Source organism: Pseudomonas serbiensis (assembly GCF_030580745.1).
Taxonomy (GTDB): domain Bacteria; phylum Pseudomonadota; class Gammaproteobacteria; order Pseudomonadales; family Pseudomonadaceae; genus Aquipseudomonas; species Aquipseudomonas serbiensis.
In genome coordinates, this window is record NZ_JAUQOO010000010.1 from 114,759 (window position 1) to 226,494 (window position 111,736).

Below are 111,736 nucleotides of genomic sequence, written 5' to 3' on the forward strand. Positions count from 1 at the left end.
ACCGTGACCGAACGTACATTGTCGGGCCGCTTGCTCACGTAATTGACCAGCCCACCGGGCTCCGACACACCACTCTGCAAACCGGCCAGCCCCTTGAGCACTTCAACCTGCTGCTTGTTTTCCAGAGCAACGTTCTGCTCGCCGGTGATGGTCCGGCCATTGATCTTGTAACTGCTGGCCGAGTTGAGGGCAAAACCGCGCACCACGAAGTTTTCGTAGTAGCCGACGGGTGCGTAGCTGTCGCCCACCGAAGCGTCGTTACGCAGCACTTCACTGAGTAGGCGCGCTTGCTGATCCTTGAGCCGTTGTTCGGTGATCACGGCTATCGATGCCGGGGTATCCAGCAGCGGCGCCTGATCAAAACCGCCCACCGACGCCTTGCTGGCCTGATAGCCGGTATCCTGCTGACCAATGACAGTGACTGCCCCCAATTGCACGCTGGTATCTGAAGCCGTCGAGCCATCGGCCCATGCCACACCGGCCAGCAGGCCATTCCCCACGCCACAGGCCATCAAGACCCCAACTCTCAACAGGTTTGGCGAAAACCCTGGGGCGCATGTTCGATGAAACTTAACCATGAAAGCTCCTTGGTGGGCGCTGCATACCGACGCGATTTGCCAGGCGCAGGGCCGCAAATGCGCCGGGGTCTGCAATCAGCCCCCGGTACAACTGAATGATTGATAGCCAGAAGGCGTCAGGCCGGAGCTGCTCCGGTGGTCATTGGCAAGCGGGGGTCGGCGGCCCATTCCTGAAGAGAGCCGTCATAGATAAAGACGTCGGAGCGGCCGAGCAATGTAAGCGCCAGCGCTTGTGCAGCCGCGGAGATCCCGCCGCCGCAGTACAGAATCAGTGGTTCTTCGCTCTCAAGCAGTGGATCGAGCGCTTCACGCAACGCATCGGCCTCAAGGTAGCGGCCCTGCTCATCGAACAGCGTGCGAGCAGGCAGATTCAGACTGTCGGGGATATGACCACGTCGTGCATAGCGGCTCACGGCACTGCCATCGAACAGGCCAGCCGAGAGTGCGCAGACCAGAGTGCCTGGACGCTCTCCGGCAAGTACCGACTGAACGCCTGCCCGATCAATCCAGAACCCATCCCGGTATTCGGTTTGCCAGATGACAGGCTGTGTAGCCACGGGGCCGACCTCCTGTGGTAAACCGGCGCGCTGCCAGGCCTTGAAACCACCATCGAGCACCTGCGCATGCAGCCCGACACTGCGCAGCACCCACCACAGGCGCGCCGCCCAGAATCCGTCGTTACGGTCATAAATGACAATGCGTCGCTGATCGCCGATGCCCAGTGATCCCAACGCCGCTGCCAATGCCTGTGCATTCGGCAAGGCAAAACTGAACGTGGCTTGCGGATCACTCAAGGCCGCATACAAGTCAGCATGCAGCGCACCGGGAATATGTCCTTGCAGCCAGCCCTCGTAACCACTGCGGGCGTCGTAATCGCCATCGAAGCGCGGCGTTGCCAATTCGACTGTGGCATCGAGAATCAGCAAGGCCGGGGCAGCCAGAATCTCCTGCAACTCACCGGTTTGAATAAGGATTGAATCCACCGCAGTGCTCATGGCTGCACACTCCCTGCAAAACTGTTGAGATGAGCCAGCAAACGCTGCCCTTCAGCTCCCGCGAACCAACGGGTATGGCCGATGAGGTAAGCGTCATAGGCAATATTGGCGTTGGCCACAGAACCCACCACGCCCTGGTAATAGGCTATTTCCGACAACGCGAAATCAGCGTGGACCAGAGGCAAGAGCGCGGCCAGCGTCTGGAAATCCCGGGCCGAAAGCGGTTTTACGCTTTGATAACCGGCCAGAATCGCATCCACCGACTCAAGATGAACCACCTCGCGGACGCCGTTTTCCAGCTCCAGCCAGGCAATACAGTTGCGCTCCAGAGTGGTCGCCAGATCAAAAAGCGCGAAGGTCAGGTCGGCCAGCCCGAAGTCCAGCACGCTGGCAACCTGTGCCGCGCCTGACCCGGCGCTCCAGAGCAGATTGGATGCGTGCAGATCGTTATGGGTCCACAGGGGCGGCTGCTCGGCAAGCAAGGGATACAGCGCCCGATGGAACGGCACGTGCAGCGCTGTCAAATCATTGCGCCAGTCACGCTGGCTAAGGTAAGCAGCGAGTGCGGGATCGGCAGCGCTGGCAGCTTCGATGGCAGCAATCGGGTCCGGCTGACTGAACAAACGAAAGTTGGCCAGCAACACTGCGGCTTGTCGTGGTGGTGCCGAATAGCCCGTAGCGGCTTCATGCAATCGCGCCAGAGTCTGACCTGCTGCCCAGGCATGTCGAACATCCTGAAACGGCGTCCAGGACAACGCATCACGATACAGATCCTGCCCTGCTGCCAGGGCATGCACTTCATAGGTCCATTCGCCGATGGCAATGGCCGTATCACCCTGCTCATCAGCCAGTACTTCGGCAACCTGCACACCGTTCTGCCGCAGATGAGCGATGAAACGATGCTCTTCGGCCAGCCATGCGGGTTCCCGCACAGACCGATGATGACGCTTGACGAACACCGACCCGGTCGAAGTGTTGACGAGGCAGGCCGCCGAAAATGGCCTGGGACTGTGCCAGGTCAACGCCTGCAACGCGCCGACCTCGGGATAACGCCGTAGCAGTTGCTCGACGGACTCGGCAGATATCACCGGCCAGTCGGCCTCGACCGGCTCCAGTCCAAGACCATGTGCGCTCAGGCGTTCGGCGGCCATCAGACAGCCTCCGGCAGGTAAGCGTTAGTGGTCGCGCCCTGCCAGGCATTCCCGTCATTGAGCACCTGATGCTCATGCAGCCAGTGCGCGTAAGGCTCAAGCAGACTCTGGCGCTGCTCTCCCCAGCGGCCCTCATGCAGCCAGGTCGGAGCAATTCGCTGCAAGGATTGCGCGAGCAGTTCGCTGGGGAAATAAGGCGTGACCTGCTCGTAAGCCTGCAAGGCGCTCAATGGCTCCCGGGTGACAGCCAGGAAACCCCGTGCGGTGACCGCGAGAAAGGTGCGGATCAGTTCCGGGTCAACGGCAAGGGTGTCTTCATGGGCACCCAGCAGGTAGCTGTGATACGCCGGGGCACCGATCTCATCCACCGGCCAGACGACCCGTTGCTCATCGGCAATCGGGCTGGCCATCAACGCCTCCCAGGCCCAGTAACCGCCAAAACTCGCATCGGCAACGCCCGCTGCCAGTTGCTCGGGGCGTAACTCACGAACGCCACTGTCGACCACGATCACCGCATCCGGATCGCCACCATCGGCCTTCACCAGATGACGCACCATTGCCAGACCACGAGGCGTCGGATTCAACGCCAGACGCCGCCCCGCCAGATCCCGGGGCCGGGTAATACCTGAACTGGCGAGCGTCTGAATCGACTCAAGCCCACGATGATTGATAGCCGCAATGCCACACAACGGCTGCCCAAGCGCCCGCCGAACCAACAAGCGATTACTCGGAAACACACCGAAATGCACCGCCTTGCCCAACAGGTGATCGAGCGTATCCCCACGCCAGGGGTCATGAACCACCAACTCGACATCCAGACCGGCATCGCTATACCAGCCCCGCTCACGCGCTAGATAAAAACCTGCCGAATTAGGCCAGGGATGGAAATATTCGAGCATTACCCGTACACCAATCATCACCGCGCTCCTGCCCGACCACATCATTGTGGAAGGCTCCTGTCTTCTGAGTGCGGGTTTTATAGAAGCAAAATCTGGTATATACCAATATCGTTTGTTGCTATGGATATAGCTTTTTGGGCACTGAATGGGATGACCAGAAAGCTATTTCATGCATCTGCTGCCGCGCTTTCGAGCAGCGAATCAAGGCGTGTAGGGCTAATGCAGTCAGTCAAGAAACTGTCTGGTGGCTGTTATCACAATCCGTGGGAGGGGCCTTGGCCGCGACAGCATGCTGACGTGCGTCTTATCTGATCGACTTTAGCGTATAGGACCGGATTTATCCGGGAGGGGATTATTGCTGACGATGAATATGCAATGGATGTGCTGATATCGAAGTACCGCCTGGTAAGGACACACAGGCGGGCCTCTCAAGCCATGGAACTGCATTTTCTTGATGGAAAATGGCGAGATACCCTTGCGAAGATATTGAGGAAAACTACCCAAAGGAGCACAAAAAATCGGCTGTGGACCCTGTGCGATTAAAAACTTTGGTAATTACCGTCGCTTCCCTTTGGCGACAACGCATCTCTTCACCTTGAGCAGAAGCTACTGGTCCTAGCTATACGAAATTAAAGAATGTACGCCGATAACCACGAGCAAAGCAGACATGATCGCAAATGCCCATACCGACCATTTTTTTGTACTTTTATAGGCAGGTTCTCCTTGCTTGACTTTCTCCCACTCGGTTTTAAGCAATGCACGCGACGAAGCTGTAATTTCATTTGTTGCATTGTAAACCTGTTCTTTCAAAACATCCCATTTCTCTGACTCTTCCTCCCGGCCAAGCTCAGAAAACTTACCCATGCAATAATCAAATTTATTTTCAATCCTGACCAGATCCGAATCCTCAGGTTTGAAATGAAGACGGACCGTTGCATGCGCCTGATAAACCTCTCGCATTGACTGCCTTGAACGTTCCACACTCTTACCTAACAAATCTTTATAAAGATTTATGACTTCCCCAAGCAGATCCCTCTCTACTGGATTCTTTGTTTTACTTGCAATCAAGATCGCCTTGGTCATTTCACTTTTCAAATCTTTTACATGAACAATATTGGTGACATGAAAATTCAACTTTGCAATTAAATCAGACAGTGCAGCCCTTGCTGACTCGGTCCATGACTGTCTGAATTCCGTGGTTTTGCTTTCTTTCTCGTTAACCAGTTTCACAACACTCAACGCAGCAGTGATAAAGCCTGCTAATGCTGTAAGAAACGCCGTTAATAATATTTTGTCCATGCGTCCACTCCCCTGTGGCGAAAAATCGCCAACATCAAACACCATTTCAAATCAAATTGCCACCACCCAGAATTCAGTCATGAAGCTTCTGCTTTGACTGATCGACATCATCCAAACTGCCAAAATACATCACGCCATGATATAAAAGCCGCCCTTCACTCAACCGAAGCGACGCTCCCCCATGGCTGACACCCTCCACAAGCAGGATTTTGAAACCCTGTCCGAATTCCGCTACCAACTGCGGCGCTTCCTGCGTTTTTCCGAAGAGGCGGTGCAGGCCTGTGGAGTTACTTCCCAGCAGTACCTGTTGATGTTGCATACCCAGGGTTTCAGCGATCGTGATTGGGCAACGGTGGGTGAGCTGGCGGAGCGTTTGCAGATCGTGCCTCATGGCGCAGCGGCGCTGGTGAAGCGCTGCGAGGCGCTGGGGTTGGTGCAGACGCAGCGCAACGTCGCGGACCGACGAGAGGTACAGGTCAGTCTTACGGGCAAAGGCAGCGAGGTGCTGGCGCAACTGGCTTTTCTGCATCGAGAAGAACTCAAGTCGGCGGGCAAGCGTTTCCGCGTGCCTTTCGAGCAGGAGTAATCCCAAAAACATGCCTTCACCCTCCAACACAACCCTTGCTGCGCGCTTGCGCTCGCTATGGCCTGCACCCCACGCCATCGACACCCGAGAGAAAGTACGCGCCAGCATCGGCGCGGCCTTGGGCATTCTGTTGGTCGCCACCGTTGCTGCACTCTGGCTGCACGGCGCACACGCCATAGAGAACAGCTTTCTGGCCATGGCCATCGTCGCGCCCATCGGGGCCAGTGCGGTACTGGTGTTTGCCGTCCCATCGAGTCCCTTGGCGCAGCCCTGGTCTGTGGTGGGCGGCAACACGGTCTCGGCGCTGGCAGGCATTGCCTGCGCCAAATGGATTCCCGATGCCACGCTGGCTGCCGCGCTGGCGGTCAGTCTGGCGATTGCCGCGATGCTGGCGACACGTTGCCTGCATCCGCCGGGAGGCGCTGCGGCGCTATTGATGGTGATTACCGGTTGCGATCAGTTTGTGTACGCACTGAGCCCGGTCATGCTCGACTCGTTGCTGCTGGTAGCAGCCGGCGTGATCTACAACAATCTGACCCGCCGCCCCTGGCCGCATGTCCAGCAGGCAAAAAGCGACTCGCCTGCCAGCCGTTTCAGTGATGCGGATCTGGATGCCGCCCTCGCCCATTACAACCAGGTGCTGGACGTCAGCCGTGACGACCTTCACGAACTGCTGGAGCGTGCGGAGGCCTCGGCCTACCAACGCAATATGGGCGAGATCCGCTGCGCAGACGTGATGAGCACTACGCCGATTGTCGCCCGTCAGGAAATGCCCCTGCGCGAGGCCTGGGCCTTGATGCGTCGACACAAGATCAAGGCCTTGCCGGTGATCGACCGGCAACGCCATCTGATGGGCATCGTGACAGTGGCGGATTTCATGAAGCAGATCGACCTGGACGCCCACGAAGGCGTGGGCTGGCACCTGAGGGCACTGCTGCGTCAAGTGAGCAACAAACAACCGGCGAGTATCGTCGGCGAGATCATGACCCGCAAAGTGCGCGTCGCCAGCGCCGAACGCCTGCTGACCGATCTGGTGCCAGTGTTTTCGGAAAATGGCCATCGGCATGTTCCGATCATCGACGCCCAGCGGCACCTGGTGGGCATCATTACCCAGTCCGACTTGATCAAGGCGCTGTATACAGCTGTTCGGGTTTAAAGCGTGATCATTGCTCTTATATAGGCCCAGGGATAAATCCCCTGCATATGCCCATCGCTGAAGATCAACTGCACGCCATAACCCTGATCGACGATGTCGGTGATGCGGACCTCTTCATTCACCAGATCGATCCGCCCGCGCAGCCGTGCAGCCCTACAGTGCGAGCACGGGCATAGGGCACGCAGTTGGCCGTGGGCCAGGGCTTGCGCCTGACCATCGGGCCACTCCACATGCAGCAGCCCGCCGTGTCTGACGTTGCGGATCGCCGAAGGCACCATCATGGCTCCAGTTGCGACAGTGCAATGCGAACGGCCTTGCGCACTTCAGGGTCGCCATCGTGCTCGGCCAGTCGCAGCGCAGACAAGGCTTGCGGGTCGCCAAACTCGCCCAGTGCCAGAGCCGACTCCTTGCGCAGATTGCTGATGCTGTGTGACAACAGGCTCTCCACAGCTCCACGCGCCGGGCTGTACTTGAGCCGGCCCAATGAGCGCACTGCACGCAAGCGAACCTGCCAATAGGCATCGTCCAGTGCCACCAGCAGCGCGCGGCCAGCAGACTCGTCACCAACCTTGCCCAAAGTGGTCGCCGCCTCTTCGCGCACTTGCCACCGGGGATCGTTCAAAGCTGTCGTCAAGGCTTCGATAACCGCTGGAGTGCCCGCAAAGCCGACCGCGCCAGCGGCCATGCGCCGGACTTCAATATCGTCGTCTGTGGCCAGACGTTGAGTCAGGTCAGCCAGTGCTTCGGTGTGTTTCAACCAGCCAAGAATACCCACGGCCTCGCGGCGAATCGCAGCAGCCGGGTCAATCAAGGCTTCACGGGCGACTTCGGCGCTGGCGGGCAGTCTCAATTCACGCAGGGCACGCAAGGCGCTACCCCGCACGAAAGGATCGGCATGCCGCGCCCAAGGCAACAGCAACTGGCCAGCGGCTTCAGTCTTGAGCTGCGAGAGGCTTTGTGCAGCCGCTTCACGCACTTCCTGCCCGGTGTCGGTCAGGGCCTGGCACAGGGCGGTCACCACCGATGCCTCCTCCCAGGCTTCAAGCAAGCGCGCAGCTTCGGCGCGCACGTTTGAAGCGGGGTCCTGACGCAAGGCTTCGGTCAACCAAGGCAGGCTGTCAGGGTCTTCGAGGTCGGCCAGTGCAATGAGGGCGATTCTACGCACCACCGCATCCGCATCTTCAAGACGCGGCTGGAGTTCGAGAATGTCGGGGTTATCGGTTATCAGGCTCATGAACGGCTCACAGTGCAATACGTAACAGGTCTTGTTGCAGGGGCAACCCCAGCGGGGTCAGGCGTGGCAAAGGCGGTGCATCGGGACCATGATCGAGCAGTTCCAGGCAATGACGCTTGAGTTCGACGAAGCCAGGACTCGTCAGCAGAGACGGCTGTCGCGGGCGTGGAAAGTCCAGCTTCAGGTCGGCGATGAAACGCCCAGGACGAGCACTCATCACCAGAATGCGATCCCCCAGAAACAGCGCTTCATCGATGTCATGGGTGACAAACACCACCGTGGTGCCGATCCGGCCCCAGATATCGAGCAGCAGTTGCTGCATGCGCGAACGTGTCTGGGCATCCAGCGCACCGAAGGGTTCATCCATCAGCAGCAGACGCGGACGGTTGATCAGCACACGAGCAATCTCGGCCCGTTGCTGCATGCCACCGGACAATTGCTTTGGCCAGTGCCCGGCGAAGTCTTCAAGACCCACCCAACGCAGCATTTCCAGCGCCTGGCGGTGGCGCTCACGCTTGGATACGCCTTGCATTTTCAGGCCGAAAGCGACGTTATCGAGAACACGACGCCATGGCAGCAAAGTGTGATGCTGGAAGACCATGCCGCGTGTGGGAGATGGCCCGTCGACGATGGATCCGTCGACCCGCAGTTGCCCGCTGCTGGGCTGCAAGTGCCCGGCGAGCGCCCCCAACAAGGTCGACTTGCCGCAGCCAGAAGGCCCCAGAATGCACACGAACTGCCCAGGCGAAATGCTGAAGTCGAGTGCCTGTACGGCTTCAAAAGCGTCATCACCGTCACTCAGACGAATGCCGACGTTTTCTCCTTGAACAAGTCCTGAGGTCATCGTTGTGCTCCTGTCTGGTTATTCCACGGCATGCACCACGCGCCCAGGCGTTTGACCAGCGCACTGCTGACCAGCCCGAACAGGCCGATCAGCAGCATGCCGACCATGATGTCCGCGTAGTTCTGCAAGGTGTAGGACTCCCAGGTGTAGTAACCCAGACCCCACTGGCCGGAAATCATCTCGGCGGTCACCAGACAGAACCATGAGGTCCCCATGCCGATGGCCAGCCCCGTGACAATGCTGGGGCCTGCGCCCGGCAGCACCACTTCGCGCAGGATCGCCAGCCGCCCTGCCCCGAGGCTGAGGGCCGAAGCCACCAGACGCCGGTCGACGCTTTCGACGCCATGAACGGTATTGAGCAGAATCGGAAACAGCGCCCCGGTAAAGGTGATGAACACCATGGACAGCTCTGACGATGGAAACATCAGAATCGCCAGCGGGATCCAGGCCACGGCCGGAATCGGCCGCAGCACTTCAAGAGGTGGCAGCAGCACGTCCGAAGCCCAGCGCCAGCGGCCGATCAGCACACCCAGGGCGATGCCCAACACCGCAGCCGTTGCATAGCCAGCCGCAACGCGCCCCAGGCTGGCGCTGACATGCCGGAACAGAGCCGTCGAAGACGTCAGCTCATGCAGCGCGGCAAAGACTTCACCCGGTGTCGGCACGTTGCGAAACGTCACCAGGCCCAGGTCCAGTTGATGGCTGGCCGCGACCTGCCAGAACAACAGGCAGGCCAGAATCGACGATCCCCGCAACACCCAACGGGCAAGGTTGGATAGCCTCATCGAATGCACCTCAACGCGCCGTCACCGCGGTATCGCCGGTCAAACCTGCGAAATCCAGGACTTGCCCGCCACGGGCTTGCGCATCGCTGACTGCCTGATCCTTGAGCAGGAAGGCATCCAGGCGGCCCTGTGCAGTCTTGACGAACCAGGCGCTATCGGCGAGCAACTTGATGCCGCTGTCGCTGGCCTGGGTATAGAACCCGCGAATCTCGTGACCGTTTTTCTTCAGCTCGGCCAGTTGAACAATGGCTTCCTCGGGCGAGGCGTAATTGCGTACCTGGGCTTCGCCCTTGACCCAGATCTGCGCGACCCGCTTGAAGTCGGTGATCGGCTTGCCAGTCACGGCATCATTGGCCAGCAGAGGCTGGGCAGCGTAGTTGGCCAGTGCCTTGTCATAATCCAGACCGCTGGCCTTGAAGGCGGCGCGCAGGTACTGGTCGTCGATAAAAGTGTCGGTGTTGAGCCCGCGATCAGCCTTTTTCAGCAACTTGAGGGTGTCGATGGCGGTGCTGACGGCCTGGCGGTATTCCGGTTTCCAGGTCAGGTCGCGGGTCTGCAACCCCAGTGGGCCGTGGTAGAGATAGTTGACCGAAGCCTCGATACCGGCGACTTTTTCGATCAGCTCGCTGTACTTCTCAGGCTGCTCGGCCAGCAGGCGATTGGCCTCGATGGTGGCGCGCAGGTAGGCGACGACGATTTCCGGGTATTGTTGAGCAAAGTCCTGCTCCACAAGGGCGCCGTGGAAAGTGGGCGCCTTGGCCTGGGAGCCGTCGAATATCTTGCGGGCGAAACCACGGCTGACGAACAGTTCGGCAAAGGGCACAAAGTCAGCGTGGGCGTCGATCTTGCCCGCCTGCAAGGCCGAACCTGCGACTTCCGGCGCTTGCGCGATGATGGTCAGGTCACGCGCCGGGTCCCAACCCTGAGCGGCTACAGCACGTAACAACATGCCATGGGCGGTCGAGGCGAAAGGCACGGAAACCGTCTTGCCCTTGAGTTCGGAGATCGACTGTACCGGGGATTTTTCAGGTACGACGATGCCGTTGCCACTGCCCTCGACACTGCCAGACAGAACGTTGATGAACAGGCTGCGACGCCCTGCTGCTTCATGGGCCACACCATTGAGACTGCCGGGGAAATCGGCCATCGCGCCGAAGTCCAGCTTGCCGGCGACCATCTCGTTGGTCAGCGGCGCACCGCTGGTGAAGTTCTTCCATTGGATGTCGTAGTCGACATCCTTGTACTTGCCGTCATTGGGCAAGTACTTCTGCAGCAGTCCCAGCTCACGAATCATCAGGCCGCCAGCGGCGCAGTTGATGGTAGTGTCCTGAGTGCCAATGGCAATGCGGATAGTCTGGGCCTGGGCCCCGAAAGCGGTGGCTGCCAGCAGCAGGCTGGCCAGAGTCGTGCGTAAGAACATAGGTTATCCCCTCGAGTCAAAGATGCGTCGATCGTCTCCTCCACGGGTCAAGTGGTGGGAAACGAGGGGTGCATGGCAGGCGTCCGGTGGTTTGGCCGGTGGCATTTTTTATGGTTATGGCTGGGCGTGATCAGCGCAGCAAGTAAGGAATCTCGACCTTGACTGCACCGGTCGGGCAGTCGGTTTCGCAGGGCATGCAATACCAGCATTCATCGAACTGCATGAAGGCCTTGCGAGTTGTGGGATCGATGGCCAGCAGGTCCATCGGGCACACGTCCACGCACACCGTGCAGCCCTTTTCGGCGATGCACTTGTCGTTGTCCACGGTGACCGGAGCGGAGCTTCTGAAGAAAATTTCCTGGGGTTGAAAGGCCATGGTGCAGTCCTCGAATCAGGCAGGTTGGCCGGGGGCGACCCGTAGCCGGTTGTAGGCGGTGCGCTCGTCGTTATCCAGGGCGACGAGATAGGGTTCCACCGGTTTCTTGAAGCTGGTCATGCGGCCATCCGGGCCTTTTTTCAGATGGCAATGGCAGAACCAGTCCTCATCGTTGCGCTGCGGATGATCGACGCGGTGGTGATAAAGGCCCCAGCGACTCTCTTCACGAAACAGCGAAGCACGGGCAGCCATCTCGGCGCAGTCGCGGATCACCGTGACCTCCAGAGCGCGCATCAGCTCATGGGGATTGTTGGCTTTCATGCTGGCCAGATCCGCTTCGATCTCGCTGAAGCGTTGCAGGCCGATCTCCATCTTGCGGGTCACTTTCGGCGGCTGCAGGTAGTCGTTGACCATACGCCGCAACTTGTACTCGACCTGCGCGGGTGGCAGGCCGTGCTCGCGCAGCAGCGGCGCATAGACCCGCGCCTTTTCGTCGGCGACCTGACCGGCACAAGGCTGCTGAAAATCACGGCCGGCCACATGCTCGGCGGCGTTGACCCCGGCGAACCAGCCATAGGTAAAAGCCCCGAGCATGTAGTTGTGCGGCACCGCCGCCATGTCACCGGCCGAATAAAGGCCCTTGACCGAGGTTTCCGCACGCTCGTTGACCCAGACTCCAGAAGCGCTGTGGCCGCTGCAAAAGCCGATCTCGGAAATATGCATCTCGACCATCTGCTGGCGATAATCGGTGCCGCGTCCGGCATGAAACTGCCCGCGACTGGGACGCTCGTTGCTGTGCAGGATCTGCTCGATGTTCTGGATGGTTTCTTCGGCCAGGTGATCGAGCTTGAGAAACACCGGGCCATTGCCGCCTTCGAGCTCCTGGTGGAACTCCCACATCATCTGACCGCTCCAGTAGTCGCACTCGATAAAGCGCTCACCCTTGTTATTGGCGGTGTAACCGCCCAGAGGACCGGTGACATAGGCACAGGCCGGGCCGTTGTAATCCTTGATCAGCGGGTTGATCTGGAAGCATTCGAGGTTCGCCAGCTCGGCACCGGCGTGATAGGCCATGGCGTAACCGTCACCGGCATTGGTGGGGTTTTCATAGGTGCCCATCAGGTAACCCGACGACGGAAGCCCAAGGCGACCAGCCGCGCCGCAGCAGAGAATCACCGCTTTGGCCTTGATCACGTGAAAGTCGGCGCTACGGCAATCGAAACCCATCAGGCCGCTGACAGCACCTTCGGTGTCGGTCAGCAGGCGAGTGACAATGACCCGATTGGTGATTTCCACCCTCGCCCGCTTGAGCTGGCGATACAGCACTTTCTTGATGTCGTGGCCCTCAGGCATCGGCAGTACGTAAGCGCCCATGTGATGGACTTTCTTGACTGCGTAGTCGCCAGTCTCATCCTTCTCGAACTTCACGCCCCAGCGGTCAAGCTGCTCGATAGTCTCGAAACTGTGTTCGGCATACGCCAGCACGGCCTTCTGATTGACGATGCCATCGTTGGCGACCGTGATTTCCTTGGTGTACTGCTCTGCGGTGGCGTGGCCGGGAATGACCGCATTATTCAGGCCGTCCATCCCCATGCTGATGGCACCGCTGCGCTTGACGTTGGCCTTGTCGATCAGCAACACGCGCAAGTCGCAATTACGCTCCTTGGCCTTGATCGCCGCCATGGGGCCGGCAGTGCCGCCGCCGATGACGACGATGTCGTATTCGCGCTCGATTGTCTGAAACTCGGCCATGCCCTGCTCCTCTCCGGTTCGATACGCCCGCTGACATTGGCAGGCGATGGCGCAGCAGTAGCGGTTTTCATCACGGCCGCTCTGCGCGCTCATAACTTGTTATAACAAGATATACGAGGATGATATTGGCTATGAGGGCAAGGCCAGAAATACTTTTTCGGACTAAGGATATTCTGCTGCCTGCAGGACGCAGGCAGCCGGACAAGACTCGACTCTAGCGGTCGATACGAAGGCGGTACTGGAAGGCGTCGCCGCAGTAATACAGGTATTCGAAGTCCAGCGGCTGCCCATCGGCCATGTGGGTCAATCGCTCGATACGCATGATCGGTGACCTGGGTTTGACTCCCAGCGCAGCGACCACCTGAGCATCGGCTTCGATGGCATCTATGGCCAGATCGGCATGCCCCAGGGCGATGTCGAGGTCGTTTTCCAGAATCAGAAAGATATCGCGAGTGGCCAGATCCGCCGATTCCAGACGTCGACCTGTAGCCTCGGGCAGATAAGTGATTTCCAGCGATACCGGCTCTCGGTTGACCAGTCGCACCCGGCGAATCTCGACCACGATCTGCCCTTCTTCGAGCCCCAGCCTCTGGGCAACGATGGCATCGGCAGGTAAATACTCGAAACCGCACATGCGGTTGGCGACCTCATGCCCGGAAGCCGCCAGCGCTTCGGCCAGTCCTTTCAAGGAACTGACGTTCTGGAACGCCTTGGGTTTGGAAACAAAGGTACCCTTGCCGTGAATCTTGAAGATCAGCCCTTCTTTCTGCAGATCACCCAACGCTTGCCGCACGGTAATGCGACTGACGCCAAACGCGGCCCCAAGCTCGCTTTCTGAACCCATGCGGCTGCTTGGCGCATAGGTGCCATCCAGAATCCGCGAACGAATATGCTCCTTGAGCTGTGCGTACAACGGAACGGGAGATTGGCTGGTCAGCTTTACAGGAGGCTCGGAGTTCATAGGGTTTCGGCTTGCAAGGGGTAACGCTCGGGAGTGATTGAGTGCAACGTTCACTGAGGCTGTCAGTAACTGCGGCGGCCGATAGACTAACTCAGCCGGGGAAGGGATTTCATCATTTGCGGCCTGGCCGACTGACAGTTGGGCTATGCGCGAATCCAGTTGTCAGTCAGCCCATCAGGTCGAACGTTTAATTCGAGTTCTGATTAACGAAGCTGCTGACTGCACGCACCACAGAGTTCGCACCTTGCTGAATCTCCTGGATTACACGGTCTGCATCATTGGCCAGTGTCAGCGCCTCAGTGGCCTGCTCGGTGCTGCGCTCAATCACGCCAACAGCCCCCGAAGCAAGGCTCTGGTTTTCCTTGACCACACTCACAATATCTTCCGTTGCCTTGGTGGTTCGAGAAGCCAGTTGCCGCACCTCATCGGCCACTACGGCAAAACCTCTGCCCTGCTCACCGGCGCGGGCAGCTTCGATGGCAGCGTTGAGAGCGAGCAGGTTCGTCTGCTCGGCAATGCTGCTGATGGTCTTGACGATTGTCCCGATAACCTGGCTCTGGGAATCAAGCGCTTCAATGCCTTGAGTCGCCTCTTGCATGGACCGGGTCAGACGATCCAGAACCTCAACCGTACTCTTGATGACTTCACGTCCCTGCTGGGCAGAGCTGTCAGTCTGGACAGAGGTTTGATACGCCATGTTCGATGCCTCGGACACCGCCTTTTCACGCTCGACCTGCTCAGTGATGACGGTTGCGAATTTGGCAATTTTATACAGTTTGCCATTCGCATCGGTGATGGGGTTATAAGAAGCCTCAAGCCATACATCCCGCCCGTATTTATCGACCCGACGGAAGCGATTGACGATGAACTCGCCTCTGCGCAGCCTTTCCCAGAAGTTTTTATAAGCTTCTGAACCGGACTCTTCAGGCAGGCAAAAGATGCTGTGGTGCTTGCCTTTGATCTGGGCAAGCTCATAACCCATGGCCTTGAGAAAGTTCTCATTCGCGCCGATCACGATGCCCTCAAGCGTAAAATCGATTACCGCCGTCGAGCGGTGCAGCGCGTTGACCAGGGCTTCATTCTCCCGGGACGCCTCGATCGTGCGCGTCAATACGCTTGAATAAAGAGTAATTTGCTCGATGCCGCCGGCTTCATTCTTGAGGGGCACGACAATCGTTCTGAGCCAGACCTTGGTACCTTGCTTGTGGTTCAGACGCAGTGTCCCGCTGAAATGCTTACCTTCCCGGATAGCATCAAGGGCTCGTCTCTGGTGAACATCACCACTCAACTCTGAGGGGCTCAGTGAGTCAAGACGACGCCCGACAATCTCACTCGACGAGTAGCCAAGCTCTGCCTTGAACAAGGCATTGATGGATTGAACGCTCCCTCGCCCATCCAGCACGGCCGCTACAGTCTCTAGATCAAGAACCTGACTGGCCTGCTCCAGCATGGCGAGACGAAGTTCCAGCGCCTTATTGGCTTGTTTCAAACGGGAGTTAAACATCGCGTGTATCCGAGGAAAGTTGCCTACTTCATCGGGTGCGGGGCGGGAATCTTTAGGGGGTTGGGGATGAGAAAGTGCAGTATTCAAGGCACGCGAACCGGGCCTTGAGGGCGAGGAGCAAAACGGGCTCCAAATGGTTTGTTTTCAGACCTGCCGCAGGAAGATGAACGGGCCTGGAATGAAGCCTCCAAGCCCGCCAGATACGGGCTTTGTCCTGCCCATCTTATCCTTGACGCTTGATATCTTCCTTCTCGGCCGCCTTGGCGCGTCTGGCCTCGTCCTTGATTTCCCCCACCAAAGCTGCAATTGCACGTCCACCGCTGAGCTTGGCAGTCGAAATCCCGGTCATTGTCAGCTCCGGAACATGCGTTTCCGGATTCCTCAGTTCAATGGACATTAAACCGTCCGGGCTGATGGTGCACTTGCAGATCGTAGGCCTGAAGGCCACTTCCATAACGTGACGCAATTCAAGATGAGAAAGCATTTGACCGTCCCTGTAGACGCTGTGTAGCGGATTAACACTGCAGTCTAGACCAAGGTTGCAGGTGTGGTTTTTGTCTGACGGAGCATGTGTAAATTTATATGTCGACACGGCACACACCACACAACAACATGAAGTTATTGGCATAAGGCCGAGTCGATTTCACTTATCGAAAGGGCCTTTATTGACTGCTCTGACATGAGGCAGCTAAAGCCTCTACTCTGCATCGATGAGGCTGTCAGTCTTGGGTTCGTCGTCGTTTTCCTGATCCGCTTGAGCATCATCGCCAGACCCAGGATTGCCCGGAGGCGGGTTCCAGTCTTCCGGGCGATCACCACTCTGCTTTGGCTCGGACTGGGTTTGCTCAAGGCCGGAGTCATGCTCTTCGCCGGTGTCGGTCGTCTTCTCAGCCGGCCCTGGGTAAGCGCTCTCAGGTCCGTTGTTTTCGATTTCCATGGCGACTCTCCTTTCTGTGCGCAGGATGTCTGCGCTCAAGGTTGAGATAGGCAGGAAGTGCCGGGAGTGCAGAGCAGCAGACAGGCGGTGGCAATGTGGGGGAAGCGGGCCGAAAACATGCCGATAAGCGAAATACTTCAGATCAACATCATGAAAATGGACTTGATGTCGGATGAAGAGCTTAAGGCTCACCTGAAATATCCGCGCCACGAAATCGTTATCAGCGAAAAGTTGCGCGAAGCGTTCGATAACGAGTCGCGCAAGGAGTTGAGGCGTAATCCAGGGGATGTTGAAGGCTAGATCACGTCTAGTTGAACACCATGCCCATGTAAAGCCCACCTACAACCAATTTGCCACCACCTACAGCTTTGACGGTCGCCTGGTCATTGTCAGGGTGATCATGACTCCCCCGACAACGAAAAGTGCTGCTGACTCATAGCTGGGCACAAAGACAACCAAAGCGTAATGGATAGCGATCAGGGTCAGTCCAACGCAGCAGACTTTCTTGTTCGATAGCGCGGCGCAATAGCTCTGCGCGGCCTTCATGTAAGTCCTCAGTTTTTTCATTCGCTTCATCCTTGATGTGGTCATCGATTCTAACACCAGAACCCCAACTGACCATGCCACCACCGGATACGGAGGTAGGCGTATGCATGGAGGAACGCCATGAGCCAATTTTATCTGCAGGACAGTCGAAGCCCGAGCGCCCGCGCATGGCAATATTCAATTGCTCAGGCTGCGGTCGATTCATCTACGATGTACAGCGTTTCCAGTACAACTGCCTGAACTGCGGTGCGGATAATCGGCCCTAGACAATCCATTTTTGACGCAATGAATATCCCGAGTGAAGAAAGCAAGGGTGAGAGCGGCGAAACTCTGGCAGGAGGAAAACCTTCGCCCAGTCCACCCTGAATATCTTTCGATCAGAATCCATGACTTGAAGCATACATTGGGTCGTCTACGCGCAGCAGGCGTGACCGAGGAAGATCGCAAGGCCCTGTTGGGCCACAAAAACGGCAGCATTACCAGTCATTACTCGGGCGCGGAGCTCGGGCATTTGATAGAAGCTGCGAATATGGTATCAGCAACTGACTCGCGCGGGCCTGTGCTGACGATTTTGAAAAGGAGGCAGGCGTGAAAAACAGAGAAGTCACGCAAAACTCGCGCACATGAAAAAGCCCAACCTTCACAGATTGGGCTAATTCATTGAAAAATATGGTCGGGACGGAGTGATTCGAACACTCGACCCCTAGCACCCCATGCTAGTGCGCTACCGGACTGCGCTACGCCCCGACTAGGCGTGAAACTGTTTCGCAACTTGCGAAAGCGGTGAGGAATATACCCTAAGCTTTTGAATTATGGAAGTATCTTGCTCATTCATCATGCACGGAGAATGACCAGTACATCTTCCAGCTCGGCAATCATCTGCCGGATCATCTGCTTGTTGGGCTGGGTATCGTCCTTCGCTTCGCCACTGGAAAGACGCAACCGGGCTCCACCAATGGTGAAGCCCTGGTCGTAGAGCAAGGCGCGGATCTGACGGATCATCAGCACGTCCAGTCGCTGATAATACCGACGGTTCCCGCGTCGCTTGACGGGGTTGAGTTGAGGAAACTCCTGCTCCCAATAGCGCAGAACGTGCGGTTTGACCGCGCAGAGCTCGCTGACTTCACCAATGGTGAAGTAGCGTTTGCCTGGGATAGGCGGTAGCTCGTCGTTATGACTTGGTTCCAGCATAAGCCTCAACTCGGGCCTTCAACTTCTGCCCTGGACGAAAGGTGACCACACGGCGAGCAGTGATCGGAATCTCCTCGCCGGTCTTTGGATTTCTACCAGGCCGCTGGCGTTTGTCTCGCAGGTCGAAATTGCCGAATCCGGACAATTTCACCTGTTCGTTGTCTTCCAGAGCGTGCCTGATTTCCTCAAAGAACAGCTCAACCAATTCCTTGGCTTCTCGTTTATTCAGGCCCAGCTCTTCGTACAGACGTTCGGCCATCTCAGCTTTCGTCAGAGCCCCCATACGCTACTTCCTTAACGTGACGTTTAACCGTTCCTCAAGTGAATTGAGGATAGCAAGTGTCGTTGCGTTTACCTCATCGTCATTAAGAGTGCGCGATGGATGCTGCCAGGTCAAGCCAACTGCAAGGCTTTTTCTATGCGGATCAATGCCTTTACCCTGATAAACGTCAAATAGCCTGAGGTCCGTGAGCCATTCGCCTGCATTTTCACGAATAACGTCAAGAACTGCACTTGCATTGACATCCCGATCAGCCAGCAGAGCCAGGTCGCGACGCACTTCCGGGAAGCGGGAAAGCTCGTGGAATTTCGGCAGACGGCCTGTGGAAACTTCGCCCAGAACCAGCTCGAACACGAACACCGGGCGATCAAGACCCAGCGTTTTTGCCAGTTCCGGATGAATGGCGCCCAGGAAACCGACTTCACGACCATCGCGCTCGATGCGAGCGGTCTGGCCAGGATGCAAGGCTGGGTGCTGACCCGCAGAGAAGGTGAACTCACCCAATGCGCCGGCAAAACCAAGCACTGCTTCCACGTCCGCTTTCACGTCGAAGAAGTCGACGGCATCACGGCCTTGTGCCCAGCCTTCAGGCAGACGGCTGCCGCAGACCACACCGGCCAGCATCGGCTCTTGCTTGAGACCATCAAGCTGGCCGACGAAACGCAGCCCGCTTTCGAACATGCGAACCCGGTCCTGCTGACGGTTGAGGTTATGTTGCAGAGCCTTGACCAGGCCCGGCCACAGGGAAGAACGCATGGCAGCCATGTCGTTGGAGATCGGGTTGGCCAGCAGCAGCGGTTCGACGCCCGGATTGAACAGCTCGAAAGCCTTCGGATCGATGAAGCTGTAAGTGATGGCTTCCTGATAACCGCGAGCAACCAGCAGGCGACGCAACTCTGGCAGATCGCCACGCGCTTCGGCCTTGGCCTGAGGTGCCAGACGGGCTTGCGGGTAGCGAACCGGCAGGTGGTTGTAACCGTACAGACGCGCCAGCTCTTCGATCAGGTCGACTTCCAGACTGATGTCGAAGCGATGACTTGGTACTTCAACGCGCCACTGGCCAGCAGCCTCGTTGCTCAGCTTCAAGCCCAGAGCCGTCAGAAGGCGTTCGATTTCGGCGTTTTCAATGACCAGACCGAGCATTTGCTCGACGCGGCTTGCACGCAGGGTAACCGAAGCAATCGAAGGCAGGTGCTGTTCGCTGACCGCTTCAATGATCGGGCCGGCTTCGCCACCAGTGATTTCCAGCAGCAGGCCAGTGGCACGCTCCATGGCTTCACGGGCAAGCTGCCAGTCCACGCCACGCTCGTAACGGTGCGAGGCATCGGTGTGCAGGCCGTAGGAACGGGCCTTGCCAGCCACCGAGATGGTGTCGAAGAAAGCGCTTTCCAGGAAAATATCCCGGGTCTTGGTGGTCACGCCACTGTGCTCGCCGCCCATGATGCCAGCGATAGCCAGAGCGCGCTGGTGGTCGGCAATGACCAGGGTGTCGGCACGCAGGCTGACTTCCTGACCATCGAGCAGGACAAGCTTCTCGCCCTCCTCGGCCATGCGCACACGAATCCCGCCATTGATTTCGGCCAGATCGAATGCATGCAGCGGCTGACCCAGCTCCAGCATGACGTAGTTGGTGATATCCACGGCAGCATCGATGCTGCGCACGTCCGAACGACGCAGGCGCTCCACCATCCACAGCGGTGTAGGACGCGACAGATCGACGTTACGGATCACTCGACCCAGGTAGCGTGGGCAGGCAGCAGGTGCCAGCAATTCGACAGGACGGACTTCGTCATGCACGGCAGCAACAGGCGCTACTTGCGGACGAGTGACCTCGGCGGCATAAAGCGCGCCGACTTCACGAGCCAGACCGGCAACCGACAGGCAATCGCCACGGTTCGGCGTCAGGTCGACTTCGATGCTGGCATCGTCCAGCTCCAGGTAAACACGAATGTCCTGACCAACAGGTGCATCGGCAGCCAGCTCCATCAGGCCATCGTTGCCCTCGCCCAGTTGCAGCTCGGCAGCGGAGCACAGCATGCCATTGGACTCGACGCCACGCAGCTTGGCTTTCTTGATCTTGAAGTCGCCCGGAAGCTCGGCGCCGATCATTGCGAAAGGAATCTTCAGACCCGGACGTACGTTTGGCGCGCCACATACAACCTGCAGAGTCTCGGTACCGTTGCTGACCTGACAAACGCGCAGCTTGTCAGCATCAGGGTGTTGCTCGGTGCTCAGGACTTCGCCTACGACTACACCCGTGAAGATGCCAGCGGCCAGCGTGACGCTGTCAACCTCAAGACCGGCCATCGACAGACGAGCAACCAGCTCGTCACGGGAAACTTGCGGGCTTACCCAGCCACGCAACCATTGTTCACTGAATTTCATCCTGCTCTCCTAATAGATTCGTTACGGGCATGCGTTCTAGCGAAATTGCGCCAGGAACCGCAGGTCGTTGTCGAAGAACAGGCGCAAATCATTGACGCCGTAACGCAGCATTGCCAGACGCTCGACACCCATGCCGAAAGCAAAGCCCTGGAACTCTTCAGGGTCGATGCCGGACATGCGCAGCACGTTCGGGTGGACCATTCCGCAACCCATGACTTCCAGCCAGCCGGTCTGCTTGCAGACGCGGCAGCCCTTGCCGCTGCACATCACGCATTCCATGTCGACTTCAGCGGAAGGCTCGGTGAACGGGAAGAACGAAGGCCGGAAACGCACGGCCAGCTCCTTCTCGAAGAACACTCGCAGGAACTCTTCGATGGTGCCCTTGAGGTCCGCGAAATTGATGTCGCGGTCGACCAGCAGGCCTTCGATCTGGTGGAACATCGGCGAGTGGGTGATATCCGAGTCACAGCGGTATACACGACCCGGACATACGATACGGATCGGCGGCTGTTGCGACTCCATGGTCCGCACCTGCACCGGCGAGGTGTGGGTACGAAGCAGCATGTTCGCATTGAAATAGAAGGTGTCATGCATCGCCCGCGCCGGGTGGTGGCCAGGGATGTTGAGCGCCTCGAAGTTATGGTAATCGTCTTCGACCTCAGGGCCTTCGGCAATGCCGTAACCGATGTGGGTGAAGAATTGTTCGATACGTTCCAGAGTTCGGGTGATCGGGTGCAGACCACCAGAGGTCTGACCGCGTCCCGGCAAGGTCACGTCAATGCACTCGGCCGCGAGCCTGGCAGTCAGTTCTGCCTGCTCAAACGACGCCTTGCGGGCATTGAGAACCTCTGTGACACGCTCCTTGGCAACGTTGATCAGCGCGCCGACTTGCGGACGCTCTTCAGCAGGCAGGTTCCCCAGGGTCTTCATCACCTGAGTCAACTCGCCTTTCTTGCCGAGGTAGTGAACCCGGATTTGCTCCAGGGCATTGATATCTTCGGCGCTTTGCACAGCCTCAAGAGCTTGCGAGACCAGCGCGTCCAGGTTTTCCATGTACAGACTCCAGATACGAAATAGGGGAAGAGCCAAAGGCTCTTCCCCTATTTATGACGTTCAAAACCGATTCCGGAACCCGGAACCGGTGATTGTCGGGGACTTAGGCCAAAGTGGCTTTAGCTTTCTCGACAATCGCAGCAAACGCCGCTTTTTCGTTCACTGCCAGATCAGCCAGAACCTTACGGTCGATCTCGATGGACGCCTTTTTCAGACCGGCGATCAAACGGCTGTAAGACAGACCGTTGGTACGAGCACCAGCGTTGATACGAGCGATCCACAGAGCGCGGAACTGACGTTTTTTCTGACGACGGTCACGGTAGGCGTATTGGCCTGCCTTGATTACCGCTTGCTTGGCAACACGGAATACGCGCGAACGCGCGCCGTAGTAGCCTTTAGCAAGTTTCAGAATTTTTTTGTGACGCTTACGGGCAATGACGCCACGCTTTACACGAGCCATGAGTTACTTCCTCTATTCTTGATCAAAATTAACGAAGGCGCAGCATGCGCTCGACTTTTGCCACGTCAGACGGATGCAGCAAGCTGCTACCGCGCAGTTGACGCTTACGCTTGGTCGACATTTTGGTCAGGATGTGGCTCTTGAAAGCGTGTTTGTGCTTGATGCCGTTAGCAGTTTTCAAAAACCGCTTAGCTGCACCACTTTTAGTCTTCATCTTTGGCATGTTCGGATACTCCGCATTCAGTTGATAAACATAACCGCAAGGCCTGCCGTGCCCTGGTGGTTATTTCTTCTTTTTCGGGGCGATGACCATGATCAGCTGGCGTCCTTCCATCTTAGGATGCTGTTCGACGGAACCGTATTCGAGCAGGTCAGCTTCAACCCGCTTCAACAATTCCATACCCAGCTCCTGGTGGGCCATCTCACGACCGCGGAATCTCAACGATACCTTGGCCCTGTCCCCGTCACTCAGGAAACGTACCAGGTTGCGTAGTTTTACCTGGTAATCCCCTTCCTCCGTCCCTGGACGAAACTTGATTTCTTTAACCTGGATCTGCTTCTGGTTTTTCTTCGCCGCAGCAATCTGCTTCTTCTTCTCGAAGATCGATTTGCCGTAGTCCATGACACGGCAGACCGGAGGTACTGCGTCGGCAGAAATCTCTACCAGATCCAGCTTCGCCTCTTCGGCTATACGAAGCGCTTCATCAATCGAGACGATGCCAATCTGCTCGCCGTCAGCGCCAATTAACCGAACCTCGCGGGCCGAGATATTCTCATTGATCGGGGCCTTGGGTGCAGCTCGTTTATCTTGTCTCATTTCACGCTTAATAATAATTACTCCGAATCTTGGCGACCACGCCGGGAAACCGCTTGTGCGAGGAATTCAGCGAATTGGGCGACCGGCATTGAACCGAGGTCAGCGCCTTCGCGTGTACGCACAGCGACAGTTTGCGTTTCAACTTCCCGATCTCCGATTACGAGGAGATAAGGGACCTTGAGCAAAGTATGCTCGCGGATTTTAAAGCCGATCTTTTCATTTCTCAAGTCAGACTTGGCACGAAATCCGCTTTGAGCCAGAGTTTTTTCGACTTCGAGAGCAAAATCTGCCTGTTTATCAGTGATATTCATGATCACTGCCTGCGTCGGAGCAAGCCAGGCCGGGAATGCACCTTCGTAATGTTCGATCAGAATACCGATGAAACGCTCGAAGGACCCGAGGATGGCACGGTGCAACATGACCGGATGCTTGCGACCGTTGTCTTCCGAGACGTACTCGGCGCTCAGACGGATAGGCAGGTTGAAATCGAGCTGCAGGGTACCACACTGCCAGACGCGACCGAGGCAATCCTTCAGGGAAAACTCGATTTTCGGACCATAGAATGCGCCCTCGCCCGGCTGCAGATCGTATGGCAGGCCAGCGCTGTCCAGCGCAGAAGCCAGTGCCGATTCGGCGCGATCCCACAATTCGTCGGAACCGACACGCTTTTCAGGACGGGTCGACAGCTTGAGCTCGATGTCCTTGAAGCCGAAATCGGCATACACATCCAGGGTCAGCTTGATGAAAGCGGCCGACTCGGACTGCATCTGCTCTTCAGTGCAGAAAATGTGTGCATCGTCCTGAGTGAAGCCACGCACGCGCATGATGCCATGCAGCGCACCCGACGGCTCGTTACGGTGGCAGGCACCGAACTCGGCCAGACGCAATGGCAACTCGCGGTAGCTCTTCAGGCCCTGATTGAACACCTGCACGTGGCATGGGCAGTTCATCGGTTTGATCGCGTAGTCGCGGCTCTCGGACTCAGTGGTGAACATGTTGTCGGCGTAGTTGGCCCAGTGCCCGGATTTCTCCCAGAGCGAGCGATCAACCACCTGTGGAGTCTTGATCTCCAGATAGCCGTTCTCGCGCTGCACTTTGCGCATGTACTGCTCAAGCACCTGATACAGGGTCCAGCCCTGCGGATGCCAGAACACCATGCCCGGCGCTTCTTCCTGGGTATGGAACAACCCGAGGCGCTTGCCGATCTTGCGATGGTCACGCTTTTCGGCTTCTTCGATGCGCTGGATATAAGCAGCCAGTTGTTTCTTGTCCGCCCAGGCCGTGCCGTAGACGCGCTGCAACTGCTCGTTCTTGGCATCGCCGCGCCAGTAGGCACCGGACAGCTTGGTCAGCTTGAAAGACTTGAGGAAACGGGTGTTCGGCACGTGCGGACCGCGGCACATGTCGACGTATTCTTCGTGGTAGTACAAGCCCATGGTCTGCTGATCGGGCATGTCCTCGACCAGGCGCAGCTTGTAGTCTTCGTTGCGGGCAGTGAACACTTCGATCACTTGCGCGCGCGGCGTCACCTTCTTGATGACGTCGTAGTCCTTTTCGATCAGTTGCTGCATGCGCTGTTCAATGGCCGCCATGTCATCTGGCGTAAACGGGCGCTCGTAGGCAATATCGTAATAGAAGCCATCATCGATCACCGGACCGATAACCATCTTCGCCGTCGGATACAACTGCTTGACGGCATGGCCTACCAGGTGAGCGCAGGAGTGACGGATGATTTCCAGTCCTTCCTGATCCTTGGGGGTGATGATCTGCAGGCTGGCATCGCCTTCGATGAGATCGCTGGCATCGACCAGCTTGCCGTCGACTTTACCGGCTACGGTGGCCTTGGCCAGACCTGCACCAATGGAAAGCGCGACATCGGCTACGGAAACCGGATGATCGAAGGAACGTTGACTGCCGTCGGGAAGAGTAATAGTGGGCATGGCGCCTCCTCTCCTAGTGGTGACCCCTACCAAAGGTCACGTGGGTTGGGATGAGCCAGTACGTGATTCGGTGGTATGCCTGCCTCACAGTGGCAGGAGCCTTCAGGCCAACCTTGAACCGAACCAGATGACTGGATTGTGCGAAAAAACCTGTATGTGCCACACCGATAACCATTCAGTCACGGGGCCGGAAATCTACAGGACGCGCATCCTAGCACAGCTGCATCGATTCACACGCACAACCTGCCCGATGAGTATGGAAATAGAGCGTTTTTGCATATTGCCTGAACTGGAGCCCTTCAAGACCGTCTGAATAAGTCGAGTTCCTGTATGACTCTTCCAGTAAAGGAGAACACCATGAAGCGCTTACACCTTATGCCTGCCCTGCTTGCCTGTGCCGCCCTGGCCGGGCCGCTGACCGCTCAAGCGGCGATGGACAGCGCGACTCGCTCAGCCTTCACTCAAGAATGTGTCAACGCCGCGAAACAGCACAAGCTGGACGACAAGACAGCCAAGGCCCATTGCGATTGCGGCGCCAAGCAGGTCGACAGCCATTTCTCGGACAAGGAAATCGCCAGCCTCAGCACCGACGCCGCTCAAAACCCGGCCCTGGCCTCGAAACTGCAAAAACTGGTCGCCGAAAACTGCAGCGCGGCAAAAAAATAATTTCCCGCGACACCTGAAGCAACTCACCAGCAATGGCTGTTGAAGCTCCCGGAAAATATGCCCGAAAGCCGCGTAAAACGTGGCTTTCGGCGTAACAGAATCGACCCTCGATCTTCGCAAACTGTCACACCGAATTCACACAACGGTAATATGACGCCCTGCATCTTCTCGACTTTGATTCAAAGTTCCTACCTAAATGACTCTCTTTTCTTACATTTCGACTATTATGGCTCGGTGTGCCCAGTTGGCCTGAGCAGCACGTTCTACTGAAAAATTATGTTCTTGGAGATACACCATGTCTAATCGCCAAACCGGCACCGTAAAATGGTTCAACGATGAAAAAGGCTTCGGCTTTATCACTCCACAAGGTGGCGGTGACGATCTGTTCGTCCACTTCAAAGCAATCCAGAGCGACGGTTTCAAAAGCCTGAAAGAAGGCCAGACCGTTTCTTTCGTTGCTGCTAAAGGCCAGAAAGGCATGCAAGCAGAAGAAGTCACTGTGGTCTGATCCACCTGACTTGAAAAAAACCCGTCTCATCGACGGGTTTTTTTATCGAAAAGGGAAAATGCAGTCATCAACCGCAGTTGACGCGAGTCACCTTACCGCTGGCATCTGTGTTGATATTCACGCGATCGGATCGATACTCCAGCGTGACCATATCGTTAGGGCTGAGAACACGCGCTTCATTCGACCCGGACTGAGTGCGCACCTGAGCCAGCAATGCGGCTGACGCCTGCTGCCCCAGCACGGACTGAGCCTGCGCAGCATCGCAGCGACCATGTCCGGCATGAGACGCTGGAGCCTGAGCGGTTTCGGGGGCTGACCCTGATGTGGCACTGCACCCTGCCAACAACGCCGTTAAAACGAAAAAACCTGATGCTGCAAATTTCCGGGGCATACACCCTCCTCTTCCAATGAACATGATCAGACCTTGTGCGACCGCACCCGGGCGCATTGGTTGCAGGCACAAGCTCACACGCTGCAAAAGTCTGCCCCAGAGGGGCAGTGCATGCGCAACCAAAAATCGTCACAAAACGTTTATTCGCATAGGCTATTAATAAACCGGGATGATGCCTAAGTAGAAGTGTCACCATGGACCTGTAATGATCTACTACAGGCGACGCTCAGGCATTGGGCAACGCTCAGGACGATGCGTTGCTTTCACACAAGACGAGACAGACATGACAATCATATCCATCGATGCGGACATCAAGGCCAAATGGCCTCAGGGACATTGCTCGCACAGCCCCGGCACTGCCGAAGAGCTTACGATCATTGCCGTCGACCTGCTGGTCAAGGAACTGGGCACCGAGGGTGCCCGAACCTTTCTCAGTCAGGTGCTAAGCAGATACTCGCCAGCCGAACTGCCCGCCTGACACGCGACGACTCATTTCAAGCGCGCCAGCCGGCTGGTCAACAGGTCGAAAAAGCCCTGAGCGTCACCATTCTCGACCCAGAACACATTCTGCGGCTGCTTCAGCGTGCCGTACCAGTCTGCGACGGTCTGACCAAAACCGATGCCGTCACGACTATCGATGGCAAGGTTGATCTGCCGACCTGAAAACAGCTCAGGCTGGAGCAACCAGGCAATCACGCTGGCATCATGGACAGGCCCGCCAGGCAGTCCGTAATGTTCCATATCCAGCTTGACGTATTCATCGAGAATTCCGCCAACCAGCTTGCCCGCCTGATTACCCAATGCGGCGATCTTCTGGAGACGCTGCTCGCTGGTCAGAATCTTGTGGGTCACGTCCAGTGGCACGTAGGTCAGCTTGACGCCACTGGCCAGTACGATCTGCGCGGCATGGGGATCGGCGAACAGGTTGAATTCGGCAGTCGGCGTGATATTGCCGCCATTGAAGTGCGCACCACCCATGACCACGACTTCCTTGATCCCCTGAGTGATTTCGGGAGCCTGTACCAGTGCCAGCGCCAGATTGGTCTGCGGGCCAAGCATCGCGATGGTGATGCTGTGCGGCTCGGCTTTTTTCAGGGTATCGATCAGGTAATTGACTGCATTACCTTCGGCCAGGCCTTTTGCCGGCTCATGGATCGGCACACCCGGCAGACCTTCCTGACCATGCACGTTTTCGGCATAGATCGGCGTACGTACCAGAGGCTTTGGAGCACCGGCATAGACTGGCACCTCTTCACGCCCTGCCCACTCACGGGCAAGCCTGGCATTGCGCGAAGTCTTGTCCAGACGCACATTGCCGGCAACCGTGGTAATCGCCAGTACGTTCAGTTCTTCCGGAGAGGCCAGCGCCAGCAGCAGTGCGACCACATCGTCGGCCCCCGGATCGGTATCGATGATCAGGTTGCGCTTTTCAGCCGCCTGAGCGGCACTCATACCGAGAATGGACAAAAGCGATAGGCTCCACAGTAGTTGTCTGGAAAGTTTAAATAATTGCATGGTTTACTCCCTGTTCAAGTCGTCCTTAAAAAACCACACCAGCCACCAAGGCAACATTGCTATACGGCTGGCATTCCCCGCTACGCACGATAGCCTTGGCGCTACGGCTCAAGACTTTCAATTCTTCATGACTCACCCAGCGCTGCTGGCCCAACTGCTCATCAAGCGCCAAGGCTTCGATCACCCGCAGCCCCGGTGGCTGTACGTTCACCATCTCGCTGGCCAGCACGTGGCTTTCGACCTGCATTTCCGTCAGCACGACATCCAGCACACTGGCGAAATCCGGCACACCATGGGTCAACGCCAGATCGATCAGTTCGACACCCGCAGGCACGGGCATGCCAGCATCGACAATCATGAGGATATCGCCGTGCCCCAGTGAGGCAATCACGCGGGACAAGGCAATATTGAGAAGAGGTGTCTTTTTCATGAGGCTTTGAATTCCTGCACTTCATCGAACGTCGGTATCGAAGGTTGCGCACCGGCACGGGTGACAGACAGTGCCGCCGCAACCTGAGCAAAGCGGATCGCTTCGGTCTCACTCTTGCCTTGCGAAAGAGCCGAAGCGAAACCACCGACAAAGGTATCACCTGCCGCTGTCGTATCAACCGCCTTCACTCTCAGCGCAGGCACATGTTCAAAACCCTGGGCATTGGCCAGCAGGCTGCCCTGCTCTCCCAGCGTGATGATGACATTCCGCGCCCCGGCAGCCAGCAGCGCTGTCGCCGCCTGTTGCGCCGCAGCGGGCGAGTCCACCACGACTCCCGTAAGAGCCTGCGCCTCGCTTTCATTGGGGATCAGATAATCAATCAACCCATACCACTCCTGCGGCAAGGGGTCGGCAGCCGGTGCCGGGTTGAGAATGACGGTCTTGCCCAGCTCACGGGCTCGGGACAAGGTGTGACGGACCGTTTCCAGTGGCACTTCGAGCTGGCAGATGACAACGTCGGCAGCAACCAGCAGCGTATCGAACACCCCGATCAGAGACGGCGTCAGTTGAGCATTGCCTCCGGCGACGACAATGATCGCGTTTTGACTGTTGTCATCCACCACAATCGACGCAATGCCGGTGGACACCCCGGCCACCGAAGTGACCGCCCGGCAATCGATGCCCTCAGCAAGCAACGCCTCACGCAACTGCTCGCCATAGGCATCTTCGCCCACACAACCGATCATCGCCACGCTGCCACCCAGACGCGCAGCCGCCACAGCCTGATTGGCCCCCTTGCCGCCGGGCACCGTCATGAAGGTGTTTCCCGAAAGCGTTTCACCGGGCCGCGGCAAGCGCTGGGCGCGAATCACCAGGTCCATGTTCAGGCTGCCTACTATCACTATTTTTGCTTGCATGGCTCATTCGCTCGGCACTGTGTTTCAGCGCAATTCATTGAAAGCATTGTTCGGCGGCGCAGTGGATTCACGAACCACAACGCTGGGGGTTACAAGACGCTTGCGGGTCGTCCCGGTCGAGGGCTCGACAATCCTGGAGAGCAGCATTTCAGCCGCCGTCTCACCCAACTGCATGATCGACTGCCCGACAGTGGTCAACGCGGGATAGACATAGCGACTCATCTGGATATCGTCGAAACCGATCACCGAAAGGTCACGGGGCACCCGGATATTGCGCTCGGCCGCCGCTCGCAGCACACCAATGGCAATCACGTCGTTACCGGCAAAAATGGCGGTCGGCCGATGATGGCCCAACAGACTGACCGCGGCCTCATGACCGGCAGAACTGGTGAAGTCACTGTGGACTGCCCACTCTGGCACGACCTCGATACCCGCTTCCTGCAGGGCGCGCCGATAACCGACAAAACGCATCTCGGCCACCGCGGTATCGGCCGGCCCGCCGATACAGGCAATATCGCAGTGCCCAAGGTCGAGCAAGTGGCGGGTCGCCAGATACGCACCATGCTCGTGATCGATGCGCACCATATCGGCATCAATCCCCTCAAGCTCACGGTCGACGATCACCATGGGCGTGCGGACCTCAGCCAGACCGCCCGCGATACTCACATCGCCACCGACCGAGGAGACGATCAGACCGTCAACACGCTTCTCCAGCAGGACGCGCAGGTAATTGCGCTGTTTTTCCGGATTGTCGTCGGAGTTGCAAAGGATCACACAAAAGCCATTACGCTCGCAGTGGTCCTCGATCCCTCGCGCCAGTTCGGCGAAATAGGGGTTGATGCCGTTGGGGATCAACAATCCGATGGTGGATGTAGTCTTGGCCTTGAGCGAACGGGCGACCGCACTGGGCACATAATCGAGCTGCGCAATCGCCGCCTCGACCTTGATCCGGACCGGCTCGCTCACGGGTCGGGTCTTGTTCAGCACATGGGACACCGTGGTGTAGGAAATCCCTGCCAGCGCCGCGACGTCTTTGATGGTTGCCATATCAGACCTGCCGCCGTGCCCGGTGGCTACGATAGGTGTCCAGTACCACCGCAATCACGATCACGGCACCGGTGATGATGCGTTTGGTGGGCTCCGACGCACCGATCTGCGCCAGACCTGCGGCCAGAACGGAAATGATCAACACTCCAAAGAAGGTGCTGATGATCGAACCACGTCCGCCCATCAGGCTGGTGCCGCCGATCACCACCGCCGCGATGACCTGCAACTCCATGCCCGCACCGGCATTGGGATCAGCCGCTTCCAGGCGCGATATCTGGAACAAGGCCGCCACACCGGCCAGCAGGCCCATCAGCGAAAACACCAGAATCTTGTAAGGCTTGGGATTGATCCCTGCCAGACGCACAGCCTCTTCGTTGGTGCCGATACCGATCAGGTAACGACCGAAGACCGTGCGCGTCAGCACTGCCTGGGCAATGAAGATCACCAGCAGCGCGATAAGGAACGAGGGCGAAATCCCAAAGGCAATGGGATTGGAAAGCCAGGCAAAGGAGTCACCGATGTAGGCCGTGCGCGAATCCGTCATCTGATACGCCACACCTCGTGCCATTTCCAGCACGCCCAACGACACGATAAAGGACGGGATACGCCACGCGACAGTGATCGAGCCGGTGATGGTGCCTGCCAGAGTCGCGCAGCCGATGCCCAGTAAAGCGGCGGGAAACACGCTCCAGCCCCAGCCCAGAATCGCCACACTTACCGCCGAAGCAGCCAATGCCAGAACCGAACCCACCGACAGATCAATGCCGCCGATGATCAGCACCAGGGTCATGCCCACGGCCAGCACCATCAGGTCCGGAATCTGATTGGCCAGGGTGCTGAAGGTCTGATACGACAGGAAGTGATCGCTCAATAACGAGAACAGCACAATCATCGCCAGCAAGGCGCCTGCCAGCCCAAGGTAAGTGCCAAGGCCAAAATAGTTCCGGGCAGCTGAAGGCTGCGTCTGGGAAACAGGGTTTTTCATGAGTCATTCCTGGGCGCTGCTTCGCTAAGCAACGCATCACGTTTTTGATAGCCGGCAAAAGCAGCGGCGAGCAGTTGATCCTGAGTCCAGCTGTCGCGCTCGAAGGTATCGATCAGACGACCCGCCGACAGCACACCGATGCGATCACAAATCAGCATGAGTTCCCGAAGGTCACTGGATACCACGACCAGCGCCCGCCCCTGCCGGGTCAGCTCGCCCAATAGTGCGTAGATATCGAACTTGGCCCCCACATCGATACCCCGCGTGGGCTCATCGAACAGCATCACCGGGCAGTCACGCTCCAGCCAGCGACCGATCACCACCTTCTGCTGATTGCCGCCGGAAAGCTCCGAGACCAGTTGTGCCGGGCTGGAGCTGCGGATACGCATGGCCGCGACCTGCCGCTGCGCCAAGGCCAGCTCATCGCGGGCACTGACCACACCGCCGCGAGAGATGGCCGGCATATTGCCCAGCGCGACGTTGGCACTGATCGACTGCGACATCAGCAGGCCCTCGCCCTTGCGGTCTTCGGTGATCAGCGCAATGCCATGCTCTACGGCATCGGCTGGTGAGCGAATGATCGCCTCGCGTAATGGCTGACCCACTTCGATGCTGCCGCTATCGGCCTTGTCTGCGCCGTAGATCAAACGCAAAAGCTCGGTTCGCCCCGCACCGATCAGGCCGGAAATACCGAAGATCTCGCCACGGCGCACCTGAAACGAAACGTCCTTTACCTTATCTGAGCGTCCCAGTCCCTTGACCGACAGCGCGACCTCACCAATCTGTCGAGCACCCATGTCCATATGTTCGCCAAGCTCGCGCCCGACCATCAACGTAACCAGTTGCTCGCTGTCATAACGGGCAATCGGCTCGACACAGACCAGCTTGCCATCACGCAGTACGGCAATGCGCTGGGAAACCCTGGCCAGTTCTTCCAGGCGATGAGAGATGTAAATGATCGAGACGCCACGCGCCTGCAAGCGGCTGACCTGCTCGAACAGCATTTCGACCTCTCGCGATGTCAGCATCGCGGTAGGCTCGTCGAGAATCAGCACATGGCAATCGCCGGTCAGGTTACGGGCGATTTCAACCATCTGCTGATGACCGATCCCTAGATCGCCGACCAAGGTGTCAGGGTCGATGGCCTCAAGGCCCACCTGGGCCATGGCCTTGATGGCATTTTCACGCAGGCGCTTGCGGTCGATCCAGCCCATGCGGCGCGGCATGTCATCCAGAAACAGGTTTTCGGCCACCGTCAGGGTCGGCAGCAGATTCAACTCCTGCATGACCATGCGCACGCCCAGCTTTTCAGCTTGCGTACGGTTGGCTGGCTGATAAGGCTGCCCCTGAAAATGCATCACACCGGCATCAGGCACAACCAGCCCGCCAATGATCTTCGACAAGGTGCTTTTGCCTGCGCCGTTTTCGCCGGTCAAGGCCAGCACTTCGCCGCGCATCAGCGTCAGCTCGATATCACCAAGAACCGGTTGTGCGTAGGTCTTGCCGATTCCGCTGATGGACAGAACAGCATCCTGGACAGGTGCTGACATAAGCTTCTCCCGGTGCCTGCCCGGTTCGGGCAGGCACCATTACCAGACAGATATCAAGGTTTGGTGACGAGTTCGACAGGGGTTTCGATCACGCCATTGACGCTATCGACCGGCTGCTTCTTGACCAGCTTCAAGGCTGCCTCGATCCCGAAAACCGCCTGTTTGGCAGCGAACTGGTCAGCAGTGGCCAGCACTCGACCATCCTTGAGCATCGGCTTGATGGCGTTGATATTGTCGTAACCGACCACCGCCACCTTACCCGCCTTGCCTGCGGCACGAACCGCCGACACCGCGCCCAGCGCCATACTGTCGTTGCCCGCCAGCAGCGCCTTGAGGTTCGGGTACTCATTGAGCATGGCCGAGGCAACGGCGTTGCCCTTGTCGATTTCCCAGTTACCGGACTGCACGGAAACAACCTTCAATTGCGCAGTACCCATGGCGTCCTTGAAACCGGCGGTACGTTGCTGGGCATTGGTGGTGGTTGGCACGCCTTCAATGATGCCGACTTCATCACCCGCCTTCAGCCCCTTGGCCAGGTACTCACCAACCAGACGAGCGCCCTTGCGGTTATCCGGGCCTACAAAAGGCACTTCGATGTTTTTGCTTTTCAGCACGGTGGCATCCAGCTGGTTATCAATGTTGACGACCTGGATACCGGCGTCCATCGCCTTCTTGATCACCGGCACCAGCGCCTTGGAATCGGCAGGTGCAATGACCAGTGCATCGACTCTGGAGACGATCATCTGCTCTACGATACGGATCTGACTGGCTGTGTCGGACTCATCCTTGATGCCGTTGGAAATCAGGTCGAAGTCGTTGGAATGCTCTTTCTGATAGGCCTTGGCACCATCTTCCATGGTCCGGAAGAACTCGTTGGCCAGTGATTTCATGACCAGAGCGACCTTGGGTTTTTCAGCATCCTGAGCATGGGCGAGCGAGAGGGGAGTGACTGCCGTTACGGCAGAGAAAATAGCGGCAGCGAGAAGACGTCCAGCGAATGGCAGCTTCATGAGTTCATCTCCGATGTTGTGATTATTTTTCGGGCGAACGACGCAGGGTCGAACATGGGCTCGACACGCAAACGTTTGCGAGTGAGAACTATGAGAAAGCTTGCGGGTTTTGTCAATCAACAGAAAGCCGTCTACTGCCCTCGCCGACAAAGAGAAAACGCCATCGAAAAGACGGAAACCAGACGGGTAAATCAATAAGCAGCGATATGCCCCTGAATCCAGGCGCTTGATTCTACATAAAAGTTGCGAAAGATCCGACAGTGAAATACTGTATGCCCGTACAGCAAAATCAAGGGACCTTTTTCGTGGCAAAACAAAGCGCAGCAGCAACCCCCTCCCTTCCCGGCTCTTATGAACGCCTTGGCATACGGGTGCAAAAAATCATCAACTCGCCTACCGCCCAGAAAGCCAAAGCCGCTTTGATATTCCGCCTGCCTGACGAGACGGAAGACGACTGGGCTCAGTTGCTGGAAGAAATAGCCGAGAACGATAACGTCACCCTCGCCTGGCGCGATGACGGCGGCGTACAGATTTTCTGGACATTGCCGAAGGAAGACTGACGGCATGATGGTTAGATTTTCTGCCCTGCTCTGCACCACCCTGCTCCTCATTGCTCCACTGGCCGTACAAGCCGATGCTCCCCGCACCTTCAGCGAAGCGAAAAAAGTCGCCTGGCGACTGTATGCGACGCAAGCGACCGAGTTCTATTGCGGCTGCAAATACACCGGCAATCAGGTTGACCTTGCTGCATGCGGCTACGTACCACGCAAGAACGCCAACCGTGCCAAACGCATCGAATGGGAACATATCGTGCCCGCCTGGCAGATTGGCCATCAACGCCAGTGCTGGCAGGATGGCGGACGAAAGAACTGCTCAAAAAATGACGACGTCTACAAACGTGCCGAGGCCGACCTGCACAACCTGGTGCCAAGCATCGGTGAGGTAAACGGCGACCGCAGCAACTTCAGTTTTGGCTGGTTGCCCGAGCAGAAAGGCCAATACGGCTCCTGCCTGACTCAAGTGGATTTCAAGGCGAAAAAAGTCATGCCGCGCCCTTCGATACGCGGCATGATCGCGCGCACTTATTTCTACATGAGCAAGCAGTACAACTTGCGGCTGTCACGTCAGGACCAACAACTTTATCAGGCCTGGAACAAGACTTACCCGGTTCAGGACTGGGAACGCCAGCGCAATCAGCGGGTCGCCTGCGTGATGGGCCGAGGTAACGAGTTCGTCGGGCCGGTCAATCTCAAATCCTGTTCCTGACTAACTGGATTCACCCATTTGAACAGTTTCCGACGCCCGCTTCATGCGTCTGGATAAAGCCTTTCGCCACTCGTCGGACAACTGTTCAGTTGGATCCAAAACGATGTAATTTCCCTGTTCGCGTCCTGTTTGAATAATGGCTGCACCTGCCTGAGCACGCTGTAAAAGCGGGCAGCACCTTGAGCAGGACGCTAGAGACCGCAGTCCGATCAGAACCGCCTGAATTAATTGCAGCCCTGTATCGATCTCGAAATGAAGTAGCAATGCCACGTGCATGACGCACGCCCAGCTACCCGTACTCGTATGTACTCATTTTCAGATGGCGTAACCCTTACGCCCAACAGGCAGGCATGAATGACTATTCAAACGGAATTTGAAATCCACTATCAATTCAAGGGCGAAGCTCGCCACTTTCTGCATCAGACCCTGCTCCTCAGCCAAAGCGACGCCCTGCATATGGCTACGCTGCATGCCGGAGTAGGAACCGTCAGTGACAATGTATCCGCAGGCCCCATACGCTTGGCAATTTTGCAGGCGCAGGGGTTTGGCGTGACGCAGGTGCATTGGAAGAAGTGCTCTGCAAACGTCCAGCTACCTGAATAATGAAACCGGCCCATCAGGGCCGGTCTTCATCAAGGCTGTCAGATCGGGGCATATTCGCCCGTGCCCTCAGGCCAGGGTGTCAGCAACTCGAACCCCGTCTGAGTCACGGCAACCATATGCTCCCACTGAGCAGACAAGGACAGGTCCCGTGTCAGTACTGTCCAGCCGTCCGCCAGCGCCTTGGTCTCCGGCCTGCCGGCGTTGATCATCGGCTCGATGGTAAACACCATTCCAGGCTTGAGCTTGAGGCCTTTGCCAGCAGTGCCGTAGTGCAGAACCTGTGGCTCTTCGTGGTAAGTACGGCCAATGCCATGCCCGCAATACTCGCGCACGACGCTGAAGCCTTCACGGTGAGCAACCGTCTGGATGGCATGGCCGATATCACCCAGCGTGGCCCCCGGACGCACGGCATGGATACCGGCGCGGGTGGCTTCATAGGTGGTTTCCACCAGCCGTTTGGCCAGCGGGCTGACTTCACCGACCAGATACATGCGACTGGTGTCGCCGTACCAGCCATCCTTGATCACCGCCACATCGATATTGACGATATCGCCGTCCTTGAGGATGTCGGTCGGCGAAGGAATGCCATGACAGACCACGGCATTGGGTGAAATGCAGGTGGTCTTGGTGAAACCGTGATAACCCACGTTCGCCGGAATGACTTTCAGCTCTTTGACGATGTATTCGTTACAGATGTCATCGAGGGCTTCGGTGCTGACACCGGCTTTCACATGGGGTGCGATCATTGCCAGAACATCGGCTGCCAGCCTGCCCGCAATGCGCAACTGGACCAGATCCTGTTCGGTCTTGAGCGTAATACCGCGACTCATGAGGCCACCTTGGTAACCGAAGAAGTACCGAAAGCCTGAGTAGTCAGTACGGTGCCACCTGCATCCTCGGCACGAATCAGCATCTGACAGATCTCGCTGTAGTTGAGTGTCGGATGGAGTTCGGCAAGCATGCCAATCCGCATCCAGTGCTCAGCCTGAGCGTTGATTGAGCGACTCAATGCCACGCTGGCGGAGCGCAGATTGGCATGCATGTGTTCAGAAATCTTTACCAGCCCCATGGCTCACCTCATATGGAATATACGAAGCATATATGTTTCGTATATCCACAGGCAAGAGACTGCTTCAGGCTACAGCGGCTACGCAACGCTCCTCGCCATGGTGAGCGTCGGTGACAGGCATCGATCCTTGTGGCTCATCGAAGTTGAACTGGCGCAACGCAGTTGCCAAGGCAAGGAAGTCTTCGCGCTGCATCTCGTTGACCAGAACAGCGCAAAAGGATGGGTGAGTGATAGAACCTTGCAATGCATTCAGGGACATGACAACCTCTTACTGGATACTGTTGTTATATACAGTATTCATGTAACCGATCCGGCACAAGCCTGCTTGCGACGAATGGTCATTCTCTGTCCCCGGCAGAATCAAAGCCCGGCCAGTACTCGCAGGCGCTCCCAGTCACTACGGTCGATAGCGATGCCGTCAACCAGCGATCGGGCTCGCTGGACATAGCGGCGGTCACCGGGAATACGCTCCTGTCCTACTCCCTGCATCTGACGGACAAGCTCCTCGCTACGCTGCGCGAACTGCTGGCCACTGCCTCTGTCCGGATCGATGACAATCAGCAACTGCCCTGTCCAGGGTGTCTGCGCGCCGGGGTGTTTCGACCAGTCGAACCCGAACGAAAAATTCCCGCCTGTCAGCCCTGCCGCCAGCAGTTCCACCATCATGGACAGTGCTGAGCCCTTGTAGCCGCCAAACGGTAACAGCGCTCCACCATCGAGAATGGCCTTGGGGTCTTCGGTTGGCTGCCCGTTGCGATCCACGCCCATGCCCGGTGGCAGCATCCGCCCTTCCCGCACAGCAATCTGGACATCGCCGTGGGCAATGGCGCTGGTGGCGAGATCGAACACTATGGGCTCGCCATCCACACGGGGAGCCGCGAAAGCAATCGGATTGGTGCCAAACAGTGGCTTTTGCGCGCCATGGGGCACAACGCAGGTCATGCTGTTGACCACACTCAGCGCGACAAGGCCTTGCTGGGCAAAAGGCTCGACATCCGGCCATAGCGCCGCAAAATGATGGGAGTTGCGGATGGCCAGAATCGCAATCCCCGCAATCCTGACCTTTTCAATCAGCAATGAACGGGCAGCCTCCAGGGCGGGCTGGGCAAAACCATTGGCGGCATCGACTCTTACGAAGGCAGCCGCGACATCTTCGACAACAGGCACGGCCTGACCATCGACCCAACCACTGGCCAGCGACGACAAGTAGCCCGGAATACGAAAGATGCCATGGCTGTGAGAACCGTCACGCTGCGCACTGGCACAGTTTTCGGACAACACACGAGCGACCTGCGGCGAAGTGCCGTGGGCCAGAAATATCTGGAAAAGCAGGTCGGCCAACTGCGAATACGAAACCGCCTGAACCTGATCATTGTCACGAATTGCGGGCATCTGAAACTCCTGCGTCGGTTGAAAGAACAAGTATCAGTGCATGTAAAAATACTGCCTGGTGCCACGCGAAAAAACTTTCAACAGCATTTTTACATCAATGAGAGCCGATCACATTCACGATGAAATAATCCTCCGCCTGATACTCAATAGCCATACATTGTTCTCTCCAATGGAGATCAAGAGGTAGAATGCGCCAACGGTACAGACCGGAGAGCCAATGAACGCCCCCATCCTCAGCGAAGCAGAATATGACGCAATAACCGATGCCGCCGCGCATTGGTGCATGCGCCTGCATGCTGACGACTGCACGGATGCCGAGCGAAAGGTTTTCAACCAGTGGTTCAATGCCCATCCACAGCATGCGATCGAATACGAAGCGATGCTGGAGATATGGGATATCTCCGAGCAGGTCACGCCTGCCAATCCGGCCCCGGTGGTCGAGCTGAAGCCTCAAGCGCCCAGGGCAACGCCTTATCGCAATCGCTTTCGCCGCCATTACGCCGCTGCCGCCACCATCGCGGCCCTGGCAATTCCTCTGGCGGGCATTACCGGCTGGAATCAAGGCTGGCTCCCCAATGCTTACGACACCTATGAAGCACAGGATGCTACACGGGTCGTCACCATGGCCGATGGCAGCCGAGTCGAGCTGAACCTGGGTACGCAACTGACTTACGCCAACTACAAGGACCGTCGCAGTGTCACCCTGCAAAAGGGCGAGGCGTTCTTCGAAGTCAGCCATGACAGCACTCACCCCTTCGTGGTCAGCGCCGGGCAAGGCAGCGTCAAGGTGACGGGGACCCGCTTCAATGTCTGGATGTATCAGGAGCAGGTGCGGGTCACTCTGGTGGATGGTTCGGTACAGGTCAGCAGTGACCGTTCGCAACCGGGCACCGGTTACCGTCTGGACCCCGGCATGCAGGCCAGTTACAAACCGGGTGATTTCCAGCCAAAAGTCAGCGACACCCTTGCAGGCGATACCAGCCTTGCGTGGCGCAATGGCAAGCTGATCTTCAATGACATGCCGTTGAGCCAGGCCTTGCCGTTGATAAACCGCTACCTTCCTACGCCAATCCTGCTGGCCGATAACGCCACTGGCGCAATTCGCCTGGGTGGCAGCTACAACACTCATGACATGTCGAGCCTGCTGGCATCACTGCCCAAGGTACTGCCGGTATTCATCACCCAGAATCAGGAAGGCAACCCGGTCCTCAACAAGCGCTCGCCGGTAACACCGAAGAGCTGATCTTCATATCCCCGCAAAATTTCCTACGCAACAGATGTAAATGCGAAGCATTTTCACGTATTTTTGAATAATACCCCGGTATGATTTCGGTCCGATCAGGATGTGCAGGCTGTTTTTTCGACGGCCCCTACCCTGTCCAAATGACGTTTTTATGTTTTTTTTGCATTCAAAGATGAGTTTTTCAGGCGCTCGTTCGTCTTAGTAAATGAGTTTCGTTTACACAACCCAATGAGCCGCACTGAAAAAGCCTGAAAAGGAGTTTGCGCATGTTCAATCGTCAAGGAATTACAACCCGCACGATGCTCCGGCAGACGGCCCTCTCTGCCCAGTCAGAGTCACCCGCCGCAGAAACCGATCGCCCGGGCAACGAACATATAAGGCTGCTGCTGAAAAGTTTTGGCCTGCGCACAAGCCTGGTCAGGCTGAAGGTTCTGGACGCACTGCTGGCCGCCAATGACGAAGGTCAGCCGCTGGGTGTGCGGGGTGTGCACAGCCAGCTGCTGCGGCTCGATGTGCCGTTGTCCTTTCTCAGTGTGCGCGAAGTGCTCAAGCGCCTGTGCGATGAAGGCGTGATCAATCTAAATGCGGACAAGACCTACAGCCTTCATCCTCGCGCCTGGGAATGGCTCAACGAATCGAACAAGAATTGCACCCCGTAATGTGTAGATGCGAGGGCAGCGAGTCTCAGTTCCTGACCTTGCGCCGCATGATGCCGTTCAGAATGACCACCACGACAGCCACGCTTATTGCAATGTATTGAAAGGCCTTCTCGCTGAGCACCCCACTGTTCTGCAGATGCGACAGGCCCAGCATGATCGCCAGCACGGACAGGGCAATCAGAATGGAGTAAATCAAACGCTGCTTGTTGGTCATAACGGCTTCCTGAGTTCTCTGAATAGCATTGGCTCTACGCAAATGCCCGCATATGGTACGCCGATGTGCCGTTTCTGGCACGGCTCCCCCCGCCTCATCACCGCCTCTTTGACAGTCACAGAGCACAATTGAACATTGCCGTGTGAATCACGCATGGTTTAATGCCGCCCTTCAATGTCGTTTATCGACTGTTCATGACTTGCCAAGGAGTTTCAACATGCCCCATGAAGGCAGCCTGCTACAGGCCGCAGTCGTGTTCCTGCTCGCCGCTGTATTGACTGTTCCGCTGGCCAAGCGCCTGCAACTGGGCGCCGTGCTGGGCTATTTATTCGCGGGCGTCATCATCGGCCCTTCGGTGCTCAAACTGATCGGCAATCCGGAAAGCGTCAGCCACATTTCCGAACTCGGGGTGGTGTTGCTGCTGTTCATCATCGGCCTGGAACTGTCGCCCAAACGTTTATGGGTGATGCGCAAGGCAGTCTTCGGGGTCGGCATGGCACAAGTTCTGCTGACCGGCCTGGTGATTGGCTGCGTTGCCCTGCTGGCTTTCGAGCAACCCATCAATACGGCTGTGGTGCTGGGTCTGGGGCTTGCGTTGTCCTCGACCGCCTTTGGCCTGCAAAGCCTGGCCGAGCGCAAGGAACTGAACAGTCCCCATGGGCGACTGGCGTTTGCCATTCTGCTGTTTCAGGACATCGCTGCCATCCCGTTGATTGCCATGGTCCCACTGCTGGCCGGTACCAGCCATGAGCACGACTTGAGCCCCCATGAAAGCCTGCGTCACAGCCTGCAAGTCCTGGGCAGCATCGCAATTGTGGTGGTCGGCGGACGTTATCTGTTGCGCCCGGTGTTTCGCATCGTGGCCAAGACCAAAATCCAGGAAGTATCGACTGCCACTGCCTTGCTGGTGGTGATTGGCACTGCCTGGCTGATGGAGCTGGTAGGCGTGTCCATGGCGCTGGGCGCATTCCTGGCCGGCCTGCTGCTGGCCGACTCCGAATACCGGCACGAACTTGAAGCTCAGATCGAGCCTTTCAAAGGCCTGTTGCTGGGGCTGTTTTTCATCAGTGTCGGAATGGGCGCCAATATCAGCCTGTTGTTCAGTTCACCAGTGACGGTACTGGGGCTGACATTTCTGCTGATTGCCCTGAAGTTTCCGCTGCTGTTTTTCATCGGGCGTCTGGCAGGCGGGTTGAGTAAACAGAATGCTCTGAGCCTGGGGCTGGTGCTGGCCGCAGGTGGCGAGTTCGCTTTCGTCGTCTTCAAGATCGGCAACCAGCAAGGCCTGTTCGAACCCGCGCTGTACGACATTCTGATCCTGGCCATTACTCTCTCCATGGCCATGACGCCGCTGCTGTTCATGGCCATGGCTCGCTGGATCAAGCCCAAGGCCAGACCTGTCGATGTGCCGGACGAGTATCGCGATATCAATACCGACAGCCCTCGCGTGGTGATTGCCGGCATGGGCCGTATGGGCCAGATCGTGGCGCGTATTCTGCGTGCGCAGAATATCCCTTTCGTGGCGCTGGATACTGCCGTGGAATCCATTGAGTTTTCGCGCAGCTTCGGCAATGTGCCGGTGTTCTACGGTGACCCGCTGAAACCGGAAATCCTGCGTGCGGCCAAGGTGCATGAAGCAGAGTTCTTTATCATCGCCACCGACGATCCCGACACCAACATCAAGACCGCCGAGCTGATCCGCAAGCTGTACCCGGACATGAAGATCATTGCCCGCGCCCGTAACCGTCAGCACGTTCATCGCCTGATCGACGTGGGCGCCCAGGCAGTACGTGAAACCTTCTACTCCAGCCTGGAAATGAGCCGTCAGACCCTGCTCGGCCTTGGTTTGAGCCAGGCTCAGGCCGATGCACGGATCAGCCGCTTCAAGCGCCACGACGAACAGGTGCTGGCTGCGCAACATCTGGTGTATGACGACGAAGCCAAACTTCTGCAAACCGCACGGGAAGCCCGGAAGGAACTGGCGCAGTTGTTCGAGGCGGATCGTCAGGAAGAAGAGTCGGGCAAGTCCTGATTCGCGACTGAAGTCGCTCCTACGCAATTGTGTGGGAGCGAATCGGGCGGCGCTCCGCTCAGTCGCGAAAACCTCCTACTCGGCATACGGGCTGTCCCAATACCGCTTGTGCATGCCGAGCTTTTTCTTCAAGCCCCTGGGCAAACGCTTTTCCTGTTTGCTCAATTTGTAGGCCAGCAGCTTGAGGGCGTTGCGTACGAAAGACAGTGGCCAGAGTAGAAAACGGCGCTTGCCCAGAAAGGCAAGCTCCGACTTCACGTAGCGCATCCCCTCGCCCGCAACACCACCAAAGGTTTCATAGATCCAGGACTCGCGGGACTGGAACACGCCAATATCGAAGTAACGGCAAAACTCCTCGCGCAAGGTGTAATTGTGCGAATGCCTGCACACTGCCGAACCTTCGTAGGCGATTTTCCAGCCGTCGAGCAGCATCTTGGCCGTGACATACATGTCTTCGGACAGGATCACATGTCGTGGGAAACCACCAATCGCCAGCAACGCCTCACGACGATATGCCGCGAATGAGTTCGACATGAACGGTGTCTTGATGCCCAGAGTTCCGGCATCTTCGAGGGTCTTGATCCGGGAAGTCGCAGGGTAATTGAATAATCGTGCATGCTGCGCCAGCAGGTTGGCATCCTTGTGGGGCAACTGCCGCCCGCACACTGCGCCTACCCTGGGATCAGCGAATGGCAGCACGATATTGGCGATGGCATTGATGTCTTCAACATAGGCATCCTGGGTCATGTAGACGTAGATGTCGTAGTCGGGGTTGAGCTCGACCATCATCTGCCGGGTGCCGCCGTGATTGAAATCCTTGCTATCGATACGGATCACATTGGCGCAACGTGAACGCGCCAGTTCCAGGGTGCCATCCGAAGAGCTGGAATCCACGATCAGGGTGTCGAACGTGGCGGTCTGGGTCGCCAGTGAATCCAGCAGGCGCTCCAGATCCTTGCGCCCGTTATAGGTCGGAATGACACAAGCCACTCTCAAAGACGGCATAACAATACTCCAGAGCAAAATCCTGATGCCCAATCTGTCAGCGTGTTTGAGGGTAGCTCATGCCTCGCCGGACGACCATTCGAATGCAGTCAGCCCAATACCTCGCTCAAGGGAATGAAGTTGATCCAGTCCCCTTCAGCGACCGTGGTGCCTTCGCGAACCTCGATCAGCCCGTCTGCCCATGCCGCACTGCGCAGCACGCCCGAGCTTTGGTTGCTGTAGGCCACGGCACGCCCTTGCTCAAGACGACCGCGCAGGTATTCGCGACGATTGCCCGCCTTGCGCCAGACGAACCCGGCCGGTACCGGAAACTGCATGGGCGTGACATCTGCCACTCCCATGCGACGCAACAGATAGGCTCGGGCCAGTAGCGCGAAAGTGACCAGCGTGGAGGCCGGATTGCCCGGCAGGCCGATTACCGGCACGCCACGAAAATGGCCGAAGGTCAGTGGTTTGCCCGGCTTGATTGCCAGTTTCCACAGTGACAGCTCACCCTCTTCACGCAATGCATGGCCAAGGAAGTCAGCCTCCCCGACAGAAACACCGCCCGTGGACAGGATCAGATCGACCCCATCAAGCCCGGCCAATGCGGCACGGGTCTTTTCCAGATCGTCCGGCAGGATACCCGCATCCAGAACCTCGCATTCAAGGCGCTTCAACCAACTGCACAGCAACACGCGATTACTGTTATAGATCTGCCCTGGCCCCAACGGCTGGCCTGGCTCGATCAACTCATCGCCGGTGGACAGCACGGCAACCCGGACACGGCGTATGACATCCAGTCCAGCCAGCCCCAGGGACGCCGCGAGCCCGAGTTCTATAGGCCCCAGGCGAGTACCGGCCGCCAGCACCTTGTCACCGATCGTGGTTTCCTGCCCTTGAGGACGGATGTTCTGTCCAGGCTTCAGCGGCTCGGTAAAGCGCACGCGCTGGTCTTGCAGGACTTCGGCGTTTTCCTGCATTTCAACGCAATCGGCACCTTGCGGCATGGGAGCGCCGGTAAAGATGCGCGCGCAGGTACCGGCAGCCAGCGGTTCGGGCGCCTGCCCGGCGAAGATACGCTGGCTGACCGGCAGCGGCTCGCCGGTCCAGTCAGCCAGACGCAAGGCGTAACCATCCATGGCGCTGTTGGGCCAGGGTGGCAGGTCGAGGGTGGATATCAGATCCACCGCCAATACACGCCCTTGAGCTTCAGCCAGAGAAACCCGCTCGTGCTCGGTGATGGGCGAGGCTTCGGCCATTTCCATCAGGCGCGCAAGGGCTTGTTCGACAGGCATCAAGGCCTGAGGTGCGTTCATGCTCGATCAACCACGAGTGGCGCAGGGCTCGGCCTGCTTGAGGTGTGGCACGAAATTGCACGGGCGGAAACGCGAATCCAGTTGTTGGGACAGAATACCGTCCCAGGCAGTACGCACTGCATTGGTGGAGCCCGGCAGGCAGCAGACCAGCGTACCGTTGGCCAGACCGGCCAAGGCGCGGGACTGGATGGTCGAGGTGCCGATGTCCGGTACGGAAATCTGCCGGAACAGCTCACCGAAGCCATCGACCTGTTTGTCCAGCAGGCAGCTCACGGCTTCCGGCGTGCTGTCACGCCCGGTAAACCCGGTGCCACCGGTGATCAGCACCACCTGGACCTGCTCATCGGCAATCCAGGTCGCGACCTGCGCACGAATCCTGTACAGGTCATCCTTGAGCAGCACACGCTCGATCAAGCCGTGACCGGCTTCGGTCAGACGATCGACGAACATCTGTCCCGACGTGTCGGTCTCGAAGGTGCGGGTATCGCTGACGGTCAGAACAGCGATATTCAAAGGTACAAAAGGTGTGTCAGCCTTGGCTTTCATGGCCTAGATCCGGTTGTTAAGGAAACAGGCCGGTGTTATATCACAGCACTCCTTTTGACTGCCCGGTGAGTCTTTGATGAATGTTGGTACTGCCCTGCCATCCTGCTCGATCCTGTTGCTGGCCGGAGGTCAGGGACAACGCATGGGCGGGCGCGACAAAGGCCTGGTCGAGTGGCAAGGCGAGCCCTTGATTCAACATCTGCATCGCCTGACACGCCCCTTGACCGATGACTTGATCGTATCCTGCAACCGCAACCTTGAGCGTTATGCCGCTTACGCCGATCAACTGGTTCAGGACGATAACACCGACTTTTCGGGGCCACTGGCCGGTATCCGCGCCGCCCTGCCCCTTGCACGGCATGAATACCTGCTGGTATTGCCCTGTGACGTACCGCTGATCGACAGCTCGCTATTGCAGGCACTGCGCAAGACCGCGTTCGAGCACCCCGGCCATCCGGTCATAATCCGCGAAGGCGAGCACTGGCAACCCCTGCTCTGCATCATCCCGACCGCCCATGCCGCAGCCCTTGAAAACGCCTGGCAAAGTGGTGAACGCAGCCCGCGCCGGGCCATGGCACACTTGCAGCCTGTGGCCCTGCAACTTGAGGCTGGCGACCCGCGTCTGGCCAATTTCAATACGCCAGACCTGCTGAGCCAGATCAATGATCAGGCTCTGTGAACTTTTCACGGAACTTGCAAAGGGTGTATACGTCTGAGAGTCACTAGCTTGCAAAACAAGCCATTACCAAGAGTCCATCCGGAGACACTGTCATGAAACAACACACTCTTCCTGCCGCCTTTTTGCTGGCACTGGGCATTGCCTCCCTCGCGGGCTGTGCATCCCCAACTGTAATCACCTTGAATGATGGCCGTGAAATCCAGTCTGTCGATACACCTCACTACGATGAAGACTCAGGCTTCTACGAGTTCAAGCAACTCGATGGCAAGCAGACTCGTGTCAACAAGGATCAGGTACGTACCGTCAAGGATCTGTAATCCGGACGTGATGTAGAAAAAACCCGCCAATCGCATCGATGGCGGGTTTTTTATTGGCTCCCACAATTCCACACCCTTCCCTGTAGGACCGACTTCAGTCGGGAAGGCGGTAGTGAACTGGCAATAAGGGCTGAATGTACAAGCCTCTTCCCGGCTGAAGCCGGTCCTGCCTGTGCTTACCAATCAAGTTTCAGCAGGCTCTCGAACTCGCGAGGCTCTCCGCTTACCGGATCGATAAAACGCAACCCCTGGGCCAGAAGCTTCAATGGCCGATCATGATCATCGACTGCATCCTTGATGACCTCGGGATAGAACGGATCATTGCAGATCGCCGCACCCAGCGCCGCCATATGCACACGCAACTGGTGCTTCTTGCCGGTCACCGGATAAAGCCCGTAGCGCCATAACTCCCCGTTGCGCTCACGGACTTCGATGCGGGTCTGGGTATTGCTTGCGCCAGGCCCTTCCTGCATGCGGAAAAACGGCTCGCCATCCACCAGCCGGCTCTCATGTACCCGAGGAAACTCAAGTTCGGGCAGCGCAGGTGCGATAGCTTCATAACGCTTGTCGATCTTTCGGGTGGGAAACAACGCCTGATAGGCCGAGCGGCTTTGCTTGTTGGCCGAAAACAGCACCAGCCCGCTGGTATGCCGGTCGATGCGGTGCAGCGGAACCAGATCCGGGTTATCCAGCCGATGGATCAACCTTCGCAGCAGGGTTTGCTCGACATATTCTCCAGCAGGCGTAACCGGTAGAAACGGGGGCTTGTCGGCCACCACCAGATGCTCGTCGGCGTACAGGATCGTTTCCACGACCGGGATCGGCGTTTCGTTCGGGACTTCGCGAAAGTAGTGAATCTTCAGGCCTTCGCGATACGCCAGATCGGACGACACAGGCATGCCATTGGCATCCAGCACCCTGCCGCGGGCGATGCGGTCCAGCCATTGCTCACGACTGATGGCAGTGAATCGCGCGCACAGGCAGTCGAGTACCGTCACCCATGGGCCGGGCGGCAGATACAGGGTACTGGCTTGGTTATGTGCGGCAACGAAGACGGACTCGGACATGCGTGGGTATGACTCTTGAGAAAGCTGGAACGACTGGCCCGGCATTATCCCTCAAGGGCTTGATCCCCGCTATCCGGGCGATAACCGAACGAAATCACCACAGGCCCCGAGATAGAAACTGCGGCACTTTGAACCATCTGGTACATTTTGCTGGAATCTTTGCCCGACACCGGGCAGTGACGCCAAAACAAGAGACAGAAAGTCATGACCCAGATTGAAAAACCGTCCATTCTCGCAGGCTTGATCGGCTCGGGTATCCAGGCCTCACGGACCCCGTCGATGCATGAGCATGAAGGCGATGCGCAGGGCTTTCGCTATCTGTATCGACTGATCGATATCGACACTCTCAAGCTGGACATCAACGCGCTGCCCCGCTTGCTGGAAGGTGCCCAGAACAGCGGCTTCACGGGCCTGAACATCACATTCCCCTGCAAGCAGGCGGTCATCCCGTTGCTGGACGAACTCTCCGATGAAGCTCGCGGCATAGGCGCGGTCAACACCGTGGTGTTCAAGGATGGCAAGCGCATCGGCCATAACACCGATTGCCTGGGTTTTGCCGAAGGGTTGCAGCGCGGTCTGGCTGAGGCACCGCGTCAGCATGTGGTGCAGATGGGCGCGGGAGGTGCGGGTGCAGCCGTGGCCCATGCGCTGCTCAGTGCAGGCGTGCAACGCTTGAGTGTGTTCGAGGTAGAGCCTGAACGTGCCCGAGGCCTGGTCGATAACCTCAATACGTTTTTCGGCGCAGGCCGGGCTCAGGTGGGCATCGATCTGCCTGGCGCAATGGCCGAAGCCGACGGGCTGGTCAACACCACACCCGTGGGCATGGCCAAGTTGCCTGGTACGCCATTGCCGGTAGAACTGCTGCGCCCTGAGTTGTGGGTCGCGGAAATCATTTACTTCCCGCTGGAAACCGAACTGCTCAAACACGCACGCGCCCTGGGTTGCCGCACGCTCGATGGCTCAACCATGGCCGTCTTTCAGGCGGTCAAGGCCTTCGAGCTGTTCAGTGGCCACCCCGCCGATGCAGAACGCATGATGAGCCACTTTCACAGCCTGTAAGGCTCAGCGCTTGAGATAACTCAGGACAGCGTCACAGATCATGGTTTTGTGACGCTGCCTGACTTCATCGCTCCACAGTTCGATCTGGAATATCTCGCTGAACGTGTGGCGGTTGGAAATGCGATAGAAGCAGAACGAACTGATCATCAGGTGCAGGTCCACCGGATGGACACCTTCGCGGAACAACCCCAGCGACTCCCCACGCCGCAGAATATCGTCCAGCGCCCGGATGATGTTCTGGCTCTTGGCCTGGATCGAATCGGATTGTTTGACGTTCTCGCCGTTGTGGATGTTTTCGATGCACACGATCCGCACGAAATCGACATTGCGGTCATGGTGATCGAAGGTGAACTCAACAACCCGGTGGATGGCCTCTACCGGTTCGAGTTCGCCCAGATTCAACTGGCTTTCGGTGGTGCGGATATCGCCGTAGAGTTTTTCCAGCACTTCAACGTACAGCTGCTCCTTGCTACCGAAGTAGTAATAGATCATCCGTTTCGACGTCTTGGTGCGCTCGGCGATGGCATCGACCCGTGCCCCGGTCAACCCATAGGCAACGAACTCGACGATGGCCGCCTGCAGGATATCCTCGCGGGTTTTCTCCGGATTGTTCTTGCGGCTCTTGCGCAGCACATCGACTGGCTCGATGGCCGCGGAGTCGGCAGTTTTTTTCATTATTCGCTCACGACCACGGTTGAATCCCGGATTATGAAGCTCGTAATGGATGGAGGGAAGCTGCGAAGCACTCCTGTGCTGCGCAGCCCGGTATCAAGGGTCAGAGACGTGCCTGGCGCGCCGCCACATTACGGGCCTTGGCCATGGCCGCCAGCCGCACCGGAACGTTGGCCGCGCCATAACCGACGTAATCGTTCTTGCGTTGCAGAATCTCGAAGAAGAAACGCCCGTCGAAGGCATCGGTATAGACGTGGAACAGTTCGCCGCCCTGTGCATCGCGATCGTACAGCACGTTGTAATAGGCCAGCTCGCTGAGGAACTCGTCATCAAAGTCGAAACGTGCGGCCAGGTCATCGTAATAGTTGAGCGGGATGTCCAGCAAAGGCACGCCTGCCTCCTTGGCACGACGGACTTCGGCAAAGATGTCTTCGCACGAGAACGCGATGTGATGCACGCCGGAGCCACGATAACTCGACAAGGCATGGGAAATCGCGGTGTTGCGATTTTCCGAAATGTTCAGCGGCAAGCGAATCGTGCTGCAACGGCTGCGCAATGCACGGCTTTTGACCAGCCCGTAAGGATCGGGAAGCACCACTTCGTCATCGGCCTCGAAATCCAGCAGGCTCTTGTAGAACAGCACCCAGCTATCGAGACTGTCTGCCGGTAGCGCCATGGCCATGTGGTCAATGCGCTGCAGGCCGCCCTGATCTCTGGTTTTGGGATCGACGACAAAATCGATGTCATAGATCGACTGGCCAGGCTCCGCGCCCTGGACCAGATAGATCAGGCTGCCATCGGGCGCACGCACTGAAGGGATTTCCCGCTCGTTCGGCCCGACCAACCCACGGTAGGGTTGGCCCTTGAACGCTCGCGCACGCTCCAGCGCCCTGTTGCCATCATCCACTCGCAAGGCAGTGGCGCACAACGAAGGGCCATGGGCCTCGAAAAAGCTGTGGGCAAAGGAATAGGGTTCAGCATTGAGCACAATCTTGATATCGCCCTGCCCCAGCAGGCTCACAGCCTTGGAACGGTGCTGCCCCAAGCGCGCAAAACCGAGGCGCTCCAGCCAGCCGGACAAGCGCGCGCCCTGCGTTTCATCAACCGCGAACTCAAGAAACTCGACGCCACTGTAGGTGCTGGCAGGCGGCGGGTTGAAGAGGATTTCGGAAGCAACCGGTTCGGCCTCCCGGGCCAGGAGTTGGCGGGTTTTTTCTTCCAGGTAGAGCAAGGAGCGAAAACCGTCAGCAGCGTTGGCACGTGTCGGTGCAGCCCGAAAACCGTCGTTGAAGACTTCCAGCGACAGAGGGCCGGTGTAACCACTGCGCAGGATCGGGGCCAGAAAGCCCGGCAGGTCGAACTCGCCTTGCCCGGGGAAGCAGCGAAAATGCCGGCTCCACTCCAGCACGTCCATGGCCAGGATCGGCGCATCGGCCATTTGCACGAAAAAGATCTTGTCGCCGGGAATCTGTGCAATGGCACTTGGATCGCCCTTGAGTGACAAGGTGTGGAAGCTGTCGAGCAATACGCCCAGCGCCGGGTGATCAACCTGACGTACGAGATTCCAGACCTGTTGCCAGGTATTTACATGGCGACCCCAGGCCAGGGCTTCATAGCCCACCCGCAGGTTACGCGCACCGGCACGCTCGGCCAGCAGGCTCAGGTCATCCAGCAGGATATTTTCATCGCCCACCGAATCGGCGGCGGCATTGCTGCAGACCAGCACCAGGTCGGTGCCCAGTTCCTGCATAAGATCGAACTTGCGTTCGGCACGATCGACATTACGCTGAAGGCGGTCACGACGGCAGCCTTCAAAATCACGAAACGGCTGGAACAAGGTGATGGCGATGCCCAGGTCGGCGCAGATCTGCCTGACGTTGCGCGGGCTGCCGTCGTAATACAAAAGGTCGTTCTCGAAAATCTCTACCCCATCGAAACCCGCTGCAGCAACGGCTTCGAGCTTTTCCGGCAGAGTACCGCTCAGGGATACGGTGGCAATAGAACGCTGCATGCTTTGAGCTCCTGGATGAGCACAACCTCTTCGGGTCGTGACTGGACAGCACCGCATTCTAGGCCTGACTCGGCCTCATTCAGGGGTGCGAGTAAAGTATTTCCCTGTCAAAATGCCAGATCAACAGAAAGTGTACGAACCGGTTAGTTTTGCGTTCGATTATCGAACAAAAGCCATTTTCCTCGATTGACGCTGTTTCGATCAGTCCTCACCATCTGCCACACATTACAGGATCACCTCGTGTCTGTTTTCAGCTTCACGGCAACAACCCCATAACAATTTCAAAAAACAGGAATATTGCTCATGTCGACCCTCCTTGCGCCGTCCGCCCCCATCTCGATACGCCATACCCGGTCACTGGACCGACGATACCTGTCGGTCGTTCCCACGACCCGACCCATCGACGCCTGAATCAACCCAGCGCACTCGAAGGGTTCAACCTGTAAGATGCTGGCCCGTCAAATCGTCCAGAAGATGCCCGTGCGTAAATGGCCACTGGCATAACGATTCAACGACGTCACTTTTTTACATGTACAGCGCCTGAGTCGAGTGGACTTCTCAAGTCCGACTGTAGCGAACTGCACAGTCTTGGAACGGATGGTTAGAACATCATGATCAACACCCAAACCAACCCCGTCGCCCGGGCTGCCCGGGCGGGCATCGGCGAAAAGATTCGTGGTGCCATGGCTGTAGGCAAGACCCGCTGGGGCATGCTTGCCCTGGTGTTCTTCGCCACCACCCTGAACTACATCGACCGTGCAGCCCTTGGTGTCATGCAGCCAATCCTGGCCAAGGAAATGAGCTGGACGGCGATGGACTACGCCAATATCAACTTCTGGTTCCAGGTCGGCTATGCGGTGGGCTTCGTGCTGCAAGGCAGGTTCATTGACCGGGTCGGCGTCAAGCGCGCCTTTTTCCTGGCCGTGCTGCTGTGGAGCCTGGCAACCGGTGCCCACGGCCTGGCAACTTCGGCTGTCGGTTTCATGGTCTGCCGCTTCATTCTGGGCCTGACCGAAGCCGCCAACTACCCGGCCTGCGTCAAGACCACACGCCTGTGGTTCCCGGCAGGTGAACGCGCAGTGGCCACCGGCATCTTCAACGCCGGGACCAACGTCGGCGCCATGCTGACGCCTGCTCTGTTGCCATTGATCCTGACTGTCTGGGGCTGGCAGGCTGCATTCGTGGCCATGGGCTCGCTCGGTCTGTTCTGGGTCATCATCTGGCGCCTGAAGTATTACAACCCGGAAGAACACCCGACCCTGCGCAAGAGCGAACTGGACTACATCAATCAGGAAGTCGAACCTGAGCCGGTCAAGGTGCCCTTCTCGCAGATCCTGAAAATGCGCGGCACCTGGGCGTTCGCAGTGGCCTACTCGCTGACTGCGCCTGTGTTCTGGTTCTACCTGTACTGGCTGCCGCCGTTTCTCAACCAGCAATACAACCTGGGTATCAGCGTCACGCAAATGGGTATTCCGCTGATCCTGATCTGGCTGACTGCCGACGTCGGCAGCATCGGTGGTGGCATCCTGTCTTCCTGGCTGATCGGACGTGGCGTACGGGCAACCACCGCACGCCTGATATCGATGCTGATCTTCGCCATCACCATCTGTAGCGTGATCTTCGCCGCCAATGCCAGCGGATTGTGGATCGCCGTACTGGCCATCTCGGTGGCAGTGGGTGCGCATCAGGCGTGGACAGCGAATATCTGGAGCCTGGTGATGGACTACACGCCCAAGCACATGATGAGCACTGTATTCGGCTTCGGCGGGATGTGTGCGGCTATCGGCGGGATGTTCATGACCCAGTTGGTCGGCGCGGTACTGACTGCCACCAACAACAATTACAACGTGCTGTTCACCATGATCCCGGCGATGTACTTCATTGCCCTGACCTGGATGTTCTTCATGGCACCACGCAAGGTGCCGAAGATCAGCGAGCAATAAAAATCAGTTTTAAGGCTGGGGTCACAATCCGTGGGAGTGGCCTTGGCCGCGACAGCCCGGTTTCAGGCGCTGAAAATGTGTTGCCTGTAAGCTGGTCGTCGCGGCCAAGGCCACTCCCACAAGTGCCTGTCTGCCTTGAATCACCCCTTGCTACGCTGCTGCCACGCTGCCGCAAGCCCGCTCAGACAGATGATCACGATACCGACCTGTGCAATGGGTGACGGCATGTGGTCGAAAACCATAAACCCCAGCAAGCCTGCAAAGACAATCTGGCAGTAACTGAACGGCGCCAGGATCGCCGGGGCGGTGAAGCGGAACGCCTGGGTCAGCAGCAAATGAGCGGACATCCCGCACGCCCCCAACGCCAATAGAAACGGCCAGTGCTTGAGTTCAGGCGTCTGCCAGAAAAACGGCACCAGCGCGCTCATCAGCAAAGTGTTGAACAGGCCGGCAAAGAAGTTGCTGGTGGTCGGGCTGTCGTATGGGCTGACCAGTCGGGTCAACAACTGGTACACCGCAAAACACAAGGCCGAAGACAGCGGCAGCAGAATCGCTGGCGTAAACAGTTCACCGCCCGGGTGAATGATCACGATGACCCCCGAGAACCCCACCACGACCGCAACCCACTGACCGCGGGTGACACGCTCCTTCAACAGCGGCACCGACAATGCCGTGACCAGCAACGGCGCAAGGAAGTTGACCGCCGTGGCTTCGGCCTGCGGGATGAACATCAGGCTGCTGGTAAACAACAGGCTGGTGCCCAGCAGGGCCAACGCACGCAAGACCTGAAAACCCGGTCGCTTGGTACGTAACACACGCAGCCCTGCCGACGGCACGAAGATGAACGCCATGAGCAGCGTATGGACCAGATAGCGGGCCCAGACCACCAGAATGATCGGATAGAAGCCGGAAAGGTACTTGGAAAGCGTGTCATGGCTGGCGAACAGAAAAGTCGCCAGCAGGATCAGGCCAATCCCCTTGAGGGGTTGATTGACACCGGATAGCGGCGTGCTGGTAGTGCTCATCGGGCTTCCTTGTTCAGGCATGCAACTGAATATTCACGCGCCTCGGTCAGAGGGCTCGCAACCGTTTTTTGAGTGAGCATCGCAGGCGCAAACCGGGACGTCTTGTTAAAATGTTCTAACCAGTTAATTTTTGGTCGATAATCGCACAGAATAGAGTTTTTCCAATTGCAGCCACTTCTTTGGTCTTTACTATCAGAGCCAGTTGTACTGCCCACATAATGATAAGAAGGCTCCTACCTCATGCGCTTGAAATCCAACTGCAAAATCCTTTGCGGCTTTTCTGCGGCTATCACAGCCAGTCTCGCTCCCACCCTCACCCAGGCCGCAGGCTTCGTCGACGACGCCAAGGTGGGCTTGAACCTACGCAACTTCTTTATCAACCGCAACTTCGTCGACCCGGACAACGCCCAGAACGGCGCCCAGGAATGGACCCAGAACTTCATTCTCGACGCCCGCTCCGGCTTCACTCAAGGCACCGTCGGATTTGGTGTCGATGTACTGGGGATCTACTCCCTCAAGCTTGACGGCGGCAAAGGTTCGGGCGGTACACAACTGCTGCCGATTCATGATGACGGACGCCCCGCCGATGATTTCGGACGACTGGGCGTCGCGGCCAAGGCGCGTTTCTCCAAGACCGAACTGAAAGTCGGCGAATGGATGCCGGTGCTGCCCATCCTGCGCTCCGACGATGGCCGCTCGCTGCCTCAGACCTTCCGTGGCGGCCAGATCACCTCGAAGGAAATCGACGGCCTGACACTCTACGGCGGCCAGTTCCGCGCCAATAGCCCACGCAACGACGCGAGCATGGAAGACATGTCGATGCAGGGTCGCGGAGCGTTCACCTCCGACCGCTTCAACTTTGGTGGCGGCGAATACACCTTCAACGAAAAACGCACCCTGGTCGGGCTCTGGTATGCCCAGCTTGAAGACATCTACCAGCAACAATATCTCAACGTGGTCCATAGCCAGCCGCTGGGCAGTTGGGTGCTGGGTGCCAACCTCGGCTACTTCAACGGCAAGGATGACGGTCGTTCGCTGGCCGGCGACATGGACAACAAGACCTGGTCGGCCATGCTCTCGGCCCGCCATGGCAGCAACACCTTCTACATCGGCTTGCAGAAAGTCAGCGGTGACAGCGCCTGGATGCGGGTCAATGGCACCAGTGGCGGCACCCTGGCCAACGACAGCTACAACTCCAGCTTCGAAAACGCCAAGGAAAGATCCTGGCAACTGCGCCATGACTACGATTTCGCCGCACTCGGCCTGCCCGGCCTGACCCTGATGAACCGCTATATCAGTGGCGAGAACGTGCACACCGGCACCATCACCAATGGCGAAGAATGGGCTCGGGAATCGGAACTGGCCTATGTCTTCCAGAGTGGCTCGCTCAAGAACCTGTCCTTCAAGTGGCGCAACTCCAGCATGCGTCGTGATTACAGCACCAACCAGTTCGATGAGAACCGTCTGATCATCAGCTATCCGTTGTCGCTGCTCTGATAGAAAAAGGCCGCCAGGGAAAAACCTGGCGGCCTTTTCATGAGCCCGACATCACTCCTTGTTCAACGACTCCACCCCCATCTCGTCCCACACTTCTTCAGCAAGGTGGAACGTCGCATTGGCTGCCGGAATCCCGCAGTAGATCGCACTCTGCATCAGCACTTCCTTGATCTCGTCACGGGTCACGCCATTGTTTTTGGCGGCCTTGAGATGCAGACGCAACTCCCCTTCGCGATTCATGCCGATCAGCATGGCGATGGTGACAAGGCTGCGGGTATGACGCGGCAAACCAGGGCGAGTCCAGATATCACCCCAGGCATGGCGGGTGATCATCTCCTGAAACTCCTCGTTGAACGGGGTCAGTTTTTTCAGGCTGTTATCGACATGGGTATCGCCGAGCACCGCACGACGAACCTGCATGCCGGCCTGATAGCGTTCTTCTTCGTTCATTGCTTGATCCTTGTGTGTTCGGCCACGGCACGTTCGACCCAGAGTCGGGCCTGACCAAGGTAATGGGCCGGATCGAGCAGGCGATCCAGCTCCTGGGATGACAATTGGGCAGAGACTTGCGGATCCTCGCCCAACACCTGACGCAGATGCACGCCCTGCTGGACTGCCCGACGACAGTTCTGCTCGACCAGATGATGCGCAGCGTCACGACCAATACGCTGAGCCAGAGCAATGCTGACGGCTTCAGCCAGCACCAGCCCGCGAGTGGAATCCAGATTGGCCAGCATGCGCGGCTCATCGACTTCAAGCCCGGGCACGACCTGCAAAGCCTGTTGCAACGAGCCGGACACCAGGCAGCAGAGTTCCGGCAAGGTTTCCCATTCGGCATGCCACAGGCCAAGGCTGCGTTCGTGTTCCTGAGGCATGGCCGCGAACATCGTGGCAACCAGCCCCGGCGCGCGGGTTGCCGCGCCGATCATCACTGCGGCCCCCACCGGATTGCGCTTGTGGGGCATGGTCGAAGAGCCGCCCTTGCCTGCCGCAGCGGGCTCGAACACTTCGCCCACTTCAGTCTGCATCAACAGGCTGATGTCCCGGCCAACCTTGCCCAGGCTGCCGGCGATCATTCCCAACAGGCTGGCGAACTCCACCAGACGGTCACGCTGGGTATGCCAGGGTTGCTCGGGCACACTCAACTGCAACTCGCCCGCCAAAGCCTCGGCCACCGCAAAAGCTCGATCACCCAAGGCCGCCAGACTGCCGGAAGCGCCACCGAATTGCAGACACAGCAGGCGTGGTTTGATTTCGTCCAGGCGCTGGCGATGCCGGGTCACCGCCCCCAACCAGCCAGCGATCTTCATGCCCAGCGTCACAGGGGTCGCCTGTTGCAGCCAGGTGCGCCCGGCCAGTGGCGTCTGTGCATGACGCTTGGCCTGCTCGGCAAGAGCGTCGGCCAGTTGCTCCAGATCACGCTCCAACAGGTCAATGGCACGGCGCACTTGCAGGACCAGCCCGGTATCCATCACATCCTGACTGGTGGCGCCCATATGCACGTAACGTTCGGCTTCAGGGTTACGCAGGGCAATCTGCTTGCCCAAGACCTTGACCAGCGGAATCGCCGAGTTGCCCGCATTACCGATGGCAATCGCCAGCGCATCGAAATCGAACAACTCGGCTCGGCAGCTTTCACCAATATCGGCCACGACTTCACCGGGAATCAGGCCAACCTGCGCCTGAGCCCTGGCCAGTGCGGCCTCGAAATCCAGCATGCCCTGCACTCGCCCGGCGTCGGAGAAAACCTCGCGCATTCGAGACTGAGTGAAATAGGCATCGAAAAGTTGATTGCTCGGTCTGTTCACATCACCGCTCCAGGTAAAAAGTCAGGTGGCGTCCGCATGGCTGACCCAGCCCTTGATCAGGATCGCCAACGCCGCCAGCGCGGCCGGGATCACCAGCGCGGTCAGGACCTGCTCGAAACTCCAGCCCAACCCCAGCAAGGTTGCACCGGCCCAGGCACCAAGAATGGCGCCAAAGCGACCGATGCCCAGCATCCATGAAACGCCCGTGGCGCGGCCCTGAGTCGGATAGAACCGGGCAGCCAGCGAAGGCATCGCCGACTGCGCGCCATTGATACACATGCCCGCCATCAGAACGAGCGTCGCCAGCAGCGCGACATTGTGCAGGCTCTGCCCGACCAGCCAGGCGAAGACACCGGCCAGCGCATAGGCCACACCAATGACCTTGTGCGGATTGAAACGGTCCATGGCCCAACCGACACCCACAGCACTGAGCACACCGCCAAACTGGAACAAGGCACCAATGAATGCCGACTGCTCCATGCTCGCGCCGCTGTCACGCATCAAGGTCGGCAACCAGCTGGTCAACAGATAAACGATCACCAGCCCCATGAAATAGGTCAGCCACAACAACAGGGTGCCGGCGCTGTAAGTGCCGGAAAAAATCACTTTCAGCACATTGCGGCTGCTGACGGTCTTTTGTTCCGGAACGCTGAACTCACTGGCTTCGGCCACCTCATGCGGCGCAATAGGCGACAGAACCTTGCGAACCCTCTCGGCACCACGATTGCGTACCACCAGAAAACGCGCAGATTCCGGCAGCCAGACCATCAGCACCACCGCCAACAGCAACGGCAGAATACCGCCGAGCATCAACAGGCTATGCCATCCCAGACTGGGAATCATTTTGGCCGAGACAAAACCGCCGCACGCCATGCCCAGATTGAAACCACAGAACATGCTGGTGACCAGCAGAGACTTGAGGCGTTCCGGGGTGTATTCGGACAGCAATGTGGTGGCGTTGGGCATTGCCGCACCCAGCCCCAGGCCGGTCAGCAGACGCAGCACCAACAACTGATCGATATTGCTGCTGTAGGCCGAGGCCAGGCTGAACAGCCCGAATACAAACACCGCGACAACCAGCACAACCTTGCGCCCGAAACGGTCAGCCAGCGGCCCCGACCCCAGTGCGCCAAACACCATGCCGATCAGGGCAGCGCTCATGACCGGCCCCAGACTGGAACGGTCAATGCCCCAATCCTGACTCAACGCCGGGGCGATAAACCCCATGGCCGCCGTATCCAGACCGTCGAGAAAAACAATCAGAAAGCACAACGCAACAATGCGCCACTGATACCTGGACAGTGGCTGACTGTTGATGAAGACCTGCACGTCGAGCGTGCCCTTGGCGGGCTCGCGAGCTGAAAGCGTCATGGATGTTTCCTTTTATTTTTATAAGGTCGCCAGCCAATGCTGGCGCCGTACAACGCACGCAGTGACGCTTTGTTCAAAAGTCGAAAAACACCGTTTCGTTCGCGCCCTGAATATAAATATCGAAACGGTAGGCCAGCTGGCCATCGACGCTGCAACGCCGGGCAACGAGGGTTTCGCGGCGTGGCGGCTGCTCGATCAGGCTCAGCACCGGATCGACCGCATTGGCCTGAGGCTCATCGTCGAAATACAGCCGCGTCTGCAAGTGGATATTGATCCCTCGGGCAAACAGCGAAACGTTGATATGAGCCGCCATCGGCACTCCGGCGGCGTTACGTACGACACCCGGTTTGATGGTCTTCAACGTCCACAGGCCATCATCGCCCGTCGCGGTGCGACCAAAGCCGTTGAAGGGCTTGTCGGCTGCGTAGACGTTGTCATAGATGCCATTGTGATCGGCCTGCCAGAACTCCAGAAACGCATCGCGAATCAAGTGGCCGTTGCCATCGTAGACATTCCCCAGCAACAGGATGTGCTCACCCGCTGCACCGGGCTTGGCCATCTCGTTCCAGATTTCCAGCTCGCGGGTCGGGTTACCGGCTATTTCCAGCGCCAGACCGATATGCACATAAGGGCCAGCGGTTTGCGAAGGCGTTTCCTGCAACAGTTGAACGGGCATGTCGAAACCTCCTCAGCAGTTTTCAAAGTGAGTCTTGCGCTGGCCGCGCAGAACGATATCAAAGCGATAAGCCAGGCAATCCATCGGATTGCCCATGCCGAGGTCAAGCCTGGCGATCAGGCTCTGGACCGCATCGGGGTTGGTAATCGACTTCACGATCGGGCAGATCGGAATCAACGGATCGCCCTCGAAATACAGCTGGGTGATCAGCCGCGTGGCAATCGAAGGGCCGCTGACCGAAACATGGATATGCGCAGGACGCCAGTCATTGGGACCGTTGCGCCATGGGTACGGACCGGGTTTGACGGTGCGGAAGCTGTAGTTGCCTTCACTGTCGGTCAGGGTCCGGCCGACACCGCCGAAATTGGGGTCGATGGGTGCCAGATAGCTGTCGCGCTTGTGACGATAGCGGCCACCGGCATTGGCCTGCCAGATTTCCACCAGCGTGTGCGGAACCGGCTTGCCGTACTGATCGCAGACCCGACCGGCGACGATGATGCGCTCACCGATGGGCAAGCCACCATTGTTGAAGTTGAGCAACAGATCGTTGTCATACTGACCGAACTTCAGGTGTGAAAAATCCGGGCCACTGGCTTCGGAAACGGACTGCGGAATGCTGACCAGCGCCTGGCGCGGCGAGCGCAGGATCGAGGTCTTGTAATCGGGTGTCAGTGCTTTGGGATGCCAGTTACGATCCCGAATGACGAAGCGGCTATTGTCCGCGACAGACATGGCGTTCTCCTTGTTCTTTTTATGGAGAGCGCAAGTGTCCATCACTTGCGCTGCAGGCTGCGGCGAAGTGTCGCGTGATAGTACTTAATCGAAAATTGAAAATATTTGCAGCATCCATAACCAAATGGTTATGTATATCGCCCGTCACGATACGCCTCGCCCACCCCGCGCAATTCGTCCACGCACCACTGGGCAGCACGCGATAACGGCAAGGCGGGATTACTGCACAGGCCCACGGAGCCACCCGGCTCGCGAATCCCCATGTCCAGTTCCACCAGGGTGCCGCTCTGCAATTCCTGAAGCACGGCATCCAGCGGCGCAATCCATATCGCATTGCTGCACTGCACATAACGCCGACTCAGGGTAAGCGACAGGGTTTCCAGACGCTGGCGTGGCGGCTGAATGCCGTATTGCACGAACAGACTGTCGGCGAACTTGCGGATGGTGGTGCCTGCCAGCGGCAGGACCAGAGGGAAACTCTCCAGGCTTTCGCGCTTGAGCGGTGCAGCCAGCAAGGGGTGATCGTTGCGCACCACCAGCGTCATCGACTCGTTGTACAGATGCTCGAAAGTCAGGCCCTGAATCTGCGGACTATCGGTCATGCGCCCTACGACCAGATCCAGTTCCCCGACCCGCAACTGCGACAGCAGGTAGGCGCTGGGGCCGGTCATCACGCTGACGACCAGAGCCGGATGCCGCTCGTGCAGCCTGGTGATGACTTCAGGCACCAGCAGGCTTTCAGCGGTAGACAGCACGCCCAGCCGGGCCGTGACCGTTTCATGCTCCCCCGAACGCAGGCTACTGACGCCTTCACGCAACGCCTGCACGCTCGGCCCGGCAAAACGCATGAACGCCACGCCCGCCTCAGTCAGGGCAGCACCGCTTTTGCTACGCACGAAAAGCGTGGTTGCCAGCAGGGTTTCCAGCTCCTTGAGGCTCTTGGACAGTGCGGGCTGACTGATTGCCAGTGCATCGCAAGCCCGAGCCAGACTGCCCTGGCGTGCCACTTCAAGAAAGCACACCAGATGACGAAACTTGATTCGGGTATCGATATTCAATGCGCATCGGGCCTTTTGAAGTGAGGAGTGAAGCTGCTTATCTGCTGAGGAAAAACGCTACCTGTTCGCTATCGAAAGGCCAGTCCAGTTCGGCCCCGGTATCGACACGCCGCAACACAGGAATCCGCAGGCCATAATCTTCAAAAAAAGCCTCGTTTTCGGCGATATCAACCAGCTCGACCAGCAGACCATGTTCGACCAATGGAAGCAGAATTGCTTCAGCGACCTCACACAGATGGCAACCCAAGGTACCGAACAATTGGCATTCGGGAGGCATGGAAAACATCCTCTGGGATAGAAATGACGTAGGCCGACCATTCTAGGACTGTTGATGTTTCAGCGCGAGTTGTCTTGCGGGTCTCGCCATTCCGGTTGCCTGAAAGCCTCCTCGGAGCCGGACATCTTCGTTGAGATCCGGTCGAGCAGTTTTTCGGCGTTGTACTTGGTGGTCGTGCTGCTGATAGCAATGACCAACAGCCCGGCAAAAACGGCGCTTGAAGGAATCCGTGTGCCGGAATGGTTTTCCAGACAGGCCAGGAATGCGCAAGCAGCCAGAGAACCCAACAAGGCACCGGCGACCGCTTCGGGCAGAGGATGAATGAAGGGTGCCACGCAATAGACGCTGAACAACCAGCCCAGCAGCAATCCCATGGCCGCTGCTGGCCAGCGCAACCGGTGACGAATCTGCCGGGCCAACAGGCTCAAGCCGACCGTCAACACCAGACAGGTATTCATGGCATGACCGCTGAGGACATAGACTCCCAGACTGTCCAGCGCCACGCCCCAGCCCTTGAACAGGATCTTGCTGGCAACCACGGTCGAATACGCCACCAGCAAGGTCAGGCCCCACAACAGCGCCGCCGTTCTGGATCGGGTCGCCCAGAGCCAGCCTCCAATGACCAGAGCGGCCGGAAGCATGACCGTGATGCCTCCGTAGGGCGTAAGTGTCTGCAAGCCCATCGGCAAGGTTCCTGATCATGGCGTCTCAATGACCGCGCATCACAGCAGAAACCCATGGTTCCTCGCCAGACATGATTTTCTATGAACCCACCATCCGGGCGTCATTTCTAAAGCGCCGTTTACAGAATTCGTTGGCACGATCGAGGACCGGCTTCTCGAAACAGCGATAGCCCACCCAGCCATAACACACCACGGCAGCCATCATCAGCACCGCAAAGAACAGGTTGTCCAGATAGCTTTGCGGCCATGCGCCCACCCAATGCCAGACCCGACCTATAACGCCCAGCACCAGAAGATGCGACAGATAAACCGTATAGGACATATCGCCTACAGCAACCAGAAACCGGGGCATTGCGATTCTCTTGCGTCGTTCCAGCAATGCAAGGCTCAACACCAGCCCGCCGAATGTCGCCCCGACGGCCAGCATGCGTAACAAACCCTGGCTGTCGTAGAGACGATAAACACCGATCAGGGGCATGCCCACCAACGCAATGACCAGCAACAGCCAGAGCGCCGCAGTCGGCACACGCGAGCTGTATGGCCCATAGAAGAACAGCGCCAGCGCCACACCGATGATGAATTCCAGCGAATAGGGATGCAGGATGATCTTCAGCGCCGGTGAGTAGTCTTCCCAGTTCTCCAGGGTATTGAACACCACGATGACCAAGGCCCAGATCGCCAGCAACACTGGCAGGCTCCGCTCCCGGAACCACAGGAAGCCGGAAAACATCAGGTAAAACCACAGCTCGAACACCAGCGACCAGGCCACCATCACCAGCAGGACTTTATCGTTGGGCAGCAACAGAAAGGACATCAGCAGATTGGATGAACCATGGCCGCTGTTGACCAGACCGGGCATGGCCAGGTACACCCCGAGGGTGATGAAGAAATACAGCCAGTAGGTCGGGTAGATTCGCGAAACACGGTTGAACAGAAAGCGCTGAGCCTCGACGCTGTTCTGGAAACGCCCGCGACTGACAATCACCATCACAAAGCCGCTGATCACAAAGAACAGATCGACGCCCAACTGGAAAAATTCGAGAAAAGGCGGCAGAAGAATATCGCCCCCGGAAAACTTTTCCTCCAATGACATCATATGGAACAGCACGACGCCCAACACCGCCACGCCCCTGAGCCCTTGCAGGGAATACAGCCGCTCCATGCCTTTCTCCATTACTGACCACCGTTGCTCCATGGCAACGCAGTACTCGATTACCGACCCCACAATTCGATAGAGAGCATAGCCAAGCGTGGAAATTATGAAACCCCGGGCTCATGCCGTTCAGTTGCACCTGTAGGGAAGCAATCCGACAGGGGCAAGGCACAATCACGCAAAATCTTCGACAATGCATTACCTTTGTTCTGGTCAGTTGCATCGACGCCCGCCTGCATCCCGGGCAGCACACGCCAAATTAGCGCGCTCGCCCCCGATGGCGCACCAACATAAGTCAAAAGCTGCTGCGCCCGGGCTGGACGCGGCAATTGAAATGAACCTTCACGAATCCGCTGCACTCGAAACATCCATACGCCACCTGACGGAGAAAAACATGGCTCGCCAAACAGCACAGAATGCTCAAGAGATATTGATGGCAGATTTTCAGACTCTGGTCGCCGACACCGAAAAACTGCTTGAGCACACCGCCACACTCGCCGGTGATCAGGCAGACGAGCTACGCAATCAGATCCACGAGAGCCTGTTGCGTGCCCGCGAAACCCTGAAGCTGACCGAAGAATCCCTGCGCGAACGCGGTCAGGCAGCCGTTACCGCCACGGAAGATTATGTCCAGAACAATCCATGGCAATCGGTGGGTATCGCTGCCGGTGTCGGGTTCATCCTGGGCCTGCTGGCCACGAGGCGCTGATCCCATGAGCCTCGGAACTGAATCAGGGTCGCCCAAGGCTGACCAGGGCTCTTCACCGCGGCGCCTGGGCGCTGCATTTCTTGGCTTGCTGCACAGCCATGTCGAACTGTTCGGGATCGAGTTGCAGGAACAGAAAGCCCGCACCTTGAGCCTGCTGCTGTTCGCCGGTCTGGCACTGGTGTTTGCCCTGTTGCTGTTGACCGGACTATCGGCACTGCTCCTGATCATTCTGTGGGACAGCTATCGTCTGGCCGGCATCATTGGCCTGTGCTCGTTCTATTTCCTGGCAGCGGTGTTCTGTGGATTGCGCCTGAAAGAGGCAATCTTCGACGAGTCTTCGCCCTTCAGTGCGACCCTCGAAGAACTGGCCAACGACCGTGAGCGATTGATGCCATGAATGAACCGAAGTCGCACAGCGGCAATACCCGGCGTGAACTGCGCAAGGCGCTGATTCGCCTGCGCATGGAAATGCATCGCCAGGAAATACGTCACGAGTCGGCACACCTGCTACAGCCCTTGCAACGGGTGCGCGGCCTGAAAAACGACTGGCAAGGCGCCCTGGGCATCAAGCATGCGCCCCTGTGGGGAATGGGTGCCGTCGCCCTGTTGGGTTTCTTCAGTGGACGAGGGGCCAAAAGCGGACAGACCAGCGCCCTGAGCCGCATGGTCAAACTGGGGGTCACCTTGTTGCCCCTGCTCAAGGTCGCACTGCAAAACCGTACGGGCAAACACTGACCTGCGTTTGGCTACATTCTTGCAACATATGTAACAAGTGCCCGCCCCGAATCTGATTCGGGGCGCGTCTTGGTGCTGTGTAAGTAAGGAGAAATATGTGAAAGGGCAACCCTTTGCCTGCTTTCAGCCATTCATCGATACCGCTACCGGCCGCATTGCTGGTGTTGAAGCTCTGGGAAGAATTCGTAAGGAAAACGGCCAGCTGGAATCGGTCGGCCCGTTGTTCTCTGACCCGAAAGTGCCTGCCGCCGACCTGCGTCACCTTGACCGGATGATCAGGGACAATGCCCTGAGCCGTTTGCATGAAGCGCCCGATGACTGGTTTCTGAGCCTGAATATCTCGCCCCGCTGGATCAGCCGTCTTCGACCCGGACAAGCCCTCCCCAGCCTTGAGCAGTTGTATCGACACAACGTTCCTCCTGAACGCATCGTGTTTGAAATAACCGAACTGGGCGGTGACAGCCAGCGGCTGACCGATGTTGTCGCACGCTATCGCGAGGCCGGAGCCCGTATCGCCATTGACGACTTCGGTGCCGGTTACTCGCAACTGGACCGCGTGCTGGCCCTGCAACCGGACATTCTCAAGCTCGACATGCGCCTGTTCCAGGCCGCAGCACGGGGCGGCCCCAGCAGTGATGTGGTCAAGGCTCTGGCCCTGATGGCAGAAAAGACCGGTTGCTGGATCATTGCAGAAGGCGTGGAAACCGAGGCCGAACTGAATTTCGCCCTGGAATGCGGCTCGCGCTATGTTCAGGGGTATCTGTTCGCCAGGGGTGAGCTGGACTTTTTTGCCGCCGATGCCTTCGTCAGGCAATTTGCAGAACTGCGAGATCGTTACGTCCTGCAAAAGGTCGCAGAGCGTGCCCGACTGATGGGGCTGCGCCAGCAACTGACACAACTGATGCAGCTCCTGCAACGCTGGGCAGAAAAGAAACTGCCGGTCAGCGATTTGCCACAAGTACAGAACTATCCGTGGCTGCTGCGTTTCTATCAATGCGACCGGCATGGCACCCAACTCACGCCAAACCTGGAATGGCTCGATGGTGCCTGGCACGCCGATGCACGATATCTGGGGCATAACTGGTCCTGGCGACCCTATTTCTATCACCTTCTGGCCGAAGGCTGGGACGAGCGCAGGCTGACCCTGTCCAACACCTACCGTGATGCGACAAGCAATCAGTATTGCCTGACCGCCGGGCAGTTCTTCGACAATGGCAACCGCCTGCTGCTGATCGATATCGACGCCGCCGGGATGTGACAGGCCTTGCGGTCCGACGACTGAACCGGGAAGCTAGGCCCGTCTCGAAAATAACGGAGTGAAAGCCTTGGATTGGCAGACCCTGCTTAACCGCGAACGACTCGGCAAGCCGCTGCATAGCCCTGAAGAACTGGGGCGCAGCCCTTTCCACAAAGACCATGACCGCATCATCTTCTCGGGTGCCTTCCGGCGTCTGGGGCGCAAGACACAAGTCCATCCGGTTTCGAGCAACGACCACATCCACACACGCCTGACCCACTCGCTGGAAGTCAGTTGCGTCGGGCGTTCGCTGGGTATGCGCGTTGGTGAAACCCTGCGCGGCGCCCTGCCCGACTGGTGCGACCCCAGCGACCTGGGCATGGTGGTGCAATCGGCTTGCCTGGCCCATGACATCGGCAATCCGCCGTTCGGCCATTCGGGTGAAGACGCGATCCGCAACTGGTTCAACCAGGCTGCCAGACGCGGCTGGCTCGATGCGATGAGCGAAACCGAGCGCAACGACTTCCTCAACTTCGAAGGCAACGCCCAGGGCTTTCGTGTCCTGACCCAACTGGAATATCACCAGTTCGACGGCGGCACCCGCCTGACCTACGCCACTCTGGGCACCTACCTCAAATACCCGTGGACCGCCCGGCACGCCGACTCACTGGGCTACAAGAAGCACAAGTTCGGCTGCTATCAGAGCGAATTGCCGATCCTTGAACAGATCGCCCATAAACTGGGCCTGCCACAACTGGAAGATCAGCGCTGGGCGCGCCACCCTCTGGTTTACCTGATGGAGGCCGCCGATGACATCTGCTACGCCCTGATCGACCTGGAAGACGGGCTGGAAATGGAGCTGCTGGACTACGCAGAAGTCGAGTCACTGCTGCTGGGGCTGGTAGGCGATGACCTGCCCGAAACCTATCGCCAACTGGGTCCCGGTGACTCGCGCCGCCGCAAACTGGCCATATTGCGCGGCAAGGCCATCGAGCACCTGACCAATGCCGCCGCCCGCGCCTTCGTTGAGCAGCAGGATGCCTTGCTGGCCGGTACGCTTCCCGGCGATCTGGTCGAGCACATGCATGGTCCGGCCAAGCGTTGCGTGCTGAACGCCAAAGACATCGCGCGCAAGAAGATTTTCCAGGACAAGCGCAAGACCCTGCATGAGATCGGTGCCTATACCACCCTTGAAATCCTGCTCAATGCCTTCTGCGGCGCGGCTGTCGAGCAATTCGGAGGACGTGCGCCATCGTTCAAGAACAGGCGCATCCTTGACCTGCTGGGCAATAACGCACCCGACCCCAAGGCACCCTTGCACACGTCATTCCTGCGCATGATCGACTTCATCGCCGGCATGACCGACAGCTATGCCACCGAAATGGCCAGGGAAATGACCGGACGCTCCGGGCAGATATGAAGTACCGACTGGCCGGACATACTCGATTCATGTGTCCGGTCATCACGGCCATGCACAACAACTTCAGAAAAGGCCTACACACAGGCCAAAAACGTCCTATCGCCTCCCCTTCACAGCTCCCCCAATAATCCAGCCACTTTAACTGCCGGACTGGCAAACGCCAGCGAGGCACTCTGCCGCCTTGCCGGAAACCCCATGTTTAAAAACGACTTGCGAATCCTGCTGGTAGAGGATCACCCCTTTCAACTGATCGCCACCCAGATCCTGCTGAACAACCAAGGATATTTCCTGCTGACTCCGGCCCTCAATGCCCTGGAGGCCATGGCCGCCATGGAGCGCAGCACTGAACCCTACGACCTTCTGCTGTGCGACCAGTGCCTGCCCGAGCACATGGGGTTCGACCTGATCGACGAGGCCTACAAGAAGGGTTTCATACGACAGGCCATCGTTCTGAGCGGCCTGGACCCGTCACATCTTCAAGAGCTGGAGCAACAGGCCATTGAGCGCGGGATTCCGCTGCTGGGTTGCCTGAGCAAGCCTCTGCACGGCCCTGACCTCTCCCGCCTGCTGGCCAGACTGCCCGGCCGCTGACTCCCGGGTTTTCAATATTCCGGCTCCAGCGTATCAAGACTGGCACTACGCCAGTGAATACACCTTTGCACTGTAGGCAACCGACGATTCCTGTGAAGGGTAATTCCCAAACGCAATAAACAAGATGAAACTCAATAACTGATCCGCACACTAGAACAGACTGTTTTTTTAAAAACTTAAATCCCGACGTGGGCTTTTACGTACTCCGATACTCTAATTACTGTAGGAACTTTCCTATATACACCTGCCGAGCGGGTCCATTCATGTGCCTGCCCGAACATCTGAGCTAAGGTGCGCGCTTTCTTCGCTGCTTGTATGGATTGAATTATGAACTCAGTTTTTATCATCGACGATCATCCCGTTATTCGCCTGGCCGTCAGGATGCTGCTGGAAAACGAAAACTATGAAGTGGTCGGCGAAACCGATAACGGCGTGGACGCCATGCAAATGGTCCGCGAATGCATGCCTGACCTGATCATCCTCGACATCAGCATCCCCAAGCTCGATGGCCTGGAAGTACTGGCCCGCTTCAACAGCATGGGCCTGTCATCGAAAATCCTCGTGCTGACCTCGCAAACACCCACTATTTTCGCCATTCGCTGCATGCAATCCGGAGCAGCCGGTTATGTGTGTAAACAGGAAGACCTGAGCGAACTCCTGAGTTCTGTTAAAGCGGTATTATCCGGCTACAATTACTTTCCCAGTCAGGCATTGACCCCGGCCGTTCGCGAAGATGGCCAGCCCAGCGAAATAGAACTGTTCAAACTGGTGAATGATCGCGAATTGATGGTACTGCAATTATTTGCCCAGGGGCGCTCCAACAAGGAAATCGCCAAGGGCATGTTCCTCAGCAACAAGACCGTCAGCACTTACAAGACCCGACTCATGCAAAAGCTGAAAACAAAAACCTTGGTAGAACTTATCGAGATGGCAAAACGCAACGCGCTAGTGTGAGAACCCGGATGCCCAAGTGCTTTAAACATTTTCTGATACTGGCAACGAGCATATGCCTAGGCTGGAGCATACCTACCAACCTTGAGGCGGCGGACCACTACACCCTGCTCGGCCGTTCAAGCCCGGCTCACATGGATGTGAAGCTGGACAGCGCCCAGTGGCAATGGGTACGTAGCAAGCGTGAACTGACTCTTGGCACATCGGCACCGGACTACCCGCCATTCGATATCACCATTTCCGGCAATGACTACGAAGGCATCACGGCCGATTACGCCAGCATCCTCTCGCGGGCACTGGACCTCCCCGTCAGGGTCCAGCGCTTTGAAAACCGTGAAGCCGCGATGAACGCGCTCATAACCGGCCAGATAGACCTCCTGGGAAGCGCCAATGGCTTTGAAGCCGTGGACCGCAACATCAGACTCTCAATACCCTACGCAGTGGACCAGCCCGTTCTGCTCGTGCGCTCAGGCGATACACGTTCATTGACCGACGGCCTGAAGGGCATGCGTCTGAGCATGGTCTATCACTACCTGCCCCTGGCCGAGGTCCAGGCGCTCTATCCCGATGCAATCCTGCAAACCTACCCCTCTTTTCAGAACGCCATCAATGCTGTGGCTTTCAATCAGGCCGATGTCTTTCTCGGCGACACCATTTCCACGCAATACATCATCAACAAGGGCTATCTGAACAATGTAAAAATGGCCAGTTTCGGCAAGCACGAAGCCAACGGCTTCAGCTTTGCCATCAGCAATGAAAACTCACCGCTACTGGGCATCGTCAATCAGACACTCAAGGCCATTCCGGTCGACGAGCGCATCGACATTTCCAAACGCTGGGGCGCCGGCATCGATATGCTGCTGACCGACCAGAAACTGCAACTGACCCAACGCGAAGAGCGCTGGATTGCCCGGCACCCGACAGTGCGCGTGGCCGTCAACGAAACCTATGCTCCCTTGACCTTTTACGACGCCAACGGCAATTTCCGGGGCATTACCGCAGACCTGCTTGAACTCGTACGCCTGCGTACCGGCCTGAAGTTCGAGGTGATACGCGCATCAAGCTCAAGCGACATGATGAACCAGGTGATTCAGGGGCAGGCAGACATGATCGGTGCCATGGCTTCAAGCGATGAGCGCGCAGACCTGTTCAGCTTCAGCCGTCCCTATATCGACAACTCCTTCGTCCTGATAACCCGCAAGGACCCGGACGCTCCGTCCTATCTGGAACAGATGGGCAAGATGCGTCTTGCAATCATCCAGGGCAGCCCGATACTGCCCTGGTTGCGACACGAATACCCCGATGTTGTCGCGGTAGAAATCGATAACCCGTTCCAGGCGCTGGACATGCTTGCCACTGGCAAGGTCGAGGGCGCGATCACGTCTCTGCTCAGCGCAAACTACTTCCTGTCCTCAGGTGTATTCGAGGAACGTCTACAGATCACGGCCACCGTTGGCGAGGACCCGGCGCTTATTTCCATGGCCACCTCACGCAACGCCCTCGAACTCACCTCGATTCTCGACAAGGCCCTGACCAGCATTGCGCCACAGGACCTGGCAACCATCAATAACCGCTGGCGCTCGTATACGCCAGTCGGCGTCACATGGCACAACTACCAGCGCCTCATCTATCAGATCCTCACCGGCGCCGGCCTGCTGCTGCTCGGCCTGCTGGTCTGGAATGCCTACATGCGCCGCCAGATAAAACAGCGTGAGGCAGCAGAACGGGCGCTGGGCGATCAACTGGAATTCATGAGCGCGCTGGTCAACGGCACACCGCACCCGATCTACGTCCGTGACCGCGAAGGCTTGCTGCGCATGTGCAACGACAGCTACCTCAATGTATTCGAGGCCCGCCGTGAAAACATCATCGGCAAGAGCGCTACCGAAGGCGTGCTGAGCAATGCATTCGAGGCCCGTGAATATGCCGCCGACTACCAGCGCGTCATGGCCAGCGGCACGCCCTTGATTCTCGATCGGACCCTGCATATCGGCGAACGCCAGCTGACCATCTACCACTGGATATTGCCGTTTCGCGATTCCCTCGCCGAAGTGCAAGGCATCATCGGTGGCTGGATCGATATCAGCGAACGCCGTCAGTTGATCGAAGAACTGCAAGCAGCCAAGGAACTGGCCGACAATGCCAACCGGGCAAAGAGCACCTTTCTTGCGACCATGAGCCACGAAATCCGCACGCCCATGAACGCGGTCATCGGCATGCTGGAGCTGGCCCTCAAGCGTGCAGACCAGGGTGTGCTGGAACGCTCCGCCATCGAAGTCGCCTACAACTCGGCCACGGACATGCTGGAACTCATCGGCGACATCCTCGATATCGCCCGCATCGAATCCGGACGCCTGACCCTCAGCCCCGAACGGGCCAACCTGCGCCAACTGGTGGAGTCGGTCACCCGCGTGTTCGACAGTCTGGCCCGGCAAAAGAAACTGGCTTTGCTGCTGGAGCTCGACAGCCGGACCAACACCGATGTCCTGATCGACCCCATGCGCTTCAAGCAGATTCTGTCCAACCTGATCAGCAACGCGATCAAGTTCACCCAGCAGGGTCAGGTCAGCGTCACGCTGCAAGCCGAAAACAGCTCCAGCGAGCAGCAACTGCACTTGAGCGTCACCGTTCAAGACAGCGGGATAGGCATCAGCGCCGAAGATCAGCAACGCCTGTTCGAGCCTTTCAGCCAGGCCGACAATCAGGCACGGATGGCCCGCACCGGCGCCGGGCTGGGGCTGGTCATCTGTCGCAGCCTCTGCAAGATGATGGGCGGCACACTGACCCTGCATAGCGAACCGGGTCACGGGACACGGGTACACATGACACTGGAACTGACCACGCTTGAACCGCTGGCCACCCCCTCAAAGCCCGAAACAGTCTCGCTCCAGCCTCGCCCGCCCTTGAATATCCTGATCGTCGACGACCATCCCGCCAACAGGCTGCTGCTTTGCCAGCAACTGGGCTTTCTCGGCCATCGTTGCGAAGTGGCTGAAGACGGGGCACAAGGGCTTGAGCGCTGGCTGGCCGAACCGTTCGATCTGGTGGTAGCAGACTGCAACATGCCCGTCATGAATGGCTATGACCTCACCCGCGCAATCAGGGCTCATGAACAGGCCGAACACCTTTTGCCGTGCATTGTCTGGGGCTTCACGGCCAATGCATTGCCCGAGGAGATCCAGCGCTGTCTGCAGGCGGGAATGGACGACTGCCTGTTCAAGCCCATCGGCCTGACAACCCTCAGCGAGCTACTGGCCAAGGTCCCGAGCCGCTCGGCCCTGTCCGTGGCCCCTGCAATACCTGCCCTCAACCTGGACAGCCTGGACAACCTGACCGCAGGCCGACCGGAAATGATCCAGCGCCTGCTCGCGCAACTGCTGCGCAGCAGCCAGGAAGACCGCCAGGCCCTCAACGACCTGATGGCCCGGAACAGGCACGAAAGTATTGGCGAGATGGCTCACCGCATCAAAGGCGCAGCACGAATCATTGGCGCAGCGCGGGTAATCGAAAGCTGTGAAGCCCTGGAAGAGGCATGCAAGCCTGGCACGCCCCCCGACGTCCTCAAAGCCTGTCATCAGGAAGTAGACGCCGCGATGCTTGCACTGGAAGAAGCATTGATCGAGCAACAGGCAGGAAACAACGGGCAGTAACAAGGCAGGAACAGAAAGTGAAACAACAGTGAAGCAGGCACCGTCACCGCTTAACTGATAGACTGCGCCCCGAAATTACCTAAGAGGATCGCTTCATGGCCACTAACCGCTCCCGTCGTCTGCGCAAAAAGCTCTGTGTAGACGAGTTCCAGGAATTGGGCTTCGAGCTCAATCTGGAATTCAAAGAGGATCTGGATGACGAGGCAGTTGATGCCTTCCTGGACGCTTTCCTGACAGAAGCCATGGACGCGAACGGTCTGGACTACGTTGGCGGCGATGACTACGGTCTGGTTTGCCTGGCTGATCGTGGTTCGGTCAGCGAAGAGCAACGCGCTGCAGTAGAAGCCTGGCTCAAAGGCCGCAGCGAAGTGGTCAAGGTTGAAGTCAGCCCGCTGCTGGACGCCTGGTACCCGGAAAAGCCGATCAATCCGGCTAACTGAGTGACTGCATATCGGGCCATCCATTGTGATGGCCCGATTTGTTTTCAATGAAGCATCACCTCGTATGCCCCTCGCAACAAACGACGAAGATTACTCTGCGGCATAGGTGGGGTAGCTGGTAAACCCTTTCTCTGCGCCCCCATACATGTTGGCAGTATCCAGTTCGTTAAGCGGCCAGCCATTTGCAATTCTGGCCGGTAGATCCGGGTTGGCGATAAAGGGGCGACCGAAAGCGATCAGGTCGGCCAGACCTTCCTCGATGAGCCGTACTCCACGTTCCGGCGTATAGCGCCCGGCATACATGATCCGGCCACTGAACGTGTCACGCACATCGCGACGAAACTGCTCAGGCAGATCGGGAGCATTGTCCCAGTCGGCTTCGGCAAGGGAAACATAAGCCACTCCAGCGTCTTCCAGAACCTTGATAGCCTCGATGTAGGTCGCGTGCGGGTCCTCCTCGACCAGACCGATGTAGACACGATCCTGATCGGTGCTGGTGAACAGAGGCGTGAAACGGACACCCAGACGCTGCGGGCCAACAGCGTCAGCCACCGCCTGTACGATCTCTCGCAAAAAGCGCAGGCGATTGTCGAGAGAACCACCGTACTCGTCATCACGATGATTGGAGTGCGCCGAGATGAACTGATTGACCAGATAGCCATTGGCAGAATGGATCTCTACGCCATCAAAACCCGCAGAAATCGCATTGCGTGCAGCCTGTACATACAAGGCCACCAGTTCATGGATCTCCGTACGACTCAGTTCACGCGGAGTAGAAGGCGGAACCAGAATACCGGCACCCGGCCCGGTCTCGATGAACGCCTTGACCTTCTCGGCAGCGATGGCCGAGGGCGCAACAGGAGCTTCTGCGCCCGGCTGCAACTGCGCATGGGAAACCCGACCGACATGCCATAGCTGTGCGAAGATCACACCGCCTTCGGCATGCACCGCATCGGTGACCTTGCGCCAGCCATCGACCTGCTCCTGGCTGTAGATACCCGGCGTCCATGCATATCCTTGCCCACGAGGCTCGATCTGGGTGCCCTCACTGACCATGAACCCTGCACTGGCACGCTGGCGATAATAGAGAGCCATCAAATCCGTAGGAACATCTCCAGGTTGAGCACTGCGCTGACGGGTCAACGGAGGCAGGACAATACGGTTCCTGAGAGAGTGGCTACCCAATCTGACAGGGGAAAAAAGCTGCGGGTGATTCACCATATACGCTCCTGTGGATGCTGATTATTTTTCAAGGACGAACGAGCCCATGCTCCGGGCTGTTGTCCGAAAACAAATGATTGAGTGTCGATAGAGGTTGCCTTGACTACGAGTCTCGGCGCCGAACGAAAAACAGGTACTCACTCGCCATGGTCATGGGGCGGGATGCGTCATCCCTCTGCAAATACACGTCGGGTTTCAAGCATCGCCTGATCGAAAGGCATTGCCGTTCGGGTGATCTTGACCATGACACTGGCTCCGAGCCACAACTCGTACAGTCTGTAAGCAACGCTTGCAGCAGGCTCCCGGATAGAGACAGAACGGTCCTCGACAGCCTCTTCAATCGCAAGGGTCAGCCGTGCAATGGTCACTGACGTGCCGCGCTCAAGCTCCAGCCTCATCAACTCGGACAAGTCCGCGACCTCAGCGCCAAGCTTTACGGCCAGGCATTTCCTGCAATCGGTGGTGCCGGTCTGGTTTGCTGCCCAATACTCCCAGTACCTCAATAACCGCTCTCTTCCCGACAGGCCAGGGTCCCGGAAAATGGCGTCCATATCGCTGTGGTACAGCTCGAAATAGCGCTCCAGCAAGGCCTTTCCGAAAACGTCCTTGGAGTCAAAGTAGTGATAGAACGAGCCCTTTGGGACATGGGCAGCGTTGAGCACTTCATTAAGGCCGACAGCCGAAAAGCCTTTGTGCCCCACGATGGTCAGCGCCGAATCCAGAATCCGCTGTCTTGTAGTGTTGCATCCAGTCGTATTCATAGCTCCAAACCTGAATTAGACCAGTCGTCTAGGCCGTTGAAGAGAATGCTACGAGACCGAAGCGGTACGAACAATGTCATATCTGCAAGGATTTCGGACACGACTCCCGCACCAGGAAAGATCGTTGCCAACGGGCGGGCTTCTAACGACAATCCCCGCTGAAAAACACTTTGGAAGAGGCCTGATGCATACCGTTGCGCTGGTGGTATACCCCAAATTCCAAGCGCTGAGCCTGTCTCTGGGGTCAGTATTCGAGTGCGCCAATCTGCTTCGTGGTGAAGCCGTCTATGACTTTCAAGTGATTTCGGAGACTGGGGGCGCAGTCATGTCATCCCAGGGCTTCTCGGTGAACACCGCCGCATTTGATCCGGCCGGTTACCACACCGTCATAGTGAGCGGGTTCCTTGAAGTGGGTGTCCCCTCCTCGTCACTGCTGGATTGCGTACGGAGCGTCTCCTCACAATCGCGTCGAGTCGCATCACTTTGCACAGGCATTTTTGTGCTCGCAGAAGCAGGCTTGCTTGAGGGAAAACGCGCGACGACACACTGGATGCATGTACCAGCCTTCAAGAAACGATTCCCCGATATCCAGCTCGAAGAGGATCGTCTGTTCGTCGTGGATGGCCAAGCCTGGACAGGGGCTGGCATGAGCGCTGGCATTGACCTGGCACTTGCCATGGTCGAAAACGACTTTGGCAGTGACCTTGCGCGGCAAGTCGCTCGTAAACTGGTCATTCCTCAGCGACGCAGCAGCGAACAATCTCAATTGTCGACACTCCTTGAACTGGCCCCCAAGTCCGACAGAGTGCAGTTGGTGCTGGCCTATGCCCGGGAAAACTTGCGCAGCGACCTTTCAGTGGAAGCGCTCGCTGAGGTCGCAAGGCTCAGCCCCCGGCAGTTCAGCCGTGTGTTTCGCGAAGAAACAGGGGAAACACCCGCTAAAGCAGTGGAGCGACTGCGGGTTGAGTCGGCACGGATCATGATGGAAACCAGTCGCCATCCGGTCGAAGTGGTAGCTCGCGAAGCCGGATTCGGGGATAGGGAGCGGATGCGCCAGGCTTTCTTGCGTGCGTTTGGACAGTCCCCCCAGATGATGCAGAAACTCCTCTGCGATGCTGACTCCAGATTCAGGAATTGCGCAAACCTCCAATAATCTAACGGCTGCGAGAAGCACCCGACACCGGTGGCCCGAAGCGCAGTCGACCAGATGCTCTCCCATACAAAAAAATCCTGTTACAACACCATGCTACAGCCCACGCAGGTCCGGCTTGGGGCATAATGCCGTTCTGTTACAGCGCTGGCCTTGTGTTATTACCCTTGGGCCTCAGGCGTCTATTATTGTTACCGAGGGAATTCATCCATGCCCTCTTTTTGTTCCCCTTCTTTGCTGTAGGGTTTTTTTGATGATCAAATCTTTGCGTCCATTGCTTCTTGCCTCATTTCTCCTGCCACTGGCACTTCCTGTTCATGCTGCCGTCATCAACACCACTCTTCCCGCCAAGGTCCAGCAAGCCCTCAAGGCCAGCAAGCTGAATGACAACGCGCTGTCAGTGGTCATGCTGCCCCTCACCGGCCCTGGCACCCCGACAGTCTTCAATGCCGACGTGTCCGTGAACCCGGCATCGACCATGAAGCTGATCACCACTTACGCCGCGCTGGAAATCCTCGGCCCGACTCACCAGTGGAAAACCGAATTCTTTACCGATGGCACCCTGAGCAATGGCGTTCTGCAAGGCAACCTGTACCTGAAGGGCGGCGGCGATCCCAAGCTCAATATGGAAAAGCTCTGGTTGCTGATGCGCGACCTGCGCGCCAACGGCGTACAGCAGGTGACGGGCGATCTGGTGCTGGACCGCAGCCATTTCGTGCAGCCCCAGTTGCCCGAGTTCAATGATGACGGCAATGACGACAACAAGCCGTTCCTGGTCAAGCCCGACTCGCTGATGGTCAACCTGAAAGCCTTGCGCTTCGTCACCCGCAACGATGACGGCAAGATCCGGGTTTCGGTCGAGCCGCCCATTGCGACCATCCGTATCGACAATCAGGTCAAAGCGCTGCCGTCCAAACAATGCACGGGCGATGTACGCTACAACCCGGTTCCGCAGCCTGATGGCAGCGTCAACGTGACGGTCAGTGGCCAGCTGGGCAATGGCTGCAACTCCCAGACCTACCTTTCGCTGCTGGACCACCCGACCTACGCCGCTGGCGCAGTACGGGCCATCTGGCAGGAACTGGGCGGCAGCATTCTGGGCAGGGATCGTGTCGATGTCGTGCCCGGCAGCGCAAAGCTGCTGGCAAAGGCCTTCTCGCCAGACCTGGTTGAAGTGATCCGCGACATCAACAAATACAGCAACAACACCATGGCTCAACAACTGTTCCTCAGCCTGGGACAGGAGTTTCGCAATGACGCCGACGGCGATGATGCACGGGCAGCACAGCGGGTAATCCGCCAGTGGCTGGCGAAGAAAGGCATCACTGCACCGCATCTGGTCATGGAAAACGGTTCAGGCCTGTCACGCGCAGAACGTGTCAGCGCACGGGAAATGGCAATCATCCTGCAAGCGGCATGGCGCAGCCCCTATGCCGCTGAATTCATGAGCTCCATGCCTCTGGTCGGTATGGACGGCACCATGCGCAAGCGTCTGAAGCGCACCCCACTGCTGGGCGAGGCTCATATCAAGACAGGTACGCTGAACACCGTCAGGGCAATTGCAGGTTTCAGTCGTGACAGCAATGGCAATACCTGGGCGGTCGTGGCCATCCTCAATGATCCACGTCCGTTTGGCGCGTCATCGATTCTGGACGAAGTACTGGTCGATCTTTATCGCCAACCGAAACTGACCAACAGCACGGTCTCCATTCTGCAGCCCTGAGCTGCCGCGCAACCGGTAGGAACGAATTCATTCGCGAGACGTCATGGAAGGCGGCCCCTTCGCGAATGAATTCGCTCCTACCGTATCAGTCGAGCTCCGGTTCGACCCTGTCCCTGCCCGCCATCTTGGCGGCATAGACGCCTGAGTCGGCCCGCAGCAGCAATGCATCAACGCCCTCTCCCGGCCGCCAGCTGGCGATGCCGAAACTGGCAGTGACCTGCCCGACCGTATCCAGCGGCTGGTTGCGCAAGGCCTCGCGCAGACCAAGGGCCAGTTGATAGGCCTGAGGCCCCTGGGTTCCGGGGCACAACACGACGAACTCCTCCCCTCCGATACGACAGAACACATCATCACAGCGCAGCCGCTGGCTGATCTTTCGGGAAATGGCCTGAAGCACCGAGTCCCCGACAGCATGCCCGTATTTGTCGTTGATGCGCTTGAAGTGGTCGATGTCCAGCATGATGACCGACAGATAACCACCGTGCCGATCGATACGCGCCAGCTCGGACTGCAACCTCTCCTGGAAGTAACGGCGGTTATAGGCACCGGTCAGTACATCGGTCACCGACAGCGCTCGCAGCTCCTGCTCGACCCGCTTGAGATCGGATATATCCGAGATGAATCCATGCCAGAGCACGCCACCATCGGGCAGGCGCTCCAGAGTGGCGGCCCCTCGCACCCAGCGCAGTCCTTTGTGCGGCAGCTCGATACGGTACTCCTCGCTCCAGGGCAAGGACAGCTCGGCACTGATACGGATGGAGTCGCGAAGGCGCATGATGTCGGCCGGATGAGTACGCCGAAGCAGAGTCTCGGCATTCTCCAGCAACTCCTCCTCGCTCAGTTCAAACAACTCACACATGCCGACACTGGCGTAGGTAAAGCGTGAACGGCCATCGGCATCCTGCCGGTACTGGTAGATACCGCCCGGCACTTGAGAGCTGAGCTTTTTCAGCAACTGATCACGCGCCTCAAGCGCCTCATAAACACGCTTGTGCTCGGTGATATCAATGCATACCGCCAGATAACCGATCCACTGATCCTGATCGTCACGCACCGCCGTAATCAGCATATTGACCATCAGCGTGCTGCCATCGCGACGCAGAAAGGTCCATTCCCGGGATGTATGGCTGCCCTCTTCGCTGGCATCGACGAACATGGCCTGCGCCGCCGTGATCGGACGCCCCTGGGCTTCACTCAACTCCTTGGCATGAGCCTCAAGCTCCGACAGCCTATGCATGTCCTTGAGCATGAACTTGCCAAGCACCTCATCGTCCGAGTAACCCAGCATTTTCTGCGCGCCGACATTGAAGGTCGTGATCACACCATTGAGATCGGTAGCAATGATCGCCACTTCAGTCGCAGAGTTGAGCACATTGCGCAATTGCCCGTGGGTAACCCGCAATTGCTGCTCGCGCTGACGCAACTCGCGGGTGCGCTGCTCAACCATGTACAAGGCACGCTGGCGCTGGCTGACCAGGCTGTAAAGCAAAGCACTGAGCATCAGGCTCAAGAGCCCGCCAAGCAATGCCACACTGCCAGCCATCGACTGATTGCTCAGCAGAAAGGCTTCGGTAGGACGGACTTCGAGCAGATAGTCGCGATCCCCCATGTTCAGCAAGGTACTGACATGCAGGTCACTCTCGGCCGCCACAGTGGCAGAGCGATATAAAACCTCGGAGTCATCGGGCGAACTCAAATCGAGCATGCTCATTGCCAGGTTGTCCTGGCTCGGCAATCCCTCGTTCATCATTTGGTCGAGGCTGATTATCGCCATCACAAAGCCGCGCAAGACAGGCGTCGGCGAATCGAGGGCCGCGACAGGCGAGAACACCGGCGCCATCAGCAGAATGCCACGGGTATCGGACTTGCTCAGACTGACCAGATCGATACGCGGCGTCGCTACGATTCTGCCCAGCGTGCGAGAACGCTCGACGGCGAGATGCCGGATCCGTTCGGAATACACATCAAAGCCCAGGGGCGGAGGCTTCTTGCTGAGTGTCTGGATAAACACGACCGGAAAGTACTCGTCGCGCACGGCTGCTGCTTTCAATGCGCCGTTCTGATCGAGTTCTCGTATGGAGAAATCCTTTACGCCCGCCTGACGAACGCTCTCTTCAAAAGCTTCACGCTGGTCACGGGTAACGCGGGGCGTCCATGTATAGGCCTGGGTACCGACCAGCATAGGCCCGACAAAACCCTCGTACTCTGCACGAGTGATCTCTTCGGAATAGAGAAAGAAGCGGCGCAGGGTATCAAGCCTTTTGACCTGCCCATCCAGCCGCTCCTGAATGCGGCTGAAACGCTCGCCGGCCAGAAGATCGAAGCGTTGACGCAACTGACGCTGATACAGTTCAAAATTGGCTAACGCCAGCATGACGGTCAGTGCAGCTCCGGCGGCAAAAGCCAGCGCCGCAACCAACCATGCAGAGGCCTGTTCACTGATGAATCCCAGAATTCTGGGCCGGAACTGTTTCGACGCCATATAGAGAACCCGCGACGCTGGCCGTGGTTCTCTTATAGCTATTCGCCAGTAATTTGCCTAGCCCGAATAACGAGAATCAGTTCACGCGCGTCATGATCTTCCAGGCGCGATGGATCTTGCTGTTGCGAGCAAAATCCTGATCGATGGTCTGGGCGGTGATTTCCTCGACGGCGTAGCGTTGGCCAAGGTTCTCGTCCAGCACAAACTTGCGGAAGTTGTTCGAGAAGTACAACACGCCACCAGGAGCCAGACGCGCCATGGCCAGATCTATCAACTCGACCTGATCACGCTGTACATCGAAGATCCCTTCCATGCGCTTGGAGTTCGAGAACGTCGGCGGATCGATAAAGATCAGGTCGTACTCCTCACGGCATGCCTGCAACCAGGCCATGACATCGCCCTGCTCCAGACGGTTCTTGTCGGAGAAGCCGTTGAGCGACAGATTGCGCCGCGCCCAGTCCAGATAAGTCCGGGAAAGGTCGACACTGGTAGTGCTGCGCGCCCCGCCCTTGGCCGCGTGAACGCTGGCAGTGGCGGTATAGGAAAACAGGTTGAGGAAGCGCTTGCCTGCCGCCTCACGCTGAATGCGCATACGCATCGGGCGGTGATCGAGGAACAGACCGGTATCCAGATAATCGGTCAGGTTCACCAGCAGCTTGACCCCGCCTTCGTTGACTTCCTGGAACTGCCCTTGAGCACTTTGACGCTCATATTGTTTCGTGCCGCTCTGACGCTCGCGACGCTTGATCACCACACGGCTCTTGTCGATGTTCAAGGCCTGAGGGATAGCCGCCAGCGCGTCGAACAGACGTGCCGAGGCTTTCTCTGGATCGACGGATTTAGGCGCAGCATATTCCTGAACGTGAACCCAGTCATGGTACAGATCGATGGCCAGGGAATACTCCGGCATATCGGCGTCGTACACGCGATAGCAGTCGATGCCCTCGCGGCGAACCCACTTGCTCATCTGCTTGAGGTTCTTTTGCAGACGATTGGCGAACATCTGCCCGCCTTCGCTCAAACGAGCCTGTTCGACCACAACCGGAGCCGGCTTGATCGGATTGCCATTCTTGTTGAGCTTCTTCTCGTGGTTCGTGCTGACCGGCTCTTCAACCTGCGTCTCGCGCTCGATCTGGCGCTGCTCGGGGGTACGGCGCTCGCCGGTGACGAACTGGTCCGGCAGGACCTTGATGAGCAACAGCTTGCAGGGCAAGGCGCCGTTCCAGAAGGAGTACTGCTTGTGGCTGCGAATCCCCATGCGCTTGCCCAGATCCGGCGCGCCGGTGAACACAGCAGCTTCCCAGTTGAGACAAGCCTGACGCAGACGCTCGCCCAGATTCTGGTAGAGATAGAGCAGGCTCGCTTCGTCACCCAGGCGCTCGCCATAGGGAGGGTTACAGATCACCAGACCTTTCTGGTTCTGATCCGGGCGCGGCTCGAAAGTCGCCACTTCGCCCTGATAGACCTTGATCCAGTCGCTCAGGCCTGCACGCTCGATGTTGTTGCGGCCCGGCTGGATAAGACGCGGATCGGCCTCGTAGCCACGAATCCACAGCGGTGGCCTGGCAAGCCCTGCGGCTGCACGCTCCAGAGCTTCATCATGCAGCTTGCGCCACAAGGCCGGGACGTGGCCGAGCCAGGCCGAAAAGCCCCAACGCTCGCGCTTGAGGTTGGGCGCAATATCCGCGGCAATCATGCCGGCTTCCACCAGGAAAGTACCGACACCGCACATCGGGTCAGCCAGAGCGCCACCCTCGGCGGCGATACGCGGCCAACCGGAGCGGATCAGGATTGCCGCCGCCAGGTTTTCCTTGAGCGGCGCCGCGCCCTGCTGCAAGCGATAGCCGCGCTGGTGCAGGCTGTGACCGGAAAGGTCCAGAGACAGGATAGCTTCACCACGGTCCAGGCGCAGATGCACGCGCAGGTCAGGGTTGATCTTGTCCACCGAAGGACGCAGGCCATCGGAGGTACGCAGCTTGTCGACAATCGCGTCCTTGACCTTCAACGCACCAAAGTGGGTGTTATCGATACCCGAACCATGGCCGCTGAACTCGACCGCCACCGTGCCATCGGCTTCCAGGTGGTCCTGCCAGTCCACATGCAGTACACCTTCGTAAAGGTCGTCGGCGTTTTTCATCGGAAAACGCTTGAGCACCAGCAGCACCCGGTTCGCCAGGCGTGACCACAGGCAAAGCCGATAGGCGGTTTCCATGTCGGCCGTGCCGCGAATGGCGGAGGTGTGTTCGCGTGTTTCCTGAAGGCCAAGCGCGGTGGCTTCCTCAGCAAGCAGGCCTTCGAGGCCTTTGGGGCAAGTGAGGAAAAGTTCGTAGCGATCCGACATGAGTATTCCAGGGCCTGAGCCGTCAGCGGCGGGCAACGCATTGCCCGACCAGATTTAAAACAGGCGTCTTTCATGGAGAGCGCCTGCGTGGCACACAATTTGTGCCGATCCACCGTATGAACCTGTCATGTCATTACGGCAGTCTTGTATCAGTAAAAAAGTGAATATTGGAACCTATGACGTAGGTAATAAAAAGTCACATAGTGACCCTTCGTCGAATAGACCCTGTTTGCATTACGCCATCACTCGCATTTGCAAGCCCGTCTCACTTCCGCCTGAAACCCGCGGGTCAGTAGGGTTACGAGGAGAATCAAATTTGAAACACCCTCCCTCTTATCGCTCTACAGACCTAAATGTGACGTGCTTATGACAAAACGATCATTCACACCGTCTCAAGCTTTGGTTAGAACTCATCTCAGGTCATCACCGCAACGGTAATGACACTAAGGCCCGCGACGCCGGCAGCGGGCACCAACGGCAGATAATTCTGCCCGACCTCGACATGAGGTCTTCAGGGATATAACAGTCAACAGACGAGGGCAATACCCTATGAGAAGACTCAAGCGTGATCCGTTGGAAAGAGCATTTTTGCGCGGATATCAATACGGCGTTACTGGTAAATCCCGTGAGCTTTGCCCTTTTACTCTACCGTCAGTACGCCAGGCATGGATCAATGGTTGGCGAGAAGGACGTGGCGACAACTGGGACGGTATGACCGGCACTGCGGGAATCCACAGACTCAACGAACTTCACGCGGTCGGATAAGGTAGTCTCCGACCAGTCCATCAAATTTTCTACTGACTTTTACACCCAATACCATGCACGCCCCATCCGGGCGGCGGGCTACGGCCCAGGGGCTCCTTCGAGGAGCCCCTTTTTTTCGCCGCAAATCAGCCGCGAGGCATGGCCGCAATAGCATCCACCGACTGACGGATAAGCGCCGGCCCCTTGTAGATGAACCCGGAATACACCTGCACCAGACTCGCACCGGCAGCGATCTTCTCGGCTGCGTGCCGGCCTTCGGTGATGCCACCGGCAGCAATGATCGGCATGCGTCCTGCCAGTTCGGCAGCCAGCACCTTGACGGTATGCGTGCTCTTTTCCCGAACGGGAGCACCGGACAGCCCGCCCGCTTCGTCAGCATGGGACAGGCCTTCGACACCTTCACGGCTGAGCGTGGTGTTGGTGGCAATGACCGCATCCATGCCGGACTCGATCAGGGCCGTGGCGACCAGCACGGTTTCTTCATCGGTCATGTCTGGCGCGATCTTGATCGCCAGCGGCACACGCTTGCCATGCAATTGCGTCAGCTCCTGCTGACGCAGGCTCAGCGCCTCAAGCAATTGCTTGAGGGAGTCGCCAAACTGCAGGCTGCGCAGGCCCGGAGTATTGGGTGAGCTGACATTGACGGTGACATAGCTGGCGTGGGCGTAGACCTTGTCCAGACAGATCAGGTAGTCATCGACAGCGCGCTCGACAGGCGTATCGAAGTTCTTGCCGATGTTGATGCCCAGAATGCCCTTGTATTTCGCGGCCTGAACCCGGGAGACAAGGTTATCCACGCCCAGGTTGTTGAAGCCCATGCGGTTGATGATCGCTTCGGCTTCGGGCAGACGGAAAATGCGAGGCTTGGGGTTGCCCGGCTGCGGACGTGGCGTCACGGTGCCGATCTCGACAAAACCAAAACCCAGCTGCGCAAAGCCGTCGATGGCCGCACCATTCTTGTCCAGCCCGGCCGCCAGACCTACAGGGTTCGGGAAATCCAGGCCCATGACCTTGACCGGCAACTGCGCAGGCGCCTTGCTCAGCAGGCTATTGAGCCCCAGCCGGCCACCGGCGCCGATCAAGTCCAGCGACAGGTCGTGGGAGGTTTCCGGGGAAAGTTTGAAGAGTAACTGGCGGGCCAGGTTATACATGGGCGGGCAAGGCTCGTTGGAAGCTGAATTCAGGGCGCCGATTATAGACATGTGCCGGCCCGGGTGCGAGGCAAGCTTGCATTTACAGGGCAAACCACTCAGTTGCGCCCTCCATCTGTGCGCAACGCTTCACGGCAGTGCACAAACCGGGTGCGTTCGACCGCCAGAAGCCCGGTAAACAGGTTGTTTGCGACTTGGCACAAGCGCTGCATGAGCAGTTCCATGTAATTCACAAGTCTGCAACCTTCAACGATGAGGGCTGCATTTCCCGAAAGAACGGGACCGGACAAAGGCGTCCTCGTCAGGCAACTGGCGGGACGCCTTTTTTGTTTGCGCAGAATTTATCGAGCACGACCCTGTCGTTCACTCGGAGGCAACATGGCGAAACTCAAACTGGTGATGATCGGCAACGGAATGGCCGGGGTTCGCACCCTTGAAGAACTGTTGAAGCTGAACGAAGAGCTTTACGAGATCACCGTCTTCGGCGCCGAACCGCACCCCAATTACAACCGGATCCTGCTCTCCCCGGTGCTGGCTGGCGAGCAGACCTTCGACGACATCGTGCTCAACGACCTGGGCTGGTACAGAGAGCACAACATTCAGTTGCTGCTCAACCGCCGCGTGGTAAAGATCGACCGCTCCAAACGGATCGTCATCGCAGACGATGGCACTCAGGCCCGCTATGACCGCCTGCTGATCGCCACCGGCTCACGCCCTTTCGTGCTGCCGGTTCCCGGCAATACGCTCAAGGGCGTAATCGGCTATCGCGACATCGCTGACACGCAACTGATGATCGATACTGCAACCACCCACCGCCGCGCCGTGGTCATCGGTGGCGGCCTGCTGGGGCTGGAAGCAGCCAACGGCCTCAAGTTGCGGGGCATGGATGTGACAGTGATCCACAACGGCCAATCGCTGCTGGAGCGGCAACTGGACAGGACCAGCGGCCAGATGCTGCAAGCGGCCCTGGAGCAGCGCGGCCTGAAATTCCGGCTCAATGAACAGACCGAAGCCTTTCTCGGCGATGAGCAAGATCAGGTTCAAGCCGTGCAATTCAAAAGCGGCGCCGTGATTGACGCCGATCTGGTGGTCATGGCCGCGGGTATTCGTCCCAATATGGAACTGGCCGCACAGTCAGGCCTGCCCTGCGACCGCGGCATTCTGGTCAACGACACCCTGCAAACCTACGACCCACGGGTCTATGCCATCGGCGAATGCGTCAGCCATCGCGGCATCGCCTATGGCCTGGTCGCGCCGCTGTTCGAGCAAGCCCGAGTCTGCGCCAATCATCTCGCACAACTGGGTTTCGCCCGCTATCCGGGCTCGGTCACGTCAACAAAATTGAAGGTCACCGGTATCGACCTGTTTTCTGCCGGCGACTTTCTGGGCGGGGAAGGCACTGAAAGCATCACTCTTTCGGACCCTATAGGCGGCATATACAAAAAACTGGTCATCAAGAATGACGTACTGGTCGGAGCCTGCCTGTATGGCGACACCGCCGACGGCAGTTGGTACTTGCAGCAGATCCGGGAAAACCGAGGGATCGATGCCATTCGCAATCACCTGATGTTTGGCGAACAGACTACCGGCGAGGCAGCATGCGCATGACCGAGCCCTCGACCACTCAAATCACCGCCTCGACCTGCTGCTACTGCGGCGTAGGCTGCGGCGTCCTGATCGAACATGACGGACAGAACATTCTCGGCGTCAGTGGCGACCCACAGCACCCGGCCAACTTCGGCAAGCTGTGCAGCAAAGGCTCAAGCCTGCACCTGACTGGCGACCTGTCGGCGCGAGCGCTCGACCCGCAACTGCGCCTGAGCAAAGACCTGGCACGCAGCGTCACCGACTGGAACACCGCGCTGGAACATGCCGCCAATATCTTTGCCGACACCATCAAGGAACACGGACCCGACAGCGTAGCGTTCTATATCTCGGGGCAATTGCTGACCGAGGATTACTACGCCTTCAACAAGCTGGCCCGGGCACTGGTGGGCACCAACAACATCGACAGCAACTCCCGGCTGTGCATGTCTTCGGCAGTGGTTGGCTACAAGCGCAGTCTGGGCGCCGACGCGCCACCGTGCAGCTATGAAGACATCGAGCTGAGCGATTGCATGATGATCGTCGGCAGCAACATGGCTTACGCTCACCCCATCCTGTTTCGTCGTCTGGAAGAAGCCAGAAGCCGTCGACCCGAGATGAAAATCATCGTGATCGACCCCAGGCGCACAGACACCTGCGAGCTGGCGGACCTGCACCTGGCAATCCTGCCGGGAACGGACGTGGCGTTGTTTCACGGCATTCTGCATTTGCTGATATGGGAAGGCCTGGTTGATGACGACTTCATCGACGCGCACACCCAAGGTTATGCAGACCTGAAAAACCTGGTGCGCGACTACACACCACAATACGTCGCACACACCTGCGGCATTGCGGTCGAGCAACTGCAAACCTGCGCCCGATGGATTGGCCAGGCTCCCAGCTTTCTATCGCTCTGGTGCATGGGCCTGAACCAGTCCACGGCCGGGAGCGCCAAGAACAGCGCCCTGATCAACCTGCATCTGGCCACCGGCCAGATCGGCCGACCCGGCGCAGGCCCCTTCTCTCTTACCGGCCAGCCCAATGCGATGGGTGGCCGCGAAACCGGCAGCCTGTCCAATCTGCTGCCAGGCCATCGTGAAGCAGGTAATCCCCAGCATCGTGCCGAAGTCGCCGAATATTGGGGTGTCGACACGCTACCGGCAACCACCGGCCTGCCCGCCATCGAACTGTTCGAGCAGTTGCAGTCCGGCAAGATCAAAGCGTTATGGATCGCCTGCACCAACCCGGCCCAATCGCTGCCTGATCAGCAAAAGGTCAAACAGGCACTGAGCACATGCCCGTTCGTTGTCTTGCAGGAAGCCTTCCAGACCACCGAAACCGCACGCTTCGCCGACCTGCTGCTGCCCGCCGCCAGTTGGGGTGAAAAGGAAGGCACGGTCACCAACTCCGAGCGACGCATCTCCAACGTACGCAAGGCCATTCCCGCTCCGGGTCAGGCACGTCCCGACTGGGCGATTACCGTGGATTTCGCGCAACGTCTGGAGCGCAGGCTGCGCCCCGATATGCCAGCCCTCTTCGACTTCACCAGTCCACGGCAGCTATTTGATGAATATAAAGTCCTGACTCAAGGCCGTGATCTGGACATGTCCGGTATCGACCGCGACCTCATCGACCGCTGCGGCCCGCAGCAATGGCCTTTTCCTCAGGGAGCCCGCACGGGCACCACTCGCTTGTACAGCGATGGCGTATTCCCGACGGCTTCGGGGCGGGCACAGTTCGTCTGCGATGCCTATGTCGCCGCCAAAGAGCTGCGCGATGCGCGTTATCCGCTGACACTCAATACCGGGCGGTTGCGCGATCAATGGCACGGCATGAGCCGCACGGGTACGGCGGCACGCTTGTTTGGTCACGCCAGCGAGGCAGTGCTGGGGTTGCACCCGGAAGAAATGGACCGCTACCGGTTGCAGCCAGGCGACCTGGTCCATTTGAAAAGCCGCCGTGGCGATCTGGTCGTGCCCGTCAGCAGCGATGATGGTGTTCGCCCAGGCCAGGCATTCCTGCCGATGCACTGGGGAGATCGTTTTCTCAAGGGCGGCGTCAATGTGCTGACCCAACCCGCCTTCGACCCTCTGTCCAAACAACCGGAACTCAAACACTCGGGGGTGCGGATTGAAAAAGCCCACCTGCCCTGGCAATTCTTCGCGCTGATCGAAGGCGACGTGCAAAGCCACCTGACAGCGCTGCGCCCGCTGTGTGAAGCATTTGCCTATGTCAGCCTGGGATTGATCGGCCGCGAACGCCCTGCCCTTGTGATACGGGCAGCCAATGACGTAGCACCCGAGCACTCGCTGCTGGAAGCCATCGATCACCTGTTGGGGCTGGATGAAGGGACAGTAATGGCCTATGACGACCCCAAGCGCTCTATCGGCAAACGCATTCGTCTCGACAACGGCCGCATCATCGCCTTGCGCCTGGCCGGAGAAACCCTGGCTCAGCACTGGTTACAGAATCTATGGCTGCAAGGTCAGGTGGACGAGCAATTGCGTCGCTGGATGCTGGCCCCCATCAGCACAGAGCCAGGCAAGAACGCCTCTCTGGCCCGCGACAAGATTCTCTGCAACTGCAAGAACGTCAGCCAGAGTGCAATCATGAAGGAAATCGATAATGGCCTGGACTTGAATCAGTTGAAAACAAAACTGGGCTGCGGAACCCAGTGCGGTTCCTGTGTACCGGAAATAAAAAGGTTGATCAACGCGGTGGTGCTGGCTGATTAAGCATCGATTTGCCGAATCGCACGCAAAGAAAAGCCCGGCCTGAGCCGGGCTTTTCATTAAAGCAGGCTAATTACTTAGCTTGTGCTTCAACTTCTGCTTCTACGCGACGGTTTACTGCGCGGCCAGCTTCAGTTGCGTTGTCAGCAACTGGACGGGTTTCGCCGTAACCAACCGAGTTTACGCGGTTAGCGCCAACACCGTACTGGTTGACCAGAACTTGTTTAACGGCGCTTGCGCGACGCTCGGACAGTTTCTGGTTGTAAGCGTCAGGACCGACGGAGTCAGTGTGACCTTCAACAGTGGTGGTGGTTTGTGGGTATTGCTGCATGAAGTCAGCGAGGTTCTTGATGTCGCCGTAGCTGTTAGGCTTGACCACAGCTTTGTCGAAGTCGAACTTGACGTCCAGCTCAACACGAACAACTTCAGCAACTGCCGGGCAGCCATCAGCGTCAACAGTTACGTTGGCTGGGGTGTTCGGGCACTTGTCGACGTTGTCGCACACGCCGTCGTTGTCGCTGTCGGAGCAGACTTCAGCAACCGGAGCAACTGGAGCTGCTTCGGTTTTCTTGCTGCCGCCACCGAAGTTTACGCCGATACCGACGCTAGGAGCCCACTCGGTCTCGCCTTGGTCGATGTTGTACTGAGCTTCAACGCCAGCACGAGCATAGAAGTTTTCGGTGAAGTACAGCTTGGCACCGCCGCCGATGTTGGCGAAGGTGGAACCGTTACGACCGCCACGGCCAGTCTGACCGATGCTCTGATCGGAGAAACCTGCAGACACGTATGGACGCAGTGTGTCGCCTGGAGCGTTGAAGTGGTACAGAGCGTCCAGGGCAGTGTTGGAGCCCTTGATGTTCTTGCCATCATTGCCACGAGCGTTGTGGACTTCGTCGTAGCCCAGACGCAGTTCAACGTCGTCAGTCAGGAAGTAACCGATCGAACCGCCGAACAGGTTGCCGTCGTTTTTGAAGTCACGGGAGCTGTCGAAATATTGTTTCTTGGCGAAGCCCTCGATCTCGACTGCGCCTTGGCCTTGTGCCAGCACGCCGAACGAAGTCGCGGCAACGATAGTACCAATGGCCAAGCCCAAGGTGTTTTTCAGTTTCATCCGTTAAATCCCCATCTGGTGATTGTAAAGCAGCCCCTTGTAACCGGGGCAATTCGTCGGCAAGTCTAGCAGACCCTGCCAGTTCGTTAGAGATAATTGCTCCGAGTTAAGTTTCGGTGATGCCCGCAAATTTCTCACGTAATTTATCCAATGCCCGCTTATAGCGCATTTTCGTTGCGCTTAAGCCCATGTGCATTATGTCTGCGATCTCCTGAAATTCCAGCTCTGCGACAAATCGCAGCACCAGGATCTCCCGATCGATCGGGTTCACATGCACAAGCCAGCGATCGAGACCGCCCCTTTCTTCAGGTTTGGGCGTCTTCTCTTCAGACGCCTCCTCAAGCGGGTCCAGACTCAAAGCGTCCATCAAGCGACGCTTACGCCGTTCCTTTCTGTACTGAGTGATGCACTCGTTGTAGGTGATGCTGTAAAGCCAGGTTTTGAATTTCGATTTACCTTCGAAATTCTTCAATCCATACAAGACCTTAAGCATCACTTCCTGACAGACATCATCAGCATCGCGATCGTTCCCTAAATAACGTGCACAGACGTTAAAAAGTGTTCTCTGGTAACGTCGCATCAACTCTTCGTAGGCCCGCGTCACGTGAAAAAGCTCGACGTGGGCGCGCGCGACCAGCTCCTCGTCTGAGAGCTCGCGGGGGTCGTAGCGCGTCGAAAGCGGTAAGGGTTTATTCAAAACGAGTCGTGCCGACAGTCAGGTCAATGTCAGCCACTGCCCAGATTCCGGCAAATTGTGGCGGCATAGATTAGCAGATTCCCCGCTTAACGGCTGCTTACTCTCTGTTCGAGAAGAATTTTGTTGGAAAACGACACCAACTCCCCCTCGTCTGTCAGCAGTGTAGTCTTGACCGTACCGATTTCCTCGATTTGCCCCTCTACCTCGCCAACCTGCAAATGCTGGCCGACCTGATAAAGCTCTCGAACATAAATGCCGGCCAGAATCTGGCTGGCTATTTCACGACTCCCCAGACCCAATGCCAGCGCGACAGCCAGACCAACGGTCAGAAGGCCGATCACGATGACGTGGTTGAGCAGGTCTGTCTTGACCTCAAGCTGGCTGATCGCAACGGAAATACTGATGATGATGACCAGCCCCTGAGCGATTCGCCCAAGGCCCGGAGCATAATCGACACCCACGCCCTCGGCAGCGCCACGTACCAGCCCGTTGACCAGTTGCGCAAGCAGCACACCGACAAGCAGTACCAGCGCAGCACCAAAGACCTTGGGCAGGTACAACGCCAGCATGTCCAGCGTCGACGAAACACGTTGCAGGCCAAGAGACTCAGCCGCGGAAACCAGGAAAATCAGCAGAACGAACCAGTAGACGATCTTGCCGATCAAGGTGGAGATCGGCACTTTCACGCCGGCACGGCTGATCAGCTTGGTCAGCCCGGTACCGCCCATTAGACGATCGAGCCCGAGCTTGGCCAGCAATTTCGATAACAGGGCGTCGAGCAGCTTTGCAACCACGAAGCCCAGCAGCACCACCACAAGGGCGCCAAACAGGTTGGGGATGAAGTTTGCAACTTTGGTCCACAATGCAGTCATTGCAGCAACCAGACTCTGGGTCCAGAGATCCAATTCCATGTTCAATCAGCCTTATCGACAGGGCGAGCAGTAGGTTGTGTGCGACGGGAAACAGGTGAAACGTGCGCAGAACCGTTATTGAGGGCAATCATCATCGTCTGGCACCAGCGGCCAAGCAGCCCGAACAGTACACCGGCACCCACCTGACGGTTGGCGGTTTTCAGGACACGGCCAAGACAAGCGTCATCATCCCGGCTGGAGGATGACGATTTGAGCATGTCTCGCAAAGATTCTTCAAAGGGATCGTGCATCAGGCACCTCACGCAATGTCAGTGAGAGACGTGACCAGTTTCGGGCGAGTCACAAACGGCATTGAAAATTTATCCGTCACAACCAGCGCAAACGCCTGAAAAGCAGCCACTGCCCCACCGCCACCATGACAATCAAGGCACAGGCCAGAACAAATCCGTAAGGATTGTCGGAGCCGGGAATACCGCCGACGTTGATCCCCAGCAGCCCGGTCAGGAAACTCATGGGCAGAAAAATACCGGTGATGATCCCGAAACGGTACATGGTGTGATCCATGCGCTCACGCAGACGCCGGTCTTCGGACTCCAGCAGCAACCCGACCCGCTCGCGGGTCAGCTCAAGCTCTTCAAGGTAACGGGTCAGGCTGTTGTTCAGTTCGTTCCAGTAATCGGCATCGTCATCGACGAACCAGCCAAGCTTGATACGCGATAGCTGGCCGAAGATATCCCGCTGGGGTGCAAGAAAGCGGCGCAACCCCGCTGCCCGCCGCCGAATCTGCAGCAGCTTGCCGTGTTCCGGGCTGTAACGCTCGTCGGCATCGGTCTTTTCTTCCTCGTCATCGACCGACTCGGTCAAATCGCCGAGCAGGTCCTGCACCTTTTCGGTCAGGTATTGAGCCAGATAAAGCGTCAGTTCGGAGGCTGTCTTCGGACCTTTGCCTTCACTCAACTGCTCAATGAGTTCTTCGGTAGCCCGCAAAGGCCGCAGCCGCAAGGAAATCACTCGCTGGGCAGCCGCGAAGATCCGCACCGACACCATGTCTTCAGGCTCGGCTCCCGGATTGAGGTTCACACCTCGCAGGAACAGCAACAGCTCCTGATCAGGCAAGGGCAACAAACGCGGCCGGGTATTTTCTTCGAGCAGCAGCGTGCATGCGAACTCGCTCAGGCCACTGGAATTACGCAACCACGAATGAGTCTGCGGGTGACTACGGTCCCAATGCAGCCACAGACTTTCGTGGGGCTGCATCTGAAGACCATCGAGTTCGGTTCGAGCAATGAAACGCGCTCCGCCCTGACCATCCAATACGAGGGCATGAACCAGCCCCCACTGCGCATTTGCTTCGTCGAACATTCTTGCTTCGCTTATTCCGGCATTTTCAGAGGGGACGGAGAAATGATCACACCATTATTGTCGGCATACAGGTAATCGCCCGGCCGAAAAGTGACGCCGGCGAAGGTCACCGGGACATTCGAATCACCGATGCCGCGCTTGTCGGTCTTTTTCGGGTGGCTGGCCAGCGCCTGCACGCCCAGATCGGTTTGCGCCACAACATCGACATCGCGGATGCAGCCATAGATCAACAAGCCTTCCCAGCCGCTTTTCGCAGCCTTGTCAGCCAGCAGATCGCCCAACAGCGCACAACGCAGAGAACCGCCACCATCGACGACCAGAACCTTGCCTTTGCCGTCGAGTGCTACCTGGTCTTTCACCAGTGAGTTGTCCTCAAAGCACTTGATGGTCACGATCTCGCCACCAAAGGAGTCACGGCCGCCGAAGCTGCTGAACATGGGTTCTACGACTTGCACCAGCTCCGGATAGGCATCACACAAGTCGGGGGTCGAATAATGCATGGCTAACTCCTGTCAGTGAGAGATGGGTTGCTCAGGGCAGCATAGTGGCTTTGGCCTCAACTTTCGCCCCTGTTCCCATACAAACACAAAACCGGACTATTGCCCTACCGCTTCCTGCAACCCGGGACTCTCGACAGAAGCAGAACGCTCCTGCAGCCAGCCGAGCACTCGCGGCCAGACCTGCTGCTGCGCACCCTTGCTGACCAGCATCCTTACATGGTCGAAATCTTCGTTGAAACCATGCTCGCGACCCAGGCACAGGAACTCCCGCTGCTGCGAGCCAAACTGGTCGAACAGCATCTGACAGGCCCACACCGGGTCCTGATGATCGCCGACCGCAGCCACCGCGAGAACCGGCACTTCAACACTGGCCAGCCCCGTCCACCAGTTGCTGTCGCGATCACCGAAACGACCGAACAGGCCGTGCCAGCGCATGCTTTCCAGGACGATGCCAATCGGCTCGTCTTCTGGCCCGCGCTTGAAGCGAGGCCCGGAAATATGCTCGAAAGGCTTGAGCAGCAAGCGCCCGGACCATTGCACGGGAGGGATTTTCAGCGGCCAGTAGGTACGGCTGATCTGACTGCCAAACAACGCAACCGAAGCGGCACCCGCCGGCCCGAGATATTGGCCACCCAACGCTGCTGCCAGCGTGGTGCCACCCAGAGAGTGGCCGATCCAGTGCGGCACTTGCCCGTTCTGCTCGCGAACGAAGGCGGCAATGGCCGGCAGGTCGTAGCGGGCATAATCCGCCACGCGGTTGCGGCGATAGTCCTGATTGCGGGCCGAAAGCCCATGCCCGCGCATCTCGGCAATCCATACATCGTAACCGGCACGCGCCAGGAACGGCCCAAGGCCGATGCCCTTGGGCGAATACCAGAAACGGCGATTGGAAAAGCTGCCATGCAACAGAATGACCGGCACACCGCGCACATCAGGCTGATCCACCAGCCCGAGACGGGTAACAGCCAGCTCGACACTGGGATCAGGGCTGTTGGCAGGTTTCAAGCGATAGACGTCCTCGACCAGATCGCCACGACGCTCGGCACTGATCAAGGCAACGGGAAAAAGATTGCTGCTGCTTTGCATATTGCTCTTTATCTTTGGTTCAAAGGCATCGGGTCGCCTCTGACAGACTGGTGAAACTGCGGGTTTGGGGCCTCACATGAAAAAGGGCGGTTTCCGAAAAAACCGCCCTTTCCAAAACGCCTGAAACCCTAGACGATTCAAGACGCTATTGCATCACATCCGAAACATCTCAGGCCTGAGCCTGCCCCTCCGCAAGGAAGAACCAGGTTTCCAGTACCGAGTCCGGGTTCAGGGAAACACTTTCGATGCCCTGCTCCATCAGCCAGCGAGCCAGATCCGGGTGGTCCGAAGGGCCCTGACCACAGATGCCGATGTATTTGCCCGCTTTGTTACAGGCCTGGATGGCATTGGACAGCAGCTTCTTGACCGCCGGATTACGCTCGTCGAACAGGTGCGCAATGACGCCCGAGTCGCGGTCCAGGCCCAGTGTCAGTTGGGTCAGGTCGTTGGAGCCGATGGAGAAACCGTCGAAGTACTCCAGGAACTCTTCGGCCAGAATCGCGTTGGACGGCAACTCGCACATCATGATGATGCGCAGACCATTCTCACCACGCTTGAGGCCATTGGCCGCCAGCAGATCGATGACCTGACTCGCCTCACCCAGAGTGCGCACGAACGGCACCATGATTTCGACGTTAGTCAGGCCCATGTCCTCGCGCACACGCTTGAGGGCACGGCATTCAAGCTCGAAGCAGTCGCGGAAATTCTCGCTGATATAGCGCGAAGCACCACGGAAGCCCAGCATCGGGTTCTCTTCTTCCGGCTCGTACAGCTTGCCGCCGATCAGGTTGGCGTATTCGTTGGACTTGAAGTCCGACAGACGCACGATGACCTTCTTCGGTGTGAACGCTGCCGCCAGGGTGCTGATACCCTCGACCAGCTTGTCGACATAGAAACCGACCGGGTCGTTGTAACCGGCAATGCGCTTGTCGACGCTGTCCTTGATCTCGGGTGGCAGGCCGGCGTAGTTGAGCAAAGCCTTGGGGTGTACGCCGATCATGCGGTTGATGATGAATTCCAGGCGCGCCAGACCGACACCGGCGTTGGGCAGCTGGGCGAAATCGAACGCACGATCGGGGTTGCCGACGTTCATCATGATCTTGAACGGCAGCTCAGGCATGGCATCGACCGAGTTGGTCTTGATGTCGAAGCCCAGTTCACCCTCGAAGATATAACCGGTATCGCCTTCGGCACAGGACACGGTGACGCCCTGCCCGTCTTTCAGCAGTTGAGTCGCATTACCGCAACCCACAACAGCCGGGATACCCAGTTCGCGAGCAATGATCGCTGCGTGGCAGGTACGGCCACCACGGTTGGTAACGATAGCGCTGGCGCGCTTCATGACCGGCTCCCAGTCCGGGTCGGTCATGTCGGAAACCAGAACGTCGCCGGCCTGGACCTTGTCCATCTCGGACACGTCCTTGATGATCCGCACCTTGCCTGCGCCGATACGCTGGCCAATGGCACGACCTTCGACCAGAACGGTGCCGGTTTCCTTGAGCAGGTAGCGCTCCATGACATTGGCCGAGGAACGGCTTTTCACGGTTTCAGGACGCGCCTGAACGATGTAGAGCTTGCCATCGTCGCCGTCTTTGGCCCACTCGATATCCATCGGCGCCTTGTAGTGCTTCTCGATGATCATCGCCTGCTTGGCCAGCTCGCTGACTTCGGCATCGGTCAGGCAGAAACGCGCACGGTCGGCGACGTCGACATCAACGGTCTTCACCGAACGACCGGCCTTGGCCTCGTCGCCGTAGATCATCTTGATGGCCTTGCTGCCCAGATTGCGGCGCAGAATGGCCGGGCGGCCAGCTGTCAGGGTGTCCTTGTGGACATAGAACTCGTCCGGGTTGACCGCACCCTGCACCACCGTTTCGCCCAGGCCGTAGGCGCCGGTGATGAACACCACGTCACGGAAGCCGGACTCGGTATCAAGGGTGAACATCACCCCGGCAGTACCGGTCTCGGAACGAACCATGCGCTGAACGCCTGCCGACAGGGCCACCAGCTTGTGGTCGAAGCCCTGATGCACACGGTAGGAAATGGCGCGGTCATTGAAGAGGGAAGCAAACACTTCCTTGGCGGCACGAATGACGTTATCGACACCACGGATATTGAGGAAGGTTTCCTGCTGGCCAGCGAAGGAGGCATCGGGCAAGTCTTCTGCAGTTGCCGAAGAACGCACGGCTACGGCCAGGTTCGGATTGCCTGCCGACAAAGCGGCGAAAGCAGTGCGAATCTCGGCATTGAGCCTCTCGGGGAACTCGGCCTCCATGATCCACTGACGAATCTGCGCGCCGGTTCTGGCCAGAGCGTTGACGTCGTCGACATCCAGAGCGTCCAGGGCTGCATGGATCTGATCGTTCAGACCACTCTGCTCAAGGAAATCACGGTAGGCCTGGGCTGTCGTAGCGAAACCACCGGGCACCGAAACACCAGCGCCTGCCAGGTTGCTGATCATTTCGCCGAGGGATGCGTTCTTGCCTCCCACGTGCTCCACATCATGGACGCCGAGCTTATCGAGGGAAACTACGTACTCTACCAAGGTGATCTCTCCACTAACTGTGTTTGTTGTTGGGAAAAGCTCATGGACCCGAGCCACGCGCAGTGTGACAGCGGGCATTTCTCAGTCTGTTCTGGACTGACTTGAAGCAGCAACCTTGAAAAAAGGTGAGAATGCAGGCCATCAGGGCCTGCAAGCGCGCCTATGATATCCAAGAATCGTCACTAGCTTAAGGCCAAAGGCGCAAATGAAACGATCCGCTTTCTTCATCTCGGACGGCACAGGCATCACCGCTGAAACGTTGGGCCAGAGCCTGCTGGCACAATTTGAAAACATTACGTTCAACAAGTTCACGCGGCCCTACATCGACAGCGTCGAAAAGGCGCGGGCGATGGTACAACAAATCAACAATGCCGCCGACAAGGACGAGGTGCGGCCGATCATCTTCGATACCATCGTCAATCAGGAAATTCGCGAGATTCTGGCGACCTCCAACGGTTTCATGATCGATATTTTCTCGACCTTCCTCGCGCCGCTGGAGCAAGAGCTTAGTTCACACTCCTCCTACTCGGTGGGCAAATCTCATTCCATCGGTCATAACTCCAACTACATGGAGCGCATCGAGGCCGTGAACTTCGCCCTGGACAACGACGACGGAGCGCGAACCCATTATTACGACAAGGCCGACATCATCCTGGTGGGCGTCTCGCGCTGCGGCAAGACTCCGACCTGCCTGTACATGGCCATGCAGTTCGGCATCCGTGCCGCCAACTACCCGCTGACCGAAGACGACATGGAGCGCCTGCAACTGCCGGACGCACTCAAGGCCCACCGTAACAAACTGTTCGGCCTGACCATTGATCCAGATCGGTTGACCGCCATTCGCCATGAGCGAAAGCCCAACAGTCGCTATTCCAGCTATGCCCAGTGCGAGTTCGAAGTGCGCGAAGTGGAAAGCCTGTTTCGCCGGGAAAACATCCCGAACATCAACTCCACGCATTTTTCGGTGGAAGAGATTTCGGCCAAGGTGCTGGTGGAGAAAGGGGTTGAGCGGCGCTTCAAATAGCCCTTCCCATGCAGGAGTGCCTATTACTTTGTGGGAGGCAGCTTGCTGGCGACTTCAGCGTACAAACGCAGAATATATGCCGCTTCACAGGCCTTTTCGCCAGCAAGCTGCCCCCCACAAGTTTTGTTTATACCTTGACTGATCGGCATTACCAGGACGTACCCGGCACCCGCACCCAACCTTCCATCAACACCCTGGCGCTACGGCTCATGATGGCTTTGGTGACCTTCCATTCGCCCTCTTCCTGCTGCGCCTGAGCCCCCACGCGCAAGGTGCCGGACGGGTGCCCGAAAGTCACAGCCTCACGCTCGCCGCCACCTGCTGCAAGATTGACCAGCGTGCCCGGAATCGCCGCCGCGGTGCCGATGGCCACAGCCGCTGTGCCCATCATGGCGTGGTGCAGTTTGCCCATGGAGACAGCGCGCACCAGCAGGTCAATATCCTGTTTATTGACCGGTTTGCCGCTGGAAGACAGATAGTCTGCAGGTCCGGCAACGAAAGCGACCTTGGGGGTGTGCTGACGCAAAGCAGGATCATCGATGCTGTTGATCAGCCCCATGCGCAAAGCACCGTGAGCCCGAATGCTTTCCAGTTTCGCCAGCGCCTGGGCATCGCCATTGATATCGGTCTGCAACTCAGTACCGATATAGCCAATGTCGGCTGCATTGACGAAGACCGTGGGAATACCGGCGTTGATCATGGTCGCCTTGAGGGTGCCGATACCCGGCACTTGCAGCTCATCGATCAGGTTACCGGTGGGGAACATCGAACCACCCGCGCCCTCTTCATCGGCGGCCGGGTTCAGGAACTCCAGTTGCACTTCGGCAGCCGGAAAGGTCACGCCATCCAACTCGAAGTCGCCGGTTTCCTGCACTTCACCGTCCGTGACGGGCACGTGGGCAATGATGGTCTTGCCGATATTGGCCTGCCAGATCCGTACAACAGCCACGCCGCTGGACGGGATACGAGCGGCATCAACCAGCCCCTGGCTGATGGCAAAAGAACCCACGGCAGCGGAGAGATTGCCGCAGTTGCCACTCCAGTCGACAAAAGGCTTGTCGATGGAAACCTGGCCGAACAGGTAATCGACATCGTGGTCGGCCTTGCTGCTGCGCGACAGGATGACCGTCTTGCTGGTACTGGACGTCGCACCGCCCATGCCATCAATCTGTTTTTCGTAAGGGTCGGGGCTGCCGATGACCCGCAGCAGCAATGCGTCACGGGCCGAGCCCGTAACCTGCGCGACTTCCGGCAGGTCCTTCAGATTGAAAAACACGCCTTTGCTGGTGCCGCCACGCATGTAAGTGGCCGGGATACGGATCTGGGGTTTGTGGGGCATGGAAACCTCAAGTGCATATGTAAGACTAATGCCGATCAGTCAGGGCATACATGTCACCTGTGGGAGGGGCCTTGGCCGCGACGACCTACTGACAGGCAACACATTTTCAGTGCCTGAAACTGCGCTGTCGCGGCCAAGGGCCCCTCCCACGGATTATCGTCTTTCGCGGATGAATCGCTCCTACGCGGACTCCAGAAAATCCTGGGCGAAGCGTTGCAGCACACCGCCTGCTTCATAAATAGACACCTCTTCAGCGGTATCCAGACGGCAGGTCACCGGTACTTCCAGCCGCCCACCGTTCTTGCGCTGGATCACCAGCGTCAGGGTTGCCCGTGGCGTGCGCTTGCCGATCACGTCGAATGTCTCAGTGCCGTCGATCCCCAGCGTCAGGCGATTGGTGCCAGCCTGAAACTCCAGCGGCAAGACGCCCATGCCCACCAGATTGGTGCGGTGGATACGCTCGAAGCCTTCGGCAGCAATGGCCTCCACACCCGCCAGACGCACGCCTTTGGCCGCCCAGTCCCGCGAAGAGCCCTGGCCGTAATCGGCACCGGCAATGATGATCAGCGGCTGCTTGCGCTCCATGTAGGTTTCGATGGCTTCCCACATGCGGGTGACCTTGCCTTCCGGTTCGATACGGGTCAGCGAACCTTTCTTGACCTTGCCATCCACCAGCGCCATCTCGTTGAGCAACTGCGGGTTGGCAAAGGTGGCGCGCTGTGCAGTCAGGTGGTCGCCACGGTGAGTTGCATAGGAGTTGAAGTCCTCTTCCGGCAGGCCCATCTTTGCCAGGTACTCACCCGCAGCGCTGTCGAGCAGGATCGCGTTGGAAGGCGACAAGTGATCGGTGGTGATGTTGTCCGGCAGCACCGCCAGCGGGCGCATGCCCTTGAGTGTCCGCTCACCGGCCAGCGCGCCTTCCCAATAAGGCGGACGGCGGATGTAGGTGCTCATCGGACGCCAGTCATAGAGCGGTTCGACTTTCGGACCATGATCCTCCTCGAGGGCGAACATCGGGATGTAGACCTGACGAAACTGCTCCGGCTTGACCGAAGCCTGGACCACGGCGTCGATTTCCTCGTCGCTCGGCCAGATATCCTTGAGGCGGATTTCCTTGCCGTCGGCAATACCCAGCACATCGTTTTCGATATCGAAACGAATGGTGCCAGCAATGGCATAAGCCACCACCAGCGGCGGCGAAGCCAGAAAAGCCTGCCGTGCATAAGGATGAATGCGCCCGTCAAAGTTGCGATTGCCGGACAACACCGCCGTGGCATACAGATCGCGCTCGATGATTTCCTGCTGAATCTTCGGCTCCAGCGCGCCAGACATGCCATTGCAGGTGGTGCAGGCAAATGCCACGACACCAAAGCCCAGTTGCTCAAGCTCCGGGGTCAGCCCGGCCTCGTCCAGGTACAGCGCAACCGTTCTGGAACCGGGTGCCAGCGACGATTTCACCCAGGGCTTGCGAGTCAAGCCAAGACGATTGGCGTTGCGCGCCAGCAAGCCGGCCGCAATCACGTTGCGCGGGTTGCTGGTGTTGGTGCAACTGGTGATGGCAGCGATGATCACCGCGCCGTCAGGCATTTGCCCCGGCACGTCCTGCCACTGCCCGGCAATGCCTTTGGCCGCAAGATCAGTGGTTGCGACACGGGCATGAGGGTTGGATGGCCCGGCCATGTTGCGCACTACGCTGGACAGATCGAAGCTCAAGACCCGCTCGTATTCGACCTGCTGCAAACTGTCGGACCACAGCCCTGTGTGCCTGGCATACAACTCAACCAGACGCACCTGCTCGTCCTCGCGCCCGGTCAGGCGCAGGTAATCGATGGTTTGCTGATCGATGGAGAACATCGCGGCAGTGGCGCCGTATTCCGGGGCCATATTGGAAATCGTCGCCCGGTCCCCAAGGGTCAGGCTCGATGCACCTTCACCGTAGAACTCAAGATAGGCGCCGACGACTTTTTGCTTGCGCAGGTATTCAGTCAGAGCCAGCACCACGTCAGTGGCGGTAATGCCGGGCTCGCGGCGACCGGTCAGTTCGACACCGACGATATCCGGCAGACGCATCCAGGAGGCACGCCCGAGCATGACGTTCTCGGCTTCCAGGCCACCCACGCCAATGGCGATCACGCCCAGCGCATCGACATGGGGCGTGTGGCTGTCAGTGCCCACCAGCGTATCCGGGAAAGCCACGCCTTCGCGGACCTGCACCACCGGCGACATTTTCTCCAGGTTGATCTGGTGCATGATGCCGTTGCCCGGCGGGATCACCTCGACATTCTTGAAGGCCTTTTTGGTCCAGTCGATGAAGTGGAAACGATCCTCGTTGCGCCGGTCCTCGATGGCCCGATTCTTCTCGAAAGCCTGCGGGTCATTGCCGCCACACTCCACGGCCAGCGAGTGGTCGACGATCAACTGCACCGGCACCACCGGGTTGACCAGCGCCGGGTCGCCGCCCATAGAGGCAATGGCATCACGCAAGCCAGCCAGGTCCACCAGAGCGGTCTGGCCAAGAATGTCATGGCACACCACCCGCGCCGGAAACCAGGGAAAGTCCAGATCGCGCCTGCGCTCAACAAGCTGGCTCAGGGAAGCCTTCAACGTGGCCGGATCACAGCGACGCACCAGATTTTCAGCCAGCACACGAGAGGTGTAAGGCAACAGGTCGTAAGCACCCGGCCTGATAGCCTCGATAGCCCCTCGGGCGTCGAAGTAATCCAGCGAAGTGCCGGGAAGCGGCTTGCGGTATTCAGTGTTCATGGCACAGGACTCGATCACGGAGTTTGGGAGTAGAGAGGGGAACTCATGAGCGGCTCCCCTTCCCTTTTTTCAGCGCTGTTCGATGGGCACGAACTTGCGCTGCTCAACGCCGACATACTCGGCGCTCGGGCGAATGATGCGATTGTTGGAACGCTGCTCGAAGACGTGAGCGGCCCAGCCGGTCAGGCGCGAACAGACGAAAATCGGTGTGAACAGCTTGGTGGGAATCCCCATGAAGTGATACGCCGAGGCATGATAGAAATCCGCATTGGGAAACAGCTTCTTCTGTTCCCACATGGTCTTGTCGATGGCTTCGGAAACCGGGAACAACACCGTATCGCCCACTTCATCCGCAAGCTTCTTCGACCAGCCCTTGATGACCTCGTTGCGCGGGTCGGACTCCTTGTAGATCGCATGGCCGAAGCCCATGATCTTTTCCTTGCGCTCCAGCATGCCAAGAGTGCCTTTGGTGGCCTCTTCAGCCGAAGCAAAACGCTGGATCATCTCCATCGCCGCTTCATTGGCGCCGCCATGCAGCGGGCCGCGCAAGGTGCCAATGGCCGCCGTGACGCAGGAATACAGATCCGACAGGGTCGAAGCACAGACCCGTGCGGTAAAGGTCGAGGCGTTGAACTCATGCTCGGCGTAGAGGATCAGGGAGACATCCATGACCTTGCGATGCAGTTCGCTGGGGGATTTGTCGAGCAGCAGGTGCAGGAAGTGGCCGCCGATGGAGGTTTCATCCGTCACGCAATCGATGCGCTTGCCATCATGGGAGAAGCGATACCAGTAGCACATGATTGCCGGGAAAGCCGCCAGCAACCGGTCGGTCGCATCGCGCTGCTGCTCGAAGCTCAGTTCCGGCTCAAGGGTGCCAAGCATCGAAGCGCCAGTACGCATCACATCCATCGGATGGGTGTCGGCGGGAATGCGCTCCAGCACTTCTTTCAGCGCCTGTGGCAGATCGCGCAGGTTCTTGAGGCGTTTCAGGTAGGCCGTCAGTTGCGCCTGGGTCGGCAATTCGCCGTACAGCAGCAGATAGGCCACCTCTTCAAAGCGGGCCTCGGCAGCCAGTTCGCGCACGTCATAACCACGATAGGTCAAGCCCGCGCCAGCCAGGCCGACGGTGGACAGGGCTGTCTGGCCGGCAACCTGACCCCGCAGGCCGGCACCACTCAATACTTTTGCTTCAGCCATTGCATTCTCCAGTTCTTGAAATTGTCGGGAATTGGCGATTCGTTTTTCTTGGCGGATGAATTCCATGCATGCCGATTGGCACCTGTGGGAGGCAGCTTGCTGGCGAGGGGGCCAGCAAAACTGACGCATAGTCTGCATCTCTTCACACTGTCGCCAGCAAGCTGCCTCCCACAAAGTGTGTACATCACCCCTTCTTCTGAGCAAACAGCGCATCCAGCTTCTGCTCGAAAGTGTGGTAGTCGATGGCGTCATACAGCTCCATGCGCGTCTGCATGGTGTCGATCACATTCTTTTGCGTGCCATCGCGACGGATAGCGCCATAGACGTTTTCCGCCGCCTTGTTCATGGCGCGGAATGCCGATAAAGGATAGAGCACCAGCGAAACGTCAGCGGCCCGCAGCTCATCCACCGTGAACAACGGCGTGGCACCGAATTCGGTGATATTGGCCAGGATCGGCACGCCTGCGCGATTGGCAAACTGCTTGTACATGCTCAGTTCGGTAATGGCTTCGGGAAAGACCATGTCGGCGCCTGCCTCGATACAGGCTGCCGCCCGCTCCAGCGCCGACTCCAGCCCTTCGACTGCCAGAGCATCGGTGCGCGCCATGATCACGAAGCTGTCGTCGGTTCGCTCATCCACCGCTGCCTTGATGCGGTCGACCATTTCCTGCTGCGAAACGATTTCCTTGTTGGGGCGGTGCCCGCAACGCTTGGCGCCGACCTGATCCTCGATATGAATCGCCGCCGCGCCCGCCTTGATCATCGACCTGACAGTGCGCGCCACATTGAATGCCGAAGAACCGAAACCGGTGTCCACATCAACCAGCAATGGCAAGTCGCAGACATCGGTAATGCGCCGCACATCGGTCAGCACATCATCCAGCCCGGTGATCCCCAGATCGGGAATACCCAGGGAACCGGCCGCCACCCCGCCACCTGACAAATAGATCGCCTTGAACCCTGCGCGCCTGGCCAGCAGCGCATGGTTGGCATTGATCGCCCCCACCACCTGCAAGGGCTGCTCGCTGGCAACGGCATCACGGAAACGCTGGCCGGGAGTTTTATTGTTGTGACTCATTTTTCACCTCGGTCGGGAGCAGCCTGGTAATGGCGCTCGATGTTGCGTCTGGAAGCACCGATATGGCGGCGCATCAATAATTCGGCCAGCTCGCCATCGCGCTCGGCAATGGCGTCCAGAATGCGATGGTGTTCGGCAAAGGCCTGGCGCGGACGATTGGGGGTGGTGGAAAACTGGATGCGGTACATGCGCACCAGTTGATAAAGCTCGCCACAGAGCATCTGGCTGAGGGTCTTGTTACCGCTGCCCTGAATGATCCGGTAGTGGAAGTCGAAATCCCCTTCCTGCTGGTAGTAACCCACGCCGGCCTGAAACGCGGCATCGCGCTCATGGGTATCGAGCACATTGCGCAACTCATCGATCTGTTCGGTGGTCATGCGCTCGGCCGCCAGACGACAGGCCATGCCTTCAAGGGACTCACGAATTTCATACAGTTCGATCAGTTCGGCATGGCTGAGCGATACGACGCGCGCGCCCACATGCGGAACCCGGACCAGCAGTCGCTGACCTTCCAGCCGGTGAATGGCCTCACGCAACGGCCCGCGACTGATGCCGTAGGTGCGGGCCAGTTCCGGCTCGGAAATCTTGCTGCCGGGGGCGATCTCGCCTTTGACGATAGCCGCCTGAATACGCCTGAAGACATTTTCGGAAAGTGTTTCCGAGTCCTCGACAGCGACCGTGGAAGTCTCGACTGCATCCAACATATTGTCGACACCTTCAAAATGATATGTGGATAAATCTAGTAAACACGACACCTTTCGTCAAAATAATTCTCACGATTGTCGACAATCTATCAAAAAACGAGATTCCCCCAGCTACAGACCAATTCCAATCAATGAAAACACACACAAACTTGCAGGAGGCAGCTTGCTGGCGAAAAGGCCCGTGAAACCGACAGATATTCTGCGTCTGTACACCAAGTCGCCAGCAAGCTGCCTCTCACAAAGTTATTCATGCCTCTGACTGATCGGCACTACTACGACAGGCAGGGATAACTGGCATCACGAAACCTTCATGCTAGAATGGCCGCCGCATCTGCCGAGTGCAGCTCTTCAAAGGACACGGCCTGCCAGACACGCCAGGCTGAAAAACCTGCGCTGCGGCCCTGAAGTTTTCCGCCTGTCGCGCAAGGACCTATGAGACTCGAAACCCTCACCACGTTGCTCTGTCTGTTTTTTCTTCCTGCCATATGCGTTGCCGCCAACAAGACCGTCTATGGCCTGAACGAATACGCCAGACTCCTCAACATTGACCTTGAGGTCGCTGCCAAACTTGATACCGGTGCCAAGACCGCATCGTTGAGTGCGCGTGACATCAAGCATTTCAAGCGCAATGGCGAGAACTGGGTCAGGTTCTATCTGGCCATCGACAACAGCCACGCCCATCCCATCGAACAGCCACTGACGCGCATCAGCCAGATCAAGCGCCGGGCTGACGATGTCGACGCGGATGACGAAAAAAAATACAGCGCGCGCCCGGTTATCAACCTCGATATCTGCATGGGTGAAGTTTTACGCACCATAGAAGTGAACTTGACCGACCGAAGTGCTTTCCAATACCCGCTTTTGATTGGCTCCGATGCACTCAAACACTTCGATGCGCTGGTCGATCCAAGTCTTAAATTTGTGGCGGGCAAGCCCGCCTGTGCCTCCGTCGTTCAAAACGCAGAGTAAATAAATGCGCTCTCTTACACTTCATCTGAAAATCCTGATCACGTTTCTGGTGGCCCTGGGCATCGCGATCACGGCCTATCAGATCGTCATTCTCGGCATCCCGCTGACCGAGGACGAGACCGACAACCTGTGGAATATCGACGCCAAGGTAGAGTTCCAGGCCAACAGTAAAGAGTCGATCAAGATCCAGATGTTCGTCCCGCCCCTGACTACGGACTACATCAGCCTCAACGAAAGCTTCATTTCCAATAATTACGGTGTCAGCGTCAACCGCGTTGACGGCAACCGCAAGGTGACCTGGTCCTCACGGCGCGCCAACGGCAACCAGACGCTGTATTACCGACTGGTGCTGACCAAGCGCTATGGCGCAGACAAGCCCAAGAGCAAAGGCCCGATCTTTCGCGACAGCATCCCGGTAGAAGGCGCCGAGAAAATCGCCGCTGAAGCGTTGCTTGCGCCTATTCGTCGCCACTCCGCCGATGTCGAAACCTTCATCAGCGAGGCCATCAAGCGCGTCAACAACCTCAAGGACGACAACGCCAGGCTGCTGCTGGCGGGCGATACCTCGGCCGTCAAGAAAGCCCAGATCACCGAGCTTCTGCTGTCCATGGCCCACGTGCCGATGGAAAAGGTACACACCCTGCGCCTGATCACCGACCAGCCGCAGACACCCGAGCTGTGGCTGCGCAGTTTCAATGGCAAGGAATGGTTGTATTTCAACCCGGACACCGGTGAAGCCGGCCTGCCGGATGACCGGCTGCTGTGGTGGACAGGCGATGAAAACCTGATCAGCATCGAGGGCGGTAGAAAAGCTTCAGTCAGCTTCAGCCTCAATAACAGCGAAATGAACGCCATGCGGCTGGCCAAGCTGACCGATGAAAGCACCGATACGGACTTCCTGTCCTATTCGCTGTACGGCCTGCCCCTGCAAACCCAGCAGACCTTCATGATCATGGTGATGATCCCGATTGGCGTACTGGTCATCCTGATCCTGCGCAATCTGGTCGGCCTGCAGACACTCGGCACCTTTACCCCGGTGCTGATCGCCCTGGCCTTCAGGGAAACCCAGCTGGGCTTTGGCATCGCGCTGTTTACCGTGATCACGGCCCTTGGCCTGTCGCTGCGCTCCTATCTTGAACACCTGAAACTGCAAATGCTGCCGCGTCTGTCGGTGGTCCTGACCTTTGTCGTGGTGCTGATCGCGGCCATCAGCCTGTTCAGCCACAAACTGGGTCTGGAACGCGGCTTGTCGGTAGCCCTGTTCCCGATGGTGATTCTGACCATGACCATCGAGCGCCTGTCGATCACCTGGGAAGAGCGCGGTGGCGGCCATGCCATGAAAGTGGCCATCGGCACCCTGTTCGCGGCCTCTCTGGCGCACCTGATCATGAGTGTGCCGGAGCTGACCTACTTCGTCTTCACCTTCCCGGCCGTGCTGCTGATTCTGGTTGGCTTCATGCTGGCGATGGGCAGATACCGTGGCTACCGCCTGACCGAACTGCTGCGTTTCAAGGCATTCATCAAAGCAGAAGACGCCAAATGATCGGTTTGTGGAAGACCTGGAAAGCCCTGGAAGCCAAGGGCATCATGGGCATCAACCGGCGTAATGCCGACTACGTGCTCAAGTACAACAAGCGCAGCCTGTACCCGATTGTCGATGACAAGATCATCACCAAGGAACGGGCCATGCAGGCGGGCATCCAGGTCCCGGAAATGTATGGTGTCATTTCCACGGAAAAGGAAATCGACCGCCTCGGCGATATCCTCGGCCAGCATACCGACTTCGTCATCAAGCCCGCACAAGGCGCTGGCGGAGACGGAATTCTGGTGGTGGCCGACCGTTTCGAGGGGCATTACAAAACGGTCTCGGGGCGCATCATCACCCACTCGGACATCGAACATCAGGTGTCCAGCATCCTGACCGGGCTTTACTCGCTAGGCGGGCATCGTGACCGGGCGTTGATCGAATACCGGGTCATTCCGGACCAGATATTCAAGAGCATCAGCTACGAAGGCGTGCCCGATATCCGCATCATCGTGCTGATGGGCTACCCGGTAATGGCCATGCTGCGCCTGCCGACGCGCCAGTCCGGCGGCAAAGCCAACCTGCACCAGGGCGCCATCGGGGTCGGCGTGGGCCTGGCCAGCGGCGTGACCCTCGAAGGCACCTGGCTCAACAGCATCATCAACAAGCACCCCGATACCACCAATGCCGTGGACGGTGTACAACTGCCCTACTGGAACGGTTTCATGAAACTCGCCGCCGAGTGCTACGAACTGTGTGGCCTGGGCTACATCGGCGTAGACATGGTGCTGGACCAGGAAAAAGGCCCGCTGATTCTTGAGCTCAACGCCCGCCCCGGCCTGAATATCCAGATCGCCAACAACTGCGGGCTGACTCACCGGACCCAGGCGGTTGAGGCGCGTCTGGAAGAACTGGCACGCCAGGGGATAAAGGAGACGCCCGAACAGCGGGTGAGTTTCGTGCAGGAGGTGTTTGGGTGTGAGGGGGTCAAGTTACCTCGTCAACCCCCATATTGAATATTAAGCACGGGCGCACAATTGCTTTTCAATACCCAAACAAAGCCTTACTGAAACAGCAAACTGAATCGACTCCCGTCATGCATTAACTGCTCTTGTAAAGGTTTTTTTAAATCCTGCAAGTTTTGCAGGAAGAGCAGATCCGAGAGAAGCTCGAGCAGCAGCAGCCTCAGCCTTAGCCTCAGCAGCAGCATCCAAAGCCTCCTGAACACCCCTAGCCCTCTCCGGGGCAAACGGATGACGATATTTAAAAATTGCAAAAAAATCGTCCTCAGAAGCCGGAAAGGCACCCCCCCTGCGATTAAGCTCCGTAACAGCGTCCAATGTCTCCAGTGCTTTAGAACTCTGCCAATTGATAAGGGACACCGCGCCTGAAAGTGCACTCACAACTCCCAACCCCGCCGAAACATACCCCAAAATCGCACCTGCATTAGAATCAGGAGTAACAACCGACGCCACACCACTGGCAATCCCTGTCACTCCAGATGCAATCCCAACCGCGATCGACACCTGAGTAGACGCACTCAACGTCGCCCAACCGGCAACCACAGTAGCTGCCGCAGCAGTCGCCGCGCCCAATGAGGCAACACTGGCAACAATGCCCACAATCGAAAGCCCAATCCCGATGACCGGCATCAACCATTTCGGCAAATGCCCGTCCGGATCCAGATAATTGACCGGATCCCCCAGGCAATACGCATAAGGGTTCACCCCTCCCCGATCAAACGGGCTCAGGTTGTCCGGGCTATGAAACCGCATCAGCACCGGGTTATAGGCGCGATACCCCTGACCGAGCAGGTACCAGCCCGTGGACGGCTCACACAGTTCGCCGTTGAAGGCGCAGCGGCTGTCCACTGCCGGTGTGTCGCTGCGATGACCATAAGCGCTGTATTCGGCAGACGTGACGCTGCCTGCATCGGCCTCAGCCATTACCGTCTTTTTTGCATCGGTCGCCAGCAGCAAAGTCGCAGCCGTTGCTCCGCCCAGACGTTCGGCCAGCAAGGTATCACTGCTCCCGATAAAGGTTCGCTGCTGCGCGCCCTGCAACTGATTTGCCAGTTGCCCCTCCCGATAGAAACGCCGCTCATGAGCACCCGCTTCGCTGGAGCGGGTCAGGCTGTCCTGCGCATCATAGCCATAATCCACCACAGCAGACCCATCGTTTGCGGACACCGCAAGCAGGCGCCCCAAGGCGTCGTATTCCAATCCGCGTCCGGCTTCGTCAAGCGTCAGGTTGCCGTTGTCATCGTAATCCAGCTCGATATTGGCAGGATAATCGGCATGGCTGTTACGCACGGCGCTGAGCTGGGTCGGGTCGCGCCCGGTATATTCGTAATCGGCAACATTGCTGCCACCTGCGAAGACCGTCTCAACGCTCAGGATATTATCGAGCGCATCGAACTTGAACGTCTGGCTCTGGATCTGTTTGCCCTGCGGGTCCACCGGCGCATCAGGGCCGGAAGCGGTGTACAGCTCCAGCCGCCCCCTGGCATCGTAAACGAAGGTTTCATCACGCAGCACCGTACTGCCCTCTTTCAAGGTGCGCTGTTTCAGGTGATCGGCCGCGTCATAGGCCTGAACCAGTTGCTGTATCGTTCCTCCCGGCAGAGTAAAACTGCGCAAGACCTCACGACCTGCATCGTCATACTCCAGGCTGACACTCAGGCTCTGGCCGCTGTCCACGGTTGTGATGCTGTCGAGCAGACCCTGGGCGTTATAGCCAAAAGCCGAGACCAGCGCGCCAGCATCGAGCTGTTCGAGCCGACCGCTTTCGTCATAGCGATAAGTCTGGGTCTGGCCGAGTACATCGGTATATCTGAGCAAAAGCCCCTTTAAGCTGTAGCGATACTGCATGGCATAGGCTTCGCCGCCCTGAACCCTGCGCTCCTCCTTGATCTCGCCATTGCTGTAGTAATCGCGCTCCAGCTCCTGATCCTGTTCCTTGCTGCTCAGCAGCCGGGCACTCTGCAGGTCATAGGTGTAATCGGCCGTGCTGCTCAGCATCTTGCGCTGGACCGGTTGATCGCCCAATTGAGGCTGGTAGACATAATCAATGGCCTCGCCGCCTGGCGTATAGACCTTGCCGGGCTGTAGCTGAGCGCCTGGATACTCGAACCGGCTGACCCGGCCACCAATGGTGGAGTCGGTCATGCGCTTCAAACCATCGAATGTCTGTTCGCCTACTACCACGCCATCGACAGCAATCGATACAGGCAAGTCCTCACGGCTGTGCAAGGCGTAGGTCCGCTCTACCTGTGCTCTGTCAGGCAGTTGACTGATGCGCAGGCGGTCAAAGGCGTCATAACTGGATTCCCGGTAATTGCGCAACGCATCGAATTGCCCGAAGGTTCGCCCAAGGCCATCGTAAGTCGTGGTTTCGAGGCTGATACGCGACTCATCCAGCGCCAGCCGCTCGATAGAATCAGGCTTGTCGAACAGATTGTTCACGGTGACGGTCTTGCCCATCCCCGCCTGCCACTCGCTGGTGGTGCGCTTGATGGGGTCCTGGACCTTGTGCCGCTCGATCCCGTCCGGGCCGGTGATACTGCGCTGTTCACCCCAGTCATCGTATTGATAGGTATTGGTCAGGGGCAGTTCACGCAGTTGCAGCTCCGGCTCATCCTCGACGTCCACCAGCAGCCAGTCACTCTCGGTGTCCTCGGTCAACAGCCCGCGGCCGTCGTACAGCGCGCTGTAGGTCTGGAAGTAATCGGCAGGTTTGTTCTCGTCGGCGCCCTGCCGCAACTCCTTCACCACACGGTTCATGCCATCGAGCAAGGTG

The 111,736-nt window shown here is 58.0% G+C and carries 107 protein-coding genes, 1 tRNA gene and 3 pseudogenes (1 of these 111 running past the window's edge); 36 read left to right on the top strand and 75 right to left on the bottom strand.

What is annotated here, in order from left to right:
- From Q6A51_RS14720 to Q6A51_RS14740, 5 genes are all read right to left on the bottom strand, one after another.
- Positions 1 to 512, bottom strand: partial view of a TonB-dependent siderophore receptor gene (locus Q6A51_RS14720; RefSeq protein ID WP_304575154.1) — the start only. Its footprint begins 1,636 nt before the window's first position; only the first 512 of its 2,148 coding nucleotides appear in the window; its start codon is at positions 510 to 512; the stop codon falls past the left edge of the window.
- Between the two features lie 182 nt (positions 513 to 694).
- Positions 695 to 1,573, bottom strand: a complete 879-nt coding sequence (locus Q6A51_RS14725) for a sulfurtransferase (RefSeq protein WP_304575110.1) — start codon at positions 1,571 to 1,573, stop codon at positions 695 to 697.
- Positions 1,570 to 2,724 carry a phosphotransferase enzyme family protein gene (locus Q6A51_RS14730; protein ID WP_304575111.1) on the bottom strand — a complete coding sequence of 385 codons (1,155 nt, stop codon included), beginning with the start codon at positions 2,722 to 2,724 and terminating at the stop codon, positions 1,570 to 1,572. Before Q6A51_RS14730 ends, Q6A51_RS14725 begins: the two co-directional genes overlap by 4 nt.
- The gene (locus Q6A51_RS14735; protein ID WP_304575112.1) at positions 2,724 to 3,641 is read right to left on the bottom strand and encodes an ABC transporter substrate-binding protein; all 918 of its coding nucleotides are present in this window, start codon (positions 3,639 to 3,641) and stop codon (positions 2,724 to 2,726) included. The genes Q6A51_RS14730 and Q6A51_RS14735 overlap by 1 nt, the downstream gene beginning before the upstream one ends.
- 597 nt (positions 3,642 to 4,238) lie before the next feature.
- Positions 4,239 to 4,922, bottom strand: coding sequence for a hypothetical protein (locus tag Q6A51_RS14740; RefSeq protein ID WP_304575113.1), 684 nt, complete (start codon positions 4,920 to 4,922; stop codon positions 4,239 to 4,241).
- 181 nt (positions 4,923 to 5,103) lie between these two features.
- Here Q6A51_RS14740 and Q6A51_RS14745 point away from each other — a divergent pair, with 181 nt between their 5' ends.
- Both Q6A51_RS14745 and Q6A51_RS14750 read left to right on the top strand, forming a co-directional pair.
- Positions 5,104 to 5,508 carry a MarR family winged helix-turn-helix transcriptional regulator gene (locus Q6A51_RS14745; protein WP_304575114.1) on the top strand — a complete coding sequence of 135 codons (405 nt, stop codon included), beginning with the start codon at positions 5,104 to 5,106 and terminating at the stop codon, positions 5,506 to 5,508.
- 10 nt (positions 5,509 to 5,518) lie between these two features.
- A complete protein-coding gene (locus tag Q6A51_RS14750; protein ID WP_304575115.1) occupies positions 5,519 to 6,664 on the top strand; it encodes an HPP family protein in 1,146 nt (381 codons plus the stop codon).
- Here the strand turns inward: Q6A51_RS14750 and Q6A51_RS14755 are convergent.
- From Q6A51_RS14755 to Q6A51_RS14805, 12 genes and pseudogenes are all read right to left on the bottom strand, one after another.
- Entirely contained in the window at positions 6,661 to 6,945 is a 285-nt protein-coding gene (locus tag Q6A51_RS14755) for a DUF971 domain-containing protein (RefSeq protein WP_304575116.1), read from the bottom strand. The two genes, Q6A51_RS14750 and Q6A51_RS14755, sit on opposite strands and share 4 nt — an antisense overlap.
- Positions 6,942 to 7,898: a HEAT repeat domain-containing protein gene (locus Q6A51_RS14760; protein ID WP_304575117.1), complete on the bottom strand. Its 957-nt coding sequence runs from the start codon at positions 7,896 to 7,898 to the stop codon at positions 6,942 to 6,944. The genes Q6A51_RS14755 and Q6A51_RS14760 overlap by 4 nt, the downstream gene beginning before the upstream one ends.
- 7 nt (positions 7,899 to 7,905) lie before the next feature.
- A complete protein-coding gene (locus tag Q6A51_RS14765) occupies positions 7,906 to 8,742 on the bottom strand; it encodes an ABC transporter ATP-binding protein (RefSeq protein WP_304575118.1) in 837 nt (278 codons plus the stop codon).
- Positions 8,739 to 9,527, bottom strand: coding sequence for an ABC transporter permease (locus Q6A51_RS14770; protein WP_304575119.1), 789 nt, complete (start codon positions 9,525 to 9,527; stop codon positions 8,739 to 8,741). Before Q6A51_RS14770 ends, Q6A51_RS14765 begins: the two co-directional genes overlap by 4 nt.
- 10 nt (positions 9,528 to 9,537) lie before the next feature.
- Positions 9,538 to 10,947: an ABC transporter substrate-binding protein gene (locus tag Q6A51_RS14775; protein ID WP_201019142.1), complete on the bottom strand. Its 1,410-nt coding sequence runs from the start codon at positions 10,945 to 10,947 to the stop codon at positions 9,538 to 9,540.
- Positions 10,948 to 11,077: 130 nt separating this feature from the next.
- A complete protein-coding gene (locus Q6A51_RS14780) occupies positions 11,078 to 11,323 on the bottom strand; it encodes a 4Fe-4S dicluster domain-containing protein (protein WP_201019141.1) in 246 nt (81 codons plus the stop codon).
- 15 nt (positions 11,324 to 11,338) lie between these two features.
- Complete coding sequence (locus tag Q6A51_RS14785) at positions 11,339 to 13,075, bottom strand: fumarate reductase/succinate dehydrogenase flavoprotein subunit (protein WP_304575120.1); 1,737 nt, start codon at positions 13,073 to 13,075, stop codon at positions 11,339 to 11,341.
- Positions 13,076 to 13,289: 214 nt separating this feature from the next.
- Positions 13,290 to 14,036, bottom strand: a complete 747-nt coding sequence (locus tag Q6A51_RS14790; protein WP_304575121.1) for a GntR family transcriptional regulator — start codon at positions 14,034 to 14,036, stop codon at positions 13,290 to 13,292.
- Between the two features lie 187 nt (positions 14,037 to 14,223).
- Positions 14,224 to 14,733, bottom strand: a complete 510-nt coding sequence (locus Q6A51_RS27530) for a methyl-accepting chemotaxis protein (protein WP_405046153.1) — start codon at positions 14,731 to 14,733, stop codon at positions 14,224 to 14,226.
- A 30-nt stretch (positions 14,734 to 14,763) separates the two neighbouring features.
- A pseudogene (locus Q6A51_RS27535) lies at positions 14,764 to 15,540 on the bottom strand (PAS domain-containing protein); the annotation flags it as partial.
- Positions 15,541 to 15,763: 223 nt separating this feature from the next.
- Positions 15,764 to 16,024 (bottom strand): DUF1652 domain-containing protein, encoded by a 261-nt coding sequence (locus Q6A51_RS14800; protein WP_201019138.1) that lies wholly within the window; start codon positions 16,022 to 16,024, stop codon positions 15,764 to 15,766.
- A gap of 213 nt (positions 16,025 to 16,237) precedes the next feature.
- Positions 16,238 to 16,477: a hypothetical protein gene (locus Q6A51_RS14805; protein WP_304575122.1), complete on the bottom strand. Its 240-nt coding sequence runs from the start codon at positions 16,475 to 16,477 to the stop codon at positions 16,238 to 16,240.
- A 66-nt stretch (positions 16,478 to 16,543) separates the two neighbouring features.
- Between Q6A51_RS14805 and Q6A51_RS14810 the strand changes: the two genes are divergently transcribed.
- Positions 16,544 to 16,777: a hypothetical protein gene (locus Q6A51_RS14810; protein ID WP_304575123.1), complete on the top strand. Its 234-nt coding sequence runs from the start codon at positions 16,544 to 16,546 to the stop codon at positions 16,775 to 16,777.
- A 133-nt stretch (positions 16,778 to 16,910) separates the two neighbouring features.
- Here Q6A51_RS14810 and Q6A51_RS14815 read toward each other — a convergent pair whose 3' ends face one another.
- The gene (locus Q6A51_RS14815) at positions 16,911 to 17,228 is read right to left on the bottom strand and encodes a hypothetical protein (protein ID WP_304575124.1); all 318 of its coding nucleotides are present in this window, start codon (positions 17,226 to 17,228) and stop codon (positions 16,911 to 16,913) included.
- Between the two features lie 96 nt (positions 17,229 to 17,324).
- Here Q6A51_RS14815 and Q6A51_RS14820 point away from each other — a divergent pair.
- Positions 17,325 to 17,615, top strand: a pseudogene (locus Q6A51_RS14820) (tyrosine-type recombinase/integrase); the annotation flags it as partial.
- Between the two features lie 78 nt (positions 17,616 to 17,693).
- Here Q6A51_RS14820 and Q6A51_RS14825 read toward each other — a convergent pair.
- From Q6A51_RS14825 to thrS, 9 genes are all read right to left on the bottom strand, one after another.
- Positions 17,694 to 17,770 (bottom strand) — tRNA-Pro (locus Q6A51_RS14825).
- An 87-nt stretch (positions 17,771 to 17,857) separates the two neighbouring features.
- Positions 17,858 to 18,214, bottom strand: a complete 357-nt coding sequence (locus Q6A51_RS14830; RefSeq protein ID WP_025260457.1) for a MerR family transcriptional regulator — start codon at positions 18,212 to 18,214, stop codon at positions 17,858 to 17,860.
- The gene (gene ihfA / locus Q6A51_RS14835) at positions 18,195 to 18,497 is read right to left on the bottom strand and encodes an integration host factor subunit alpha (protein WP_002553164.1); all 303 of its coding nucleotides are present in this window, start codon (positions 18,495 to 18,497) and stop codon (positions 18,195 to 18,197) included. The genes Q6A51_RS14830 and ihfA overlap by 20 nt, the downstream gene beginning before the upstream one ends.
- A gap of 3 nt (positions 18,498 to 18,500) precedes the next feature.
- The gene (gene pheT, locus Q6A51_RS14840) at positions 18,501 to 20,879 is read right to left on the bottom strand and encodes a phenylalanine--tRNA ligase subunit beta (protein WP_201006943.1); all 2,379 of its coding nucleotides are present in this window, start codon (positions 20,877 to 20,879) and stop codon (positions 18,501 to 18,503) included.
- 36 nt (positions 20,880 to 20,915) lie between these two features.
- On the bottom strand, positions 20,916 to 21,932 hold the full coding sequence (gene pheS / locus Q6A51_RS14845) for a phenylalanine--tRNA ligase subunit alpha (RefSeq protein WP_024685429.1): 1,017 nt from the start codon (positions 21,930 to 21,932) through the stop codon (positions 20,916 to 20,918).
- A gap of 103 nt (positions 21,933 to 22,035) precedes the next feature.
- Positions 22,036 to 22,392, bottom strand: coding sequence for a 50S ribosomal protein L20 (gene rplT / locus Q6A51_RS14850; protein WP_016963673.1), 357 nt, complete (start codon positions 22,390 to 22,392; stop codon positions 22,036 to 22,038).
- 28 nt (positions 22,393 to 22,420) lie between these two features.
- Positions 22,421 to 22,615 carry a 50S ribosomal protein L35 gene (rpmI, locus tag Q6A51_RS14855; RefSeq protein ID WP_002553160.1) on the bottom strand — a complete coding sequence of 65 codons (195 nt, stop codon included), beginning with the start codon at positions 22,613 to 22,615 and terminating at the stop codon, positions 22,421 to 22,423.
- A gap of 60 nt (positions 22,616 to 22,675) precedes the next feature.
- Positions 22,676 to 23,227, bottom strand: a complete 552-nt coding sequence (infC, locus tag Q6A51_RS14860) for a translation initiation factor IF-3 (protein ID WP_170929410.1) — start codon at positions 23,225 to 23,227, stop codon at positions 22,676 to 22,678.
- Positions 23,227 to 25,149 carry a threonine--tRNA ligase gene (gene thrS / locus Q6A51_RS14865; protein ID WP_201006940.1) on the bottom strand — a complete coding sequence of 641 codons (1,923 nt, stop codon included), beginning with the start codon at positions 25,147 to 25,149 and terminating at the stop codon, positions 23,227 to 23,229. The genes infC and thrS overlap by 1 nt, the downstream gene beginning before the upstream one ends.
- 357 nt (positions 25,150 to 25,506) lie before the next feature.
- Here thrS and Q6A51_RS14870 point away from each other — a divergent pair, with 357 nt between their 5' ends.
- Both Q6A51_RS14870 and Q6A51_RS14875 read left to right on the top strand, forming a co-directional pair.
- Positions 25,507 to 25,815: a hypothetical protein gene (locus Q6A51_RS14870; RefSeq protein ID WP_201006938.1), complete on the top strand. Its 309-nt coding sequence runs from the start codon at positions 25,507 to 25,509 to the stop codon at positions 25,813 to 25,815.
- Positions 25,816 to 26,110: 295 nt separating this feature from the next.
- Positions 26,111 to 26,323: a cold-shock protein gene (locus Q6A51_RS14875; RefSeq protein ID WP_024685433.1), complete on the top strand. Its 213-nt coding sequence runs from the start codon at positions 26,111 to 26,113 to the stop codon at positions 26,321 to 26,323.
- A 67-nt stretch (positions 26,324 to 26,390) separates the two neighbouring features.
- Here the strand turns inward: Q6A51_RS14875 and Q6A51_RS14880 are convergent, their stop codons facing one another.
- The gene (locus Q6A51_RS14880; protein WP_201019090.1) at positions 26,391 to 26,714 is read right to left on the bottom strand and encodes an I78 family peptidase inhibitor; all 324 of its coding nucleotides are present in this window, start codon (positions 26,712 to 26,714) and stop codon (positions 26,391 to 26,393) included.
- A gap of 283 nt (positions 26,715 to 26,997) precedes the next feature.
- On the opposite strand from Q6A51_RS14880, the gene Q6A51_RS14885 reads away from it, so the two are divergent.
- A complete protein-coding gene (locus Q6A51_RS14885; protein WP_025260463.1) occupies positions 26,998 to 27,192 on the top strand; it encodes a hypothetical protein in 195 nt (64 codons plus the stop codon).
- Positions 27,193 to 27,203: 11 nt separating this feature from the next.
- Here the strand turns inward: Q6A51_RS14885 and Q6A51_RS14890 are convergent, their stop codons facing one another.
- The 7 genes from Q6A51_RS14890 to Q6A51_RS14920 are packed head-to-tail and all read right to left on the bottom strand — an operon-like array spanning position 27,204 to position 34,168.
- On the bottom strand, positions 27,204 to 28,229 hold the full coding sequence (locus Q6A51_RS14890; protein WP_201019089.1) for a nucleoside hydrolase: 1,026 nt from the start codon (positions 28,227 to 28,229) through the stop codon (positions 27,204 to 27,206).
- Between the two features lie 25 nt (positions 28,230 to 28,254).
- Positions 28,255 to 28,659 (bottom strand): D-ribose pyranase, encoded by a 405-nt coding sequence (rbsD, locus tag Q6A51_RS14895; RefSeq protein WP_201006935.1) that lies wholly within the window; start codon positions 28,657 to 28,659, stop codon positions 28,255 to 28,257.
- Positions 28,656 to 29,576, bottom strand: a complete 921-nt coding sequence (rbsK, locus tag Q6A51_RS14900) for a ribokinase (RefSeq protein WP_201019088.1) — start codon at positions 29,574 to 29,576, stop codon at positions 28,656 to 28,658. The genes rbsD and rbsK overlap by 4 nt, the downstream gene beginning before the upstream one ends.
- A gap of 24 nt (positions 29,577 to 29,600) precedes the next feature.
- Positions 29,601 to 30,623: a LacI family DNA-binding transcriptional regulator gene (locus Q6A51_RS14905; RefSeq protein ID WP_304575125.1), complete on the bottom strand. Its 1,023-nt coding sequence runs from the start codon at positions 30,621 to 30,623 to the stop codon at positions 29,601 to 29,603.
- A 1-nt stretch (position 30,624) separates the two neighbouring features.
- A complete protein-coding gene (locus Q6A51_RS14910) occupies positions 30,625 to 31,608 on the bottom strand; it encodes an ABC transporter permease (protein ID WP_201019086.1) in 984 nt (327 codons plus the stop codon).
- Complete coding sequence (locus Q6A51_RS14915) at positions 31,605 to 33,158, bottom strand: sugar ABC transporter ATP-binding protein (RefSeq protein ID WP_201019085.1); 1,554 nt, start codon at positions 33,156 to 33,158, stop codon at positions 31,605 to 31,607. The genes Q6A51_RS14910 and Q6A51_RS14915 overlap by 4 nt, the downstream gene beginning before the upstream one ends.
- A 53-nt stretch (positions 33,159 to 33,211) precedes the next feature.
- Complete coding sequence (locus tag Q6A51_RS14920) at positions 33,212 to 34,168, bottom strand: sugar ABC transporter substrate-binding protein (protein WP_201019084.1); 957 nt, start codon at positions 34,166 to 34,168, stop codon at positions 33,212 to 33,214.
- Positions 34,169 to 34,473: 305 nt separating this feature from the next.
- Between Q6A51_RS14920 and Q6A51_RS14925 the strand changes: the two genes are divergently transcribed.
- The 3 genes from Q6A51_RS14925 (at position 34,474) to Q6A51_RS14935 (ending at position 36,037) form a co-directional block, all read left to right on the top strand.
- A complete protein-coding gene (locus tag Q6A51_RS14925) occupies positions 34,474 to 34,728 on the top strand; it encodes a DUF1654 domain-containing protein (protein ID WP_201006928.1) in 255 nt (84 codons plus the stop codon).
- A 4-nt stretch (positions 34,729 to 34,732) separates the two neighbouring features.
- The gene (locus Q6A51_RS14930) at positions 34,733 to 35,434 is read left to right on the top strand and encodes an endonuclease (protein WP_201006926.1); all 702 of its coding nucleotides are present in this window, start codon (positions 34,733 to 34,735) and stop codon (positions 35,432 to 35,434) included.
- Positions 35,435 to 35,788: 354 nt separating this feature from the next.
- Positions 35,789 to 36,037 carry a DUF6555 family protein gene (locus Q6A51_RS14935; protein ID WP_304575126.1) on the top strand — a complete coding sequence of 83 codons (249 nt, stop codon included), beginning with the start codon at positions 35,789 to 35,791 and terminating at the stop codon, positions 36,035 to 36,037.
- 38 nt (positions 36,038 to 36,075) lie between these two features.
- Here Q6A51_RS14935 and map read toward each other — a convergent pair whose 3' ends face one another.
- From map to Q6A51_RS14955, 4 genes are all read right to left on the bottom strand, one after another.
- Positions 36,076 to 36,867 carry a type I methionyl aminopeptidase gene (gene map / locus Q6A51_RS14940; RefSeq protein WP_201006922.1) on the bottom strand — a complete coding sequence of 264 codons (792 nt, stop codon included), beginning with the start codon at positions 36,865 to 36,867 and terminating at the stop codon, positions 36,076 to 36,078.
- A complete protein-coding gene (locus tag Q6A51_RS14945) occupies positions 36,864 to 37,106 on the bottom strand; it encodes a ParD-like family protein (RefSeq protein WP_201006920.1) in 243 nt (80 codons plus the stop codon). The genes map and Q6A51_RS14945 overlap by 4 nt, the downstream gene beginning before the upstream one ends.
- A 64-nt stretch (positions 37,107 to 37,170) precedes the next feature.
- Positions 37,171 to 37,365, bottom strand: a complete 195-nt coding sequence (locus Q6A51_RS14950) for a hypothetical protein (RefSeq protein WP_304575127.1) — start codon at positions 37,363 to 37,365, stop codon at positions 37,171 to 37,173.
- A gap of 101 nt (positions 37,366 to 37,466) precedes the next feature.
- Positions 37,467 to 38,498 (bottom strand): Ldh family oxidoreductase, encoded by a 1,032-nt coding sequence (locus Q6A51_RS14955; RefSeq protein WP_304575128.1) that lies wholly within the window; start codon positions 38,496 to 38,498, stop codon positions 37,467 to 37,469.
- Positions 38,499 to 38,715: 217 nt separating this feature from the next.
- Here Q6A51_RS14955 and Q6A51_RS14960 point away from each other — a divergent pair, with 217 nt between their 5' ends.
- On the top strand, positions 38,716 to 39,741 hold the full coding sequence (locus Q6A51_RS14960; RefSeq protein WP_304575129.1) for a FecR family protein: 1,026 nt from the start codon (positions 38,716 to 38,718) through the stop codon (positions 39,739 to 39,741).
- Positions 39,742 to 40,007: 266 nt separating this feature from the next.
- Entirely contained in the window at positions 40,008 to 40,400 is a 393-nt protein-coding gene (locus tag Q6A51_RS14965; RefSeq protein WP_201019078.1) for a Fe2+/Zn2+ uptake regulation protein, read from the top strand.
- Positions 40,401 to 40,425: 25 nt separating this feature from the next.
- Here the strand turns inward: Q6A51_RS14965 and Q6A51_RS14970 are convergent, their stop codons facing one another.
- Complete coding sequence (locus Q6A51_RS14970) at positions 40,426 to 40,614, bottom strand: hypothetical protein (RefSeq protein ID WP_201019077.1); 189 nt, start codon at positions 40,612 to 40,614, stop codon at positions 40,426 to 40,428.
- Positions 40,615 to 40,831: 217 nt separating this feature from the next.
- Here Q6A51_RS14970 and Q6A51_RS14975 point away from each other — a divergent pair, with 217 nt between their 5' ends.
- Positions 40,832 to 42,646 carry a monovalent cation:proton antiporter-2 (CPA2) family protein gene (locus tag Q6A51_RS14975; protein WP_304575130.1) on the top strand — a complete coding sequence of 605 codons (1,815 nt, stop codon included), beginning with the start codon at positions 40,832 to 40,834 and terminating at the stop codon, positions 42,644 to 42,646.
- Between the two features lie 75 nt (positions 42,647 to 42,721).
- On the opposite strand, the gene Q6A51_RS14980 is transcribed toward Q6A51_RS14975, so the two are convergent.
- The 3 genes from Q6A51_RS14980 to moaB all read right to left on the bottom strand — a co-directional run bounded on the left by Q6A51_RS14980 (position 42,722) and on the right by moaB (position 45,495).
- On the bottom strand, positions 42,722 to 43,651 hold the full coding sequence (locus Q6A51_RS14980; RefSeq protein ID WP_304575131.1) for a glycosyltransferase family 2 protein: 930 nt from the start codon (positions 43,649 to 43,651) through the stop codon (positions 42,722 to 42,724).
- A gap of 89 nt (positions 43,652 to 43,740) precedes the next feature.
- Positions 43,741 to 44,949: a molybdopterin molybdotransferase MoeA gene (locus Q6A51_RS14985; protein ID WP_201019076.1), complete on the bottom strand. Its 1,209-nt coding sequence runs from the start codon at positions 44,947 to 44,949 to the stop codon at positions 43,741 to 43,743.
- A 6-nt stretch (positions 44,950 to 44,955) separates the two neighbouring features.
- The gene (gene moaB / locus Q6A51_RS14990; RefSeq protein WP_201006908.1) at positions 44,956 to 45,495 is read right to left on the bottom strand and encodes a molybdenum cofactor biosynthesis protein B; all 540 of its coding nucleotides are present in this window, start codon (positions 45,493 to 45,495) and stop codon (positions 44,956 to 44,958) included.
- 76 nt (positions 45,496 to 45,571) lie between these two features.
- On the opposite strand from moaB, the gene mobA reads away from it, so the two are divergent.
- Positions 45,572 to 46,174 carry a molybdenum cofactor guanylyltransferase MobA gene (gene mobA, locus Q6A51_RS14995; protein WP_304575132.1) on the top strand — a complete coding sequence of 201 codons (603 nt, stop codon included), beginning with the start codon at positions 45,572 to 45,574 and terminating at the stop codon, positions 46,172 to 46,174.
- A 92-nt stretch (positions 46,175 to 46,266) separates the two neighbouring features.
- A complete protein-coding gene (locus tag Q6A51_RS15000; protein ID WP_201006906.1) occupies positions 46,267 to 46,491 on the top strand; it encodes a YgdI/YgdR family lipoprotein in 225 nt (74 codons plus the stop codon).
- Between the two features lie 176 nt (positions 46,492 to 46,667).
- Here Q6A51_RS15000 and Q6A51_RS15005 read toward each other — a convergent pair whose 3' ends face one another.
- Positions 46,668 to 47,558 (bottom strand): pseudouridine synthase, encoded by an 891-nt coding sequence (locus tag Q6A51_RS15005; RefSeq protein ID WP_201006905.1) that lies wholly within the window; start codon positions 47,556 to 47,558, stop codon positions 46,668 to 46,670.
- 204 nt (positions 47,559 to 47,762) lie between these two features.
- Here Q6A51_RS15005 and Q6A51_RS15010 point away from each other — a divergent pair, with 204 nt between their 5' ends.
- Positions 47,763 to 48,617, top strand: coding sequence for a shikimate dehydrogenase (locus Q6A51_RS15010; RefSeq protein ID WP_304575133.1), 855 nt, complete (start codon positions 47,763 to 47,765; stop codon positions 48,615 to 48,617).
- 3 nt (positions 48,618 to 48,620) lie between these two features.
- Here the strand turns inward: Q6A51_RS15010 and Q6A51_RS15015 are convergent, their stop codons facing one another.
- Together Q6A51_RS15015 and quiC are read right to left on the bottom strand one after the other, a co-directional pair.
- Complete coding sequence (locus Q6A51_RS15015) at positions 48,621 to 49,292, bottom strand: TetR family transcriptional regulator (RefSeq protein WP_201006904.1); 672 nt, start codon at positions 49,290 to 49,292, stop codon at positions 48,621 to 48,623.
- 100 nt (positions 49,293 to 49,392) lie between these two features.
- Positions 49,393 to 51,300, bottom strand: a complete 1,908-nt coding sequence (gene quiC, locus Q6A51_RS15020; protein WP_201019074.1) for a 3-dehydroshikimate dehydratase QuiC — start codon at positions 51,298 to 51,300, stop codon at positions 49,393 to 49,395.
- A gap of 611 nt (positions 51,301 to 51,911) precedes the next feature.
- Here quiC and Q6A51_RS15025 point away from each other — a divergent pair.
- Positions 51,912 to 53,243, top strand: coding sequence for an MFS transporter (locus Q6A51_RS15025; RefSeq protein ID WP_201019073.1), 1,332 nt, complete (start codon positions 51,912 to 51,914; stop codon positions 53,241 to 53,243).
- 140 nt (positions 53,244 to 53,383) lie between these two features.
- Here the strand turns inward: Q6A51_RS15025 and Q6A51_RS15030 are convergent, their stop codons facing one another.
- On the bottom strand, positions 53,384 to 54,268 hold the full coding sequence (locus Q6A51_RS15030) for a DMT family transporter (protein ID WP_201019072.1): 885 nt from the start codon (positions 54,266 to 54,268) through the stop codon (positions 53,384 to 53,386).
- Between the two features lie 240 nt (positions 54,269 to 54,508).
- Between Q6A51_RS15030 and Q6A51_RS15035 the strand changes: the two genes are divergently transcribed.
- Entirely contained in the window at positions 54,509 to 55,765 is a 1,257-nt protein-coding gene (locus Q6A51_RS15035; protein WP_201006898.1) for an OprD family porin, read from the top strand.
- A 51-nt stretch (positions 55,766 to 55,816) separates the two neighbouring features.
- Here Q6A51_RS15035 and pcaC read toward each other — a convergent pair whose 3' ends face one another.
- The 9 genes from pcaC to Q6A51_RS15080 all read right to left on the bottom strand — a co-directional run bounded on the left by pcaC (position 55,817) and on the right by Q6A51_RS15080 (position 63,532).
- Positions 55,817 to 56,215, bottom strand: a complete 399-nt coding sequence (gene pcaC / locus Q6A51_RS15040; protein ID WP_201019071.1) for a 4-carboxymuconolactone decarboxylase — start codon at positions 56,213 to 56,215, stop codon at positions 55,817 to 55,819.
- Positions 56,212 to 57,573, bottom strand: a complete 1,362-nt coding sequence (locus Q6A51_RS15045; RefSeq protein WP_304575134.1) for a 3-carboxy-cis,cis-muconate cycloisomerase — start codon at positions 57,571 to 57,573, stop codon at positions 56,212 to 56,214. The genes pcaC and Q6A51_RS15045 overlap by 4 nt, the downstream gene beginning before the upstream one ends.
- Positions 57,574 to 57,594: 21 nt before the next feature.
- Positions 57,595 to 58,944 (bottom strand): MFS transporter, encoded by a 1,350-nt coding sequence (locus Q6A51_RS15050; protein ID WP_201019069.1) that lies wholly within the window; start codon positions 58,942 to 58,944, stop codon positions 57,595 to 57,597.
- A gap of 73 nt (positions 58,945 to 59,017) precedes the next feature.
- Positions 59,018 to 59,620, bottom strand: coding sequence for a protocatechuate 3,4-dioxygenase subunit alpha (pcaG, locus tag Q6A51_RS15055; protein ID WP_304575135.1), 603 nt, complete (start codon positions 59,618 to 59,620; stop codon positions 59,018 to 59,020).
- Between the two features lie 12 nt (positions 59,621 to 59,632).
- A complete protein-coding gene (gene pcaH / locus Q6A51_RS15060) occupies positions 59,633 to 60,352 on the bottom strand; it encodes a protocatechuate 3,4-dioxygenase subunit beta (RefSeq protein WP_304575136.1) in 720 nt (239 codons plus the stop codon).
- Between the two features lie 128 nt (positions 60,353 to 60,480).
- Positions 60,481 to 61,410, bottom strand: a complete 930-nt coding sequence (gene pcaQ / locus Q6A51_RS15065; RefSeq protein WP_201019067.1) for a pca operon transcription factor PcaQ — start codon at positions 61,408 to 61,410, stop codon at positions 60,481 to 60,483.
- A gap of 37 nt (positions 61,411 to 61,447) precedes the next feature.
- Positions 61,448 to 61,687, bottom strand: coding sequence for a glutaredoxin family protein (locus tag Q6A51_RS15070; RefSeq protein WP_201019066.1), 240 nt, complete (start codon positions 61,685 to 61,687; stop codon positions 61,448 to 61,450).
- A gap of 59 nt (positions 61,688 to 61,746) precedes the next feature.
- Positions 61,747 to 62,370, bottom strand: a complete 624-nt coding sequence (locus tag Q6A51_RS15075) for a hypothetical protein (RefSeq protein ID WP_304575137.1) — start codon at positions 62,368 to 62,370, stop codon at positions 61,747 to 61,749.
- A gap of 79 nt (positions 62,371 to 62,449) precedes the next feature.
- Complete coding sequence (locus Q6A51_RS15080) at positions 62,450 to 63,532, bottom strand: acyltransferase family protein (RefSeq protein WP_304575138.1); 1,083 nt, start codon at positions 63,530 to 63,532, stop codon at positions 62,450 to 62,452.
- A gap of 385 nt (positions 63,533 to 63,917) precedes the next feature.
- On the opposite strand from Q6A51_RS15080, the gene Q6A51_RS15085 reads away from it, so the two are divergent.
- From Q6A51_RS15085 to Q6A51_RS15125, 9 genes are all read left to right on the top strand, one after another.
- Positions 63,918 to 64,232, top strand: coding sequence for a DUF883 family protein (locus Q6A51_RS15085; protein ID WP_201019063.1), 315 nt, complete (start codon positions 63,918 to 63,920; stop codon positions 64,230 to 64,232).
- 4 nt (positions 64,233 to 64,236) lie between these two features.
- The gene (locus Q6A51_RS15090; RefSeq protein ID WP_117165662.1) at positions 64,237 to 64,629 is read left to right on the top strand and encodes a phage holin family protein; all 393 of its coding nucleotides are present in this window, start codon (positions 64,237 to 64,239) and stop codon (positions 64,627 to 64,629) included.
- Complete coding sequence (locus tag Q6A51_RS15095; protein ID WP_201019062.1) at positions 64,626 to 64,967, top strand: hypothetical protein; 342 nt, start codon at positions 64,626 to 64,628, stop codon at positions 64,965 to 64,967. The genes Q6A51_RS15090 and Q6A51_RS15095 overlap by 4 nt, the downstream gene beginning before the upstream one ends.
- Before the next feature lie 97 nt (positions 64,968 to 65,064).
- On the top strand, positions 65,065 to 66,225 hold the full coding sequence (locus Q6A51_RS15100) for an EAL domain-containing protein (RefSeq protein WP_304575139.1): 1,161 nt from the start codon (positions 65,065 to 65,067) through the stop codon (positions 66,223 to 66,225).
- Between the two features lie 67 nt (positions 66,226 to 66,292).
- Complete coding sequence (locus Q6A51_RS15105) at positions 66,293 to 67,624, top strand: deoxyguanosinetriphosphate triphosphohydrolase (protein ID WP_201006883.1); 1,332 nt, start codon at positions 66,293 to 66,295, stop codon at positions 67,622 to 67,624.
- A gap of 195 nt (positions 67,625 to 67,819) precedes the next feature.
- Positions 67,820 to 68,215, top strand: coding sequence for a response regulator (locus Q6A51_RS15110; protein ID WP_201019060.1), 396 nt, complete (start codon positions 67,820 to 67,822; stop codon positions 68,213 to 68,215).
- A gap of 327 nt (positions 68,216 to 68,542) precedes the next feature.
- Positions 68,543 to 69,169: a response regulator transcription factor gene (locus Q6A51_RS15115; protein WP_201006881.1), complete on the top strand. Its 627-nt coding sequence runs from the start codon at positions 68,543 to 68,545 to the stop codon at positions 69,167 to 69,169.
- Positions 69,170 to 69,177: 8 nt separating this feature from the next.
- Positions 69,178 to 72,816, top strand: coding sequence for a transporter substrate-binding domain-containing protein (locus tag Q6A51_RS15120; protein ID WP_304575140.1), 3,639 nt, complete (start codon positions 69,178 to 69,180; stop codon positions 72,814 to 72,816).
- A gap of 95 nt (positions 72,817 to 72,911) precedes the next feature.
- Positions 72,912 to 73,256 (top strand): YggL family protein, encoded by a 345-nt coding sequence (locus tag Q6A51_RS15125; protein WP_201006879.1) that lies wholly within the window; start codon positions 72,912 to 72,914, stop codon positions 73,254 to 73,256.
- Between the two features lie 90 nt (positions 73,257 to 73,346).
- Here Q6A51_RS15125 and Q6A51_RS15130 read toward each other — a convergent pair whose 3' ends face one another.
- Both Q6A51_RS15130 and Q6A51_RS15135 read right to left on the bottom strand, forming a co-directional pair.
- Positions 73,347 to 74,477, bottom strand: a complete 1,131-nt coding sequence (locus Q6A51_RS15130) for an alkene reductase (protein WP_405046150.1) — start codon at positions 74,475 to 74,477, stop codon at positions 73,347 to 73,349.
- A 167-nt stretch (positions 74,478 to 74,644) separates the two neighbouring features.
- Positions 74,645 to 75,238, bottom strand: a complete 594-nt coding sequence (locus tag Q6A51_RS15135) for a TetR/AcrR family transcriptional regulator (RefSeq protein ID WP_304575141.1) — start codon at positions 75,236 to 75,238, stop codon at positions 74,645 to 74,647.
- Between the two features lie 184 nt (positions 75,239 to 75,422).
- Between Q6A51_RS15135 and Q6A51_RS15140 the strand changes: the two genes are divergently transcribed.
- Positions 75,423 to 76,391, top strand: coding sequence for a GlxA family transcriptional regulator (locus Q6A51_RS15140; protein WP_201019056.1), 969 nt, complete (start codon positions 75,423 to 75,425; stop codon positions 76,389 to 76,391).
- Positions 76,392 to 76,641: 250 nt separating this feature from the next.
- The gene (gene dacB, locus Q6A51_RS15145; RefSeq protein WP_201019055.1) at positions 76,642 to 78,111 is read left to right on the top strand and encodes a D-alanyl-D-alanine carboxypeptidase/D-alanyl-D-alanine endopeptidase; all 1,470 of its coding nucleotides are present in this window, start codon (positions 76,642 to 76,644) and stop codon (positions 78,109 to 78,111) included.
- 85 nt (positions 78,112 to 78,196) lie between these two features.
- Here the strand turns inward: dacB and Q6A51_RS15150 are convergent, their stop codons facing one another.
- Positions 78,197 to 80,593, bottom strand: coding sequence for a sensor domain-containing diguanylate cyclase (locus Q6A51_RS15150; protein ID WP_304575142.1), 2,397 nt, complete (start codon positions 80,591 to 80,593; stop codon positions 78,197 to 78,199).
- A 76-nt stretch (positions 80,594 to 80,669) separates the two neighbouring features.
- Positions 80,670 to 82,934, bottom strand: a complete 2,265-nt coding sequence (rlmKL, locus tag Q6A51_RS15155; RefSeq protein WP_201019053.1) for a bifunctional 23S rRNA (guanine(2069)-N(7))-methyltransferase RlmK/23S rRNA (guanine(2445)-N(2))-methyltransferase RlmL — start codon at positions 82,932 to 82,934, stop codon at positions 80,670 to 80,672.
- A 549-nt stretch (positions 82,935 to 83,483) separates the two neighbouring features.
- On the opposite strand from rlmKL, the gene rmf reads away from it, so the two are divergent.
- The gene (rmf, locus tag Q6A51_RS15160) at positions 83,484 to 83,699 is read left to right on the top strand and encodes a ribosome modulation factor (protein WP_074569014.1); all 216 of its coding nucleotides are present in this window, start codon (positions 83,484 to 83,486) and stop codon (positions 83,697 to 83,699) included.
- 125 nt (positions 83,700 to 83,824) lie between these two features.
- Here rmf and Q6A51_RS15165 read toward each other — a convergent pair whose 3' ends face one another.
- Entirely contained in the window at positions 83,825 to 84,850 is a 1,026-nt protein-coding gene (locus Q6A51_RS15165; RefSeq protein ID WP_304575157.1) for a quinone-dependent dihydroorotate dehydrogenase, read from the bottom strand.
- Positions 84,851 to 85,228: 378 nt separating this feature from the next.
- On the opposite strand from Q6A51_RS15165, the pseudogene Q6A51_RS15170 reads away from it, so the two are divergent.
- Both Q6A51_RS15170 and Q6A51_RS15175 read left to right on the top strand, forming a co-directional pair.
- Positions 85,229 to 86,443, top strand: a pseudogene (locus Q6A51_RS15170) (NAD(P)/FAD-dependent oxidoreductase); the annotation flags it as partial.
- Between the two features lie 11 nt (positions 86,444 to 86,454).
- On the top strand, positions 86,455 to 89,169 hold the full coding sequence (locus Q6A51_RS15175) for a nitrate reductase (protein ID WP_405046151.1): 2,715 nt from the start codon (positions 86,455 to 86,457) through the stop codon (positions 89,167 to 89,169).
- Between the two features lie 70 nt (positions 89,170 to 89,239).
- Here Q6A51_RS15175 and Q6A51_RS15180 read toward each other — a convergent pair whose 3' ends face one another.
- The 8 genes from Q6A51_RS15180 to ppsA form a co-directional block, all read right to left on the bottom strand.
- Positions 89,240 to 90,277, bottom strand: coding sequence for an OmpA family protein (locus Q6A51_RS15180; protein WP_201019049.1), 1,038 nt, complete (start codon positions 90,275 to 90,277; stop codon positions 89,240 to 89,242).
- Positions 90,278 to 90,383: 106 nt separating this feature from the next.
- Positions 90,384 to 90,974, bottom strand: coding sequence for an RNA polymerase sigma factor SigX (sigX, locus tag Q6A51_RS15185; RefSeq protein ID WP_122317373.1), 591 nt, complete (start codon positions 90,972 to 90,974; stop codon positions 90,384 to 90,386).
- 86 nt (positions 90,975 to 91,060) lie between these two features.
- Positions 91,061 to 91,885, bottom strand: coding sequence for a mechanosensitive ion channel family protein (locus Q6A51_RS15190; RefSeq protein WP_201019048.1), 825 nt, complete (start codon positions 91,883 to 91,885; stop codon positions 91,061 to 91,063).
- 2 nt (positions 91,886 to 91,887) lie between these two features.
- A complete protein-coding gene (locus Q6A51_RS15195) occupies positions 91,888 to 92,136 on the bottom strand; it encodes a CrfX protein (RefSeq protein ID WP_201006865.1) in 249 nt (82 codons plus the stop codon).
- A gap of 76 nt (positions 92,137 to 92,212) precedes the next feature.
- Positions 92,213 to 93,208 carry a zinc transporter ZntB gene (locus tag Q6A51_RS15200; protein ID WP_201019047.1) on the bottom strand — a complete coding sequence of 332 codons (996 nt, stop codon included), beginning with the start codon at positions 93,206 to 93,208 and terminating at the stop codon, positions 92,213 to 92,215.
- A gap of 11 nt (positions 93,209 to 93,219) precedes the next feature.
- The gene (gene rraA / locus Q6A51_RS15205) at positions 93,220 to 93,708 is read right to left on the bottom strand and encodes a ribonuclease E activity regulator RraA (protein ID WP_201019046.1); all 489 of its coding nucleotides are present in this window, start codon (positions 93,706 to 93,708) and stop codon (positions 93,220 to 93,222) included.
- A gap of 96 nt (positions 93,709 to 93,804) precedes the next feature.
- Positions 93,805 to 94,794 carry an alpha/beta fold hydrolase gene (locus Q6A51_RS15210; protein WP_304575144.1) on the bottom strand — a complete coding sequence of 330 codons (990 nt, stop codon included), beginning with the start codon at positions 94,792 to 94,794 and terminating at the stop codon, positions 93,805 to 93,807.
- Between the two features lie 169 nt (positions 94,795 to 94,963).
- Positions 94,964 to 97,339 (bottom strand): phosphoenolpyruvate synthase, encoded by a 2,376-nt coding sequence (ppsA, locus tag Q6A51_RS15215; RefSeq protein WP_201006859.1) that lies wholly within the window; start codon positions 97,337 to 97,339, stop codon positions 94,964 to 94,966.
- Between the two features lie 205 nt (positions 97,340 to 97,544).
- Between ppsA and ppsR the strand changes: the two genes are divergently transcribed.
- Positions 97,545 to 98,363: a posphoenolpyruvate synthetase regulatory kinase/phosphorylase PpsR gene (ppsR, locus tag Q6A51_RS15220; protein WP_201019044.1), complete on the top strand. Its 819-nt coding sequence runs from the start codon at positions 97,545 to 97,547 to the stop codon at positions 98,361 to 98,363.
- Between the two features lie 148 nt (positions 98,364 to 98,511).
- Here ppsR and prpF read toward each other — a convergent pair whose 3' ends face one another.
- From prpF to Q6A51_RS15245, 5 genes are all read right to left on the bottom strand, one after another.
- Positions 98,512 to 99,702, bottom strand: coding sequence for a 2-methylaconitate cis-trans isomerase PrpF (gene prpF / locus Q6A51_RS15225; protein WP_304575145.1), 1,191 nt, complete (start codon positions 99,700 to 99,702; stop codon positions 98,512 to 98,514).
- A gap of 180 nt (positions 99,703 to 99,882) precedes the next feature.
- Positions 99,883 to 102,465: a Fe/S-dependent 2-methylisocitrate dehydratase AcnD gene (gene acnD, locus Q6A51_RS15230; protein WP_304575146.1), complete on the bottom strand. Its 2,583-nt coding sequence runs from the start codon at positions 102,463 to 102,465 to the stop codon at positions 99,883 to 99,885.
- Between the two features lie 69 nt (positions 102,466 to 102,534).
- On the bottom strand, positions 102,535 to 103,662 hold the full coding sequence (gene prpC / locus Q6A51_RS15235) for a bifunctional 2-methylcitrate synthase/citrate synthase (RefSeq protein ID WP_304575147.1): 1,128 nt from the start codon (positions 103,660 to 103,662) through the stop codon (positions 102,535 to 102,537).
- Between the two features lie 184 nt (positions 103,663 to 103,846).
- A complete protein-coding gene (gene prpB / locus Q6A51_RS15240; protein WP_304575148.1) occupies positions 103,847 to 104,740 on the bottom strand; it encodes a methylisocitrate lyase in 894 nt (297 codons plus the stop codon).
- Positions 104,737 to 105,444, bottom strand: coding sequence for a GntR family transcriptional regulator (locus Q6A51_RS15245; protein WP_201019039.1), 708 nt, complete (start codon positions 105,442 to 105,444; stop codon positions 104,737 to 104,739). Before Q6A51_RS15245 ends, prpB begins: the two co-directional genes overlap by 4 nt.
- Before the next feature lie 432 nt (positions 105,445 to 105,876).
- On the opposite strand from Q6A51_RS15245, the gene rloA reads away from it, so the two are divergent.
- Genes rloA through Q6A51_RS15260 form a run of 3 tightly spaced genes read left to right on the top strand, consistent with a single transcriptional unit; the run spans position 105,877 to position 108,954 of the window.
- Complete coding sequence (rloA, locus tag Q6A51_RS15250; protein WP_201006848.1) at positions 105,877 to 106,413, top strand: retropepsin-like aspartic peptidase RloA; 537 nt, start codon at positions 105,877 to 105,879, stop codon at positions 106,411 to 106,413.
- Between the two features lie 4 nt (positions 106,414 to 106,417).
- A complete protein-coding gene (rloB, locus tag Q6A51_RS15255; RefSeq protein WP_304575149.1) occupies positions 106,418 to 107,956 on the top strand; it encodes an osmotic stress tolerance membrane protein RloB in 1,539 nt (512 codons plus the stop codon).
- The gene (locus Q6A51_RS15260) at positions 107,956 to 108,954 is read left to right on the top strand and encodes an alpha-L-glutamate ligase-like protein (RefSeq protein WP_304575158.1); all 999 of its coding nucleotides are present in this window, start codon (positions 107,956 to 107,958) and stop codon (positions 108,952 to 108,954) included. Before rloB ends, Q6A51_RS15260 begins: the two co-directional genes overlap by 1 nt.
- A 78-nt stretch (positions 108,955 to 109,032) precedes the next feature.
- Here Q6A51_RS15260 and Q6A51_RS15265 read toward each other — a convergent pair.
- Positions 109,033 to 111,736: RHS repeat domain-containing protein (locus Q6A51_RS15265; RefSeq protein ID WP_304575150.1), on the bottom strand; the 2,704-nt coding region annotated here is incomplete at its 5' end.

Bases quoted from the DNA above. Each gene is read 5' to 3' on its own strand.
- Q6A51_RS14725 (WP_304575110.1), bottom strand. From the start codon at position 1,573: ATGAGCACTGCGGTGGATTCAATCCTTATTCAAACCGGTGAGTTGCAG.
- Q6A51_RS14730 (WP_304575111.1), bottom strand. From the start codon at position 2,724: ATGGCCGCCGAACGCCTGAGCGCACATGGTCTTGGACTGGAGCCGGTC.
- Q6A51_RS14735 (WP_304575112.1), bottom strand. From the start codon at position 3,641: ATGATTGGTGTACGGGTAATGCTCGAATATTTCCATCCCTGGCCTAAT.
- Q6A51_RS14740 (WP_304575113.1), bottom strand. From the start codon at position 4,922: ATGGACAAAATATTATTAACGGCGTTTCTTACAGCATTAGCAGGCTTT.
- Q6A51_RS14745 (WP_304575114.1), top strand. From the start codon at position 5,104: ATGGCTGACACCCTCCACAAGCAGGATTTTGAAACCCTGTCCGAATTC.
- Q6A51_RS14750 (WP_304575115.1), top strand. From the start codon at position 5,519: ATGCCTTCACCCTCCAACACAACCCTTGCTGCGCGCTTGCGCTCGCTA.
- Q6A51_RS14755 (WP_304575116.1), bottom strand. From the start codon at position 6,945: ATGATGGTGCCTTCGGCGATCCGCAACGTCAGACACGGCGGGCTGCTG.
- Q6A51_RS14760 (WP_304575117.1), bottom strand. From the start codon at position 7,898: ATGAGCCTGATAACCGATAACCCCGACATTCTCGAACTCCAGCCGCGT.
- Q6A51_RS14765 (WP_304575118.1), bottom strand. From the start codon at position 8,742: ATGACCTCAGGACTTGTTCAAGGAGAAAACGTCGGCATTCGTCTGAGT.
- Q6A51_RS14770 (WP_304575119.1), bottom strand. From the start codon at position 9,527: ATGAGGCTATCCAACCTTGCCCGTTGGGTGTTGCGGGGATCGTCGATT.
- Q6A51_RS14775 (WP_201019142.1), bottom strand. From the start codon at position 10,947: ATGTTCTTACGCACGACTCTGGCCAGCCTGCTGCTGGCAGCCACCGCT.
- Q6A51_RS14780 (WP_201019141.1), bottom strand. From the start codon at position 11,323: ATGGCCTTTCAACCCCAGGAAATTTTCTTCAGAAGCTCCGCTCCGGTC.
- Q6A51_RS14785 (WP_304575120.1), bottom strand. From the start codon at position 13,075: ATGGCCGAGTTTCAGACAATCGAGCGCGAATACGACATCGTCGTCATC.
- Q6A51_RS14790 (WP_304575121.1), bottom strand. From the start codon at position 14,036: ATGAACTCCGAGCCTCCTGTAAAGCTGACCAGCCAATCTCCCGTTCCG.
- Q6A51_RS27530 (WP_405046153.1), bottom strand. From the start codon at position 14,733: ATGGCGTATCAAACCTCTGTCCAGACTGACAGCTCTGCCCAGCAGGGA.
- Q6A51_RS14800 (WP_201019138.1), bottom strand. From the start codon at position 16,024: ATGCTTTCTCATCTTGAATTGCGTCACGTTATGGAAGTGGCCTTCAGG.
- Q6A51_RS14805 (WP_304575122.1), bottom strand. From the start codon at position 16,477: ATGGAAATCGAAAACAACGGACCTGAGAGCGCTTACCCAGGGCCGGCT.
- Q6A51_RS14815 (WP_304575124.1), bottom strand. From the start codon at position 17,228: ATGAATCGACCGCAGCCTGAGCAATTGAATATTGCCATGCGCGGGCGC.
- Q6A51_RS14830 (WP_025260457.1), bottom strand. From the start codon at position 18,214: ATGCTGGAACCAAGTCATAACGACGAGCTACCGCCTATCCCAGGCAAA.
- ihfA (WP_002553164.1), bottom strand. From the start codon at position 18,497: ATGGGGGCTCTGACGAAAGCTGAGATGGCCGAACGTCTGTACGAAGAG.
- pheT (WP_201006943.1), bottom strand. From the start codon at position 20,879: ATGAAATTCAGTGAACAATGGTTGCGTGGCTGGGTAAGCCCGCAAGTT.
- pheS (WP_024685429.1), bottom strand. From the start codon at position 21,932: ATGGAAAACCTGGACGCGCTGGTCTCGCAAGCTCTTGAGGCTGTGCAA.
- rplT (WP_016963673.1), bottom strand. From the start codon at position 22,392: ATGGCTCGTGTAAAGCGTGGCGTCATTGCCCGTAAGCGTCACAAAAAA.
- rpmI (WP_002553160.1), bottom strand. From the start codon at position 22,615: ATGCCAAAGATGAAGACTAAAAGTGGTGCAGCTAAGCGGTTTTTGAAA.
- thrS (WP_201006940.1), bottom strand. From the start codon at position 25,149: ATGCCCACTATTACTCTTCCCGACGGCAGTCAACGTTCCTTCGATCAT.
- Q6A51_RS14870 (WP_201006938.1), top strand. From the start codon at position 25,507: ATGAAGCGCTTACACCTTATGCCTGCCCTGCTTGCCTGTGCCGCCCTG.
- Q6A51_RS14875 (WP_024685433.1), top strand. From the start codon at position 26,111: ATGTCTAATCGCCAAACCGGCACCGTAAAATGGTTCAACGATGAAAAA.
- Q6A51_RS14880 (WP_201019090.1), bottom strand. From the start codon at position 26,714: ATGCCCCGGAAATTTGCAGCATCAGGTTTTTTCGTTTTAACGGCGTTG.
- Q6A51_RS14885 (WP_025260463.1), top strand. From the start codon at position 26,998: ATGACAATCATATCCATCGATGCGGACATCAAGGCCAAATGGCCTCAG.
- Q6A51_RS14890 (WP_201019089.1), bottom strand. From the start codon at position 28,229: ATGCAATTATTTAAACTTTCCAGACAACTACTGTGGAGCCTATCGCTT.
- rbsD (WP_201006935.1), bottom strand. From the start codon at position 28,659: ATGAAAAAGACACCTCTTCTCAATATTGCCTTGTCCCGCGTGATTGCC.
- rbsK (WP_201019088.1), bottom strand. From the start codon at position 29,576: ATGCAAGCAAAAATAGTGATAGTAGGCAGCCTGAACATGGACCTGGTG.
- Q6A51_RS14905 (WP_304575125.1), bottom strand. From the start codon at position 30,623: ATGGCAACCATCAAAGACGTCGCGGCGCTGGCAGGGATTTCCTACACC.
- Q6A51_RS14910 (WP_201019086.1), bottom strand. From the start codon at position 31,608: ATGAAAAACCCTGTTTCCCAGACGCAGCCTTCAGCTGCCCGGAACTAT.
- Q6A51_RS14915 (WP_201019085.1), bottom strand. From the start codon at position 33,158: ATGTCAGCACCTGTCCAGGATGCTGTTCTGTCCATCAGCGGAATCGGC.
- Q6A51_RS14920 (WP_201019084.1), bottom strand. From the start codon at position 34,168: ATGAAGCTGCCATTCGCTGGACGTCTTCTCGCTGCCGCTATTTTCTCT.
- Q6A51_RS14930 (WP_201006926.1), top strand. From the start codon at position 34,733: ATGATGGTTAGATTTTCTGCCCTGCTCTGCACCACCCTGCTCCTCATT.
- Q6A51_RS14935 (WP_304575126.1), top strand. From the start codon at position 35,789: ATGACTATTCAAACGGAATTTGAAATCCACTATCAATTCAAGGGCGAA.
- map (WP_201006922.1), bottom strand. From the start codon at position 36,867: ATGAGTCGCGGTATTACGCTCAAGACCGAACAGGATCTGGTCCAGTTG.
- Q6A51_RS14945 (WP_201006920.1), bottom strand. From the start codon at position 37,106: ATGGGGCTGGTAAAGATTTCTGAACACATGCATGCCAATCTGCGCTCC.
- Q6A51_RS14950 (WP_304575127.1), bottom strand. From the start codon at position 37,365: ATGTCCCTGAATGCATTGCAAGGTTCTATCACTCACCCATCCTTTTGC.
- Q6A51_RS14955 (WP_304575128.1), bottom strand. From the start codon at position 38,498: ATGCCCGCAATTCGTGACAATGATCAGGTTCAGGCGGTTTCGTATTCG.
- Q6A51_RS14960 (WP_304575129.1), top strand. From the start codon at position 38,716: ATGAACGCCCCCATCCTCAGCGAAGCAGAATATGACGCAATAACCGAT.
- Q6A51_RS14965 (WP_201019078.1), top strand. From the start codon at position 40,008: ATGTTCAATCGTCAAGGAATTACAACCCGCACGATGCTCCGGCAGACG.
- Q6A51_RS14970 (WP_201019077.1), bottom strand. From the start codon at position 40,614: ATGACCAACAAGCAGCGTTTGATTTACTCCATTCTGATTGCCCTGTCC.
- Q6A51_RS14975 (WP_304575130.1), top strand. From the start codon at position 40,832: ATGCCCCATGAAGGCAGCCTGCTACAGGCCGCAGTCGTGTTCCTGCTC.
- Q6A51_RS14980 (WP_304575131.1), bottom strand. From the start codon at position 43,651: ATGCCGTCTTTGAGAGTGGCTTGTGTCATTCCGACCTATAACGGGCGC.
- Q6A51_RS14985 (WP_201019076.1), bottom strand. From the start codon at position 44,949: ATGAACGCACCTCAGGCCTTGATGCCTGTCGAACAAGCCCTTGCGCGC.
- moaB (WP_201006908.1), bottom strand. From the start codon at position 45,495: ATGAAAGCCAAGGCTGACACACCTTTTGTACCTTTGAATATCGCTGTT.
- mobA (WP_304575132.1), top strand. From the start codon at position 45,572: ATGAATGTTGGTACTGCCCTGCCATCCTGCTCGATCCTGTTGCTGGCC.
- Q6A51_RS15000 (WP_201006906.1), top strand. From the start codon at position 46,267: ATGAAACAACACACTCTTCCTGCCGCCTTTTTGCTGGCACTGGGCATT.
- Q6A51_RS15005 (WP_201006905.1), bottom strand. From the start codon at position 47,558: ATGTCCGAGTCCGTCTTCGTTGCCGCACATAACCAAGCCAGTACCCTG.
- Q6A51_RS15010 (WP_304575133.1), top strand. From the start codon at position 47,763: ATGACCCAGATTGAAAAACCGTCCATTCTCGCAGGCTTGATCGGCTCG.
- Q6A51_RS15015 (WP_201006904.1), bottom strand. From the start codon at position 49,292: ATGAAAAAAACTGCCGACTCCGCGGCCATCGAGCCAGTCGATGTGCTG.
- quiC (WP_201019074.1), bottom strand. From the start codon at position 51,300: ATGCAGCGTTCTATTGCCACCGTATCCCTGAGCGGTACTCTGCCGGAA.
- Q6A51_RS15025 (WP_201019073.1), top strand. From the start codon at position 51,912: ATGATCAACACCCAAACCAACCCCGTCGCCCGGGCTGCCCGGGCGGGC.
- Q6A51_RS15030 (WP_201019072.1), bottom strand. From the start codon at position 54,268: ATGAGCACTACCAGCACGCCGCTATCCGGTGTCAATCAACCCCTCAAG.
- Q6A51_RS15035 (WP_201006898.1), top strand. From the start codon at position 54,509: ATGCGCTTGAAATCCAACTGCAAAATCCTTTGCGGCTTTTCTGCGGCT.
- pcaC (WP_201019071.1), bottom strand. From the start codon at position 56,215: ATGAACGAAGAAGAACGCTATCAGGCCGGCATGCAGGTTCGTCGTGCG.
- Q6A51_RS15050 (WP_201019069.1), bottom strand. From the start codon at position 58,944: ATGACGCTTTCAGCTCGCGAGCCCGCCAAGGGCACGCTCGACGTGCAG.
- pcaG (WP_304575135.1), bottom strand. From the start codon at position 59,620: ATGCCCGTTCAACTGTTGCAGGAAACGCCTTCGCAAACCGCTGGCCCT.
- pcaH (WP_304575136.1), bottom strand. From the start codon at position 60,352: ATGTCTGTCGCGGACAATAGCCGCTTCGTCATTCGGGATCGTAACTGG.
- Q6A51_RS15070 (WP_201019066.1), bottom strand. From the start codon at position 61,687: ATGCCTCCCGAATGCCAATTGTTCGGTACCTTGGGTTGCCATCTGTGT.
- Q6A51_RS15075 (WP_304575137.1), bottom strand. From the start codon at position 62,370: ATGGGCTTGCAGACACTTACGCCCTACGGAGGCATCACGGTCATGCTT.
- Q6A51_RS15080 (WP_304575138.1), bottom strand. From the start codon at position 63,532: ATGGAGCGGCTGTATTCCCTGCAAGGGCTCAGGGGCGTGGCGGTGTTG.
- Q6A51_RS15085 (WP_201019063.1), top strand. From the start codon at position 63,918: ATGGCTCGCCAAACAGCACAGAATGCTCAAGAGATATTGATGGCAGAT.
- Q6A51_RS15090 (WP_117165662.1), top strand. From the start codon at position 64,237: ATGAGCCTCGGAACTGAATCAGGGTCGCCCAAGGCTGACCAGGGCTCT.
- Q6A51_RS15095 (WP_201019062.1), top strand. From the start codon at position 64,626: ATGAATGAACCGAAGTCGCACAGCGGCAATACCCGGCGTGAACTGCGC.
- Q6A51_RS15110 (WP_201019060.1), top strand. From the start codon at position 67,820: ATGTTTAAAAACGACTTGCGAATCCTGCTGGTAGAGGATCACCCCTTT.
- Q6A51_RS15115 (WP_201006881.1), top strand. From the start codon at position 68,543: ATGAACTCAGTTTTTATCATCGACGATCATCCCGTTATTCGCCTGGCC.
- Q6A51_RS15120 (WP_304575140.1), top strand. From the start codon at position 69,178: ATGCCCAAGTGCTTTAAACATTTTCTGATACTGGCAACGAGCATATGC.
- Q6A51_RS15125 (WP_201006879.1), top strand. From the start codon at position 72,912: ATGGCCACTAACCGCTCCCGTCGTCTGCGCAAAAAGCTCTGTGTAGAC.
- Q6A51_RS15130 (WP_405046150.1), bottom strand. From the start codon at position 74,477: ATGGTGAATCACCCGCAGCTTTTTTCCCCTGTCAGATTGGGTAGCCAC.
- Q6A51_RS15135 (WP_304575141.1), bottom strand. From the start codon at position 75,238: ATGAATACGACTGGATGCAACACTACAAGACAGCGGATTCTGGATTCG.
- Q6A51_RS15140 (WP_201019056.1), top strand. From the start codon at position 75,423: ATGCATACCGTTGCGCTGGTGGTATACCCCAAATTCCAAGCGCTGAGC.
- dacB (WP_201019055.1), top strand. From the start codon at position 76,642: ATGATCAAATCTTTGCGTCCATTGCTTCTTGCCTCATTTCTCCTGCCA.
- Q6A51_RS15150 (WP_304575142.1), bottom strand. From the start codon at position 80,593: ATGGCGTCGAAACAGTTCCGGCCCAGAATTCTGGGATTCATCAGTGAA.
- rlmKL (WP_201019053.1), bottom strand. From the start codon at position 82,934: ATGTCGGATCGCTACGAACTTTTCCTCACTTGCCCCAAAGGCCTCGAA.
- rmf (WP_074569014.1), top strand. From the start codon at position 83,484: ATGAGAAGACTCAAGCGTGATCCGTTGGAAAGAGCATTTTTGCGCGGA.
- Q6A51_RS15165 (WP_304575157.1), bottom strand. From the start codon at position 84,850: ATGTATAACCTGGCCCGCCAGTTACTCTTCAAACTTTCCCCGGAAACC.
- Q6A51_RS15175 (WP_405046151.1), top strand. From the start codon at position 86,455: ATGACCGAGCCCTCGACCACTCAAATCACCGCCTCGACCTGCTGCTAC.
- Q6A51_RS15180 (WP_201019049.1), bottom strand. From the start codon at position 90,277: ATGAAACTGAAAAACACCTTGGGCTTGGCCATTGGTACTATCGTTGCC.
- Q6A51_RS15190 (WP_201019048.1), bottom strand. From the start codon at position 91,885: ATGGAATTGGATCTCTGGACCCAGAGTCTGGTTGCTGCAATGACTGCA.
- Q6A51_RS15195 (WP_201006865.1), bottom strand. From the start codon at position 92,136: ATGCACGATCCCTTTGAAGAATCTTTGCGAGACATGCTCAAATCGTCA.
- Q6A51_RS15200 (WP_201019047.1), bottom strand. From the start codon at position 93,208: ATGTTCGACGAAGCAAATGCGCAGTGGGGGCTGGTTCATGCCCTCGTA.
- rraA (WP_201019046.1), bottom strand. From the start codon at position 93,708: ATGCATTATTCGACCCCCGACTTGTGTGATGCCTATCCGGAGCTGGTG.
- Q6A51_RS15210 (WP_304575144.1), bottom strand. From the start codon at position 94,794: ATGCAAAGCAGCAGCAATCTTTTTCCCGTTGCCTTGATCAGTGCCGAG.
- ppsR (WP_201019044.1), top strand. From the start codon at position 97,545: ATGAAACGATCCGCTTTCTTCATCTCGGACGGCACAGGCATCACCGCT.
- prpF (WP_304575145.1), bottom strand. From the start codon at position 99,702: ATGCCCCACAAACCCCAGATCCGTATCCCGGCCACTTACATGCGTGGC.
- acnD (WP_304575146.1), bottom strand. From the start codon at position 102,465: ATGAACACTGAATACCGCAAGCCGCTTCCCGGCACTTCGCTGGATTAC.
- prpC (WP_304575147.1), bottom strand. From the start codon at position 103,662: ATGGCTGAAGCAAAAGTATTGAGTGGTGCCGGCCTGCGGGGTCAGGTT.
- prpB (WP_304575148.1), bottom strand. From the start codon at position 104,740: ATGAGTCACAACAATAAAACTCCCGGCCAGCGTTTCCGTGATGCCGTT.
- Q6A51_RS15245 (WP_201019039.1), bottom strand. From the start codon at position 105,444: ATGTTGGATGCAGTCGAGACTTCCACGGTCGCTGTCGAGGACTCGGAA.
- rloA (WP_201006848.1), top strand. From the start codon at position 105,877: ATGAGACTCGAAACCCTCACCACGTTGCTCTGTCTGTTTTTTCTTCCT.
- rloB (WP_304575149.1), top strand. From the start codon at position 106,418: ATGCGCTCTCTTACACTTCATCTGAAAATCCTGATCACGTTTCTGGTG.